Below are 115,343 nucleotides of genomic sequence, written 5' to 3'. Positions count from 1 at the left end.
ATATTGGGCATGCCAAGTCTATCTGTCTGAACTTTGGTCTGGCCGAGGAATTTGGCGGAGATTGTCATTTACGTTTTGATGATACCAACCCTGCAAAAGAAGAGCAGGAGTTCATCGAAGCTATCAAAGAAGATGTACAGTGGCTTGGCTTCCAATGGGCAGGCGATGTGCGTTATGCATCAAACTACTTTGAACAGTTTTATGACTGGGCTATTCATCTGATCAAACAAGGCAAAGCTTATGTCTGTGATCTGACTGCTGAGCAAGCAAGTGAGTATCGTGGCTGGGCAACTAAGCCAGGTAAAGAGTCACCCTTCCGCAACCGTAGTGTTGAAGAAAACCTGACTTTGTTTGAAAAAATGAAGCAGGGTGAGTTTGACGAAGGTTTTTGTGTGCTGCGAGCGAAGATTGATATGGCCTCGCCTAATATGAATATGCGTGATCCAATTTTGTATCGCATTCGCAAAAAAGCGCATCATCAAACCGGTGACAAGTGGTGTATCTACCCGAGCTATGATTTTGCACATGGGCAGGGCGATGCGATTGAAGGTGTGACGCACAGTATCTGTACGCTGGAGTTTCAGGATCACCGTCCTTTATATGAATGGTTTATCGAAAATCTGCCTGTACCATCACAGCCAAAACAATACGAATTTGGACGCCTAAATCTGAATTATACGGTGACCAGTAAGCGTAATCTCAAACAACTGGTTGATGAGCAGATTGTGGCTGGTTGGAATGATCCCAGAATGCCGACAATTTCCGGTATGCGCAGACGCGGTTATACCGCAGCGGCTTTACGCGCTTTTTGTAATGGTCTTGCTGTGGCAAAAACCGATGGTGTGGTCGATATTGCACAGTTGGAATTTGAGATTCGTAATGATCTTAATGAAAACGCAGCACGAGCGATGTGCGTACTCAATCCTTTAAAACTGACCATCACTAATGCAAGTGATGGCGTTGAATGGCTCGAAGTCGCTAATCATCCACAACAAGAGTCTATGGGGCATCGCTCAGTACCTTTTACAAAAGCGATTTATATCGATGCGTCTGACTTTACTGAAGACACTAGTCTGAGCCGGAAAAAATTCAAACGTCTGGTGATAGGCGACTATGTGCGTTTACGTGGTGCCTATGTGATTAAAGCCGATGATGTCATCAAGAATGATAGCGGCGATGTGGTTGAAGTAATTGCCTCGTTAGTGCCTAATACTGTCGGTCAGAATCCACCTGCTGAAATGAAACCCCGCGGTGTGATTCACTGGGTTTCAGCAACAGAAGGTAAGGAAGTTGAGCTGCGTTTATATGACAGGTTGTTCCTGGCTGAAGCACCTGGAAAAGAAACAGGTAACTATCTGGACGATGTGAACCCTGACTCTCTGAAGGTGATTAAGGCTGTTGCGGAACCCGCTATTGTTAATTGCAAGCCAGAGACGGCTTTCCAGTTTGAACGAGAAGGCTATTTTGTCACTGATCGTTATGACCATACCGTTGATTCACCGGTATTTAACCTGACCATTGGTTTAAAAGAAGATACGTCAAAAAATAACTAATATGCTAAAAATCTATAATAGTCTCACCCGACAGAAAGAAGTGTTTAAACCCTTGCAGGAAGGCAAGGTCAATATGTATGTCTGTGGTATGACGGTGTATGACTTGTGTCATGTTGGTCATGCTCGTGTGATGGTGGTTTTTGATGTAGTCACACGCTATTTACGCGCATTAGGCTATGACGTTACCTACGTCAGAAATATTACCGATATCGACGATAAAATCATTAAACGTGCTGCAGAAAATGGCGAATCAATTCAGGCATTGACTGAACGTTACATTGATGAAATGCACAAGGATGCGGATGCCTTAGGTGTGCTTAGACCAGATATTGAGCCTAAAGCCACTGAGTCAATGACAGAAATATTGGCGATGATTGAGACCCTCATCAGTAAGGGGCTTGCTTATAAAGCTGATAATGGTGATGTGTATTACGACGTTAGCCAGTTCAACGGTTATGGCAAATTATCGGGCCGTAATATTGAAGATCTACGGGCCGGCGAACGTATAGCTGTCAATGAAGCAAAAACAGATCCATTGGATTTCGTTTTATGGAAAGCTGCCAAGGCCGGTGAACCTGCTTGGGAATCTCCATGGGGTGAGGGACGTCCTGGTTGGCATATTGAATGTTCTGCCATGTCAGCACATTGCTTAGGTGAGCAGTTTGATATTCATGGTGGCGGGCAGGATTTACAGTTTCCACATCATGAAAATGAAATAGCTCAATCCGAGGGAGCCCATGGTTGCCAGTCAGTGAATTACTGGATGCATAATGGCTTTGTGCGTATTGATGATGAAAAAATGTCCAAGTCTTTGGGTAATTTTTTCACTGTGCGTGAAGTACTTGAGCAGTACCCTGCAGAAGCTATCCGTTATTTTATTCTGTCGAGCCATTACCGTAGCCCGCTGAATTATGCGGAAGATCAGCTTGAACAAGCCAAAGCAGCGTTAACACGTTTTTATACAACCTTGCGTGAGGTGGATACAACACAGAAGGTAAACTGGCAGGATGATGAAGAGTTTGGTGGACGTTTTAAAGCCGCCATGGATGATGATTTTAATACTGCTTTAGCATTGTCGGTGATGGCTGATGTCAGACAAGCGATAAATAAGGCGAGAGAGCAGGCACAATCTGAAGCAGTCGCTTATCTTGCAGGTCTATTGTCATCTTTTGGTGACGTGCTAGGCCTTTTCCAGCAAGATGCCGATAAATTCCTGACAGGAGATAGCTCATCCGATCAATTAGCGGTTGATATCGATAGCTTAGTCGCTGAACGTAATCAGGCCAGAGCTGACAAAAACTGGGCTCGTGCCGATGAAATTCGTGATCAATTGACTGAAATGGGAATTGTGCTTGAGGACGCTGCCGGTAAAACGAGCTGGCGTCGACTATAACAACATGCGCGCCTGCTTTTTTATCGCAGGCGCTTATATCTTTAGTTTTTATGTAATGTTTCGGCGGCAAATAAGGTATTTTCTAGCAATGTCGCTACGGTCATTGGTCCCACACCGCCAGGTACTGGGGTTATCCAACTGGCTTTTTCTTTTGCTTTTTCAAATTCAACGTCGCCAGTCAGTTTGCCATTCTCTAAGCGGTTAATACCCACATCAATGACAATAGCCCCCTGTTTTATCCATTCACCTGGAATAAAGTTGGGTTTGCCTACGGCAACCACTAATAAGTCAGCGCGGCGAACTTGTTCTTCCAGATTATTCGTCCAGCGATGACAAACTGTGGTTGTGCAACCGGCCAGCAATAATTCCAACGCCATAGGACGACCAACAATATTTGAGGCACCTACCACAACTGCTTCGAGTCCTTTGAGATCAACACCGGTAGTGCGAAGTAAGGTAATCACGCCTTTTGGGGTGCAAGGTCTGAGTTGTGGATTGCGTTGAGCAAGACGGCCAATATTGTATGGATGGAAACCATCGACGTCTTTATGTGGCGCAATTCGCTCAATGACGGTTTCCGCAGAGATGTGTTGTGGCAGTGGAAGTTGAACGAGAATGCCATCAATCTCATCATCTTGATTTAAGGTATCAATCAAAGATAGTAACTCTTCCTCGGATGTTGTTTCCGGAAGATCATAGGCTTCAGATTTAAATCCGATTTCTTCACAGCTTTTCCGCTTACTGCCTACATAGACCTGAGATGCCGGGTTAGCACCTATCAATACGACCGCAAGACCTGGACGACGTTTACCTTCAGCTAGTCGTTCTGTTGTCGCTAATTTCAGTTGTTGTTTGAGGTCAGCTGCAACTGCTTTGCCATCGATAATCTTTGCGCTCATTCAATCATTCCCGCTTATGCAAAAGCCGCTATGATCGCATGATGTGAGCCGAACAGCAAAAAATATCAAAACAGTGATTGACTCTTAAATTCTAACCACGTATTATTTCGCCTTCTTCGGGGATGACTTCTCGAATTAAGTCGGGGCATAGCGCAGTCTGGTAGCGCATCTGGTTTGGGACCAGAGGGTCGGGAGTTCGAATCTCTCTGCCCCGACCACTTCTTAACCCATGTCCTCGCTTAGTAAAAATCATATGCGCCCGTAGCTCATCTGGATAGAGCATCGGCCTTCTAAGCCGAGGGTAGCAGGTTCGAGTCCTGCCGGGCGTACCATATTCTTATTCTTCCCTAAATTACTGACATTTTAAAAAAGCAATCAAACATGATTATTTTTGATGCGTTTTTTTATTGTCTAGAATAATGCGTCGAGTTCTGTAAAAAGACGGCTTCCACATTGCTTCCAAGTCCGACTAATGCTACTTTTAGCTGGCAAATATTCAATTCACTCAAATAGAAGAGCTATCTGTGTCAAGGAAAACACTTTTTGTTACTGGGGGAGCTGGATTCATTGGTTCAGCTTTAATTCGCCGTCTTATCGAAGTCAGTGATTACCACATCGTTAATATTGATAAATTGACCTACGCAGGTAATCTGGAATCACTTCTTTCTGTTGCAGACAACGCTCGTTATCACTTTGAACAGGCTGATATATGCGATGCCGAAAAAATGGCGGTATTATTCACACAGCATCAACCCACAGCCATAATGCACTTAGCCGCTGAATCCCATGTCGATCGCTCGATTGATGGTCCGGCTGATTTTGTGCAAACTAATTTAGTGGGTACCTACGTTTTATTAGAAGCCGCAAGACAATATTGGAAAACGCTTGATAAAGAATCGGCGACACAATTTCGTTTCCATCATATTTCCACCGATGAGGTGTATGGCACATTAGGTGAAACGGGATTGTTCGAAGAGACTACGCCTTACCAACCTAATTCTCCATATTCAGCTACTAAAGCTGGCAGTGATCATTTGGTTCGTGCATGGCATCACACCTACGGTTTGCCAGTAGTAATGACCAATTGTTCCAATAATTATGGACCTTATCAGTTTCCTGAAAAATTAATTCCACTCATCATTAACAATGCATTAGTGGGGAAACCCTTACCGGTCTATGGTAAAGGCGATAACATTCGCGACTGGCTATTTGTTGATGATCACGCTGAAGCCCTACAAATCGTACTGGAAAATGGTAAATTAGGTGAAAGCTACAATATTGGTGGTTTTAACGAACACACCAATCTGGATGTGGTACATCGCGTTTGTGACATTCTGGATGAGTTATTACCAGACTCTGAACATAAACCTCATCGTAATTTGATTACCTTCGTTACTGACCGCCCGGGCCATGATCAACGCTATGCTATTGATGCCAGCAAAATTGAGCGTGAACTAGGCTGGAAACCAAAAGAAACATTTGCGAGTGGTTTACGGAAAACGGTTGAATGGTATATCAATAACCGTGAATGGAATGAACGTGTTATGGACGGTAGTTATCAGCAAGAACGTCTTGGTCTGGGAGAACAGGCATCATGAGTCAGCGTAAAGGCATTATTCTCGCCGGTGGCAGTGGTACGCGTTTACATCCAGTCACACAGTCCATAAGTAAACAGTTACTCCCTGTTTATGACAAACCCATGATTTATTATCCTCTGTCGACATTAATGCTGGCAGGGATGAGAGAAATTTGCATTATTTCAACCCCCCAAGATACACCGCGGCTGCAACAACTGTTAGGTGACGGTAGGCAGTGGGGGCTTGAGTTAAGCTACGTCGTACAGGAAAAACCGGAGGGGATTGCTCAGGCGTTTACTTTAACAAAAGGCTTTATAGGCGATAGCAGCACAGCCTTGGTTTTGGGCGATAATGTCTATTATGGACATGACCTAGCTGACTTGATGTCTGAAGCCGACGACAGAAGTAATGGGGCAACCGTGTTTGCCTACCCAGTGTTTGATCCTGAGCGTTATGGTGTTGTTGAGTTTGATGATGCTGGTAAAGCGTTAAGTATCGAAGAAAAACCTGCTAAACCTAAATCCCGCTATGCGATTACCGGACTTTATTTTTATGATAATCAGGTTGTTGATATCGCTGAAAATCTCAAACCGTCAGCGCGTGGAGAATACGAAATAACGGATGTCAATCAGCGCTATCTTGATATGGGCAAATTGCATGTAGAGGTGATGGGCAGGGGAATGGCCTGGCTGGATACTGGTACACATGATTCGCTACTTGAAGCCTCCCAATTTATTCAAACCATAGAAAAACGCCAAGGTCTGAAAGTGATGTGTCCGGAAGAAATTGCATATCGTCAAGGCTATATTGATGCTGATCAGTTATTGGCATTAGCAAAACCACTGATAAAAAGTGGTTATGGCGATTATCTAATGAACTTAATTCACGAAAAGATTTATTAAATGCAAGTCATAGAAACGACACTGCCTGATGTAAAAATCCTTAAACCCAGAGTATTTGGCGATGAGCGCGGGTTTTTCATGGAAAGCTTCAATAAAAAACAATTTGAAGCACTCACTGGCGTAGACACCGAATTTGTTCAGGATAATCACTCACGCTCTACACAAAATGTATTACGTGGACTGCATTACCAGATTAAACATGCACAAGGTAAATTAGTCCGTGTGATCGCCGGCGAGGTCTATGACGTTGCTGTCGATCTACGGCAGTCATCATCGACATTTGGTCAGTGGGTAGGCGTTCATCTAAAAGCGGAAAACCACGATATGCTGTGGGTGCCGCCAGGCTTTGCTCATGGCTTTTTTGTGTTAAGTGAATCTGCTGATTTCTTGTATAAAACGACAGATTATTATGCGCCGGAACACGAACGCTGTTTGTTATGGAATGATCCTGCTTTGGATATCGATTGGCCTTTATTAGGACAATTACCTTCCCTGTCTGCAAAAGATCAGCAGGGAGCACATTTTAACGAAGCGGAATTCTACGATTAATGCGCATTTTAATAACCGGAAAACGTGGTCAGGTCGGGCACGAGTTAACAAGAAGTCTGTCGTGTCTTGGCGATGTTATTACCACAGATAGTCAAACACTCGATTTAAGTAAGACAGAAGAATTGGCTGGAAAAGTAGATGTATTGGCACCTGACCTAATCGTCAATGCCGCAGCTTATACGGCAGTTGATCGAGCTGAGAATGAACAAGAGCTTGCCTATAAGGTCAATGCGCTTGCGCCACAAATACTTGCCGAAGTAGCGAAAAAGCGTGATATACCTCTTATCCATTACTCTACCGATTATGTGTTTAACGGCAGTGGTGATAAAGCTTGGACCGAAGAGGCTGAAACTCAGCCACTCAATGTCTACGGCAGAACAAAGTTAGCGGGTGAGCTAGCTATCAGCAGTGCGACAGATAAATACCTGATATTCAGAACCAGCTGGGTCTATGGTGCGAGAGGCGCTAACTTTCTTAATACGATGAAAAGATTAGCCATTGATAAAGTACAGTTATCCATCGTTCATGACCAGATAGGTGCACCAACATGGTCTCGACATATTGCTGATGTGACGGCACAAGTGGTTTCACAAAGTTATCAGCAAGCAGATTTTTGGCAAAAGCATAGTGGTATATATCATTTATCCGGTGCTGGAAGTGCCAGTTGGTTCGATTTTGCTGAGCAGATATTTCATTTAATGGCGGAACAGGGGCATTCAGTTCCTAAGCTTCATCCGATTACGACTCGTGATTATCCAACTCCGGCCAATCGTCCTGCTAATTCTTTATTAGATAACAGAAAGTTAAAACAGCATTTTGGCCTTGCATTACCAGATTGGAAAACAAGTCTGGAGTGGGTGATGAGCGGACAGAATTGATAATGTTCTGTTGTTTCGAAGCGTATTAGTAAAAACATATTTGAGTGTATTACGTTGAATTACCCCTCAATTGTAAAAAAACTGGGTCTGTGGTTTTTGAACAGACCGCGGCCTGTAAAAAGAACGATCAGTGTCATACTAGATTTTTTAGCCATTCCCATATCATTGTGGTTGGCTTTCTCTTTACGCTTAGGTGAGTTTTATATTCCGCCCAGTCAGCAGCTGTGGATATTTTTTCTTGCCCCCGTTGTAGCGATTCCTATTTTTATAAAATCAGGTCTATACAGGGCGATTATTCGCTACATCGGTATGGATGCTATCTGGACAATTGCCAGGGCGGTGCTACTGTTTACTTTGATCTTTTCTGTCATCGTGTTAACGGCGAATGATCTGGCTGGTCTGGTTCCGAGAACAGTTTATGCCATTCAGGCCATTATCCTGATGCTGTTTGTTGGTGGTAGCCGCATGATGGCAAGGTGGTTGATTGTTAAAAGTGATCATCATCTTTGGAAAGAGCTTAATGCTGTTCGGTATATTCCTCCTGTCTTGATTTATGGGGCGGGGCGGGCGGGCGCTCAAGTCGCGGCGATGATGAAGTTGAGCAATCAAATGCGCCCGGTGGCGTTTATCGACGATAACTCAACGTTATGGCGACAACAAATCAATGGCATGACGGTCTATGGTGTTGAGCAACTTGCCAAATTGATTGAGCGTTTCAAGGTCAGAGATATTTTGCTGGCCATGCCTTCTGCAGGTCGTCGTCGCAGAAGTGAAATATTAAAGCTGCTGGAGCATTATCCGGTTCACGTCAGAACACTACCGGATTTAATGGATATTGCTGAAGGGCGTTTGGAAGTTTCAGATATTCAGGAAGTCGATATTGCTGATTTATTGGGGCGTGAACCTGTCGCGCCGATTAATGAATTATTAAGCAAGAATATTGCTGAGAAAGCGGTTATGGTGACAGGGGCTGGTGGTTCTATTGGGTCTGAGCTCTGTCGGCAAATTATTCATCTATCACCATCCTGTCTGGTTCTGTATGAAGCCAGTGAAATTAATCTTTATCAAATCGAACGCGAATTGGCCGCACTGGCTTTAGATATTCCTGTTTACTCAATGCTCGGATCGGTGCTTAATCAGCAACGTGTTGAGATGGTCTGCCGACGGTTTGCCGTCAATACGATTTATCATGCAGCGGCGTATAAACACGTTCCTATTGTAGAAAGAAATACCAATGAAGGTATTCGTAACAATGTGTTTGGTACACTGCATTGTGCTCAGGCCGCCATTGATGCTGAAGTTGAAACCTTTGTACTTATCTCAACCGATAAAGCTGTACGACCAACCAATACCATGGGCGCTACCAAACGCTTTGCAGAGTTGGTGCTTCAGGCTTTTGCTGAATCAAAAACACTCTATAACAAAACACGTTTTACTATGGTGAGGTTTGGTAATGTTTTGGGATCATCTGGATCGGTTGTGCCTTTATTCCGAGACCAGATTGCCAAAGGCGGACCTGTCACGGTGACTGACCCGGAGATCATTCGTTATTTTATGACGATCCCTGAAGCGGCCGCCTTAGTTATTCAGGCCGGCGCCATGGGCAAAGGTGGCGATGTGTTTGTGCTTGATATGGGGGAGCCGGTTAAGATTGTTGATTTAGCCAGACGCATGATCCATTTAAGTGGGTTTACCATACGTGATAATGCTAATCCAAATGGCGACATTGAAATTGCCTACACTGGTCTTAGACCTGGTGAAAAGCTTTATGAAGAGCTACTTATCGGTGATAATGTTTCTGCAACAGAACATGAAAAAATTATGCGTGCACAAGAAAGTGTCATTGAGTGGTCAACACTAGTTTCTATTATTAGAGAACTGGAACTGGCTAACAAACATGATGACAGTCAGAAAGCCCGGGCTATATTGTTAGACACCATCGATGGGTTTATACCCCAATGTGAGTTAAGCGACTGGCTTGGGGCAGAGTAGAAATATTGCAATATTCAAGAGGATTTAATTAAGTGTGTGGAATTGTAGGCGGAATTGCTGAAAGGAATGTTAATCCTATCTTGATGGAAGGGTTACGAAGACTGGAATATCGCGGTTATGATTCCTCTGGGATGGCATTACTTGATGATACCAATGAACTTCATCGTGTTCGTTCTCTGGGTAAGATACAGCAATTACAGGATAAGGTGGATCATCTAACTGAGCCTTTTACAGGCCGTATTGGTATTGCTCATACGCGCTGGGCGACTCATGGCATTCCTTCTGAAAATAATGCACATCCTCATATTTGTAATAACCAGGTAGCCGTTGTGCATAATGGCATTATTGAAAACTACCAATCTTTAAAGCAAAAGCAGCTCACACAAGGCTATCGCTTTACTTCTGAAACGGATACAGAAGTGGTCGCCCATGAAATTCATTCTGAACTGCAACAGGATAATGATCTTTTACAGGCGGTTTTACGTTCTCTGAAAGCCTTTGATGGGGCGTACGCTCTAGGCGTAATGGATAAGTCTCATCCTGATATGTTAGTGGCTGCCAGAAAGGGAAGCCCATTGGTTATCGGTATTGGTATAGGTGAACACTTTATTGCGTCTGACGTCTCAGCATTGCTTCCTGTTACACAGAATTTTATCTTTCTAGAAGATGGTGATGTTGCCAAATTAACGCGAGACAAAGTCGAGATTTATAGTGCTGAAACAGGTGAATTAGTTGAACGCCCGATCAAACAGTCAAGCCTTAACATTACTTCGGTTGAGCTGGGCGAACATCGTCACTATATGCACAAAGAGATCTTTGAACAGCCGCAAGCGGTTATTGATACTCTGGAAGGTCGTATTACCCAAGATCAGGTTTTGGTCTCCAGTTTTGGTCCCAAGGCCGAGCAAATATTCAAGACAGTAGAGCGAATTCATATTATTGCCTGCGGTACCAGTTATCACGCCGGTATGGTGACCAAATACTGGATGGAAGACATTATCGGTTTGCCTTGCCAGGTTGAAGTCGCCAGTGAGTTCCGTTATCGCAATCCAGTGATTCTTGATAACACATTATTTGTGATGATAAGCCAATCAGGTGAAACCGCTGATACCCTAGCGGCATTGCATCAAATTAATCATCACAGGAAAGTCCATGATTTAAATGGTATTACTACCTTAAGTATCTGTAATGTGGCTGAGAGCAGTCTGACCCGCGATGCGGATATGACTTATCTCACTCATGCCGGGCCTGAAATAGGAGTGGCATCAACCAAATCATTCACCACACAACTCGTTGTACTAGCCTTATTATTAACGAGTATTGGCAAAGTGCAAAAACGCTTAAACAAAGAGCGGGAAGCAATGATAGCGGGTGGTTTGCAGAAACTACCTAACTTGATTCGCATGGCACTGGAGCATGAAGAGGAGATTCGTGAAATCTCCCAGTTATTTGCGGATAAACAACATGCTTTATTTTTAGGTCGAGGCACCATGTTCCCGATTGCTCTGGAAGGGGCTTTAAAATTAAAAGAAATCAGTTATATTCATGCTGAGGCTTATCCCGCCGGAGAGTTGAAGCATGGTCCTCTAGCGTTAATTGATGAAACAATGCCGGTTATAGCGATTGCGCCACTTGATGATTTATTGGAAAAGTTAAAATCCAATTTACAAGAAGTCAAAGCTCGCGGTGGACAGATGATTGTGTTCGAAGATGAACGCAGTGATATCAGCTCAGAAACCAGTTTCAAAGTAGTTAAAGCCACGACCAATGTCGGTCGAATTACTGCACCTATTACTTACAACATCTTATTACAGTTATTGTGTTACCACGTTGCCTTGATAAAAGGTACAGATGTGGATCAACCGAGAAATTTAGCCAAATCAGTGACAGTTGAGTGAAAATATGAAAATAGCAATCGCAGGGACAGGGTATGTTGGCCTTTCATTGGCCGTTTTATTAGCTCAAAAGCATCAAGTCGTGGCCTTAGATATTATTGAGGAGAAGGTAAATCTTCTCAATAATAAAAAATCTCCGATAGTTGATGCTGAAATTGAAGATTTTTTACAAAATAAAACATTGGATTTTCGGGCCACGCTGGATAAAGCCGATGCCTACCAAAATGCTGATTATGTAGTCATTGCTACACCAACCGATTACGATCCGGATACCAACTATTTCAATACAAAGTCGGTAGAAGCGGTTATTCAGGATGTAAAAAGTATCAATCCTGATGCTGTGATGATTATTAAGTCTACTGTGCCAGTAGGCTATACCGCAGAAATTAAACAACGCTTGGGTGTTGATAATATTTTCTTCTCGCCAGAGTTTTTAAGAGAAGGTAAGGCGCTTTACGATAATTTATATCCGTCACGTATCGTGGTGGGTGAAAAAAGTGAGCGGGCTGAAACCTTTGCTAAATTACTGGTTGAAGGCTCACTCAAACCGGATGTCTCCGTTTTGGTGACTGACAGCACAGAAGCCGAAGCTATTAAATTATTCTCCAATACTTACCTTGCTATGCGGGTTGCATACTTTAATGAGTTGGACAGCTATGCAGAAGCACATGGTCTGGATTCTCGTCAGATTATTGAAGGTGTCGGTTTAGATCCACGCATTGGTAGTCACTATAACAACCCTTCATTTGGCTATGGCGGTTACTGTTTGCCTAAAGATACCAAACAGTTATTGGCAAACTATGAAGATGTACCAAATAACATCATCAAAGCGATTGTTGATGCCAATACCACTAGAAAAGACTTTATTGCCAATTCGATTATCAACAGAAACCCCAAAGTTGTCGGTATTTATCGCTTAGTCATGAAATCAGGTTCTGATAATTTTAGAGCCTCGGCTATTCAAGGCGTGATGAAACGGATAAAAGCCAAGGGTATAGAAGTTATCGTCTATGAGCCTGTACTTCAGGATGCCGATTTTTTTCAGATCAAAAGTTGTTAATGACCTTCAACAATTTAAAACGCAGGCGGATGTGATATTAGCTAACCGCGTCACTGAAGATATTATTGATGTGAAAGATAAAATCTACACCCGAGATTTATTTGGCGGTGATGCTTAGAATGAGAAATCGATCACTGAGCTAACGTTTTACAAACTATAAAATACTAACTGGCATGGACGCCAAGAAGAAGTATGAGAGTACACTGCCAAGGATGGCGGGGAAATTTTATTTCTGGTGTCCGTGCCACCTTAAAAATTATCTAGTCTGTTTGGGAATATTGGTATTTTTTGCACTCATCGAAGTAGTTAGTCTTAGTCTTTATCAGCTGTCTGCAGAAGTCGTAATCTATTCTTGTATGAGATAACTATAATAGTTTCGCAAAAGCAGATTAAACTCAACACTCATGATAATCTGGTTTGTTTTACTCTAAACACAAATAGCTCATAACTATCTATTTTCTATAATATATACGAAAAAACCTTAATTGTTCAGACGCATTAATAGTGCCGGATTCTGAATGATTGAATGATTATGTTTATACTTACTCGTCATTTTTAATAAATCTTTAGAAGAACAATCAGGATAGTTAATGAGTAAAGTCGCATTAATCACTGGCATAACAGGGCAAGATGGATCATATTTGGCCGAATTTTTACTTGAAAAAGGCTATATCGTTCACGGAATAAAACGTCGTGCATCAAGCTTTAATACTCAACGTGTCGATCATATCTATCAAGACCCTCATGTCGATAATAAAAACTTTATATTGCATTACGGTGATTTAACAGATTCTTCTAATTTGACGCGTATCCTGCAACAAGTCAAACCTGATGAGGTATATAACCTAGGCGCTCAATCTCATGTCGCTGTGTCATTCGAGTCACCTGAATATACGGCTGATGTTGATGCTATGGGGACGCTTAGATTGTTAGAAGCTATACGATTGTTAGGTCTAGAGAAGAAAACCCGTTTTTATCAAGCTTCTACATCCGAACTCTATGGTTTAGTCCAAGAAATACCTCAGAAAGAAACAACACCTTTCTATCCTCGGTCCCCTTATGCTGTTGCTAAACTGTATGCTTACTGGATTACGGTCAACTACCGTGAGTCTTATGGCATGTATGCCTGCAATGGTATTTTATTTAATCATGAGTCACCAAGGCGTGGTGAAACTTTCGTTACCCGTAAAATAACACGTGGTTTAGCTAATATTGCTCAAGGACTGGAAAAGAAATTATACATGGGCAATATGGATGCATTACGTGACTGGGGGCATGCAAAAGATTATGTGCGGATGCAATGGATGATGTTACAACAAGAGCAGCCAGAGGATTTTGTGATAGCGACCGGTGTGCAATATTCTGTCCGTCAATTCATACAGTGGGCAGCCAAAGAATTGGGTATCACTCTAAAGTTTGAAGGTGAAGGTGTTTCAGAAAAAGGTATTGTTGTCTCAATAGAAGGTGATAAAGCACCCGCACTTAGTATTGGAGACGTCATTGTTGAGATCGATGAACGTTATTTCCGACCTGCAGAGGTGGAAACTTTACTAGGTGACCCTGCAAAGGCTAAAAAAGAACTGGGTTGGGAACCTGAAATTACCGTGCAAGAAATGTGTGCTGAAATGGTAGCTGAAGATATCAACATAGCCAAACGACATGCCTTATTAAAGCTGCATGGTCATGAAATTCCCGTGAGTGTTGAATAGTTATGAGCTTGAATATTTTTGTTGCCGGTCACAATGGTATGGTGGGATCGGCGATCATTCGTCAGTTAGAAAAAGACAAAAACAATCGCATTATCACTGCAGAACGTCGTGATTTAGATTTAACCAATCAGCAAGCAGTTAATCATTTTTTTCAATCTCATCAGATTGACCAAGTCTATCTCGCTGCTGCAAAAGTGGGGGGGATTCATGCCAATAATGAATACCCTGCCGAGTTTATCTATCAAAATCTGATGATTGAAGCCAACATTATCCATGCTGCTCATCAGAATGATATTCAAAAGTTACTGTTTTTAGGCTCATCATGCATTTATCCCAAAAATGCGGAACAGCCGATGAAGGAAGAAGCTCTACTGACTGGAATTCTTGAGAGCACTAACGAACCATATGCTATTGCAAAAATTGCCGGTATTAAACTATGTGAAAGCTATAACCGACAATATGGGCGAGACTACCGTAGTGTGATGCCGACCAATCTTTATGGAGAGAATGATAATTTCCATCCAGAAAATTCACATGTTATCCCCGCATTAATCCGTCGTTTTCATGAAGCAAAAGTCAACGGTGACAAGCAAGTTATTGCCTGGGGCAGTGGTAAACCAATGCGTGAATTTTTACATGTTGATGATATGGCTGAAGCATCAGTATTTGTTATGAATTTGGATATCAGTAAGTATCAACGGCACACTCATCCAATGCTTTCACATATAAATGTCGGAACAGGAGTTGACTGTACTATTCGGGAGTTGGTTGAGACGGTTGCGGAAGTCATAGGGTATCAAGGCGAGATTGTCTTTGATGTTACAAAACCTGATGGAACTATGCGAAAACTGATGGATGTCACAACCATTAACTCTCTTGGTTGGAAAGCAGGTATTTCGTTAGTTGATGGACTTGTTCGTACATACAGCTGGTTTACAGAAAATTTAAATAACTCAAGAACGTAGTGACATATTCAAGTGATAGATAAGCTGAAAGTGTTTACTAACCACCGAGGACTTAGGCGTTATTTAGAAAACACGACATGGTTAATGGCTGAAAGGCTATTAAGAGTTGTGATAGGTTTGTTTGTTGGGATTTGGGTTGCGAGATATTTAGGTCCTGCACAATTCGGTTTGTACAACTACGCACAAAGTTTTGTTTTTTTGTTCAGTGTTATTTCAACTTTAGGCTTGGATGGAGTTGTTGTACGTGAATTGGTAAATGATGATACTAAGAGGAACATTTTATTAGGAACTGCATTTGGCTTAAAACTAATCGGTGCAATTTTAATTTTCCCTATCTTGGCTGGCGTACTCATTTTTATTGAACATGATTTATATACAAAAATCATAATTTTCATAATAGCGGGCTCACTAATATTCCAAAGTTTTAATGTAATTGATTATTACTATCAATCAAAAGTTCAGTCAAAATATGTAGCAATTGCAAACTCTATAAGCTTAGGGGTATCAAGCTTGACTAAAGTTGTGCTTATTTTGAATAACGCTCCATTGATTTCATTTGTATGGGTAATTGTCTTCGATACCGCGGTTCTTTGTTTGGGTTTATTGGTGAGCTACCGCTATGTCAGTGAGTTAAATCCAAGAGAGTGGTATTTTGATAGAGTAATGGCGAAAAGTCTTATAAAAAGTTCTCTACCATTAGCTTTCTCTGGTTTAGTTGCTTCTATTTATATGAAAATAGATCAGGTAATGATTAAAAACATAATGGGTGACGAGGCTGTTGGAGTCTATGCGGCGGCAGTTCGACTGAGTGAAGCTTTTTATTTTATTCCAATGATTATTGCAAATTCTCTATTTCCTGCAGTTCTCAATGCGAAGAAAGTTAGTCTAGATTTATACTACACACGACTACAGAGGTTATACACATTTATTGTCTGGAGTGCCGTTATAATCTCGGCCTTTATGACTTATACAAGTGACTGGTTGATAACCATTTTGTTTGGAGAAGAGTACATGGCTGCGACGGATGTACTAAAAATACACATTTGGGCGAGTGTTTTTGTTTATTTAGGTGTGGTCAGTGGTAGTTGGTATCTTTCTGAAAATTTACAAAGCTTAGCTTTCTTAAGAACATTTTATGGGATGTTAATCAACATTATACTTAATTTCTCACTGGTTCCCGTATATGGAATAGGGGGAGCAGCCTTTGCAACTCTGATCAGTTATGCCGTGGCTGGTTTTTTCTTCGACTTTTTTACAAAAAAAACTCGTGTGACGTTTTACATGAAGTTAAAAGCATTCTTTTTTAAGGTTAATTTATGATAATAAAATTGTTTAAATGGATTTTGCCTGATGCTCTTAAGAAGCAGCTAACCAACTTTCGGATACTTGCTTCTGAATACGGCCAGTTCAAAACAATCAAAAATTGGGATTGTGTGGATTCCACTGATGAAAAAATCCCATGGTACACATATCCGTCAATTGAGTATCTTAGAAATTTAGACTTTTCAGGTAAAGAAATATTAGAGTTTGGTAGCGGTAACTCCTCGTCTTTTTGGGCTTCAAGAGCGAGACAAGTTACATCTATTGAACATGATGAAGAATGGTATCTGAAGACAAAGAAAAAAATTATGGGCAACCAAAAAATAATATACAGAAATAAAGAAACATACACAGACATACCGTCAGGAAGTTATGATGTAGTCATTATTGATGGGATTGAACGTGAAGCATGTGCAAAAAAGATTAGTTCTTTTTTAAATAAAGAAACAAATCAAGGGGTGATGGTAATTTTAGATAACTCCGATTGGTATAAGAATACAGCAAAATATTTGAGGGACGAAATGAACTTTATAGAAATAGATTTTCATGGGTTCGGTCCAATAAATAACTATACATGGACGACTTCTATCTTTTTATCACGAGACTTTAATTTCCAACCAGTAGCCAATGTCCAGCCTGTTTTCTCTATGTCAGCAAGTATACAGCATGCAGATTAAGATTCTGAAGAAGTTCACCCTTGATTGTCTGATTAACTTTTTTTCCAAAATATGGTACGGGTACTATTCAACTCTTTCCTTCTCACAAGAAGGAGAAGATATGATCTTGCGTCGTATTTTTGATGGCAAAAAAAAGGGGGTTTATGTGGATGTAGGTGCACATCACCCTAAAAGGTTTTCAAATACTTATTCTTTATATAGAGAATTCGGGTGGAGTGGTATCAATATTGAGCCGAACCCAGATTTGTTTAATTTATTTAATAGTTTAAGAAGAAGAGATATCAACTTAAATATTGGTATTTCATGTCAATCAAAAAAACTGGATTATTATATGTTTGATGAGCCAGCCTTAAATACATTTGATGTTAATGTTTTGAATGACAGATTATCACAAACACGATACAAACATATTAAAACAATAAGTGTTGAGGTTGAGCCTTTATCAGATATATTTGATAAATACCTTAATGGGCAGCGAATAGATTTTTTATCGATAGATGTCGAAGGTTTTGATTTAGATGTGCTTAAGTCGAATGATTGGGAAAAATATCGCCCAAGCTGGGTATTAACTGAACAACTCAATTTAAGCAATATCGAAAGCTTAGATTTTGAGATACATGAATATATGAAGTCTATCAATTATGTTTTGTTTGCAAAAACATTTAATACTTTGTTTTACAAAGAGGCTAGGAAGTGACCTTAGCACCGATAGTTCTATTTGTGTATAACCGTCCGTGGCATACTCAGCAAACAATTGAAGCACTTCAAAAAAATAGTCTTGCTACAGATAGTGAGCTTTTTATATACAGTGATGCTCCAAAAAATGATGGCGCAATACCTCTAGTCAAGGCTGTAAGAGAATATATAAAATCAATCAAAGGATTTAAAAACGTATCGATCATAGAGCGTCGAACTAACTATGGCTTGGCGAGTTCAATAATTGATGGTGTTACGAGAATTACTAATGAGTTTGGAAAGGTAATCGTTCTAGAGGATGATCTTGTAACCAGTCCACATTTTCTTAACTACATGAATGATGGGTTGTCATTGTATGAAAATGATGAGAATGTAGCTTCCATACATGGATATATCTATCCAATCGATAAACTTCCAGAGACTTTTTTTATTAAAGGTGCTGATTGCTGGGGCTGGGCTACATGGAAACGAGCCTGGAATATTTTTGAGCCAGATGGAAAAGTTTTGTTGGAAAAGTTAACGTCTAGTGGACTGCAAAACGAGGCTGATTTCAATGGTAGTTATCAATATACGAAAATGCTTGAAGACCAAATTGAGGGCAAAAATAATTCTTGGGCTATAAGATGGTACATGTCAACTTTTCTAGAAAATATGTTAACTCTATATCCAGGAAAATCATACGTTCAAAACATTGGTAATGATGGCAGTGGTACGCACTGTTCACATAGTGACTTTTTCTCTCAGGAGATTGGGCATCATTACAAAAAACTAACCAGAATAAAACTACATGAAAACACAATCGCGAAACAAAAAATGCAGTGTTTTTTTAAATCAACATCACTTAACCTTCTTAGAAGACTATTAAAAAAACTCAAACGAGTACTGAATTGAAAAGCTTGTTAAAGTCACTGATACCACCGATTTTTTTTACTTTCCTAAATAAGTTCACAGGTCGAAAATATGGTTGGAAAGGAAATTATTCTTCTTGGGAAGACGCATGTCTTCATTCGACAGGATACGATCAAGATGACATTTTGAACAAAGTTAAAGAGTCAGCTCTGAAAGTTAAAAATGGTGAAGCTGCATATGAGCGAGATAGTGTAGTTTTTGATGAAGTATGTTACTCATGGCCACTATTAAGCGGAATATTACTTTCTTCGGTGAATTCAGGCTCTATTCGAGTACTTGATTTCGGTGGTGGGTTAGGTAGTACTTATTATCAAAATAAAAAATTCCTTGACCTGTTTGATGTAGTTTCATGGAATATTATTGAGCAACCGAATTTTGTAAACACTGGTCAGCAATACTTTTCCGATGGCTGCCTTAGGTTTTATACTGATCTGGACAGTTGTCTTGATGAACAGCAACCCAATGTATTATTGCTATCTAGCGTCATGCAATATATTGAAAAGCCATATGAATTAATGGAGCAATTATTGAAAAGAAGGTTTGAATATATTGTCGTAGACAGAACCCCATTTTCTCATGATGATAAAGATCAGTTAAAGCTTCAAGTTGTCTCTCCGGTAATTTACAGTGCTAGCTACCCATGTTGGTTTTTTAGTGAGACTTCATTTGTCGAACACTATCTTAAAAATGGATATAAATTGATAGAGTCTTTCACTAGTTTAGAAGGTAATAGTCGTGATTGTATGTTTAAAGGAATGATCTTCAAACGTGATTAATCAACTTAAGGCTTTATATATTAAGGAACAGTTCAACCCTGGTTTAATCGGTTTATTTATTAATCCGTTTTATTTTGCAAGAAAAGGTCTCTTTAATAGTGTAGCGAATAAGGTCGTTCACCTGGATGGCAAATTATTAGATATTGGCTGTGGTACAAAACCATATCGGTCGCTCTGTGAAGTTGAGCAGTATATTGGCTTAGAAATTGATGATGAAGGAAACAGGAATCATCAGTTTGCTGATTCATTCTATGATGGTAAAACTATTCCCTTCGGAAATAACTATTTTGATAGTATCTTGACTAATCAAGTTTTTGAGCACGTCTTTAATCCTGATGAGTTTCTAAAGGAAATAAATCGCGTCACAAAAATTAATGGACTATTGCTATTGACGGTTCCTTTTGTTTGGGATGAGCATGAACAACCGTATGATTATGCTAGATATTCTTCTTTTGGTTTGAAGCATATTCTTAAAAAGAATGGTTTTGAGATTATCGAAGCTCAAAAGACAAATAATGGTATTGAGGTTATTTTCCAACTTTTAAGTGCTTATTTATATAAAGTAACAAATACGTCCAATTTGTGGATAAACTTATTCCTTAATATCTTCTTGATTGCTCCAGTCAATCTCATAGGACTTATCCTAGGTAAAATATTGCCTAAAAATAACGATTTATACCTAGACAATGTTGTCTTAGCAAAGAAAACCCAAAATGTATAACTACTGCACTCTTTTCGATAGTAATTACTTAACTCGTGGCTTAGCGATGTATGAATCCTTAAAGCTACAAACAACAGCATTTCATCTATATATTTTTGCATTCGATAATAAAGCTTATAAGCTGCTAACAAAACTTAATCTCGAATTTGTCACTGTCATCTCTCTCGAACAGTTCGAAGATGAGAAGCTTTTAGCTATTAAGCATACACGTGGAGCAGGAGAATATTGCTGGACATGCACACCTTCGACAATTAAATATTGTATTGAAACATTTAAGCTGGATGAATGCACCTACCTCGATGCCGATTTGTATTTTTTTGGCGACCCAGCAATCTTAATTGAAGAAATGGGCGATAAGTCTATTTTGCTCACAGAACATCGTTATACTCCTGCGTATGATCAAAGCAGTACCAGTGGCATATATTGTGTACAGTTTATGACTTTCAAAAATACTTATGATGGTATGAAAGCATTGAATTGGTGGCGTGAGGCATGTATTGATTGGTGTTTCGCTCATTTTGAAGATGGTAAGTTTGGCGATCAAAAATATCTAGATGATTGGACTGACCGGTTTGAGGGGGTGCATGTACTCCAGCATTTAGGTGGGGGAGTAGCTCCTTGGAATGTTCAGCAATACGACTTATCTAGCTCTCGATTTGAATTAATTTTTTACCATTTCCATAACTTCAAATTTATTACTAAAGACAAAGTCGAATTAGGTCTTTATTTTTTAAATAAAAAAAATATATATCTTCTCTATAAACCCTATGTGATTCACTTACAGCAAATGAGCCAGATGATTCAGTCTCTTGATAGCTCTAGTTGCTATAGTGGTATTTCAGGAAAGAAACCTTTTCATTGGAAAGATCCGATTAGAGTTCTAAAAAGAAAAATGAAGAGAATATATAACGTCTATGATACCGATTTTATAACAAAGGAATAGAATGGCATATTTGATTGATTTACCAACGTTTGGTGATGAAAGAGGCAAACTGACAATCATAGAAAAGGTGCTTCCTTTCGAAATTAAACGGTTTTATTATGTTTATGATGTCAGAGGGAAAAGAGGTGGACATCGACATCACAAGACGGTCCAGGCTTTAGTTTCACTTGGCGGAAGTTGTGAAATATATATTAATAATGGCATTGAAGAACAAACGTTCATTTTAGATGAATCTGATAAGTGTTTGGTTGTTGAACCTGAGGATTGGCACACGATGGATAACTTTACGCCAGGTTCCACATTATTAGTATTCGCCTCAGAGTATTACGATGTGAATGACTATATTGATGAGCCATATTAATGATCGAATATGAAAATCTAAGAAAGGTGAATGAGAAATTATTTGGAGATTACAAAGAAAGTTTTCAGAATTTTCTCGATAGTGGCTGGTACATATTAGGTGAAAATGTCTCTTTATTCGAAGATGCATTTGCCGACTATTGTCGTTCTGAATACTGTGTTGGCCTGGCATCAGGTTTAGACGCACTTATTCTTGCTATTGATGCCTTTGACTTCCCTGAAGGCAGTGAGATTATTGTTCCTTCAAATACATATATTGCGACGATTCTTTCTATTGTTCGTAATGGGTTTAAACCTGTTTTAGTTGAACCAGATATTAATACCTATAATATCGACCCGGCTAAAATAGAAGAGAATATTACTGATAAAACCAGAGCAATACTTGTCGTGCATTTATATGGTAAAGCCTGTGATATGGATTCAATATCTGCTTTATCAACAAAATATGATTTAAAAATCATTGAAGACTGTGCGCAGGCGCATGGGGCAACTTATAAAGCCCAAAAAGTGGGAAGTTTTGGGGTTGGTTGCTTTAGTTTTTATCCGACTAAAAATCTTGGTGCATTAGGTGATGCCGGTGCTATCACATGTTCCGACAAAGACTATCAAGAACGTATTCAAGCCCTGAGAAATTATGGTAGTCAGAAAAAGTACTACAACGATATTATTGGCTATAACTCCAGGCTAGATGAAATTCAAGCAGCATTTCTGTCTATAAAATTAAATGTCTTGGACGATATCAACAATCATAAACGTTCTTTAGCAAAACTTTATTTGGAACACCTAAATGACAAGTTCATCAAACCTGTTGTTGATGAAGATTATTTCGATGTTTATCACATTTTTAATGTTAGAACTGATCGGCGTGATGAGTTAAAAGAATATCTATTGAAGAACAACATCAAAACTGAAGTTCATTATCCTGTTCCTCCTATTAAACAAAAAGCGATGAAGAATGTTCTGCATGGGAACTATCCAATAAGTGACAAAATCCATCAAACAACGCTAAGTTTACCTATCTCATATTTTCATTCTGAAGATGATGTTTATCAAGTGATCGATATTATGAATAAATGGTGCTGATAAATGGTAAAAGATATCAATACTATGCCATTAATTACGGTTATTACTGTTGTCTACAATGGTATAGATTTTATTGAAAAAACCATCTTAAGTATTATTAATCAAACCTACAAAAGGATAGAGTTTATCATCATCGATGGTGGCTCTACTGATGGAACACTAGAAGTTATCAGAAAATATGAACATTTGATTAAATGCTGGGTTAGTGAACCAGACAAAGGGATTAGTGATGCGTTCAATAAAGGGATCAAATTAGCAACGGGCGACTATATCAATTTCCAGGGTGATGGCGATGGGTTTGTGGATGAAACGTCATTAGAAAAAGTAGCTGATGCAATTGGTAATAGAAGACCATTGTTAGTGAGTGCCAAAATACGTCGCATTGATGAGGACGGCAACACTCTCTATATTTCAAAACAACCAAAGAAGTTTTCTAAAACGTCTCTTTTATTCAAGATGTCATTACCTCACCAAGGATTATTCGTTCACAGAGATTTTTTTAATCAGTATGGTTTATTTGATATTAATAACACTTACTGTATGGATTATGAACACTTACTTAGAGCTTATGAAACGTTTCCAGACGTTCTTTTGGTGTCAGATGTTATAGCAAACTGGAGAGCAGATGGATTGGGGAATGGTAAAACAAAAGAAATCTTAGCTGAGTATCATAAAATCAAATTAGCCAATAAAGTCGCTTGCCTACCCGCATTGGTTTTTATCAAATATTTGAATTTGGCCAAGTACTGTATAAAAGTATCGCTGTATGGCAACAAATAGACTCGAATGGGTTGAGACATTAAAGTGTATTGGTATTGTTGTTGTCATACTTGGCCATATTTCATCGCCATTGAGTAGCTTTATCTATTCATGGCATATGCCTTTCTTTTTCATAATTGCCGGCTTTTTTCTTAAGGTTGATTTGAGTCCAATTCTTTTCTTTAAAAAAGAATTTTATCGTTTAATGATTCCTTATTTTATTTTTTCTCTATTGGCGATTTTTATTGAGTCAATAAAGAGACTTGTTTTAAATAGGGATATGCTCAATTGGAATGATGTTTTACAGGGCACATTGCTTTGGATGGATATAAATACGTTAAGTGACACATATGCATTCGTTCTGTGGTTTTTACCAGCATTATTATTCGCACGATTTAGTGTCTATTTAGTAATAAGATATATCCAATTTAATTGGTTTCGTTGGTTCACTCTTTTTCTACTATTTTTGACTGGCACTTATATAGAGCTGCCTTTTGCTATAGATGAAGGTTTAAATGCTGCGCTTTTTGTTTATATAGGTTGGTGTCTATTTAAAGAAGATAATAACTTCTTAATACTTGGTTGTATCATGCTAGGCTGCTTATATTTATTCTTCGGAATACCATCATTAGATATGGCATCTAAGAGTTATCAGAATCCTTTACTCAATATTATCTGGTTAGTTAGTTTTTCTTTTTTGATAATCACAGCTATTAGAAAGCTAGATATTAACCCTCATCTGATATTAATTTGGGGGGGGGATACAATGCTTTTATTTATAATTCACCCATACACAAACAATATCGCAACCTTGATTGTAGATAAATATATGAGTGGGTTCTGGTTTATCAAACTATTTATTTCTTTATTGATACTTCAGTGCGTGATCTTATTTAAGAGTCGTTACAGAAACTGGAGACTATTTAGATATGTATGACTATCTGATTGTCACTCATATCCCTGCTTTTTATAAAGTCAATTTATACAACGAACTCTCCAAAAAGCTGAATATTTATGTAATTTTTATTGCTGAAAACACTATTGAGCAAAGAGCTAATGATTTTAATGTGACCAAAGGTCTTAAATTTCCTCATTCCTTCTTAAATAAAGGGAGTTTCCAGAATCGAAATCTAAAAGTCAGTATTTCTACGATGAAAAGTGTACTTGATACAGTTAAATATAAGAAGTTACTTATTCCTGGGTGGGATTTACCAGAATTTTGGTACTTGGTTTTTTCTCACCGAAAGTCCCAAAACTTTCTGGCTTTAGAATCTACAGCTATTGAAAGTTGTCATAACGGTATTAAAGGATGGATAAAACGTTTTTTTCTAAACCACGTTGGAAGTGTTTTAGCTAGTGGTAAAGAGCACATTCATCTTTTAAATAATCTCAGATTCAAAGGCCAGATTATAACTACAGGTGGCGTTGGAATAATCAATAAACCTCTCTTTGATAGACAAAAAAAACAATATGAAAAAAAGTTTCTATTTATTGGACGACTCTCAGAAGTCAAAAATATTGATTTATTGGTAGATGTTTTTAATTGCCTGCCGGATTATGAGCTTACTATTATTGGCGATGGTCCTCTATACAATTCTTTGAATATGTCTGTAAAGACTAATATTCATTTTCTGAGTAAAGTAGATAATAAGGCACTTGTAGATAGTTTCCTGAGTCATGATTTTTTAATTTTACCTAGCTTAAGTGAGCCTTGGGGGCTGGTAATTGAAGAAGCACTGTATTTTGGCGTACCGGTTATTGCATCAAGAAATTGTGGAGCTAGTGAATTAATTATGGACGGTTTGAATGGTTTCATCTTTGATCCGTTTGATAAAGAGCAACTGCTTTCTATAATTCAATCAATTAACGTTGATAAATATTCAGAACTACTCAGTGGTGTAGAGAAGTTTTCTATTAATGAAAAAGATAATAAGCAAGTCGCAGCTTATACCTCAGCAATGCTTAATTTTGACTAAATTGAGAAGTCTCTAGAATGAAATTTATTTCGTATTCATTTCAACAAGGTGGAGCCGCGATCGCTGCAAAAAGGTTTGTTGAGCTTGCTGAGAAAGTGCTGAATAGGGAGGTCGAATTAATATCTGTTAAACAAGGGCTTACATTTCATTTCCTGAAAAGAGTTATGGCATTTCTCTTAGTCAAACTACAAAATGATCGTAATCCTATCAAACATTCATTGAATTTGTTTTCTTATAAACCGTTATTAAATGAGTTTAGGAAAAATCAGCATACGCTTCACCACATTCATTGGATAAATAACGATACCTTGAGTATCTTTGATTTCGATAAAATACCGTCAGGTTCAATCATTACCCTGCATGATGAGTGGCTCTACTGTGGTGCAGAGCATGTCTATAAAGTAGATGATGATTCATTGGATTTTATCAATGGATATTCATTGAATAAAAGAAACATACTTGGCATTAACTGGAACTTTATTATATGGAAAATTAAATATAAAAAGCTCAGTAGTAGACAAGATATCATCTTTACTGTGCCATCCAAATGGGTGCTCAACAGAGCTTCTAAAAGTTTAATCCTCAAACATTCCAATATAAGACTATTGCCTAACCCAATTGATACATCAATTTTTAAGCCTCTCCACAAAGAACATCAATTACACTACAGAAAGTTGATTGGCATTTCTGAAGAGTCGATAGTGATTACTTTTGCGATATTCAACGGTAAAAATAATACACTTAAGGGTAATTCACAGCTTATAAGCGCGTTGCAAGAATGGAAGAGAACTCTCTCTGAAAAAGAATCAGAACGTATTACTTTAATTGTTTTTGGTGGGAATAAAAAACAATCTTCCATGTTATGTGGTTTTAGATGTGTAGAGATAGGCAGGATCAATGAGCAGGCTGAATTAGCATTAGTTTATTCAACGTCTAGCTGTGTTGTCGTTCCATCGCTAGTTGAGTCATTTGGTCAAGTAGCTGCTGAGGCTGCTTCATGTGGTGTACCTGTTGTCTGTTTTGATACTTCTGGCCTTAGAGATATTGTCATAGATAATGTAACAGGCTTTGTTGCTGAGCGATTTAAACCAAAATCACTGATGAATAAATTACAATGCGCTATTTCAATGAGTGATAGTGAGCAACAAAAAATGCGAAGCAATGCTAGAGAACATATTCTGACTCATTTTTCTTATCCTATAGTTGCTCAGAAATATGCAGAAATTATCAGTGATGCTGAAAAAATAAAAGCTTTGAATACTAAATGAAAATATCTATCATCACTGTATGCTTCAACGCTGCGGAAACAATAAAGTCCACAATTGATTCTATCGCTTCTCAAGACTATCAGAATATTGAACACATCATTGTAGATGGTGGTTCTAACGATGGTACACGTGAGATTATTTCTTCATCAGACTCTGTTTCGAAATACATTTTTGAATCGGATGATGGTATCTATGATGCAATGAATAAAGGAATAAAAGCCTCCTCTGGTGATATTGTTGGTATTCTCAATGCCGATGATTTTTATGCAAATGAAAACGTGCTGAGAAATGTTGCTGCTGCTTTTTCAGACCCTTTAATTGATACGGTGTATGGTGATCTTGTTTATGTTGATAAAGAAAATACGGATAGGATCATAAGATACTGGAAGTCACGATGCTTTGTCCCAGGTCTTTTTCAACGCGGCTGGATGCCTGCACATCCTACTTTTTTTGTCAGAAAACACTATTTTGATGAACTTGGGTATTACGATACTGAATATAAAATTCAGTCTGACTTTGAGCTCACTATGCGGTTTCTAGAAATTTACCGTCTTACCTCAGTTTACCTTCCCAATATAATGATAAAGATGCGAATAGGTGGGGCGAGTAATAACTCGTTAAGAAATATTATTAAAGGGAATATCGAGTCTTTTAAGGCATGTAAAAAAAATAACCTGAAAATTCCTTTTTATTTCAATTTAATAAAAACAGCATCACGACTACCTCAATTTTGGCAACGTCCATGAAACATTTATTCAAGCGTTATGGTTTTTTGGGCTCTATTAGGTTAGCGAGTGCATTACTCATAACCAAGATTTTTTATAAACCTGCTCGCCTTATACGCTTGCCTTTTTATATTCGCGGACGTTCTGCCGTTAAGTGGGGAAAACATTTTACAACGGGTGTTGGGGTCCGAATTGATGCGCTTGGAACAAAATCACATCAGATTGTAATTGGTAATCGAGTGCAACTTAATGACTATGTTCACATTGGTGCTGTTGATCAAGTGGTGATTGGTAATGATGTTTTGATTGCAAGTAAGGTCTTCATTACTGATCATAACCATGGCTGCTACAGTAATGAAAATACTGAATCATCACCAAGTGAGAATCCAATAGACCGGGAATTGTATTCTGCCCCGGTAATTATAGAGGATAAAGTCTGGATTGGAGAGTCTGTGTCGATCATGCCTGGAGTAACAATAGGTCAAGGTGCCATCATAGGGGCAGGTTCAGTTGTTACTAAGGATGTTGATAAAAATACTATTGTAGTAGGTGCTCCAGCTAGAATAGTCAAAAAATATTGTTTCAAAACAAAATGATGGATCAAAGTAAGAAATCAGGATGAATCTACCAAATAAAAAAGTAGCAGTGCTTCTGGCTACTCATAATGGAATAAACTGGGTTGAAGAGCAAGTTCATTCAATACTGGAGCAAAGGAATGTTGATGTCAGACTGATCATATCTGATGACGGTTCAACTGATGGGACATATCCCCTTGTAAAGCAACTTGCAAGAACTGATGCAAGAGTGACTCTGTTATCAGATCATTCTGCCGTAAACGGTGCCGGGAAAAATTTCTATCGGCTAATTAGGCAGGCTGATATTTTGGATGCTGATTTTGTAGCTTTTGCTGATCAAGATGACATATGGCTGAGTAATAAACTTGAATACCAGATTCATACATTGATTAAACGAGATGTTGATGCGACATCAGGAAATGTGGTCGCTTTTTGGGATGATGGACAACGTGCATTTATTAATAAAGCCCAACCTCTCAAGCAATTAGATTATCTATTTGAGTCAGCTGGACCTGGCTGCTCCTTCTGTGTAACAAGAACATTGTTTGATGAGCTTCATGACTTTGTTCAGAAACATACAGATGAAAACCTTCCAGATCTTCATGATTGGCTAGTTTATGCGTATGCAAGAGAGGCTAATTATCAATGGTATATAGAACAAAGACCACTCTTAAAATATCGACAGCATCAACACAATGTGGTGGGTGTACATAAAGGCTTTCGAGCATCTATAAAGAGATTGGTGACAGTAAAGCAGCGGTGGTATAGAAATCAGGTTCAACTACTTTCATATTTACTTTTAAGCTATTGTCAGGAAAGAAAGACATCTACATCTCTTATGCATCGTATGGTTAGGTTAAACTTCTCTGACAGACTTGTACTGGCATTTAATGTCAGTAAGTTCAGGAGGGAGCGCTCTCATCAATTAGTATTATCATTAATGCTAATTACATATGTATTCTGATGAAGTTATTTGATTTTTTTAGTAAAAACTCATGGTGGAGTTTATTAGGTGGTGTTTTACCCGCATGCGCAGCTGTTATTTGTCTGCCTGTATTAGCTCTTCTACATGGAACTGAGATTTTTTCTTATGTTTATCTTTTGTGCTCCATTTTTTTGTTCTTAGTTGTGTATGACTTTGGTTTATCAAGAAGCCTTCATCACTTTATACCCTCATTAGAGTCCGAGAAGGATATTAGTGAGTATCTCAAATCAGGGATGTTTATAGGGGGACTCGTAGGACTCGTAGGGATGGCAACAATTTATTTCTTCTCTGAGCCTTTTATAACTGGCTGGTTAAAACCTGCCGAAAAAATTCAGAATGAGTTGATTAACTCATTCAAGATTGTTGCTCTTGGCCTCATCCCTTCAATCTTAATTTCGGTGTATAGGGGAGCTTTAGAGGGAAAAGGTGAATTCAGAGTAGCTAATATTGCAAAAATGGTGTCTGGATGTAGCCTTTTTTTATTTCCCCTTCTTGTATATCCGCTCTCATCTTCGGTTTTTGCGGTAGCTGTTGCCTTGGTGACCTCTCGAATCTTTTCTTTCTATTTTTATTATTTATTATCCAGTAATTATTTACCTTCAATATTAAGAGTTGGAGGTGTTAAGAAGTTAAAAAATATAATTAATTATGGTTTTTATGCCGCGATAGCTGGATTTATATCATCAGGTTTTATTTTCTTAGATAGATTCTTTGTCGCAGGATATCTTTCAACGAGTGAATTATCTGTTTATATATTAAGTCAGGACATTATGAGCCGTTACCTTCTTTTACCCTGGTCTCTCGCTATTGTTTTAGTGCCCATTATGGCTAAGCCTGATAATAGTCGTGAACAAGCGTATGCAGTTACTAACTGGTATAAAAAGGTTAGCTTGCTCAACTTATTTTACCTTTTAGGATTACTGTTGTTTTCTTTCATTACTACCACTGTTTTTGCTATGGAAGTGATTGATAAATCAGCCAGTATTATTGTACTTATCTTAGCTGTCGGTGTTATGGCTGCGGCCTATTCACAGTTACCTTTAGTTAGTTTGTTTGCGAAAGGTAAAGTTAAATTACTCATGTTCGTTTTTTTGTTTGAAAGTTTTCTATATGTGTTGATCGCACCTAATGTATTCCAGACTTATGGTGTCGTAGGTGCTAGCTTGGTGTGGTCAGCGAGACTCGTTTTTGAAGCTTTGCTTTTGCGTAGCATGCTAAATAGATATATCCGGAATAAATAAAGTGGAATTTATAAAGTTTCAATTAAAGCGAAATCAAGTACTAACTAATTCCATCTATCTCGCCTTGGGTCTTATTGCATTTTTATTAATGATCTCTGCGTCAAAAGACTGGAAAGATTACAAATGGTTATTTTTGCTTATTGAAGAAAAAAGCTGGATGGACTTGATTCTCTCATTTTCATTAACTCATGAAGTTGTATATTTCTGGAGCAGTAAGTTTTGGGGTGAGTTGATCGGTTTTAAATCATTTACCTTATTGACGACGATGGCCCTGTTAACACTAAAGTTAAATTTCTACCAGAAAATGAGTGATAGAGCATGGCTAACCATTTTCTTTTATTGCTGTTTCTATCTTTTTTTATTGGAAGGAACTGTTCTCAGAGTTGCTTATGCCACCGCTCTAGTGATAATGGCGATTTATACTTTGTACGATAAGAAGCCAGTATTAAGCTTATGCCTAATTCTCTTGTCATCACAAATTCACTTCACTTGCTTAGTTTTCTTGATTATATTTCCAATTTTCTATAGCAAACATTTTTTTACTGCTTTGGTAACAGTCTTCTTGCTATCACCCTTATTTATTTTTTTTAATATTTCACTCTTCCAGATAATAGAATTATTGTCGGCTTATATTAATCAAAAATATTTATTTTATGCTGATCCTACTATCGTTAGTGAGCAGAACCGTACTGGGCTATTTTTCTACTTTTTAGCGATATTTTATGCATTAAACCTTTTTGTGGTTTATACACTTAGAAACTCTATTTTTTCTGACCCTAAAGTGAGAGTTTTAGTTGGGACAGGACTTATGGGTATTATATTTATGTCAACGATGTATACTCATGTCGCTCCTGCCACGCGGTTAGCGGAATTGATGATGATTACGCTACCACTCTATTTGACGAGTGTTTTTTTGGAGTGGCAGAAAAATAAATATTATTGGGTATGTTATTTAATAATCACCTTTGCAGCGCTTTACGCTTTAGCAAGATTTGTTTATCTGTACCCCTCACTAATTCCTTTTCTCAAATAAAACAGTTGTTAGATTAAATAAATGCGAATTTTAATTACGGGTGCAAATGGCTTTATTGGGCAGAATGTACTTGCTTCATGCTCTAAGGAGAAAGAAGTTGAGCTTGTCGCATTACAGCGAACAGCCTCAGGCAAATCTATCCCAGAAATTGAATATTGGCTTTATCCAGAAATAAACAGCGAAACTATTTCATCACTGGATTTGAGTTCAATTGATGTGATTATTCATGCCTTGGCTGCTATAGATATTCCGCATAAAAACGAGGATGAGGAAAGAGCCGTATATCAAAAAGTAAACGTGGAGTTAACTCGAGTTTTAGCAAGTCAGGCTGCTATTGCGGGGGTAAAACACTTTATTTTTATAAGTTCAATCAAGGTAAACGGTGAAGAAACGAGTGATACATTAAAGCCTTTCTGTGAGACTGACATACCATTACCTGAGGATGAATACGCTCATTCGAAATTAGCCGCCGAAAATCACTTAAAAACTATCTGTCATGCATCCAATATGGCATACACGATAATACGTCCACCTTTGGTTTATGGGCCTGGGGTTAAAGGTAATTTCGAGAAACTGATAAAGCTTGTACGAAAAGGACTCCCACTTCCTTTCGCAAAAATGAAAAACTGGCGATCAGTACTTGCAATTGACAATTTGACTGACTTTATATGGACCTGTATTGAGAACCCAAAAGCAAAAAATGAGACTTTCCTGATTGCTGATAAGGATGATGTGTCTACAACGGGTTTACTCATTGCCATTTCTGAAGCCTACAAGAAGTCGCTAAGGCTTTTTTATATACCAAAAACGCCGTTGCGATGGTTACTGGTATGTATAGGAAAAAAAAACATATATCGAAAGTTATATAGTTGTCTAATTGTCAGAAAAGACAAGGCAAAGGTGTTACTTGGCTGGGAACCGATCTCTGATTTACCTAGCCAATTAAGAAAAATGGTAGAGAGAGAGAAATGATAAGAATTTTAGATGTTTTTTTTGCTTTTACTGGACTGATTATATTCTCTCCTTTACTCATTTTATTATTCCTTATTGGGATTTTTGACTCGGGAAGCCCCTTGTTTTATCAGCAAAGAGTGGGAAAAGATAAAGTGTTTTTTACTTTGGTTAAATTCAGAACTATGCGAAAAGACACTGTTCATGTAGCAACACATTTGGCTGCGGAGTCTTCAGTCACACCTTTCGGGCGTTTTCTCAGAAGAACAAAGTTGGATGAACTGCCTCAGCTTTGGAATGTATTGAAAGGCGATATGAGCTTGGTTGGGCCAAGGCCCTGTCTGGAAAGCCAGTTTGAGTTGATTGAAGCAAGAAACAAACGGAATGTATTTTCGGTGCGTCCCGGTATTACCGGTTTAGCTCAGGTCAATGATATTGATATGTCGACACCTGAATTACTTGCTGAAACCGATGCCAAAATGATTGAATCGTTCTCAGTGAAGCAGTATTTCTATTTAATTTTCCTCACTTTGACTGGCAAAGGCGCGGGGGATCGTATCAGAAAGTGACTTGTGAGCCAGATCACATTCTATAAAAAGCCTGTTTGATTTCCGTGGGTTTGTTCATCTAATCTAAACACTCAGTTTCAGGAGAAACTGTTTATGGACTTAGTTTTAACACGGAGTATGGATTATGTTACGAAAATCAATTTCTGCCTTAGTATTATCTTTTTTTCTGAGCAGCTCTTTTGCTTTTGCTGCCGACAAGGTTGATCTGAATACAGCAACATCAGAAGAGTTACAGATGTTAAGTGGTGTTGGACCAGCAACAGCAGACGCCATTATTCAATATCGTGATGCTCATGGTGAGTTTAAAACAGTTGAGGAGCTTACCAACGTCAAAGGCATTGGGCATAAAAAACTACAACAGCTGTCTGAAGAGCTGATTGTCTCCAAAAAATAATCGTATTTGATATAGAAAACGGCATGTCGTACATGCCGTTTTTTTTATTGAGATAAACCACTCAAAAGTTGTTCTTTGAGTGCATTTTCTTCCAATTCATCAAGCGCATTGTCATCGGCAGTGGTGATAAAAAATACGTCTTCCACCTGATCACCTAATGTATTAATTTTGGCGTTAATAAGCTGAACTTTACATGACAGAAACACTTGCGCGATAGCCGATACCAGTCCTGGTCTGTCATGTGTATGCAAAGACATCACCGTATGGTTTTGCTGAAGATTTGTTTCAAAATCAATATTCGGTTGCGTCTGAAACAGCTTCATAGTCCTTGGCGTGATGGTCGGACTGTAAGGTTTGACATGGGAAGTGTTTGCTAATTGTTTTTCAAGCGAACGGGTAATTTGTCTAGTATCAAGTCTGTCACCATTAACGATAAACGTATTTAAAGCATCATGTTCCTTAGTGACATTGATTTTTGCGTCGAGAACATTCAGTTGGCACTGCTCAAGGGCTGCAGTGATAGCGGCAAAAATACCCGCCCGATCATGGGTGACGATAAAGATCTCCAGCGTCTGTTGATCGTTGTGTTTTCTCAGTGCAATTAACGGATCTTCATCGAGATGGTCTAAGCGTTGTTCTGATTGCCAGACTAGTTCATCAATCGAGTGTCTTAAAAAATAATCCAGATCATAAGCGTGCCAGAGTTTGCTGATATCTTCCTGGCTACGGCCTTTAGCAAGCAGTTTCTGCATCGCTTCCTGATATTTTTTATAACTCTTTTCACGCGTGCTTTTTGCCTGAGCCTCAGTGTGTTCAATCCACTGATGGGTGCTATGGTAAAGCTGTTTTAATAAAGAGTCTCGCCAGCCATTCCATAAATTATTATTGGTGGCCCTGATATCAGCAACGGTTAACAGATAGAGATAGTTGAGTCGTTCAGTTGTTTCTACCAGCTCAGCAAATTTCTTGATGACGGTGGGATCTTCTAAATCACTTTTTTGAGCGGTGGTCGACATCGCAAGATGATGACGGATCAAAAAAGCCACAATACTCGTATCATAATCACTCAAATTATGTCGTTCACAAAATGCTTTCGCATCAACCACGCCTAATACACTGTGATCGCCACCTCTACCTTTGGCAATATCATGATAAATGCCAGCGATATAGAGTATTTCCGGTTTCGGAAGTTGATTGAACACTTCCGAACATAAAGGAAACTCTTCTCGATTTTCTTCACAGGAGAAACGTCTTAAATTGCCGACCAGAAACAGCGTATGTTCATCGACTGTATAGGCATGAAATAAATCATGTTGCATCTGACCGACGACGCAACCGAACTCAGGTAGATAAGCACCCAGCACCCCTAACTCATTCATACGTCGAAACTCATGTGTCACACCTTTAGGCTGACGAATAATTTCCATAAACAAGGTGCGATTTTTTATATCCCGGCGGAAATTATCATCTATCAGATGTAAATGGGCATGAATCTGACGGATGGTGGAGGCTCTGACTCCTTTGAGGTCAGGGTTTTGTTGAAGAATAAGAAAAACTTCCAGCAAGGCATAAGGGTAGTAAGCAAAAATGCCAGGATTGATCGTTTCCAGATAGCCATTATGAGACTGAAAGCGACGATTAATGACTTTCACCTCACGCGGTTCATCGGCAAGGATAATGGTTTCTTCAAATAGCTGCAGTAGAAGACTATTCATCTGCCGCACAGAGCGGGCACAACGATAATAATCTTTCATGAATTTTTCGACGGCTAGCCGGGACTCATCGTCTTTGTATCCCAACTTTTTGGCGAGTTCTCGCTGAAAGTCGATCATTAATTTTTCTTGTTTACGACCAGCAAGGTGATGGAGAGCAAAGCGGATTGTCCACAAAAAGTTTTGCGCTTTCTGTAAGGTTTCATATTCACTATTTGCCAGAAAGCCTTTTTGACGAAGTCCTTCCAGATTTTTGACATCAAAATGTTGCTGCGCCACCCAGTTGACGACCTGAATATCTCTGAGTCCGCCCGGTGATTCTTTAATATTAGGTTCAAGATTGTTGGCTGTATCGTTATAACGCTGATGACGTTCTAATTGCTCTTGTCTTTTTAATTCAAAAAAACGCCGTGTATCCCAGGTTTTATTGGTGACAGTCAATTGTTGCAGAGACTCAAACAGATTGCTGGCACCACATAAAATACGTGCTTCAAGCAAATTGGTGGCAATGGTGATGTCTTCTTCAGCCTGCTGGCGGCATTCCTGTATCGTTCTGACACTGTGACCAATTTCCAGACCCACATCCCAAAGTTGAGTCAGGAAGCTCGATAGAGAATCCGGCGGAGAGTCAGAGATTGACTCATCGAGTAAGATTAAAACATCAATATCAGAGTAGGGGTGAAGCTCACCACGACCATAGCCTCCGACAGCAATTAAACTGACAGGGGTATCATCGGAAATGTGCTGTTGCCAGATCTGATTAAGAATTTCATCAACAAAAGAGGCACGTTGATAGACTAATTCTTCAATCGGGCTGCCAGCATCAAACTGTTGTTGCAGGTACGACTGGCCTTGTTTTAGGGCTTGGCGACAAATTTCATTGGTTACCTCTGCATCAGAAGGTATAACTAAGTTACCGACTTCCCAGATAGATAGAGTCTGCTGAGGCATACAACACCTTATAGATTAAACAGTTTCTTCTTCACGTAAGGTGAGAATCTCATAACCGTTATCAGTCACTAAAATTGTGTGTTCCCATTGTGCTGATAAGGAACGGTCTTTGGTCACCACGGTCCAGCCATCGGGTAATTGACGGACGTGGCGTTTACCGGCATTAATCATAGGTTCGATAGTGAAGGTCATACCGGGTTTGAGTTCAAGTCCGGTATCTGGTGTGCCGTAGTGAAGGACTTGAGGATCTTCATGAAAGACCTGACCAATGCCATGACCACAGTATTCACGAACAACCGAGAAGTTTTCTTTCTCTGCATAGGTCTGGATAGCATGACCTATATCGCCCAGTCGGATACCAGGCTTAACCATTTCAATGCCCACAAACATGGATTCGCGGGCGACACGACAAAGACGTTGAGCCAAGATAGATGTTTTACCAATCTGAAACATTTTACTGGTATCGCCATGGTAACCATCTTTAATGACCGTGATATCGATATTGATGATATCGCCATCTTTCAGTTTTTTCTCACTGGGAATACCATGACAGATAACATGGTTAACCGAGGTACATATGGAGCGGGGGAAGCCGTGGTAATTTAAAGGGGCAGGAATGGCTTGTTGTTCATTGACGATATAGTCATGACAGATTTGATTGAGCTCTTCAGTGGTAATACCGGCCTGGACATGTGGTTCAATCATTGTCAGAACGTCAGCGGCGAGTTTTCCCGCAACACGCATTTTTTCAATTTCTTCGGCAGTTTTTATACTGACAGCCATTTAAATTCCCTGCTAATTTTGAAATGAGGTTTCTGATATCAGGCATAGTTTGCCGTAAATCAGCTTTAGTCACCAGTGATCATTCCTGGCGATGCTGTTAATTGTTCTTTTAGCTTTGTTTTGTTGCTTAAGTATGGAATAATATGCGCGCCGAAAGAAGGCAAAATCACACATGTGCCGTCACAGGTGTCGGGGTGCTATTAGGTCTGGCCTAATTAGTCGACAACTGGGGTACGTGGAGGTTCAACCCCATACTATTAAAGGTATACACATGGCTAAAACTACAATGCGCCAAATGCTTGAAGCAGGCGTTCATTTCGGGCACCAAACCCGTTACTGGAACCCAAAAATGGGCCCATACATCTTTGGTAAACGTAACAATATCCATATCATCAATTTAGAACATAGCTTACCAATGTTCAACGATGCGTTGAATTTTGTCAGCAAACTAGCTTCTAAAAAAGGCCGTATCATGTTCGTTGGTACAAAACGTGCAGCACAAGATGCGATTCGTGAAGATGCTGAACGCGCCGGAATGCCATACGTTAACCGCCGCTGGTTAGGTGGTATGTTGACTAACTTCCAAACAGTGCGTCAATCAATCAAGCGTTTGGATGCTATTCAAGACATGATCGAGTCAGGTAAAACTGAAGGTCTGAAGAAAAAAGAAGTATTAGATCTTGCTCGTGAACAAGAAAAATTAGAAAAAAGCATTGGCGGTATTCGTAAAATGACTGGCTTGCCTGATGCGATGTTTGTGATTGACGTTGAACATGAACGTATCGCGATCCAAGAAGCGAGAAAATTAGGTATTCCTGTTATCGCTGTTGTTGATAGTAACAGCAACCCAGATGGCGTTGATTACGTCATTCCAGGTAATGATGACTCAATGCGTGCAATCCGTCTTTACACTGCAAACATTGCTGATGCCATTCTGGAAGGCCGCGCTTCTGTCACAACTGCAGATGCAAAAGAAGAATTCGTAGAAGTTGCTGAAGAAAGTGCTGAATCAGCCAGCGAATAATTTCTACTAGTTTAATTCAGCAGGCTCGCCCGAGGGTGGGCCTGTGTTGTATATGAGCTCAGTGATGAGCATTCATAAAACAATCAGATTAAAAGGGTTAGAGCAATGGCAATTACTGCAGCTTTAGTAAAAGAACTACGTGAGCGTACAGGCTCAGGCATGATGGAGTGCAAAAAAGCACTTGTTGAAGCAAATGGTGACATTGAAGTCGCTATCGAAGAAATGCGTAAATCAGGTTTAGCAAAAGCCGATAAAAAAGCAGACCGTATTACTGCTGAAGGTATTATCGGAATTGAAGTTAGTGCTGATAACAAACACGCTGTTATGGTTGAAGTGAACTCTGAAACTGACTTCGTGGCAAAAGCAGACGATTTTGTGAACTTTGTTTCTGCTGTAGCGAAAAAAGCACTGGAAGCTCAGCCAGCTGACTTAGACGCTTTAAAACAATTAACACTAGATTCTGGTGATACGGTTGAAACTGTTCGTCAGGCACTGGTTGCAAAAATTGGTGAAAACATTCAAGTTCGCCGTTTCACCTCATTAAATACTGATGATGGCATTATCGGTTTTTATCGTCACGGTGACCGCATCGGAACAATGGTGCAGTTGAAAGGTGGTAACGAAGAATTGGCTAAAGATTTAGCCATGCATGTTGCGGCTAATCGTCCACAAGCGATTTCTCCAGATGAATTATCACAAGAGTTGTTAGACAAAGAACGTGATATCGTGGCGACTCAAGCACGTGATAGCGGCAAGCCTGAAAACATCATCGAAAAAATGATTGAAGGCCGTATGGCGAAATTCGTTAACGAAATCAGCCTGGTTGGCCAACCATTCGTAAAAGATCCAGATGTAACAGTTGAAAAACTGATTAAACAAGCCGGTGCTTCAATTGAAGCTTTTGAGTTCTTTGAAGTCGGTGAAGGTATTGAAAAAGCAGAAGACAATTTTGCTGAAGAAGTAATGGCACAAGCCAGAGGGAAGTAATTTATGACACAAACGGGAAGTCAGCCAGTTTATAAGCGTGTCCTGCTCAAACTGAGTGGCGAGGCACTGATGGGGGATGCGGAGTATGGCATCCAGCCAGAAGTGATTTCCCGTTTTGCCAAAGAGATATCTGAGCTGAACGCGCAAGGCGTTCAGCTCGGTGTCGTCATTGGTGGCGGAAATATCTTCCGTGGCGCAGGTCTAGCCGCGAGTGGTATGGATCGTGTCAGTGCTGATCATATGGGTATGTTAGCGACAGTCATGAATGCCCTGGCTTTACAAGATGCGCTGGAACGTAACGGTACCTTCTGTCGTGTCATGTCTGCAATAAGAATCCACGAGGTTTGCGAAGATTATTTACGTCGCCGCGCCATCAGACATCTGGAAAAAGGACGCGTAGTTATTTTCGCTGCCGGCACAGGCAATCCCTTTTTCACCACAGACTCAGCGGCAAGTTTACGGGCTGTAGAAATCGGCGCAGAACTGATGTTAAAAGCGACGCAGGTAGACGGGGTTTATAATGCTGATCCCCGCAAAGATCCGAATGCTGTTCGTTATGATGAACTTAGCTACGATGAAGTCATCAATAACCGCCTTGCTGTAATGGATACTACAGCTGTCGTCATGTGTCAGGAACAAAAGATCCCTTTACGTGTGTTTGATGTGCATACAAAAGGTAATCTGACAAAAATTATCTATGGCGAACAAGTTGGAACATTAGTGAAATAGGATTAAATATGATTGAAGATATCAAGAAAGATGCTGCTGATCGTATGAAAAAAAGTGTTGCTGCACTTGGAACAGCAATGGCAAAAATTCGTGCAGGACGTGCTCACACCAGCTTACTGGACCATCTGCAAGTGCCGTATTACGGTTCTGATGTTCCATTAAGTCAAGTCGCTAACGTTGGTGTTGAAGATTCAAGAACATTGACAGTGACACCATGGGAAAAAGACATGGTCTCTGTGGTTGAGAAGGCGATTATGACATCCGATCTTGGTGTGAATCCTAATAGTGCTGGTATGACTATTCGTATTCCTATTCCACCTCTGACCGAAGAACGTCGTCGTGATCTGGTTAAAGTCGCTAAAAACGAAGCCGAAAATGCACGTATTGCGATACGTAATATTCGTCGTGATGCTAACAGCACGCTTAAAGACCTACTCAAAGAAAAAGAAATATCTGAAGACGAGCAACGCGGTGCTGAAGAAGATATTCAGAGACTCACCGATGCTACCATCAAGCAAATTGATGATGTGCTCGCAGAAAAAGAAACGGATTTAATGGAAGTGTAACCCTGTGGTTACACTCTCATTGACCATTCTTGAATGAATACCCCCCCAAAAGAGAATATTCCTAAACACATTGCCATCATTATGGATGGTAATGGTCGCTGGGCAAAACGTCGATTACAGCCACGATTTATGGGACATCGTGCCGGTGTGAAAACAGTGGCTGATATTGTAAAACGCTGTGCTGAGCTGGGTGTCGAGGTTTTAAGTTTATTTGCCTTTAGTAGTGAAAACTGGCGCAGACCGGGCAAAGAAGTATCACTGTTGATGGAATTGTTTAGTCACGCACTGGATAATCAAGTCAAAAAGCTGCACGACAATAATATTAGGTTGTGCATTATTGGTGATATAGATAAGTTTACACCGACATTACAGCAAAAAATTGCTCAGGCGCAGGAATTAACTCGGAATAATACCGGGCTAATAGTGAATATTGCTGCCAATTATGGTGGACGTTGGGATATTACCCAGTCAGTTCGGCAAATTGCACAAAAAGTAGCTACCGGAGAGCTTAAGCCTGAAGATATTAATGAAGAAGATATCAGTGCTTTATTAACTACATCGGCGCTGCCAGAGCCGGATTTATTTATCCGCACTGGTGGGGAGCAACGCGTCAGTAACTTCTTGTTATGGCAAATGGCGTATACAGAATTTTTCTTCACAGACGTATTATGGCCCGAATTTGATAGTAAACAATTAGATGCGGCTATCAGCTCATTTTCCAAACGTGAAAGACGGTTTGGCCGTACTTCTGAGCAATTGCAAGGTCAATCTGATGCTTAAACAACGTTTAATCACCGCCGCTATTTTAATTCCTCTTGTTGTCTGGGCTGTTTTTGCCAGTTCATTAACCACCTTCACCACCTTGATCGTTGCCGTTGCATTACTGGCTGCATGGGAATGGCATCAGATGATAGGTATTCAGAGCCCTGGCATGCGGGTTATGTTGGCTGTTGATCTAATTATCGTTTTATATCTGGCTATCACCCAGCTTAATCCTTATTTCATTATCAGTATTGGCATCCTCATCTGGCTTATTGCACTGGTTGTTATTCTCGGATTTTCTAATAAATCACTGGCTGAGCGGCTGTCACTTGTATTTAAAAATAAAGTTTTTGGGGCTATTAGCAGTATTTTGATACTCACCGTATTTGTGGTCTCATCCATTACACTCAAGGCATTTAGTGAAGTTGGGGCATTTTTATTCTTCTTTGTGATGGTCACCGTTTGGCTGGCTGACACAGGTGGTTATTTTGCTGGTAAACGCTACGGAAAACATGCCTTAGCACCAGCCGTCAGCCCTAATAAAACATGGGAAGGTGTAGCGGGGGGCGTGTTGCTTGCCTCAATTTGGGCCATTGGTTTTTATTGGGTAAAAACGCCGACAACAATCACCTTGTTTGAATGGCTGTTACTTGCTGTTGTTACTGTTGCAGTATCGATTGTTGGCGACTTGTTTGAGAGTTTGTATAAACGCGCGTTCTCGGTCAAAGACAGTGGTAGTCTGCTGCCCGGGCATGGTGGAATATTAGACAGAATTGACAGTTTAATTGCGGCAGTGCCTGTTTTCACTTTCCTTATATTAATCATGGGTGGCTATAAATGAAATCAGTGACGATTCTTGGGTCAACTGGTTCAATAGGTCTGAGTACGCTTGATGTATTAAGTCTTCATCCTGAAAAATTCAAAGTCTATGCTTTAACGGCTAATCGTTCTGTAGAATCCTTGCTGCAGCAGTGCCTTCAGTTCGAACCAGAAATTGCTGTGATGTTAGATGTTGCCGCAGCAGATAAACTGGCTGAAGCGCTTAAAAAAAATCATAGTAAAACCATTGTTAAAATTGGCAAGAAAGCGCTTGAAGAGGTCTCTTCTTCAGCCAATACAGATATTGTTGTAGCAGCGATTGTTGGTGCGGCAGGCTTATTACCAACCTTGGCAGCAGCAAAGGCAGGTAAACGAATCTTGCTTGCGAATAAAGAGGCACTGGTGATGAGCGGTGCCTTGTTTATGAAAACCGTAGCCGAGAATGCTGCAACATTGCTGCCTGTGGATAGTGAACATAATGCTATCTGGCAGTGTCTTCCCGTAGCCAATACTCAACATCATGATTTCAATGGTAAAGGTGTAAGAAAAATTATCCTTACGGCCTCAGGCGGCCCATTCAGAGACTATGATATTGAGCAGTTAGACGATGTCACTCCTGAACAAGCGGTTGCCCATCCTAACTGGTCAATGGGACAAAAAATTTCGGTTGATTCTGCGACCATGATGAATAAAGGTCTTGAAGTGATTGAAGCGCACTGGCTGTTTGGTTTGCAAAGTCAACAAATTGAAGTGGTTTTGCACAGACAAAGTGTTATTCATTCTATGGTCGACTATGAGGATGGATCGGTGTTAGCACAGATGGGGAATCCTGATATGCGCACACCCATTACTAATACTTTGTCCTGGCCAGATAGGATTGCATCGGGTGTAGAGCCTTTAGATCTAGTCAAAGTTGGCAGATTAGATTTTAGTGCGGCTGACTTCGCGCGATTCCCTTGCCTACGCCTAGCATATAAAGCATTAAATGAGGGTGGCACCGCGACGGCGATTTTGAATGCTGCCAATGAAATTGCTGTACAGGCCTTTTTAGATGAACAAATTCGCTTTACCGATATTGCCAGAATCATTGAAGAAGTGTTGATTGAACTGCCTGCCAATGATGCCACGACACTTGAACAGATCCTGGCGGATGATGCCGCCGCGAGAACCTTAGCTAAAAGCAAGATTGGTTTATGCATTCATTAATTTTCTTTTTAATTGCCTTAGCCATCCTGATTGTTATACATGAATACGGTCACTTCTGGGTGGCCAGACGTTGTGGTGTCAAAGTACTTCGTTTTTCTGTGGGCTTTGGTAAACCTATCTGGCAAAAAGTCGGTAAAGATGGTACTGAGTATGTATTAGCTCCGATTCCCATGGGCGGTTATGTCAAAATGCTGGATGAACGTGAAATGCCGGTGAGTGAAGAGCAAGCTCAGTTTGCATTTAATCGTCAGTCTCTTGCAAAGCGTGTAGCCATCGTATCAGCTGGACCCATAGCCAATTTACTTTTTGCTATTTTGGCCTATTGGCTTTTGTTAGTAGTGGGTGTTTCAGGTATTAAACCGGTTATTGATGATGTACGGCCTGCATCAATCGCCGCGGAGGCTGGATTGCATGCCGGCGATGAAATTCTGCAAATCGATGGCAATGATACCCCGACCTGGAATAGTGTTTATAAGGCGTTAATTCAAAAAGCAGAGTATGGCGAAAAAATTGATATTACTGTCAGTTCAGCGAGTATTAAACAACAACATTCGCTCATCCTGCCTCAAGTTGGCCTGGAACAAGTTGGCAATATTCTTGAGCAAATAGGGATTGAGCCACTTCGCCCTGCCATTAAACCGATTCTCGGTGAAGTGATGCCCGGCTCCCCGGCAGAAAAAGCCGGTTTAAAAGCGGGTGATATGCTGCTTAGCGCGCAACAAGAAACCATTCCAAGTTGGAATCAATGGGTTGAGTTAATTCAGGCAAGTGCAGGTAAAAAGCTAGATATTGAAGTGTTTCAAGATGGTGAGCGCATAGCGCTGACTTTGATACCTGAAATAGGTGAGGATGGCAAAGGCCGCATTGGTGCTGCTGTGGATGCGAGTCAGACTGCCATACCACAAGAGCTGCAAGCGGAGTTACGTTATGGACCGATCGAGGCAATTAAATACGCTGTGATTCAAACCTGGGATTTTTCTTCATCCACTTTAAAAAGTTTGTGGGGAATGATTACCGGAAAAGTATCAACCGATAACTTAGGTGGTCCGATTAGTATTGCACAAATCGCTGGTAGTTCTGCTGAGCAAGGGGTGATGTCATTTATCAGTTTTCTTGCCATGATAAGCATTACTCTGGGTATCTTGAACTTATTACCTATTCCAATGTTGGATGGCGGACATCTGGCTATGTTTGCATTTGAAGCAGTCAGAGGTAAACCGCTTTCCGACACGGTGCAGGTCCAAATTCAAAAAGTGGGCTTCCTTGTTTTGATAATGGTCATGTTTATTGCCTTTTTTAATGATCTATCAAGAGTGTTTGGATAATCAGATTAATTGCAGGTACACTTACTCTTTCGTCGACGGATAGTTATTGCTGATAACAATGAATAAATTACTGCCTATACTCCTGTTCTTGTCCTTTATCTCAGTCGCAAAAGCTGAGTCCTTTACCATTGAAGATATCCGTATAGAGGGATTGCAACGTATTTCTGCTGGTACCGTCTTTAATTATCTCCCTGTAAAAGTCGGGGATACGATGACGGATAATGATGCAAAAGGCATTATTCGTTCTTTGTTTAAGTCAAAGTATTTCAACAACGTTGAAGTGGAAAGACAAGACAATGTACTGGTTATTAAAGTAAAAGAACGTCCGGCGATATCCAGCATTGAACTTGTCGGTAATAAAGACATGGATTCTGCCGAATTACTGAAATCGCTTCGTGAAATTGGTTTTGGTGAAGGTCAGGTATTTGAGCAAGCCATGCTTGAACGGGTAGAGCTGGAACTGGAACGCCAATATTTTAGCCGCGGTAAATATGGCGTTGCCATTAGTTCCGAAGTAACACCACTATCACGAAACCGTGTCGCTATTCGTATCACCATGGCGGAAGGTGTCGTCGCCACAATCAGTGAAATCAATATTGTCGGTAACCATGCTTTTGATGATGAAGAGCTGATGACGGACTTCCAGACGACAACCGGTTCATTGTTATCATTTCTGACAAAAGACAATCAATACTCTCGTCAAAAATTATCTGCTGATTTAGAAACACTACGTTCATTTTATCTGGATCGTGGTTATGTTGACTTTACTGTGGAGTCGACACAGGTATCTATCAGTGATGATAAAAAACACATGTTTATCACTATTAATATCAGTGAAGGTGAGAAATATAAAATCAATCAGGTACGTCTGGCAGGTAACTTGATTGTTCCGGAAGATGAATTATTCAAGTTGGTGACGATTCGAGAAAATTCTGTATTTTCACGTAAGGCAATCACAAAGAGTACTGAGAACTTAACTAACCGTCTGGGTAACGATGGTTATGCTTTCGCCAATGTAAATGCAGTTCCAGAAATCGACCGCGAAAAACGCGAAGTGGATTTAACGTTCTTTGTTGACCCTGGTCGCAGAGCGTATGTCAGACGTATTAATATTTCTGGTAATAGTAAAACACGTGATGAAGTATTACGCCGCGAATTCCGTCAGCAGGAATCTGCCTGGATTTCGACTGAAAAAGTCGAGCAATCAAAAGCACGTGTATCACGGCTTGGTTATTTTGAGAATGTAAACGTTGAAACTATCCCGGTCGCGGGCGTTCAGGATCAGGTTGATTTGGACTTTGGCGTCACAGAAACACCGTCTGGTAGTCTTTCAGCCGGTATCGGTTTCTCGCAATCTGATGGCCTTATTTTTAATGCGAATGTGACACAGAAGAACTTCTTGGGAAGTGGTAAACATATTCGTTTTGGTTTTAACAATAGCAGCATTAATACTATTTATAGTTTTGGTTACACCAACCCATTTGTGACGGTTGATGGTATCAGTCAAGGCTTTAATGCTTTCTATCGTAAAACTGATGCTGATGAAGCCAATATCGCTACTTACACGCTAGATGCCTTTGGCGGCGATATTACCTTTGGTATTCCAATTTCAGAGGAAAATCGTATTAACCTTGGTGTCGGTTATGAGCATACTGAAATCGATTTACCATCCGACAATACCATTTCACGTTATTCTGACTTTATTAAGCGTGAGGGTGACTCTTTTGATACTGTCACACTGAACCTAGGCTGGTCGAGTGATGACCGTGACAATGCATTGTTACCTACAAGTGGTATCTCGCAAACACTGACAGGTGAGTTTGCAGTGCCAGGGCCGTCACTGCAGTACTACAAACTGAAATATAAGGCTAATGCGTACCATCCAATCAATGAGACATTTACCTTCTCTTTGAGAGGTGAGTTTGGTTATGGTGATTCGTATGGTGATACAGAAGAATATCCTTTCTTCCAGAATTTCTATGCGGGTGGTATCAGAAGTGTCAGAGGCTTCCAGGCTAATACTCTTGGTGTTAAAGAAGATGATGAACCATTAGGTGGTAATTTACTAGTCAGTGGCGGCGCTGAAGTTATTTTCCCAGTACCATTTATGAAAAAAACGTTAAAATCTTTCCGCCTGAGTGCATTTACTGACTTTGGTAACGTATACGATGTGAATCAAGATTTTGATGCGGGTTTATTGAGATATTCAGCCGGTCTGTCAGCTATATGGATTTCACCAGTCGGTGCAATGTCGTTTAGTATAGCTGCACCGTTGAAGAAAGAAGACGGCGATGAGACTGAAGCATTCCAGTTCTCATTAGGTTCGACGTTTTAATTAATTATTTGGAGTTGAGTGTGAAGAATTTGAAGTTTATTTGGCTATTATTTGCATTGTTCATCGCCGCACCTGCTAGTTATGCAGCAGATTTAAAAATCGGTGTTGTAAATGCAGGCGTGGTGCTCGATAAATCACCACAAAAAGCAGCAGCACTCGCAAGGTTAGAAAAAGAATTTTCAGCAAGAAGTAAGTCTTTAGAAGCAAAACATAAAGCACTAAGAGCAGCTCAAGAAAAACTGAATAAAGATGGCGCTATTTTAAGTGCTGAACAACGTCGTGATAAAGAACGTGACTTATTGAGTGATCAGCGCGAGTTACAACGTCTTCAGGATGAATATAGTGAAGATTTGTCTATTCGTCGTAACGAAGAGTTGAGAAAGCTTGAAAAAGACATCGCTGAAACAATTGTTGATTTAGCCAAAAAAGAGTCTTATGACCTGGTTTTATACCAAGGCGTTATCTTTGCCAGTGATAAAGTAGATCTGACTGATAAAGTTCTGGAAATGTTAAAAGCTAAGAAATAGAGTGCGCCTGTGAGTTTGACTCTTGCTCAAATAGCGGAATATATCAATGGTAATGTTATCGGCGATGCTAATTACTCAGTTAGCAGCGTCGGTACATTATCAAATGCTGATTCAAGTCAGCTTAGTTTCTTATCTAATCCCAAATATAAAAAATTCTTAAATCAGTCCTGTGCCGGTGCCATAATCGTTTTGAAAGGTATGGCTCAGTACGTCACAACGAATGCCATTGAAGTTGATGATCCATACGTTGCGTATGCAAAAGCGGCAAGTCTACTTCACCCCACTGAAAAAAAACTTCCTGGCATCCATCCGTCAGCATCAATTGACCCATCAGCAAAGATAGGTGCTAATGTCAGTATTGGGGCGAATGTTGTCATTGAGCAAGCAGTCATCATAGAAGATGACGTGGTGATTGGACCGGGATGTGTTATCGAACATGATGTGGTTATTCGCAAAGCGGCAAACCTCAGACCTAATGTAACATTATGTTTTGGCGTCATCATTGGTGAAAGGACGATTATTCATCCTGGTGTAGTCATTGGCGCGGATGGTTTTGGTATTGCTAACGATAATGGCCACTGGATAAAAGTGCCACAAGTTGGATCTGTCAATATTGGCAATGATGTTGAGATTGGTGCCAATACTACAATTGATAGAGGTGCTATTGATGACACGGTTATTGCTGATGGCGTGAAGCTCGATAATCAAATACAGATCGGACACAATGTCACAATTGGTAAACATTCTGTTATAGCCGGTTGTACGGGTATTGCAGGAAGTACTTCTATTGGTGAATATTGTGCCATTGGTGGTGGTACTGGCATGGCAGGTCATATTAATATTGCCAGCGGTGTGCAATTAACCGGGATGAGTATGGTCACCAAGTCTATTAATGAGGCAGGTATCTATTCTTCAGGTATTCCTGTTGAACCTGCTAAACAGTGGCATAAAAACGTGATTAGATACCGGCAAATGGATAAATTATTTGATCGTGTTAAACAGCTTGAAGAAAAAACAAAAGATTGATTTGAGTGTTGTTTCGCTTTACCAAAATGGCGACTCAAAGTAACATTGTCGGTCTTTATTAATATAATAATAGTCAAGGGATATTAGCTTGAACACGATTGACATACATGAAATTCAACGCCTGTTACCTCATCGATACCCTTTTTTACTCATCGATAGAGTCATTGAATTTACACCTGGCGAGCATTTAGTCGGCATCAAAAACGTTACATTCAATGAACCACACTTTACAGGTCATTTTCCTCAGCGTGTTATCATGCCAGGTGTGTTAATCCTTGAATCCCTTGCTCAAGCAACAGGTTTGTTAGCGTTTAAAACAGCTGATGAGATTCGGTCTGATGAAGCGTTATATTATTTAGCAGGTATTGATAATGCCCGTTTCAAAAAGCCAGTTGAGCCAGGCGATCAGCTAAGACTCGAAGTGAAGCTGGTTAAAAATAAACGTAACTTATGGAAATTTACGGGTGAAGCGAGTGTTGATGGCGAAGTCGTTGTCAGCGCAGATATCATGTGTGTTAACCAAGAAATGCCAAAGTGATTCATCAGACAGCTATTATTGATCCAACAGCGGTTATTGCTGATAACGTCAAGATTGGTCCCTTTTCAGTCATTGGCCCAAAGGTCGAGATCGGTGAAGGCACTGAAATTGCATCGCACGTGGTGATTAATGGACCAACAAAAATTGGTAAAAATAACCGCATATTCCAGTTCGCCTCAATAGGTGAGGAACCTCAGGATAAAAAATTTCACGGTGAAGATACACTACTTGAAATTGGTGATAACAACCTTATCCGCGAGTCAGTGACGATTAATCGGGGAACTGTTCAGGGTGGTGGAATAACCCGTCTAGGCAGTAATAACTGGATTATGGCGTATGTGCATATCGCACATGATTGTATTATCGGTAATGATAATATTTTTGCTAACAATGCTTCTTTGGCGGGACATGTCATCATTGACGACTTCGTTATTTTGGGTGGCTTTACGCTAATCAGCCAATTTAATTATATGGGATCACACTCTTTTAGTGCGATGGGCAGTGTTATTTCGAGAAATGTCCCACCATATATTCTTGTTTCTGGGCATATGGCAAAACCTTTTGGTATTAATGTCGAAGGTCTGCGCAGACGTAATTTCAGCGATATTCAAATTAAAAATATTCGCCAAGCCTATAAAGTTTTATACCGCTCAGGGCTAAAACTTGAAGAAGCAGAGCTGCGTATTGATGGCATAGAACAAGAATCAGATGAGATTTCTTTATTAGCGGATTTTCTCAAGAAGCAGGAAGGCGGCATAATCCGATAATATCGGATTATGCGTTTTCCCGTTATATCTAATCATTATTGGGTGTTGCTGTAATTTTGTGAATGCTTAAGTCCGCGCCTTCATACTCTTGTTCTTGAGATAATCTCAGTCCAAGCACGACTTTTAGTAAACCGTAAACTGCAAACCCGCCGACAAAAGCTATCAAAATGCCAAGTCCAGTGCCGATAAGCTGAGATATTAAGCTGACTCCGCCCATGCCGCCAAGCGCAACCTGACCGAATATACCCGCTGCGATACCACCCCAAACGCCACACAAGCCATGAAGTGGCCAGACACCTAATACATCGTCTATTTTCCATTTATTTTGTGTCAGGGTGAATGTAAAAACAAATAATGCCCCTGCAACCAGGCCTGTCATGAGTGCGCCTAATGGATGCATAATGTCAGAACCGGCACAGACAGCGACAAGACCGGCTAATGGCCCATTGTGGACGAAGCCTGGATCATTTTTACCAACCAGGCATGATGCTAGTATACCGCCCACCATTGCCATTAATGAATTGATAGCCACTAAACCACTTATACCGTCAATGGCTTGTGCTGACATAACATTAAAGCCAAACCAACCAACGGTCAAAATCCATGCACCGAGAGCTAGAAAAGGTATATTGGAAGGAGGGTGAGCAAAAATCTCTCCTTTCTTCCCGTAACGACCGTGCCGGGGACCTAAATGTAAAACAGCTGCTAGCGCAATCCAGCCACCCACAGCATGTACGACAATTGAACCTGCAAAGTCGTGAAAGCTGGCACCAAAGGAAGAATTTAACCAGTCCTGAATACCATAGGCACCGTTCCAGCTGATTCCTTCAAAAAAAGGATAAATAAAGCCGGCGATAAAAAAAGTAGCAATTAATTGAGGATAAAATTTTGATCTTTCTGCGATGCCTCCTGAAACAATGGCAGGTATAGCAGCAGCAAACGTCAGCAAGAAAAAGAATTTTACCAGGCCGTAGCCATAGTTTTCGTTGAGTGTGGGAGCAGCATCAAAAAAATGTAAATTGTAGGCGATGCCATAACCAATAAAGAAATAAGCGATTGTCGATATTGCAAAATCAACAATAATTTTAACAAGCGCATTGACCTGATTCTTTTTGCGAACTGTTCCGACTTCGAGAAACGCAAAGCCGGCGTGCATGGCAAGCACCATTATGGCGCCTAGTAATATAAATAAAACATCATTTGCATTATGCACTATCTTATCCCCTCGTTGGTTTAGATATAAAGCACCAAAATAGCAAGACTCGCACCAAAAATAAAAGTTAAGTTAAATCAATTGTATACAGATAAATGTGTGCAATATTGGACTATGTGGTGATTTATTTTGGTGCGAACCCATTATGTTAAGCACTAAATTGGTGCCATCAAAGAAGTATATGGTTAGTGTTCATTGAATTGTTGATCCACAAGCTGCTGATAAAAACGTATAATCAAGCGCTTTATATTGATGATAAAACTGATGTTGAGGAGACCGCATGGATATCTATGCATCTGATGAAGAAAAAGCAGAAGCAATAAAGCAGTGGTGGCGTGAAAATGGTCGCTCTGTATTTGTAGGCGTGGTGTTGGGGATCGCGTGTATTTTTGGTGTCCGTTATTGGATAAACTATCAACAGGTTCAGGACCAACAAGCCGCTTTAACTTATCAGCAGGCCATCGTTTCGGTAAGTAACCAAGACAGCGAAGCTGCGGAAATAAGTACTGAAAAGTTAATGCAGGATAATAAAAAGAGTGCATATTCAGTATTTGCGGCCTTACAAATGGCTGAGAAAGCCAGTGAAGCGGGAGAGGTTGATAAAGCAAAAGATTACCTTTCATGGGTAATTGCTAATGCAGAGTTATCCGGACACAGAGCATTAGCAAAACTTAGACTGGCAAAGGTCGAATTCGATAACGGCCAGTTAGATGAAGCATTGAAGCAAGTGACATCTAACGATGCTGCAGCGTTTGATTCATTATTCGCTGAGTTGGAAGGCGACATCAAAACAGCACAAGGACAAGCCGGAGAAGCCCATGCCGCTTATCAAAAAGCATTAGTTGGCCTCAATTCAGGTGAGCCAAGACATACCTTAATTGAAATGAAATTAGATGACGTGGCAGCTGCACATGAAAGTTAATTTGCGTTTACTGACGATAGGTTTATTACTAAGTATATTTTTATCAGCATGTAGCACCGTGGGTGATTGGTTTGCTGATGAGTCCTATGAAGAACCACCAGAACCACTAACAGAGTTTACCAGCGAAATTAGCCCCAAGATTTTGTGGGATAAAAGTGTTGGTGACGGCGCCGGTGACAAGAAAGTGGAGCTGTCATCCTGGTGGCAGAATAATAAAATCTTTGCCGTTGATCATGAAGGTGAGGTAACGGCATTAAATGCTGAAACGGGTCGTGAAATTTGGGATGCTGACCTTGATTTGAATGTGGTGACCGGAATTGGTGGCGGCATGAATATGGTCTACGTTGGTTCAGACAAGGGTGTGGTAGTTGCTCTGAACGAGGCCGATGGCAAAGAGTTATGGCGTACCCAATTGACCAGTGAAGTCTTAGCGCCAGTGACATCTGCAAATGATGTTGTTGTCAGCCGGACATCCGATGGACGGGTCAGCGGTATTTCAGCTCAAGATGGCAAAGTACTCTGGTCATACCAACGTGCTGTACCGTTGTTAAGTTTGCGTGGTGCTGGCCGACCCGTTATTACTGGTAATGAAGTTATTGCTGGTTATGACAATGGTAAGTTGGTGGCATTATCGTTAAATGACGGTAAAGTTTTGTGGGAAAATAGTATCGCTATCCCACGTGGGCGTACTGAGTTGGAACGTTTGGTTGATATCGATGCTGATCCTGTTGTGATAGACGATACGGTTTATGTAGTGACTTATCAGGGACAGCTTGCTGCCGTTGATATTAATTCTGGCCGTGTCTTATGGTCACGTGATATGTCTTCACAAATAGGGCTAGACGCCGCTTATCATGATGCAGTTTATGTGACCGATGATGAAGGCTATGTCTGGGCTGTGCAGGATGGTAGTGGTGACGCATTATGGCGTCAGACAAGATTATTACGTCGCCAAGCCACAGCGCCCGCGATTGCTGGTAACTATATTATTGTTGGCGATTTTGAAGGATATATCCACTGGATCGCCCGCGACGATGGACGTTTTGTTTCACGTCAACAAGTGAGTGACGGACCAATCTACTGTAAACCATTAGTTATTAATGGTGTTGTTTATATTACTGCCGCTGATGGCAGTATTACCGCTCTGAGAGTACCCGAAAATTGAAACCTGTAATCGCGCTGGTTGGCCGCCCTAATGTTGGCAAGTCAACAATATTTAATCGGCTAACACGAAGTCGTGATGCACTAGTCGCTGATTATGCCGGTCTGACCCGTGATCGTATTTATGGCAAGGTGAAAGAACCCGGCTTTGATTTTATATTAATCGATACCGGTGGACTCACCGATCAGACTGACAATATGTCAGATTTGATGCGCAAGCAAGCTAAGCTAGCGATTGATGAAGCGGATCTTATTTTGTTTATTGTTGATGGTCGAGCAGGCCTGATGCCAACAGATTCAGATGTGGCCCAACAACTACGCAATGATGGAAAACCTGTTTGTCTTGTTATTAACAAAACAGAGGGTGAACGTCGTGAAATTATATCTGCCGAATTTTATGCATTAGGTTTGGGTGAGCCACAAGTCATTTCTGCGACTCAAGGCAGAGGGATTGATAGTTTATTAGCTGAAATTAAACAACGCATTCCGGCGGTTGAGAAAATTGAAGCAGATGAAGCCGAAGTCTTTGATGAAAATGAAATCCGGCTGGCTGTCTTGGGAAGGCCTAATGTTGGTAAATCAACATTAATTAACCGATTACTTGGTGAAGAGCGTGTAGTGGCCTTTGATGAACCAGGAACTACACGCGATAGTATTCACATTCCTTTTGAGAAAGACGGTGTTAATTACACATTAATTGACACGGCAGGTGTCAGACGTCGGTCGAAAGTCTCTGAAAAACTTGAGAAGTTTAGTGTTTTAAAAACGTTGCAGGCCCTGGAAGATGCGAATGTTGTGATGTTGGTGCTTGATGCTCATGAAGGTATTGTTGAGCAGGACCTGCATCTGGCCGGACTGATAGTTGAAAGTGGACGTGCCGTTGTCATTGCTGTGAATAAATGGGATGGTCTGGAAAAAAGTGAACGAGAGTGGGTTACTACCAATATCGAACGACGTTTACCTTTCCTGAATTTTGCCAAGACACACTTTATTTCGGCACTGCATGGTAGTGGGGTCGGTTTGTTATTTAAATCAGTCAGACAAGCATTCCAATCTGCCATGACTAAAGTACCAACGTCACGATTAACACGTGTGCTGGAAGATGCGATTGCTGATCATCCGCCACCGTTAGTTAGAGGTCGTCGTATTAAGTTTCGTTATGCCCATCTGGGAGGGAAAAATCCACCCAGAATTATTATTCACGGTAATCAGACGGAGTCTACCCCGAACAGTTATAAGCGTTATCTGGAGAATACATTCAGAGAGGCGCTGAAATTACAGGGAACACCGGTGATGATTGAGTTTAAAACCAGTGATAACCCATATCGTGATAAAGCAATAAAAAGTACTAGTCAGAATGCGCCACAAAAAAAACAGCGCCCACCAAGAAAGAGTCGCAAAAGTTAGTGATTAGAGAAGGCCGGGATCATCACTCATCAGGTTTTCAAGGCTATTGAGTTGATCCCTGACTTTTTCACGGTTGGCTAATTTTTCTCTTGCCGCTAGCGGTAAATCTGTAAATAAAATAACTTGTTTATCTATTAGGGTGTTGATCAAATCTTCCAATACCCTGATCAATGATAAGTCCGATGCACTTAGCGCAGAAAGGCTATCTTCTTTTTTTTCCGATTGTATTAAATAATCGACTAATTCAGCAGAGTTTATTGACAATTTTTCTGTAGCCTCATCCTGAGGCCTGTCATAGACAGCAATGATTTTTGCTGACTCGTCTCTTTTCACATAAACCATTATATTAGTACCCCATAAACCCATGCCTGTAGCACATTACGATAAGCAGTGCTTTACAGTAAACTAAAAAACTGTGAAACTCATCAAGTTTTATTAATAACTACAAGTAATAAAGATGCGTACGGAGCCTGTCATCAATACGAGTAAAAATGAGCAATGGGATGCTCAGGATAGCTACCGTACGCATGATGATCCATTATTGTCCTGTTTGACACTGCTGGCTAAAATTTTGAATAAGCCGCATAGTCCAGAATCTCTGGTTGCTGGTCTTCCATTAGTTAATAATAAACTCTCACCCTCCCTGTTTAGTCGTGCCGCTGATCGCGCTGGTTTATCTTCACGTATTGTGAAGAGAAAGTTAACGAAAATTCCGAATCTTGTTCTGCCCGCTGTTTTATTACTCAATGATGCCAATGCTTGTATTGTTCTGGAATTGAGTAACAACAATGCCCGAGTCATTTTCCCGGAAACAGGGGAAGGGGAAGCAGAAATTCCATTCGAGGAGCTAAATGCTCAGTATTCTGGATACAGTATTTTTATCAAACCCGTTCACCAATTTGATAAGCGTACGGAGTTTTCAGCTATACCAAGGGCGAACCATTGGTTCTGGGGGACGATTCTGCGTTTTTGGCCAATTTATGGTCAGGTTTTTATCGCATCTATATTAGTAAACAGTTTTGCACTAGCTTCACCGTTATTTGTGATGAATGTGTATGACCGGGTGGTGCCAAATAATGCCACCGAAACACTCTGGGTACTGGCTATCGGTGTCGCAACAGTATTTGTCTTTGAATTACTTTTACGAACGTTGCGCGCTTATTTTATTGATATTGCCAGTAAAAAAGCGGATGTCATACTGTCTGCCACTATTTTTGAGAAGGTCATGGCAGTGAAAATGTCTGCACGGTCCAACTCAGTAGGCTCATTTGCTAATAGCATGCAGGAGTTTGAGTCTTTCAGAGAGTTTTTTACCTCGGCTACCTTAACTACGTTAGTCGATTTACCCTTTTCGTTATTATTTATAACCGTTATCTGGTTAGTGGCTGGTCCTGTTGCTTTCATTCCACTGGCCGTGATTCCACTGACAATACTAGTCAGTCTGATTATTCAGTTTCCTTTATCAAAAACCATTCAACATTTATTCAGGCATTCAGGCCAAAGAAGTTCTACTTTGATTGAGACTTTAACTGGCTTAGAAACGATCAAAAGCATTGGCGCCGAGACGCCAATACAGCGGAAATGGGAACAGACGATCGGGTTTATGACGAAATACAGTCAACGCGCGCGAATTTTATCTGCTACCGCGATTAATTTTTCCTCTTTCCTTCAGCAAATGGCATCCATTACCGTTGTTGTTTTTGGTGTCTATCTGATTACTGAAAATGAAATTACGATGGGCGCCTTAATTGCCAGTACTATTTTAACCGGACGAGCATTAGCGCCCATGGCAGCACTGGCCGGGCTGCTAACACGTTACCACCAGTCCAAAGCGGCATTAAGCTCATTGAACAGCCTTATGGCCCTACCTGTCGAGAGACCCTCAGGACGAGAGTTTCTGCATCGTCCCGAATTTAAAGGCGGGATAGAGTTTAAAAAAGTCAGTTTCCGATATCCAGAGCAGCCTATAGATGCCTTAACTGACGTGTCTTTTAAAATTAATGCTGGTGAAAAAGTGGCTTTTATCGGCCGTATTGGCTCTGGCAAAAGTACCTTAGAAAAACTCATGCTTGGCTTGTATGAGCCAGAAGAAGGTTCTATTTTGCTCGATGGGACCGATATTCGACAGGTTGATCCTGTCGATTTAAGAAAGAATGTTGGTTATGCACCTCAAGACGTTGTGCTGTTTTATGGCAGTATTCGTGAAAACATCACCATGGTGGCACCATTCGCTGAAGATCATGAAGTACTCAAAGCGGCCGACATAGCAGGCGTCACCGAATTTGTTAATCGCCATCCTTCAGGTTTTGATATGCCAGTAGGTGAGCGTGGTGAAGGTTTGTCGGGTGGACAACGTCAAAGTGTGGCCGTTGCCAGAGCGTTATTGTTAGACTCTCCTGTCATCATGCTGGATGAACCTACCAATGCCATGGATAACAGTACTGAAGAACGTTTCAAAGCAAAACTGGCTGAAAATATTGAGAATAAAACTTTATTGCTAGTCACGCATAAGGCCTCTTTATTAAGCTTGGTGGATAGAGTGATTGTGATGGACCAGGGTCACATTGTGGCCGATGGGCCAAGAGAACAAATTCTGACAGCACTTAAGAATGGCCATATAAAAGTGAACAAGGGCTAAATATGGCATGGTTTAACAAAACGAATTCAGACGATCTTGAGTTTATGTCAGAAGTCAGTGCCGCTTCACTGGAAAACTCGCCCCGACTTGGTCATTCATTGTTACTGCTGATTACCTTATTTTTTATTTGTGCCTTTTGGTGGGCCAGTGTGACCGAGTTGGATGAAGTGACACGCGGGCAGGGTAAGGTGATTCCCTCAAGTAAAGTGCAAGTTATTCAAAATCTGGAGGGGGGGATTCTCTCTGAGGTTTTGGTTAATGAAGGTGACTTAGTTGACAAAGGCGATGTGCTGCTTCGAATTGATGACACACGTTTTTCATCTTCTTTCCGCGAGACACAACTGAAATATTGGGAATTGTTGGCTCGCAAAGCACGTTTAACAGCTGAGGTTGAGGGTAAACCATTGGAATTACCTGAGGAAATCATTAAGCAACAGCCCTCATTGGCAGCCAGTGAACGTTCCTTATATCAATCCAGACAGCTAGAGTTACAGAGCAGTATCAATGTGCTTGAGCAGCAAGTAAAACAGCGTGAACAAGAGTTACTGGAGAATCAGGCTAAATTGAATAAACTGAGCACAAGTTATGATTTAAGTCGTCAAGAGCTGGAAATGTCTGAACCCTTAGTTTCAGTGGGTGTGATATCCGAAGTCGAATTATTAAGACTTAAACGTGCCACCAATGATTTACGTGGAGAAATGGAAACTACACGATTAGCCATTCCCCGAATTCGCTCGACACTCAATGAAGCGAAACAAAAAATTAAAGATACAACGTTGCGTTTTAAATCTGATGCTGCCTCACAACTGAGCGAGGTACAGTCAGAGTTAGCCATTACTAAAGAAACAACCACTTCTCAACAAGATAGAGTGAGGCGTACATTAGTACGCTCGCCCGTTAAAGGTAAAATAAAACAGCTAAAAATAAATACGGTAGGTGGCGTTATTCAACCTGGGATGGATTTAGTTGAAATTGTTCCTGTTGAAGATAATCTGTTAATTGAGGCAAATATTCGGCCGTCTGATATTGCGTTTTTGAGTCCTGGACAACAAGCGATGGTGAAATTAACCGCTTATGATTTTTCCATTTATGGTGGACTTCCTGCTACATTAGAACGAATAAGTGCTGATACAATTATAAATGATGAGGGAGAGAGTTTTTATCTTATCTACTTAAGAACAGATAAAAACTATATTGATAGTAGTAAAGGTCCATTAGAGATTATTCCAGGTATGACTGTAACGGTTGATATTTTGACTGGCAAAAAAACGGTGCTGGATTATTTATTCAAACCGATACTCAAAGCTAAAAATGAGGCGATGAGAGAACGTTGATTAATCAAACCATACCAAATATGCCGGATATGGCAAATAAGTCAATGCTTTATTGCATCGGGACCGATGCCCAACAACTTGTGCATATCAAGCACCTTTTGGCAGACCAATATGAGCTGTGTGAGTTTTCCTGTATCGAAGACGCGCAAGCTGAGCTTAATGGAAAAAACCCAAATCTCATTCTGTGTCATCTATCTTGTTTGAATGGTGATGCAAGCTCTTTATTCAGCATTATGGAAAATGCTGTGACCCGTGCTCGTGTACTTATTATCGGACCTAAACTTTCTGTTATTGAGCAGATTTCGATTCTTAAACAGGGCGCACGTGGATATTTTCAAGAAGAACTTGTTGATGATAAGTTACTGATTGCGCTCGATTTGATTCAGCGGGGAGAAGTGTGGGTAGAACGGCATGTTATTGCTGGGTTAATTGATGAATTAAATCACACACCTCAACTTTCAAATGAGCAACAAGCAAAATTGGACAGTTTGTCGCGTAAGGAGTTGGAAGTCGCTGAGTTGGTAAGTCATGGTGCGACCAATAAAATGATTGCCAGGACAATGAATATTACGGAAAGAACTGTAAAAGCACATCTAACAGCGATATTCCAGAAAATGAATATTCCGGATAGACTTTCACTTGCTATATTTTTCAGGGATTTACGTTAGTTATATCAAACAACAGTATGTTATGTTTTAATACACCGTGCCATTTTAAGCACAATGGAATGAGGCTTATATTCAGTCATTGAATGTAAAACATTCAGGCTGGGGGGGAATTGGGATTTGAAGTGATGAAGAAAAGTTTAGTTTTAAGCTTACCTTTATGGGTAATGGTATCTAGTGTTTCTGCTCAAACGTTGGAAAGTGCAGTAATGCATACTATTGAGTCAAATCCCGATATCCTTGCTGCTGCGAGTGAACGACAAGCTGTTTCTAAAGAAATAGATCAGGCAAAGGCCGGATATTATCCAACTCTGGATTTAGCTTTGGGTACGGGCTGGGAAATGACTGATAACCCGAATACACGTTCAGCAGGGCGTGGCGAAGTCAGACTGAACAGGGATGAGGCAAGCTTACAGCTGCGTCAAATGTTGTTTGATGGCATGGAAACTAAAAACGAAGTTCTAAGACAAGAATTTAGAACAAATTCCCGTGCATCAGCGGTGTACAGTGCTGCAGAAAATACCGGATTGGAAGCTGTTGACGCTTATCTCAATGTGCTGAGACAACAGAAAATTGTTGAATTAGCCCAAACCAACCTTGAAGCACACCAACGGACACATGATCAAATTGTTCTTCGCAGTGAGCGTGGTGTTGGTCGTGGTGCAGATATGGACCAAAGTCTAGGTAGGCTTGCCTTAGCTGAAGCCAACCTGATGGAAGAAGAAAGTAAATTGCGTGATGCAGAAACAACTTTTATCCGCGTTGTTGGCGAGCCACCTGAATCATTAGAAGAGCCTGAAATTCCCGAAAACCTGATTCCTGATAGCTTGGATGCAGCAATAGTAAAAGCCGTTGATAATCATCCAACTTTAAGATTAGCTAACTTTGATCTGGAATCAGCCCGTGCACAGCACGCCACCGCAAAAGCACCTTTTTATCCCGATCTACATCTGGAAGTAGGTACGCGTGCTGATCATAATATTGATGGTCAGGTGGGTACGGATAAAGACATCACGGCCATGTTGCGTTTACGCTATAACCTATTGAATGGCGGCCGTGATTCAGCCCGACGTGAAGAGACTGCCTATTTAATTAATCAAGCAGCCGAGATTCGAAATAATACTTATCGTGAAGTGGAAGAAGGCACGAGGCTTTCCTGGAATGCATGGGAAACGGTCAAAAGCCAGATGTCATATCGCGAACAACATGTTGACTCAAGTCAAAAGTCACGTGATGCCTACAGACAACAATTCAGTCTTGGACAGCGCACCTTATTAGACTTATTGGATTCTGAGAATGAAGTTTTCAGAGCACAGACGGCTCTGGTTAACACTGAGTATGACGAACTGTATGCGCAGTATCGTATTTTGAATAGTATGGGACTATTGCTTCAAGGCTTAAATATTAAAGCACCTGAGGCTGCAGAGACTATTGCTATAAAACAGTAAATCACTATTTCAACAGTTTCATAGCCACGGGAAAGCCCGTGGCTTTTTTATATATATGGGAATGACGTTTTTTTCTGGTTTAGAAACGATCGTGGTATTATACGGAGCCCAATTGGCGGGATAATTAAGAGAATTCATGAGTAAGCAATCATCATTTACATACGAAGAATTATTGCAGTGTGGACACGGCGAAATGTTTGGTCCTGGCAATGCACAACTCCCTGTTCCCAATATGCTGATGATGGATCGCATTACTCATATTGCAAATACAGGTGGTGCTTACGGTAAAGGCGAAATCATTGCAGAATTGGATATACATCCGGATCTTTGGTTTTTTGATTGCCATTTCCCGGGTGATCCTGTTATGCCTGGTTGTTTAGGCTTGGATGCGATGTGGCAACTCGTCGGATTTTTCCTGGCTTGGGATGGTAATCCAGGCCGTGGCCGAGCATTAGGCTCAGGTGAGGTCAAATTTACCGGACAAGTATTACCAACAGCGAAGAAAGTTACTTACCGTATTGATTTAAAACGTGTTATCGCACGCAAGCTGGTTTTGGCTATTGCGGATGGCACGGTATCTGTGGATGGGCGCGATATCTATACTGCAAAAGATTTACGCGTTGGTCTGTTTACATCAACCGATGATTTTTAGGATTTCATAATGAAACGTGTTGTCGTTACAGGGTTAGGTATCACGTCTTGCTTAGGTCTTGATGCCCAAACAGTGACAGAGTCTCTTCGCCATGGCCGCTCAGGTATTCGCTTTAAACAAGACTATGCGGATATGGGGTTTCGTAGCCATGTTGCAGGCACCATTGATATTGATTTCAAAGAATATATCGATCGTAAAACATTACGTTTTATGGGCGATGCTGCTGCCTATGCCTATATTGCTATGGAGCAAGCGATTGCTGACGCAGGCTTAAGTGAAGAGCAGGTTTCTAATATCCGAACTGGGCTTATTATGGGATCGGGTGGCGCTTCATCTTCGAATCAGGTTGAAGCGGCTGATATCCTGCGCGAAAAAGGTTTAAAACGTATTGGGCCTTATCGTGTTACCCAGGTTATGGGCAGCACAACCTCAGCCTGTCTCGCCACACCGTTTAAAATCAAAGGGGTGAACTATTCCATGTCATCCGCTTGTGCAACTAGTGCACATTGTATCGGTACAGCAATGGAGCAGATTCAACTCGGCAAGCAGGATATTGTGTTTGCTGGTGGCGGTGAAGAAGAGCATTGGTCAATGAGCTCTTTATTTGATGCGATGGGCGCTCTATCAACCAAATATAACGATACGCCAGAAAAAGCGTCTCGTGCTTATGATGCTGACCGTGATGGTTTTGTGATCGCTGGCGGCGGCGGTGTGTTAGTACTTGAAGAGTATGAGCATGCAAAAGCCCGTGGCGCTAAAATCTATGCTGAATTGACCGGTTACGGTGCTACATCAGATGGTTACGATATGGTGGCGCCATCTGGTGAAGGTGCGATGCGTTGTATGCAACTCGCCATGTCAACGAGTCGCGGCAAAGTGCAATACATCAATGCTCATGGCACCAGCACACCGGTAGGTGATTTGGCTGAATTAGGTGCCATTAAAAAGACATTCGGCGCAGATATGCCTGCCGTAGGATCAACAAAATCATTATCAGGTCATTCTTTAGGCGCTGCCGGTGTTCAGGAAGCGATTTATAGTCTGTTGATGCTGGAAAATGATTTTCTTGCCGCCTCGGCTAATATTGAAACACTTGATCCTGAAGCGGAAGGCATGCCTATTCTGCGGGAACGTGTCGATAACGCTGGACTCACAACAGTCATGTCGAACAGTTTCGGCTTTGGTGGAACCAATGCCTGTCTGGTGTTTGAAAAGCTCGATGATTAAAGAAAAAAGCCACCTTTCGGTGGCTTTTTTTATTGTAGATCGTCGTCAGTGACTGGGCCGCGTTTGCCTGCGTTGGCTTCCTGAATCAGTGTGATCAGTAATTGCTTTTTATCAGGATCATCAAGATATTTTGAGCTGAACGTAATACCAAATTTATCGGCATATTGTTTCACCAGCATCACTAGAATTGTTTCATCTTCCACATCGGGCTCCAGATTATTTAAATTGTTTAATTATAACGTTTCAACAAGCTATCAATGAAATTGCATTATCAAGAAAGTGGTGAAGGGATACCTTTAATTATTATCCACGGCTTATTTGGCTCAGCGGATAATTGGCGCAGCATGGCGAAGTATTTTTCACATTTTTATCGTGTTATTAGTGTTGATTTACGCAATCATGGTCGTTCCCCGCATAGTGATGAGCAGAATTTCACAGTCATGGCCGAAGATATCCATGAGTTATGTGAAGACTTGCGATTGGGCCAGATGAATATCTTAGGACATTCACTCGGTGGTAAAGTAGCGATGAAATTTGCTGCAATGTATCCGGAGATGGTTGCAAAACTGGTGGTCGTGGATATTGCTCCTCGCCAATACTTTAGTGCACACACACCATTGATGGATGCGATGATGGCACTGAATTTATCTGAGTTTACTAGCCGAACAGAGGTCGATGCTGCTTTAGCTCAATCTATTCCTGATCAGGCTGTTCGTCAGTTTTTATTGATGAATTTGGTCTCTGAGCATGAGCGCTATAAATGGCGAATTAACCTGACAGCGCTTAAAGCCAACTTTAAAGAATTAATGGCGTCTATCTTTGATAGCGAGGTGTTAACTATGCCGAGCTTATTTGTTTATGGTGAGTTATCAGACTATGTCACTGAGCAGGATCGTCAACAAATTTCAGCACAGTTTACGCATGCGGAATTTAATTGCATTGAAAAAGCAGGGCACTGGGTTCAGGCTGAACGCCCACAACAATTTAAGCAGGTTGTAGAGGCGTTTTTACAAGATGATTGAGACAGAACTCTTGAAACAACTTATTGAATTTCGCCGGGAGAGGGACTGGGAACAGTTTCACAATCCTAAAGATGTGGCGATTTCTTTATCTATAGAAGCTTCAGAGTTACTGGAGTGGTTTCAATGGAAGACTGCTGAGCAAGTGCAGCAAAGGCTGGCCTCCGAGAAACGTGAAGAGCTGGAAGATGAAATAGCTGATGTCGCCGTTTATCTTGCTTATCTTTGTCATGACTTAAACATTGATTTAAATCAGGCCATCAAAAATAAAATGCAGAAGAATGCGGCTAAATATCCACGAGATAAAGTCAAAGGTCGTAATGATAAGTACGATGAATATTCATAAAGCCGAATTACAGTGCTAGGATTTAGCTTTTTTATTTTATTTCTTAGGAAATCCTCATGAGCGCCATTGTTTTCCTGATTCAGTGTAAAGACCAAAAAGGTCTAGTCGCGGGAATCACCAGCTTTTTTGCTGAAAGACAGTTTAATATTCTGCACTGCCAGCAATATACGGACACTGAAGTTGGTCAGTATTTCATGCGAATTAAGCTTGAAGATGATGGTAGCTTCAATCATCAACAACTTGAAGCTGAGTTTAGCCAGTTTGCCGCCACTATCGACTTGCACTGGTCTGTTCGCTACAGTGAGCAGCCTTATCGGGTAGCTTTACTGGTGACACGAGCTTCACACTGCCCATACGACTTACTACTGAGAGAGTTAGAGGGTGAACTGAAATGCGATATTCCTCTTATCATAGGTAATCATCGCGATTTAGAGGATATGGCCCGTCAGTTCGATAAGCCGTTTTATCACTTACCCATCACGGCAGAAACCAAGCAGGCACAAGAAGCGGAGATAAAGCGCCTGCTGGCCGAGTTTGATATTGATCTGATCGTGATGGCCCGTTACATGCAAATATTGTCAGAGGAATTTGTGACCGAGTTTTCTGGTCGAATTATTAATATTCATCACGGATTCTTACCTGCTTTCCAAGGCGCTAAACCCTATCATCAGGCTTATGAGCGTGGCGTTAAAATTATTGGTGCCACAGCCCACTATGCGACAGCTGAGTTAGATGAGGGACCGATTATCGCCCAGGATGTGCAACATGTTCAGCACGATAACAGCCCGCAAGATCTGGTGATGATGGGAAAAGATATTGAACGTATTGTGCTGGCGAGAGCAGTAAAAGCACATATTGAGCATCGAATTATTATCAATGGTCGCCGTACCATTGTGTTTTCTGAAGGTGCCTGAATAATCTAAATAAGGAGTCGAGTGCATGACGAATAAAACCATCATGATTACCGGAGCTACCTCAGGGTTTGGGGAAGCTTGCGCCAGAGTATTTGCAAACAATGGCTGGCAATTAATTCTGACGGGACGACGCCAGCAACGACTAGATGATTTACAGCAGGAGCTGGGGGGCAAAGATAAAGTGGCTACCTGCTGTTTTGATGTGACAGACAGAAAAGCAGTTGAAGCTGCTATTCATGGTTTAGCTGAACCTTTCAAAAAAATTGATGTGTTACTGAATAATGCTGGCTTGGCATTAGGGCTGGAACCCGCTCAGGAAACAAATTTAGATGATTGGGAAAAAATGGTAGATACCAACATTAAAGGCTTGCTTTACTGTACTCGGACTATCCTACCGATGATGACAGAGAGAAAGTCAGGATATGTGATTAATATCGGCTCTGTAGCGGGTAACTGGCCTTATCCTGGGGGTAATGTCTACTGTGGTACCAAAGCCTTTGTCAGGCAGTTCTCACTGGCGACACGGGCTGATTTATTAGGCACGAATGTCCGTGTCACTAATGTGGAACCGGGCAATGCCGAAACTGAATTTTCTAAGGTACGTTTTAAAGCCGATGAGGCCCGTGCAGATAAAGTCTATGAAGGCACCAGAGCACTGGATGCCGAAGATATTGCCAATACGGTCTGGTGGCTGGTGAATACCCCTGAGCATGTGAATGTGACCACGATCGAAGTAATGCCCACTCAGGAAGCGAATGGGCCGATGGCATTTCATCGCCAATAAAATATAAAAGACCGGTTTACCCGGTCTTTTCAGTTTTAGCCAAAGAGCCAGCTTGTTGGATTCGGATGAGGCTGCTGTTGATCCAAATATTTCATACCTTTGACACAGCGCACAACTACCCAGATAACCCAAAACACTAACACCAAATAGCCAACTAAAAAGAAGGCAAATAACACGCCGATAAATAAATATAGAAGACCCATCCAGAATGTTCGGATCTGAAACTGATAGTGCGACTGTAACCAGGCTGCTGCATCGTCTTTATGTATATAAGCAATGACGACTGCAACAAAACCTAAAAACTGAATAATAATATTGGCGATAAATAATAAATAAACGAGTTTGACTGTTTGTTGACTGGCCTGTGTTGATTCGCTCATGCATCTTTTCCGGTAAATGTATTCACATAATCTACCAAATTTATCGCTGCTTTAGCCATTGCAGCATAAAACGGCTTATTACGACTAACACAAATAATGTCCAAACGGTCATAGCACCCATGGGTACATCAAGTAATAACGCCAAGATCAGGCCAAAGAAATAACCCAGAAAGCCTATGCCATAACCAAGCAACAGCTTATGACTGGTTTTCTCAAATCCACGGCTGGCTAAAGCAGGCAAGATTAAACTGGCAAAGACTAAATACACACCGACTAACTGCACCGAAGCGGTCACAGTGAGTGAAAACACAATATAAAAAAGCCAGCTACGCTGTGATTGCATGGTGAACCAGATCAATAACAACGCGCCGTAGAGTAAACCTACCCATAACAGATGAGACGGTGTCACCCATAAAATCTGCCCCACTAATAAATCATGCAGTAATTCATCACTATGTGGGGCATGGCTCACCAGCAAAATCCCACCACTGGCGGCCAGAATAAATAATAAACCAATTAACGCCTCCACAATATGTGGATAACGTTTTTCTAACCAAAGTACGAGAACCGAGGCGGAAAGGGCACTGGCCGCGGCACTAACTTGTAACCAGGGACCATGCATATCACCAATAAAAATAGTGGCGGCCATCACCCCAAGTGCCGCCATTTGCGCAATGGCAAGATCAATAAAAATAATGCCTCGTTTCAATACTTCCTGACCGAGAGGCACATGTGTTGTCAGAACTAACATGCCTGCCACGAGGGCAGGCAATATTAGCGACCAATCAAGATTGATCAGGTTCATTTAGCGCCATCCAGTAATAAGTTGATGGTGTCATCATAGAGCTCAAACAAATTGTTACTGTTGTTATCACCACCCACGGTGAATGGCAGTAACACTTTTTTGATACCTGTTTTATCCACCAACCAATCAGTGGCTCTTGGTGACTGATAAGCGGCCAGAATCACCATTTTTGCAGGTGTCTGTTTTAGCTTTTCAACTACTGATTGCAACTGTTTTACCGTTGGCGGTATAGCAGGTTTTGCCTCCAACACAGCCACTTCGTTCAGACCTAACCATTTAGTCAGGTAAATCCAGTTTTTATGCTGCACAACAATGGGCACACCTTTCAGTGGAGCCGCTTTTTCCTGCCATTGTTTCATGGCTGTTTGCCAGCGCTGTTGGAAATCTTGCCAGCGTTGTTCATAGTTGCTGGCATGTTCAGGATCACGTTGTTTTAGTCTCTCAGCCAGCGCTTCAGCCACTTTAAAAATATTTTCCGGACTGGTTTGAATATGCGGATTACCTGCCGCATGCACATGGCCCTGACTACGATCAACTGTGGCAGGCTTTTCCAGTAAACGGACATAATCGGCCGCCATGAAATAGCCTTCAGCACCAATCTGGATATTGGGGTTACCGGCCTTACGTTGGAGTAATGGCAACCAACCCACTTCTAATTCAGCACCAGTGCAAACTAATAAATCCGTTTTACGGGCTTTAGCAATCAGGCTCGGACGTGCTTGAATGTAATGTGGATCCTGTAACCCACTGGTTGCACTAAATACTGATACATCATCGCCCCCTAACTCTTCAGTCAATGATGCCCATTCTGGTTCGCAAGCGAACACAGACAGTTGAGCCCAGCTAGGTGAGCTCAATAAAATTAAAACAGTGAAAATAAGCGTTTTCATTATGAACTCCTAATATTGGTGCGCGCCATGAGCGCCAAGGCTAACGGTGTATTGCAGAATCATTTGCCAATCATCATCGCTGTACGATTGATCATGATTGATTTGCGCACGAATACGACTGAACTCACTCGGTAAGTATTCCACCATGGCACTGGTACGTTGTGGATGGCTTCTGCCACCTTCAAGCCCCGCATCTGCCAGCAACTCATCATCCGATGCTCGATGTTTACTGCCCAGCCAGTCATAACGCAGACCGGAACGCCATTGCGGATTGAACTGATAAATACCTTCCAGATAACCGCCGTATTGTTTTCCATCGTAATTAGCAAACTCATCGCTGCCATGACTGATATTGCCGTCGTCATGCAGATACATGAATTCACCGATCAAGGTCAGATTTTCTTGACGGAAATTACCATTAGGTGCCCATTTGTAAACTAGGGAGAGGTTGGTGATATCTGTGTCGCCATTGAATAGTGCTGAACTTTCCTCTTCATCACCATGACTGTGGCCGCTACTGTATGAGCGATCATCCGGGCTTGAACGCCAGTGTGAAATGCCTGCTTGCCAGCTGCTTTCTATACCAATATCTCCACCGGTTTTGGCATAGACCAGCCAATCACCAATACCACTATGATCGCCACTGCCAGGATAACTATCACCATTACCGACACTGGTACCTACTTCCAGCATATAGTCCGTGGGTAACAGATAAGATAATTTCACACCGTCAGTAGAAAGCTGATTACCAAATAAACCCCGATAAATCAGTGGTGCATCAGCAAAATTCCAAGCATGAGCATGACGTTCGTTCAAATAACCAATAGGGGCAAAATAACGACCCGCTCGGACAGTTAAGCCATTGCCTAAACCTAAGGTTTCGATAAAGGCTTCTTCGACTTCTAGCTCAGTTTCATCATCATGATCGTGAACGGCTAAGGTGGCCTGACCATAAAATAGTTGGTCGATATTTGAGCTGACTGTTAACTCACTCTCACCGAGAGAGAAACCTTCTGAATCCAAACCACCTTCACCTTGAACATTAAAGCCATCCAAAGCGTAATCATCCGCGTGGTTTTGATATTGATTAAATGAGCCATTTAACACCATGCTGATCGCTGGGTTAAAGGTATTACTACTATTAGCTGATGCAATGGGAGCCGCAGATTCTGGCGCTGTTGCTACTTCATCAGCTACAGCTTGGGTAGTGGCTTCTGCTTCAGATAAACGTTGCTCAAGTTGTTGAATACGTTGCTCATAATCGGCACGCATTTTTGCGATTTCTTGTTTCAAATCATCAATATCGCCAGCGAACGCAGGTGATATCGGGCCCAGTGCAGCTGTCATCAGTAGCACAAGCAGTTTTTTGCTTTTCATAAACTTTCCTCATAGCCATAAGCTATAGCTACAGATCAATCTGCAAACGACGGATCTGTAGTGTGATTAAAAATAGATTGAGTTGGAGAGATTATGAAAAAACGGGTGGTGCGCGGATAAGATAGGATTGACGCTGCGCGAAAGGCAGAGTGGTTACAGGAGAGTCTACTTCGAGACTAATAACGGCTTGTTGCAGATAAATGTTTACATCGGCAGCTACATCGGCAAGTGGGAAATGACCAATCGCATTGAGGCGCTCACATTGCGCTTCCGCTTTATGGAAAGGATGTTCAGCATCATGCCAGACAGCAAACGACTGCAATAGCAGCACAATCGCTGCTAACACATAGATGTAGTGTCGTTTGTAATGTCTTTGATACAAGGGAAATAGCCTAGCTAACCAGCAAATAAGTCAGCAGAGTCTCATAAATTTCAGACAAGGTGTCAAGATCTGCTGTAGAAACACACTCATCAATTTGGTGGATGGTGGCATTTAATGGCCCAAGTTCGATGACCTGAGTCCCGGTTGGTGCAATAAAGCGCCCATCAGAAGTACCACCCGAGGTTGAAAGAGTTGTCTGGTAGCCTGTTACATCAAAAATAGCACGCTGAACCGCTTCTAATAACTGTCCGCTAGCTGTCCGAAATGGCTGGCCAGAGAGCTCCCAGTTCAATTCATAATTGAGTTCGTGTTTATCTAAAATGGCATGTACGCGCTGTTTTAATTCGTCGTGAGTGACTTCAGTGGAGTAACGGAAATTAAAGACAACTTCAGCGGTGCCAGGGATGACATTGGTGGCACCTGTGCCCGAGTTCAGATTAGATACCTGAAAGCTGGTAGGTGGAAAGTCTTCGTTACCTTGATCCCACTCAATTTCACATAATTCAGTGAGGGCAGGGCTTAACAAGTGAATCGGGTTTTTCGCCAGGTGCGGATAGGCGATATGGCCTTGTTTACCTTTTACACTGAGACGACCATTAAGCGATCCACGACGACCATTTTTGACGATATCACCGACTTTTTCTGTACTGGATGGTTCGCCGACCAAGCACCAGTCGATATGTTCGCCACGGCTTTGTAATGTTTCGACGACTTTAACAGTCCCGTTGATGGCCGGACCTTCTTCATCACTGGTAATCAAAAACGCAATGCTACCCTCATGGTCCGGATGTTTTTCTACAAAACGCTCACACGCGGTGATGAATGCAGCAATACTACCTTTCATGTCCGCTGTACCGCGGCCATACATCATGCCATCAATGATATTCGCTGAAAAAGGTGGATGGCTCCAATTCTCAAGTGGGCCTGTTGGCACCACATCAGTATGACCGGCAAAGGCAATGACCGGGCCTTTATTACCGCGTCTTAACCACAGGTTGTCGACATCATCAAAACACATATGTTCTGCATGAAAACCAGAAGGTGCCAGACGATCAGCTATCATGATCTGACAGCCTTTATCTTCAGGTGTGACGCTGTCGCGACGAATTAATTCTTGGGTCAGTTGTATGGTTTCGGACATGAAAAGTTCTTGTTGTGAAGTTATAAATGGGTACCGACGGTGAATAACAATCCTGCGCCACCTAGCATAATGATATCTGCGCCATATTTGCCATTATCATAACCGATACCAGGGATTATCGCTGGCCCGATACCTAGGTTATTTAGGGGGATTTTATCTTTGTAGTCGCCACGGTAGCCGTGGATAAAACCTGCTGTCAGTTTGGTATGGAAACCTTCAAATTTGCCGTGGTAGTTCCAGCTGGTTCCAGTGTAAATATATTGAGAAAACTGACCAAAGGAGTTATCAAATAAGGCAAGACCGTATAGCCAGTCATTAGATTTAACACCTTCAATAGAAGTAAATATTTTTGAGCCAGTATAGTCATCACTATCGGTGTAATGCATATAAGTGCCAGCCTGAAGATAATAGTGATCAAAAAAATCATCTTGATGCTTTGTATCATCTGCAAAACAAGCTATCGGGGCACACAGCAATAACAGGGCAAAAATGTTATTGCGAACACTTAATTTAAATAAATTGTTGATACACATCTTCATTAAACCCCACTATGGTTGATGAATTGCTCACCGCAACTGGTCGCTTAATCAGAGTCGGGTTGTCCAGCATTAGTTCAACAGCGGTATTTTCATCCAGCTGCTCTTTACGGGGATCATCCAGCTTGCGCCAGGTTGTTCCTCGTTTATTCAATAAAGTATGCCAATCAACGGATTGAAGCCACTGTCTGATGGTGTTTTCATCCAAACCTTGCTGGCGAAAATCGTGAAACTGATAGTCAATAGAGTGTGTATCAAGCCAACGCCTGGCTTTTTTTACTGTATCGCAGTTTTTAATACCGTAGAGAATCATAATTGCTTACCTGTTATCAGGCTATAAACAAAAAGGGATGAGTCACTCATGCGTCTCATCCCCTTTATTTTAGTTATTTGTGAGGGTATTAGATATCACGTAATAATTCGTTGATACCAACTTTGCCTCGTGTTTTTTCATCAACTTGTTTGACGATAACCGCACAGTACAAGCTGTATGAACCATCTTTAGATGGTAGGTTACCTGAAACTACTACTGAACCCGCAGGGATACGACCATAAGTGATTTCACCTGTCAGGCGGTTGAAGATTTTTGTGCTTTGGCCAATGTAAACGCCCATTGAGATAACAGAACCTTCTTCAACAATCACGCCTTCAACCACTTCAGAACGTGCACCAATGAAGCAATTGTCTTCAATGATTGTTGGGCCAGCTTGTAAAGGTTCTAATACACCGCCGATACCAACACCACCAGAAAGGTGAACATTCTTACCGATTTGAGCACAGCTACCTACTGTTGCCCATGTATCGACCATGGTGCCAGAATCGACGTATGCACCGATATTGACATAAGAAGGCATCAAAACAACGCCTGGTGCGATATAAGAGCCACGACGAACGGCTGCTGGCGGTACAACACGGACACCGGCTTTATTGAAATCATCTTCATTAAAGCTGGCGAATTTAGGATCCACTTTATCGAAATAGTTGGTTTCTGCGCCAGGCATGATTTTGTTGTCATTCAGACGGAATGATAATAAAACCGCTTTTTTCAGCCATTGGTTGACGACCCAGTCACCATTTTGTTTTTCAGCAACACGAGCAGTGCCATTATCCAGCATCGCTAATGCTTCATTGACCGCATTTCTGACATCACTGTCAGCATTAGCAGGGTTAATATCAGCGCGGCGTTCAAACGCCTCTTCAATAATTTGTTGAATATCACTCATTGGTGTCTACTCCATTGATTTAATTATAAATTTTCAATAAAGCTGCGAATACGATGTGCAGCTTCAATACATTCTTCTAGTGGGGCAACCAAAGCCATACGGATACGGTTTGAACCAGGGTTGCCTGCAGTGGTATCACGGCCCAGATAGGTGCCTGGTAGAACGGTGACATTTTGTTGTTCGAATAACTGTCTGGCAAATGCGGTATCAGCAATCGGCGTTTCAGCCCAGAGGTAAAAGCCCGCTTGTGGCATCGACACTGACATCACTGGCGATAATATTTCTAATACGGCATTGAATTTTTCCAGATACAGCTCACGATTATGGACAACATGATCTTCGTCATTCCAGGCGGTAATGGATGCCGCCTGAGTCGCTGGTGGCATTGAACAACCATGGTAGGTACGGTAACGCAGAAACTGTTTCAGAATGTCCGCATCACCAGCCACAAAACCACTACGCAATCCTGGTGCATTAGAACGTTTCGATAGGCTATGGAAAACTACACAACGACTCATATCGGTATAGCCTGCTGCGTAGGCGGCTTCCAATAAACCGACGGGTGGATTGGTTTCATCCGGATAGATTTCCGAATAACATTCATCAGCCGCAATTACAAAATCATATTGATGCGCCAGCTCAATTAAACGCGTTAACGTTGCCTGGTCAATAACAGCACCTGTTGGGTTACCAGGACTGCAAATATAGATCAACTGACAGCGCTGCCAGACATCTTCACTAATGGCATCAAAATCGGGAATAAAGTTATTTTGGGCAGAGCAATTCATATAATAAGGCTCTGCACCAGCGAGAATCGCTGCGCCTTCGTAGATCTGATAAAACGGATTAGGCATTAATACCAATGGGTCTTTATCACGATCAATGACTGCCTGAGCAAAGGCAAATAAGGCTTCACGCGTGCCATTGACCGGCAACACTTGTGTCATGGCATTGATATGGCCGTCTAACTTGAATCGGGTATCAAGCCAAGTGGAAATAGCATGACGCAGTTCATTACTACCCGCGGTGGTGGGGTAGGTCGACAATCCATGCAGATGAGCGATCACAGCTTCAGTAATAAAACCTGGCGTTGGATGTTTCGGTTCACCAATCGATAGAGCAATATGTGCTTTATCTTCCGGTGGCACGCAGCCTTGTTTAAGCTGTGCCAGCTTCTCGAAAGGGTAAGGGTGAAGTTTTGCCAGTTCTGGATTCATAATTCCAAACGATGAGTGAAAAAATCAGACCATTATAACGGGTTGAAGCAATCTCGTGTTATAAGGTGAGCCATGACAAATAGCAATAACAAACAATTTAATCTGGCCGTACTCGGCATCTTATTTTCCTCAACCATGTGGGGATTGATTTGGTATCCGATGCGAATACTCGAACAACAAGGGCTTCCCGTCGTTTGGTCAACACTGCTGATGTATTTTGCTGCGGCAATCGTAGCCAGTGTGATGTTGTTTAAACAGATAAAAGATTTTGCCGGACATTGGCCGCTTAGCTTATGGGCGTTAGCTGTTGCAGCGGGCGTCACCAATATTGCCTTTTTAGTGGCGCTCACTCAGGGTGAGGTGATGCGGGTCATGTTGCTGTTCTATTTATCACCTTTATGGTCAGTACTGTTGAGTCGCTGGTGGTTAGGCGAAAAAATTTCCCGACTGTCTATGTTGATGATCATTGTGGCGATGTCGGGCACGATGATTATGTTATGGCACCCAGAAATTGGCATGCCTTGGCCCAATGATATGGCAGATTGGTTAGCGCTGTTTGCAGGGTTTATGTTTTCAGTAAATAACGTGTTAAGTCGTAAGCTTGCTGATGTGGCTATGGAAGTCAAAACGACGATAGTGTACTGGGGTGTCGTTATGGTGGCAGGGCTTGTATTGGTTCTGCAGCAATCAAGTGTTCCTGATATCAGTCTTAATCTATGGGTTGCGGTGATGGTTTTTGGTGGCTTATGTTTTACTGCTATGACAGTAGCAGTATTGTATGGCCTAGCAAGGATGCCCGTGTTTCGTTCAGCTATTTTGATGTTATCTGAACTTGTCGTCGCTGCCATCTCTGCCTGGTGGTTGACCAATGAACAAATGAGCCAGACTGAATGGTTAGGTGGTGCGCTTATTTTTATCGCCGCTTATGGTATGGCTAAGCAAGGTAAAGCCTGAACAATACTTGGGAGCATGGATTGCTTCACGTTAGAATGTTAGCAGGGCTTAGATGTTATTTATCCAGGTGAAATATGATCAAATCGATAGCACATGCCAGTTTTCTGGTGAAAGACTTAGATGATTCTTTACGTTTTTACTGCGATGTATTGCAGTTACCACTTAATCCCAACAGACCTGAGTTTGCATACGATGGTGCCTGGCTGGATATTGCCGATACCGGACAAATGATACATCTGATGGTATTACCAAATCCGGACTCAACAGAAGGCCGTCCAGCTCATGGTGGACGTGATCGCCATCTGGCACTTGTCGTAGACGATTTAGAAGCCTTAGGTGAGCGCCTGGAAAATGCGGGGTATGAATTTTCTCGAAGCAAGTCGGGCAGAGCTGCGTTTTTCTGTCGTGATCCGGATGGTAATGCTCTGGAATTTGCTGAAGATTTTACGCCCAAGCGAATTGAAAAATAAGGACTTAGAGAAGCGATCAATGACTTACAGAGTTACTCACATTTTCTGTGGATAACTCTGTGATTAACTTCTGTGAAAATCGCTAAGTCATTCTTACGTAACAAGGCTGACGGTTTTGGTTAAAAAATGACCACTTTATTAAAGCTATATATATCAATGCTTTACGATAGAATTAATCAGATTCAATGACTTAGCGATGATACTTGTATTGGTTTTGTAATACTTGTCATAACTGGTGATAAGTCTGTGGCTATCTTGCCAGTGCAGGCTGTTGAATATCATCCTGGAAGCGATCTTCTTCTCCTGTTGGTTCCTGTCTTAACTGCTCAAGATCGGTGAAGTTAAATAAATCAAGATCGCCCATTTGTGATGGCGAAATATTCTGAATACTGCGGAAAATATTTTCCAATCTGCCCGGAAACTGTTTTTCCCAGCCTTGCAACATGGCTTTGATCGCCTGACGTTGCAGATTTTCCTGCGAGCCACATAAATTGCAGGGAATAATGGGAAACTTCATGGCTTCTGCATAACGGGCAATATCAGACTCTTGCGCATAGGCTAAGGGTCTTATCACAATATTGGTTTTATCATCACTTAATAATTTCGGCGGCATCGCTTTTATTTTGCTGCCATAAAACATATTCAGAAACAGCGTTTCAATAATGTCATCACGGTGATGACCTAATGCTATTTTGGTGATGCCATTTTGCCGTGCGTAACCATATAAAGAGCCACGGCGCAGACGTGAGCATATGCCGCAGGTGGTTTTACCCTCTGGCACCACTTCTTTAACGATGCTGTACGTGTCTTTTTCAATGATATGGAATGGCACACCAATCGATGACAAATATTCCGGTAATACATGCTCAGGGAAGCCCGGCTGCTTTTGATCGAGATTAACAGCGATAAGATCAAACTTAATCGGGGCATGGTCTCTCAGATTAATCAGAATATCGAGCATGGTATAACTGTCTTTACCACCAGATAAACAGACCATCACTTTATCGCCGTCCTGAATCATATTGTAATCGGCAATTGCCTGACCGACGTTGCGACGTAAGCGTTTACGCAGTTTATTAAACTCGCGTTGTTGTTTGACCAAAGTGTGTTCGGTTGTGGATTCTGTCATACCAGACCTGCAAAGGGTTGAACGTTAACAAGACTGCCGGCACTAAGTCCGTCACAGTTTTCTTCAAGTAAAATAAAACAATTCGCCATACTCATTGAGCGAAGGATACCCGATCCTTGTGCCCCGGTTGTGCTGACTCTGAGTTGGCCTTCATTGTTTCTGAATAAAATGCCGCGCTGAAATTCAAAGCGACCAGCACGTTTTTTAATTACATTATCGCATGGTACTTTGAATATGATGGGATCGGAGTCAGTTTCACCTGCCAGACGTTTTAACGCAGGTTGTACAAATTGGTAGAAAGTGACCATTACTGACACCGGATTACCGGGCAAACCAAAGAACATCGCTTCGCCTATTTGGCCAAAGGCTAGAGGGCGTCCTGGACGCATCGCAATTTTCCAGAAATTGACTTCACCTAATTCTGCCAACATATCTTTGACATAATCAGCATCACCTACGGACACACCGCCAGAGGAAATGATGACATCCGCATCTGTCGCCGCTTGCTGTAAAGCAATTCTTAATGCGGCTCTGTTATCTGGAATGACCCCCATATCAATGACATCAATATTGAGCTGACTGAGCATGCCATAGAGGGTGTAACGATTGCTGTCGTAGATTTGTCCATCAGCCAGGTGTTCACCAAGGCCACATAATTCATCGCCAGTAGAAAAAAAAGCGACACGAAGAGGCCGGTAAGTGACGACTTCTGCGATGCCAAGCGATGCCAGTAGACCTAAATCGGCCGCTGTTAATCTTCGCCCAGCAGGTAGAACCGTATCACCACTGTCAATATCTTCTCCGGCAAGTCTGACATTTTGTCCCGCTTTTAGGTCAGTGTGGACGGTGACCATATCTTCATTTGGTTGCACCTGTTCCTGCATCACCACCGTGTCACAGTCATCAGGAATTTTTGCGCCAGTCATAATACGAATACATTGCCCGGCTTCGACCCGACCTTGGTAAGGTTTCCCTGCAAAAGCCACACCGATATTAGCGAGTGTAAAGGGGGCATTTTTAATGTCAGCACTGCGTAAGGCATAACCGTCCATGGCTGAATTATTATAGGGAGGCACCTGACGGGGAGACACAACACTTTGGTGTAGGATCTGGCCCAAAGCCTGTCTTAAGGAGACTTTCTGCCAGCTCGATATCGGTGATAATAAATCATGAATTCGCTGACTAGCCTGTTTAACAGTCAGATTATTGTGATCAACATCATCAGCACAACTGGGCTGCGGGGTAAATTCGGCCATATTTAGCTGTTCCATGAAAAAATAAACTGTTCAATAAACTCGACCATGGCGGGGATATTATTGATATCTAATACCAAAGGCATGTCAGCGTGACTATCGTTTTTATCAGAGGCGATTGCAATGATATGCGGATCCTCCTTGAACAAAGTCGGTGGACCCAGTTCCGCACGGTTTAATTCTATTTTGGGGAAATTTTCGTGTTTGAATCCCTCGACAAGAATGAGATCGATATTACTGGTATCGAGGCGTTGGATTAATGGCTGTAATTCAGGTTCAATGAGTTCATCGTGATGTTTTCTCATTAGCGCCATCATTTTTGCTGAGGCAATAATGATTTCCTCGGCACCTGCCTCACGGATTTGATAGCTGTCCTTGCCCGGTTTATCGATATCAAAATTGTGATGGGCATGTTTTATCACGGCGACATGTATATCTTTATTTTTCAGCGCAGGAATGAGTTTGGTGAGTAATGTTGTTTTACCTGTTCCACTAAATGCAGCAAAGCCAAGGGCCGGTATAGCTGAACGTATCTTTGGTTTTTTTTGTAAGTCATCAGCCGTATTGATATTGATAAAACAGTCAGCCTGATCAGAAAAGTCCACTTCAACAACCTTATGCTGGAATAACCAGTCACGGGTTTTGCGCTGACCAGAGGCTAAAAAGTCAGTTAATGATGATTGTAAGCGTCGAGGAATTAATGAAAATACGGGTTGTAATTGAGTGCCATCATGCGCTACCGCAATATCACTTCCAGTCGTTAACAAAGCTTCCAGTAAACGCTGTCGCAGTTGAGGGCTGATAACAGGATTATCACAAGGCACTGTCAGCAGATAGTCAGAATCGATTTGCTCCATCACAGCCAGGATACCAGCGAGAGGACCCTGAAAATTATCAAGTCCATCCGTGATGACGGGGTAAGAAAATGATCGATATTCTTCAATATGTTGATTTGCACTGATATAAAAATCATCAACTTGCGGTAATATGGCACTAATGACGTGGCTAGCCATCGAGCGACCCTGATAGGGGAGCAAACCTTTGTCCTGACCACCCATCCGGCGGGATTGGCCGCCAGCCAGCAGTACACCAGATACTGTAATAGGGGAGAATGCACTCATGATGGTGTTAGTGATAAACCTGATTAAAAAGAAACGTTATGGCTAAAGTCATATTAATGTGGCTTATTATACTGTTAATTAGCAGTCGAGCAGAGGCTGTCGTTGTTAACATTATGGTGGTTGGCCTGTTTAAAGACAAAGCTGTGGTTGAAGTAGATGGTCAACAGCATTTTTTAAATGTCGGAGAAACCAGCCCAGAGGGCCTGAAGTTAATTGCTGCTAACAGTAATAGCGCAACGTTTGAAATCAATGGCGAAAAACAGATCTTTCCATTGGGCGATCGGATTAATAGCAATTACATAGAAGCCGAGAAAAAAACAGCAGTGACGTTGTGGCCGACCAATGGTATGTATACTGCTACCGGTAATATCAATGGTTATACGATAAGTTTCTTAGTCGATACCGGCGCCAGTACCATCGCTATGAATGCCGCGACGGCATCCCGCCTTGGTATTGATTATCTTCGCGGTCAGCAAGTTGGCATAAGAACGGCATCAGGCAGTAGTGTCGGATATAAGGTGAAGCTGGATTATGTGCAACTTGAACAGATAAAGCTACACAATGTCGATGCTGTGGTTTTGGATGGTGAAGAACCTTCAGTGACGCTACTGGGCATGTCTTTTCTTGGCCAACTGGATATTCAACATAATGGTGAGCGTCTCGATTTAAGACAAAAATATTGAGCATAAAAAAGCCCGGTTAAACCGGGCTTTTTTTATTTGTGATTGATGTTGTATCAATCAAAACCTTTGGTAATCAATGCGTATGCAGAGTGGTTATGAATAGATTCGAAGTTTTCTGATTCGACTGTGTAAGCGGTGATACGAGAATCATCATTTAATCTGGCTGCAATGTCACGCACCATATCTTCAACAAATTTCGGATTATCGTACGCACGTTCGGTAACGAATTTTTCATCCGGACGTTTTAATAAACCAAAGATTTCGCAAGAGGCTTCTTTTTCTACCAGATCGATTAAATCTTCAATCCAGACAAAGCTATCAACGCGAACAGTCAAAGTGACGTGTGAACGTTGGTTATGCGCGCCATAATCTGAGATATTCTTTGAACATGGGCATAAGCTCGTCACAGGAACGACGACCTTAACCGTCATCATGGTTTTAGTACCAGTGATTTCACCGATAAAGGTGACGTCATAATCCATTAGACTTTTCACTTTTGAAACAGGTGCTTCCTTATTCACAAAATAAGGGAAGTTCATTTCAATATAGCCTGATTCCGCGTCAAGACGCTCAGTCATTTGACCCAGCATTTCACGGAAAGATTTAACAGTGATCTCACGTTCATGCTGATTCAAAATCTCAACAAAACGAGACATATGTGTGCCTTTAAACTGATGAGGCAGGTTCACATACATATTAAAGTTAGCAATGGTGTGCTGTTCACCGGTGGTACGGTCACTGACTTTGACCGGGTGTTTAATATCTTTAATACCGACTTTATCAATAGCGATTTTACGCTGGTCGGCAATATTCTGTACGTCTTCGATTTCGTCTTTGATCTCAGTGCTAGCTGGGGTTGTGCTCATTCAATTGTCCTCGCTGTATTTAACGCAAGCGCGATCTGTTTCCCACAAGGTGACACCGGAAACTTTAGCGATATCATTATTTAACGTATCACTGAGCTTTTGGTAAAAAAATCTGGCAATATTTTCAGCCGTTGGATTAATGGTATCGAATGGTGGGATGTCATTCAGATAACGGTGGTCCAGCGTTTTAGCCAACTCGCGAGTAGCTGTTTTAATGGTTTTGAAGTCCATACCCATGCCATGTTCATTTAGATCAATAGCAGTGACTTCGACTTCCAGCTTCCAGTTGTGACCATGCATACGACGGCAATCACCTGGATAATCTCTTAAGGTGTGTGCCGAGGCAAAATCGGCCAGAATTTTCAGGGTATACGTTGCGCTCATAATGTTGACTATTATACTCAGGAATCGTTCACGAAGACAGCGTATTATGCCGCAAAGTGCTGATTAATGGTATGCAAAATACCTGCAGCATCCAGACCACAGTCACTTAACATGCTGCTATGAACGCCATGCTCGATAAATGTATCGGGCAATCCCATTAATTTTATGGCGACAGGATGATTTATTTCTCTTAAATATTCATTTACAGCGCTACCTGCGCCACCCATCACAGCATTTTCTTCAATAGTGATGATTAAATCGTGCGAGTTAGCAATGTGATTGATGATGTCCGTATCTAGGGGTTTGACAAAGCGCATATTCACCACCGTGGCATTGATTTGTTCTGCGGCTTGTTCAGCTGCAGTGACCATGCTGCCAAAGGCCAGAATCGCGACCTTTTTACCTTGACGTTTTAATTGGGCTTTTCCTATTTCTAATGAAGTTAAAGCTGGCTCAACAGGGGTGCCATTGCCACTGCCCCGCGGATAACGCACTGCTGCCGGTCCGTTATAACGGAAACCGGTGGTTAACATTTGCCGACATTCATTTTCATCAGCCGGTGCCATGATGATCATATTAGGAATGCAGCGCAAAAAGCTTAAATCAAAGCTACCCGCATGTGTCGGACCATCAGCGCCAACCAAGCCAGCGCGATCAATAGCAAACAGTACATTCAGATTCTGAATAGCCACATCGTGAATTAATTGATCGTAGGCTCTTTGTAAGAAGGTCGAGTAAATTGCCACAACCGGTTTTTTGCCTTCACAGGCCAAGCCTGCAGCTAAGGTCACAGAATGTTGTTCAGCGATGCCGACATCAAAATAACGCTCAGGAAAGTCTTCAGCAAAGCGGTTCAACCCCGAGCCTTCACACATGGCAGGTGTGATGCCGAATAAGTCCGGATCCAGACGAGCCATATCGCATAACCAACGGCCAAACACTTGGGTATATGTCGGCCCAGAAGATTTACTATTGGCCGGACTGACACCATGATATTTGCAGGGATGTAATTCGGCAGGCTCATAGCCTTTGCCTTTTTTGGTGACGATATGAAGAAATTGCGGACCCTTACGTTTTTTCAAATTGGTCATAGTCGCAATGAGCGTATCGATATCGTGACCATCAATCGGGCCAATATAATTAAAGCCCATTTCTTCGAATAAAGTGCCAGGAACCATCATGCCTTTAACATGCTCTTCTGCGCGTTTGGCAATTTCCCAAGCGGGTGGAATCTTTTCCAGTACACGCTTGCTGCCTTCACGAGCACTGGCGTAAAAGCTGCCTGATAATAATTTGGCGAGATAATTTGCCATGCCGCCGACATTTTTTGAAATCGACATTTCATTGTCGTTAAGAATGACTAATAAATTCGCGCTCAAGTCACCGGCATGTGCCAACGCCTCAAACGCCTGTCCGGCGGTGAGGGCGCCATCACCAATAATGGCGACAGCATGACGTGGATCATCGTTGGCTTGTGCAGCGAGTGCCATGCCAAGAGCGGCACTGATGGAGGTACTCGAATGACCCACACCAAACGTGTCATATTCACTTTCACTGCGTTTAGGAAAACCTGATAAACCACCGGGCTGACGCATAGTATTCATCTGATCCCGGCGACCAGTGAGGATTTTATGAACATAGCTTTGGTGACCCACATCCCAGACTAAGCGGTCAGTGGGGGTATCAAACACATAATGCAAGGCGATGGTGAGCTCGATAACACCTAGGTTGGATGAAATATGCCCGCCGGTTTGTTGCACACTATCGATAATGAGTGTTCTCAACTCTTCTGCCAGCTGGGGCAACTGTTTTTTGTCCAGTTGACGCAGATCTTCTGGGCTGTTGATATGAGTGAGTATAGTATCCATTCTGTCGATTTCTTAATGTGAGCGTTTCACAACAAACTGAGCTAATTCGGCCAGCACTTCTGTATTAAATGGACACTCATCAAGGTGAGTCAGTGCTTTTTCAATCAGAGCAACCGCTTTTTGTTGTGCTTTTTCAAGACCTAGTAAAGCAGGATATGTGGGTTTATTCAATGCAATATCGGCACCTTGGGTCTTTCCAAGTGTTTGAGTGTCAGAGATGACATCCAGCACATCATCCTGAACCTGAAACGCTAGTCCAATGCAGTCTGCATAACGATCAAGATGTTCCAGCGTCACTTCATCATAGTGTTCGGCAGCGAGTGCACCGAGCACAACACTGGCACGGATGAGAGCGCCAGTTTTTAATTTATGCATTGCCTGTAGGGCATCAATGTCCAGTTTTTTGCCAACAGATTCCAGATCAATGGCCTGACCACCTGCCATACCTGCTGCACCAGAAGCCTGAGTCAGTGTTTTGACCATGCGACTTTGTTGTTTCTCGGTCAGAATATCATCGCACAAGGTTTCGAAAGCCAGCGTTTGTAAGGCATCACCGACTAAAAGTGCAGTCGCATCATCATAGGCTTTGTGACAGGTCGGACGACCTCTGCGCAGATCATCATCATCCATGATTGGCATATCATCATGCACAAGTGAGTAGGCGTGAATCATTTCTACTGCCGCCGCCGCGACATCCATAGCAGATTGTTTTGCACCTAATGCCTGACCAGTAGCATAGACGAGCAGGGCGCGTAAGCGTTTGCCACCACCTAATGTGGCATAGCGCATCGCTTCAAATAAACGTGCTGAACCTGGCTTTTGTGCCTGTTGAAGACGTTTTTCCAGAACAAATTCGATTTGAGACTGGTGTTTTAACATCCAGTCCTGCAGAGGAAACTTTACGTTCACGCGTCACCAGTTTCCGGATCAAAATCTACCATATTGCTTTGGCCAGATTGTTGTAACAGCATTTGCACTTTTTGTTCTGCCGCTTGCAACGATTCCTGACAATCACGAGTTAGTAGTACGCCACGTTCATAGAGTTTGAGTGATTCTTCCAGGCTGATATCGCCTTCTTCCAGGCGTTCAACTAATGCTTCCAGCTCTTTAACTGCAGCTTCATAATCCAGTTTTTTTTGTTTCGCTGCCATTCTTGCCTCTGACCGAAATAATTTTGCGCCTATTATAAGGTAATAGGCGTGGGCTTGCCTGCTGGATTGTTTTTTTATTTGCCGTTACTCTGTTGTGTTTAGTTATTTTTTTGGTAGACAACGTCTTATGCCGAAAATTATTCGCGGTTTTCATAATTTACCTGCTTCACCTCAAGGCTGTGTTGCCACCATCGGTAATTTTGACGGTGTCCACTTAGGCCATCAAGCGGTATTGACACAATTAGCCATGAAAGGCGATACGCTGAAATTACCCGCCGTAGTGATTACGTTTGAACCGCAGCCATTTGAATATTTTGTTCCGGAAAAAGCGCCAGCCAGATTGACGCGGTTTCGTGAAAAAGTGGAGGCTTTGCGTTGTTATTCCATCCAGCAATTATGCGTTTTACGGTTTAATAAACAGTTGGCAGAGATGTCGGCTGAACTCTTTATCCAAAAATTATTAGTGGAAGGATTAAACGTTAAATATCTGGTGGTAGGAGATGACTTTCGCTTTGGCTGTGAAAGAAAAGGCGATTTTGCGTTATTACAGCAAGCCGGACGGCAATATGGCTTTCAGGTGGTGAACATGCACACCTTTGCTATCGACCAAGACCGGGTAAGCAGCACCCGTATCAGAAATGCACTAAGTAGTGGTGACTTACTCTTAGCTGAGAAGTTATTAGGACGACCTTATCGGATGAGTGGTCGGGTAGCGCATGGCGATAAGCGTGGTCGTAAGATGGGATTCCCCACGGCAAATATTCATCTTCATCGGCATAAAATTCCACTGACAGGGGTGTTTGCTGTGCAGCTATTTGGTATTGATGAAGAACCGGTTAATGGTGTGGCAAATATTGGTATCCGACCGACTATTGGTGGTAACAAGGCCTTGCTGGAAGTGCATCTGTTTGATTTTAAGAGAGAGATCTATGGCGAGCATGTTCAGGTGTTTTTCTTACATAAGATTCGTGATGAGCAGCGTTTTGACAGTCTGGATCAGCTGATCAGCCAGATTCACAAGGATGCCGATCAGGCGCGCCATTATTTTTCACAAGTCTGAATGAGGTTTATTTCAGATAATAGTCTTGTAAAAACTGATTACGTTGCCTGGTCAGCTCAATGGCGCAACTGGCGGTTACAGCTTGTTGCTGCGCATTGTTTTGCCAGGTCTGATAGACATTCAGGCATTGCGTTTTCCGGTAGGCATCCCATGTTTGCTGCGATAACTCAAGCGACTTTAGCAATGCATCGTTTTCAGCATGGCGTTGTTTGATTATCGTTAAGTCACTGACCATTTCATCAATCGCTGATTGCAGTTTCCCATCGAGACAAGCTTGCATGGCATCAGCATTTGTCATTGGACACAGTGACTGAGCCTGAGCCAATGGACTGAATAAAACGAATAGACTAAATGAGATGATTTTTTTCATGATTTAGAGTTTATCAATATCCAATAAAATCTGTTTTGCTAATGTTTCCATTCTATCCAGACTGATATCGGCTTTTTGCAGAAAATCATTGGTGTAAAACTTAGGGTCAGCCCAATGTTTACCCGTTATGTGGCAGCGTTTCGCCAGTTTACTCAGTCCCAAATCGTCTAAATCAAACCCCAGTTGAGTCCAGCATTTTGCCAGATGCCGCTCAGTCGCATGATCGGCTTGTTGGGTATCCTGTATCTGTCTGACGTATACACTGGTTTCCCGGGCAGCGATAATGACATTTCTCAGCGCTGTTCTGGATTGTTGCTGACGCTGTTCGCCTGCGCGATTAAGATTCGCTAACCAACGTTGTATATGTTTAAAAATTTCCCATAATAATTTGGGGTTAATGGCGTCCATGGCGTGTTTGTTTATGTGTCTAAAATTAATCGCATCGGAATCATGGCAGAGTGAGTAAACCCCTCGTCCTGATACATTTTCTGGGCAATAGCATTATCGGCATCGGTTAATAAGGTAATACGCAGACAACCTTGTTGTCTGGCAAAGTTGACCGCGGCACTTAACAAAGCCGAGCCGAAGCCTTTGCCGCGATGTTGTTCAGCAATCACCATATCTTCTAATAAAGCGACTTTACCACCCATGGCGGTTGAGGTTAGATATAACAAACTTACTACGCCGACGACTTTAGACTGGTGTTTGATAAGTAAAAAATGGCCTTTGTCGGGATGCCTGAGAATATCACTGACAGCGTGCATTTGTTTTTCTGGTTGTGGTTCAAAGTCAGCTTCCTGAGTAAACAGCACGGTCAGCAACTGGGTAATGGCATTAAGATCGGTTAATGTCGCTTCGGCAATGATGTGATTGGTCATTTAGCGTTAATCCTTGAGCTCAGGTGATGTCGGCTTTGTACGTCGTCTTAAAAGTGGAATGATAGTAGCATGACCATAAACCAGAAAGTGATATCAACCCGACAAAAAAGGAGACAGCACAATGGCAGATTGGCTGACGGCTACAGTAGTTGAAAATAAACAATGGAATGATCGTTTGCATTCATTAAGGCTGGATGTCGATTATCCAACGTTCAAAGCTGGGCAGTTTACGCGTTTAGCTCTGGAAATTGAGGGTGAACTTGTCAGCCGACCTTTTTCCTTGGTGAACAGTCCAGACACAAGACCGCTCGATTTTTATTTTATTGAGGTGCTTGATGGTTTGCTTTCTACCCGACTAGCCAAACTTAAAGCTGGTGATAGTATTTTGGTCGCACCCAAAGCCGCCGGCTTAATGACCTTGGATCAATTACCTGAGGGTAAGCATCTCTATTTGCTATCCACCGGCACGGGTATTGGCCCTTTTCTGTCTATTTTAAATACGCAGGAAGTTTGGCAGCAGTTTGAAAAAGTGGTTTTGGTACATGCGGTCAGATATCAAAACGAACTGACCTATCAGGACAACATTGATGCGATAAAACAAACACGAGCGGAGCAGTTTATTTATGTGCCTTTTGTCAGCCGTGAACAAGCACCTGATGCCTTAACAGGACGTATTCCTCAGGCTGTTGAAGATGGTCGTCTGGAGCAACGCACTGGTCTTAAAATCAATGCAGAAGACAGTCAGGTGATGTTGTGTGGTAACCCGGAAATGGTGCATGAAACCATGGACGTGTTAATCAATACGCATGGTTTGAAAAAACACTCCCGACGTGATCCAGGGCAAATCAGTATTGAAAAATACTGGTAATAAACAATAGGCCGAACAGCGGATGACAAAGGCCAGAAAAGTCGCTTAAATCGGTTTTATACGCAGCTTTTATAAATCATGATAAAAAGTGTGATTTTGGTGTATTGTTCGCCTGTTTTGTCTGTAGAAGAGTGATAAGCCGATGCGGTGGTTAATATCTGTGGTAGTTGCTTAAATGAGGTTGATTGCCTTTGATTATTTCAGGGCCATTGCCATTTTAAGCATCGTTGCCGGACATTGTATTAGCTATAAATCCATCACCAGTTTTGACGAAAGAGTGATTGCCAACTTAATTCAGGGGGGCTCACCTTTATTCGTTTTTATTTCCGGTTTTTTCTTCCATCATATTTTTTACAGGCAATTTGCATACAGCCAGTTTATGCTGAAGAAAGTTAAAAATGTCTTGCTGCCTTATCTGTTTTTATCGTCGTTAGCACTGATTTATTATTTAAGTTCAGGTGTTTCCTTACCCGATGCCAACGAGTTGGGAATCACCTCGCTCAGTCACTGGCAAGATTATTTAACCATGTTTGGCTTGTATCTATGGACCGGCCGAACCTCGTTTGCCTATTGGTATATCCCGTTTATTATGCTGATATTTCTGATGTCGCCATTGTTTATCAGCTACATCCGTCAAGGTGTAAAAACACGTATCACTATTTTTATCATTGCCTTAGTGGTGGCGATGATTGTCCATCGCCCAGCGGGTAATCTGTCGCCCTGGCATGCCGTTTTGTATTTTTTGCCTATGTATTTATTAGGTATTCTGGTATCGATGCACCGAGATTTTGTTCAGTCCTACATGGCGAACAAAACCATTGTATTGGCCGCAGGTGTTATCTTTCTGGCGATATTACAAGTGCTGATTTATCCAGGCTTTGGTAATCTACATAAATTACATGCATTCACCTTTGATGGTCTGGATATCCTGATTTTGCAGAAAATCGTTTTATGTTTTTTCTTTTTGTCACTACTGCAAAAGTTGAGCGAACGTTATCCTGACATTCCTGCACTGATGTTATTAGCCGACGCGAGTTTTGCTATTTATTTTATTCATCCCTGGGTGTTGATAGCGCTGGTGGGATATAAGTGGTTGCCTTATGTTGAAGAGATGAGCGGATTGGTACAGTTTGTTGTTACCTTTCCGCTCACTATCATTATCAGCCTGGCCGTAGCTTATCTGATAAAACGTGGTGCCGGCCATTACAGTCGTTGTCTGACAGGTTGGTAAATTTAACCCAATCGTCCCGACACACTGTTGATAAATGCCTGCGGAATAGTTTCATTACCATTGTAAAGCTCATCTATCTGGTTAATGGACTCGGTATGGTTCAGGCAATAGTGAATACAAGCAGCGACGTCAGCACGGGTAATCACATCCTTATCAGCCTGGCCTGTTCGTTGTGTGGAAATATGGCCTGTGGCTTTGTCATCAATCAGTTTGCCAGGACGTAGGATGGTGTAAGGCACGCCACTAGCTAATAAATACTCGTCGGCAAAGTGTTTACAAATATTGTAGTGTTTGATGGCCTCAGTGCCTGTTTCAGGATTGCCAGCATCTCTGGCGCTGACCATAACAAATTGTTTGATATTATGTTTCTTGGCCATATCGATAGCTTTCACCGCACCCCATAGATCAATCAGGATGGTTTTGTCAGCGCCGGTTTTTCCACCTGAGCCTGCGGTAAAGACGACTTTGTCACAATCCTCAAATGCTGTTTCCGGTAGTGGGGATTCCAAATCTGCAATAATGGTTTCAGCACCTAATTCCTGAAAGTAGGCAGCTTGCTGGGAGTCTCGGATCATCGCTTTCACCTGATTGTCATCAGCACAGAGTAACTTTATAAGTTGTTTTCCAATCTGGCCGTTGGCTCCAATGACTAATGTTTTACTCATCGTTTATCTCCCTACGATTATTTTCATACTTGTCGATCACTTTAACATGGCTACGCTTTCTGCTTATATGTCCATAATTATTGACATATAAAATATATGTCGACTATTATCGACATATGAAACTACAAAATGCACTCACCGCCTTTGATGCCTTGTCTCAGGAAACACGTCTTCAGGCCTTTAGATTACTGGTGGAAGCCGGTCCGCAAGGTATGGCAGCTGGTGCCATCAGTGATGCGCTGGGCATTCCGCATAATACCCTGTCATTTCATCTGACCCATTTAAGTCAGGCCAAGTTGGTGACATCGCGTAAAGAAGGCCGCTCTATTATCTACATGGCTAATTTTGAACAGATGAGAGACTTAATTGCCTTTATGGTCCAGGATTGCTGCAGTAGTGATTTAGCGAGATTGCATCAGGCTGAGAATGCCAATTGTGCTGTTGTGGAATTTGTTGATTGTTGTAAACCTCAATCCGTTAATACAGAGAGTTGAAATGAAAAGAATACTGGTTTTATGCACGGGTAACTCATGCCGTTCAGTGATGGCAGAGGCTTTGATTAATCAGCTTAAAGGGGCTGAATTTCAGGCCGTTAGTGCTGGCAGTCAGCCTGCGGGTTATGTTCACCCTAAATCAATAGAAACATTAAAACGCCATGGCATTGATCCTGGTCATCCGGTCAGCAAGTCATGGGATGAGTTTGCGGGTCAGCCTTTTGATTATGTGATTACCGTCTGTGACCAAGCCGCCAACGAAGTTTGTCCGATTTTTTATGGTGAGTATAAAAAACTGCACTGGAGCACTCCTGATCCTGCTAAAGCGGAGGGAACGGAGGCGGAAATTGAAGCTGCTTTTGATGAAGCGTTTCAGTTACTAAAAACACGTATTGAAGAGGAATTGGTATGAACTCGTCTTCTAGTTCAGCAATAGGATTTTTTGAACGTTATTTGTCGGTTTGGGTTGGCCTTTGTATTGTTGCTGGTGTGGCTTTGGGGTCGTTGTTTCCATCAGTGTTTCAAATGGTGGCCGCTTGGCAATATGCGAATGTGAATCTGGCTGTGGCCGTATTTATCTGGTTGATGATTTACCCGATGATGGTCAATGTGGACTTTGCCTCGATCAAAGATGTCGGTAAAAAACCAAAAGGATTATGCCTGACGCTGGTGGTGAACTGGCTGATCAAACCTTTTACTATGGCCGGGCTGGGCATTTTATTTTTTGAGATTCTGTTTGCCGGCTGGGTCGACCCTCAATCAGCAAAAGAATACATTGCCGGGATGATTTTATTGGGGGTTGCGCCCTGTACAGCCATGGTATTTGTCTGGAGTCAGTTGGTTAAAGGTGATGCAAACTACACACTGGTGCAAGTATCAATAAACGACTTAATCATGGTGTTTGCTTTTGCTCCGATTACGGCCTTTCTACTGGGTATGACCAATATTATCGTGCCATGGGAAACCCTGTTTCTATCAGTTGTACTGTATGTGGTGATTCCATTACTGGCCGGCTATATCACACGGAAACGTCTTGATAATAGTCAGGATCACCATGAAATTGCTCGTTTTACGCAAAAAGTTAAGCCTTATTCAATTCTTGGTTTGTTAGCGATGGTGGTTTTATTGTTTGGTTTTCAGGCAGAAACCATTCTGGCTAAACCGTTAGTTATTGTTTTGATTGCGATTCCATTACTGATTCAAAGCTATGGTATTTTTGCCATTGCTTATGGTTGGGCTTATTTGTGGAAAGTGCCGTTTAATGTTGCTGCACCTGCTGCACTTATTGGCACGTCTAATTTCTTTGAGCTGGCGGTAGCTGTTGCCATTAGCCTGTTTGGATTGAATTCGGGCGCTGCATTAGCCACGGCGGTCGGTGTTTTGGTTGAAGTGCCGGTAATGCTGTCACTGGTCGCTTTAGCAAACAGGACAAAACATATCTTTAAATAAAATCAACAATACTTTCAGTTGCTAGTTGTTTTTCATTTGCTCGTAAAATAAATGTGGACAATAGTTAAGGACGCGATGGATTAAATAAACCTTTATCAAGGACGATATTAGTAACAACGCTTTAGCTATCCTCATTATTACGAGCACTTGAGATGAAAATAAAACAAAAAATTACCTTGGCCGCGATTGTTATCGCTCTTACGCCAATCCTTATTTCTACCGCGCTTACCAACTATATCGCGACTAATGAATCGAGTATTGCACTACGTGAATTATCTCAAGAGCGTCTGATTTCCCTTCGTAATGTTAAGAAAAACCAGATTAGAGACTATTTCGCGACGATTAAAAATCAACTGACTAATCTGGCAAATTCTAGCTTGATTACTCAGGCCTTAGGTGATCTGAATACAGCCGCACAGAACTATGCGAATGATATTGGAGAATACAACAAAGCCAGCCTTCGCCAACATGTGAAGACTTATTATGACACGACGTTTTCTCAACGTTACGAGTCCCTGAACGGTGTAAAGCCTCCTGTGAATATGGACGATGTGTTGTCCAAACTTGATGTGAATGGATTAGCGCTGCAACAAACGTATATTGTTGATAATCCGGCACCATTAGGTAAAAAAGATGATCTGGTTCAGGCAGATGATGGCAGTAGCTATGCAAGCTATCATGCTAAATACCATCCATATCTGAAAGATTTTCTAGAGAAGTTTGGTTATTACGATATTTTCTTGGTGGATGCCGATACTGGAATGGTGGTGTATAGCGTATTCAAAGAACTTGATTACGCCACATCGCTGAAAAATGGGCCTTATGCCAACACTGCTCTTGGTCAGGCATTTAACAAAGCACTAGAAATGGGACCAGATGAACAAGTAGCGGTGGTTGATTATGCGCCATATCTGCCTTCCTATGAGAGCCCTGCCAGTTTCATGGCAGCACCTATTTCCCTGAATGGCAGTAAAAAAGGGGTACTGATTTTCCAAATGCCTGTGGATCGAATTAATCAGATTATGACCTTTGAGAAAAAATGGATGGAAGCAGGGTTGGGCGATTCAGGTGAAACTTATCTGGTCGGCCCTGATAAACGTTTACGTAGTGAAAGCCGGTTTTTAGTTGAGGATAAAGCCGCTTACCTGGAGATGCTGACAAAGACTCAGGTTATCGATGAAAAAAGCAGAAATTTGATTGAACGTAAGGGGTCAGCTTTGGGTATTTTACCGCTCAACAGTCATGGTGTTGAGGATGCATTGGCTGGTAAGTCAGGATTTGACATCATTACAGATTATCGTGGTACCCATGTGTTGTCCGCATACGCTCCTTTGGATATTGCGGGTTTGAACTGGGCAATCTTAGCGGAGATTGATGAAGCAGAAGCGTTTGCACCAGCTAATCAGTTATCAAACAGTTTATGGTTGTATGGATTATCTATTCTTGTTGTTATCGCCTTATTAGCTGTGCTGTTTGCTGTTAAAGCATCCAATCTTATTTCCACTCCAATTTTGCAAATATCAAATTTTATTTCTGGCGTGGCAAAGGATCTGGATCTGACTGCAAGACTGGATATGAAACGTACTGATGAAATTGGTGATGCCAGCAAGGCCCTCAATAATATGCTCATCACGATGCAGAAAACCATGAACAATGTAACGGATGCAAGTAGCGAAATTGCAGCAGCATCAGATGAAACCTCTGTGATCACTGAGCAAACCAGTCAGGCAGTTCAGAAACAGCAGAGTGAAACCACTCTGGTTGCCTCAGCAATGAATGAGATGACGGCTACAGTACAAGAAGTAGCAAGAAATACCAGTGATACATCAATGGCTACAGATAAAGCCGCTGAGCAGGTGGACACAGGCATCGTGGCGATGGATAAAACAGCCTCACTTGTTCAACAGCTAGCTGATGTGACTGAGACGGCAGTGGATTCTATTAATCAACTGAAAAAACGCAGTATGGATATTTCTACCGTTTTGGATGTAATTAACAATATTGCAGAACAAACGAATTTATTAGCATTAAATGCGGCTATTGAGGCGGCACGTGCCGGGGAGCATGGTCGTGGTTTTGCTGTGGTGGCTGAAGAGGTTAGGACACTGGCAAGTAAAACCACCGCTTCAATTGGTGAAATAACCAATATGATCGAGATGCTGCAACAAGGTTCGAATAATGCCGTGGATTCAATGGAAAAAAGTCAGAAACAAGTCAATGAAGCTTTGACTCAGGCGAATTCAACCAAGGAGGCATTAAGAATGATTTCTGAAGTTATCTCACATATTAATGATATGAGTCGCCAAATCGCCACAGCAGCAGAAGAGCAGGGGGCGGTGGCCGAAGAAATTAATCGTAATATTGTGTCGATCAATGATATGACCAGCCAAACCGCTGAAGGGACGGTGCAAACGTCTATTGCCAGTAAAGATCTCGCTCGTTTGGCAATTACACTCAATGATCTGGTGAAACAATTTAAAGTCTAATGAGTTAAAAAATTAACAGGCATACCATTAATGGCATGCCTGTTATTTGTTATATAGGGCAGACAAAATTCACTGCCTCTTCTAACTCCAGCGGCTGGCTAATGAAATAGCCTTGTATTTTTTTAATGCCGAGTCGAACCAGCTCTTGGAATTCTTGCTCTGTTTCTACGCCTTCGGCTAAAACTTCGCATGAGGTTTCTTTGGCATAAGCAAGTAACGCAGCGGTTAGTGCTTTTCTGGATGTATCAGTATCAATATTTCTGATTAGGCTGATGTCCAGTTTGATTATATCTGCACCCAGTTCCAAGATATGGTGGAGGCTGGAATAACCAGCACCAACATCGTCAATGGCAAGACGCACACCTTGTTTTCGCAGTGATTGTATAGCTTTACGAAAGGCATGATAGTCTGTTATCTGAGCATGTTCAGTGACTTCAAGAATAATTTTTTTATTAAATATATGCTGGTCTAAAGCTCTTTCAACGGCACCATTTATCACATACTCAGGTGATATGTTTAGAGAAAAATTGATGTCGGCTGGGAAAAGATTCATCTTATCAAGGGCCGCTGTAATAGCCATTATTTCAAGCTCCTCTCCCAGGCCGGCAAATTGAGCTTCTTCAAACCAGATATCTGGCGTGCGATATGGTGTGTTGAGAAAACGGGATAAACACTCATAACCAATCACTCTTTTTTCGTCGACGTGATATATCGGTTGGAAAACAGTTTTGATGTGTTTATTTGATAAGACTTTGCTGACTCGTCTTTTGATTTGATTTTCTTCCTGACTCTTGATCAGTTGCTTATCAATTTGACGGGCAGCTATGTCAGCAAAAATTTTCATTAGCGCTAAGTCTCGTTCGCTTAGCGTTGTGTCAGGCGTATGACTGAAACAACAGAAAGTACCATAGACTTCACCATCATTAAGTACGATGGGCACACCTAAGTAGCTACCAATATCCAGCTCTTGTGTAATCGGCATCGATTTAGTCAATGGATTTTCTGAAGTATCAGCAATGATTTCATCCAGCTCACCATCAACAATCTTTCGACAGTAAGTCAGTTCAGTAGGGTCAGCGTGTCCGGGTTTTAGAGAAATGTCTCGTTCTGCTGAATCGACCACTTCAATTTTTCGTATTTGATCGGTGAACTCGGAGATAAAAGCAACATCCATCTCCAGATGTTTACGGATAACAGACAAAATATAGCTTAAGTTATCAGTTATTTCTGTTGCTTCTGTTAAGGATAATTCGTTTTCTAATCCTTTGAGGATGGTCTCTCGCATTACCATGTTATCCATCTACTATTGGCCTGCCTTGGTATTGTCGTTGAATGATTACCAATATTTTATATTTTGTCGAGAGTGGTGTTTTTAACGTTGGTTAATTTTGGATTTTTTAAATCAACACAACATTATAAAAGTGTGATGGCGCACAGGACTAATAGTGCGATATTTGCCAGTAAACCAATCATGAAAAATACTGTTCTTGGGCTGGGGTTTTTTTCAGTGGCAATTTTATAATATAAGGCCATATGGATAATTCGTGCGATGGCAAATACCCAGATAAAAATCCCCGTCCATAGAGCATTGGCGCCAATAAGAATCGCCATAAATGATGTTCCAAGCATCAAAGGTAGGTTTTCCAGTGAGTTCATAAAGGTGCGGTGGGCACGGAACACAAATGAGGAATGACTCAAGTGTTCATCAATTTTTCCTGGAATGGCACCCGGTTGTGAGGCTTTGGTCTTACTGGCAATAAACCATTGCACTAACAGCGTTAATAAGATGATAAATAAACCGGTAAATGCGATGTGGTATACGTTTTCTAATGTCACGATATGTCTCCTTTTAGTTTTGTGCGATTAAGGCAACTGCACCAAGGATAGCCAACAGCCACAGTACTCCCCCTATGAATAAGGCGGTATAGCCTCGCCAGTCGTAGCGTGAGTTAATGGCGCCAATGGGATCATCCTTAAGCATATTGATTTTGTCTTGTAGCTCAATCAATGGGTAAACACTCAGGTAAAACAATACCAGCCAGATAATATTGAAATATTCAGGTACCACATGATTATCAGCTAAGGTGCTTGCGAGGTTGCCAAAAATGACCAGTAAGACAAACATGGTTGCAAGAAAACCTAAATGTTTATTTTCTGGAATGTCTTGGCGCAACATACTTTGTTTGATGCGTTTAGTTAATGCATGAGTGAAAAAAATAGAAAATATGCCACGCATCACCGGCATAATTTTGCCATCGATAAAAGGCTGCTGAAGTTTCCAGTTTTTATAAAACCAATAGATACCATATAAACCAAATGTGGCGAGATAAAGCCATTTCAGCTTGGTGGTGGATACAGAAAAATAGGCTTGATCTCCAGCAGCAGGGTCAATATCCGTTTCCATAGCGATATGAGCTGTTTGTGTTTCTAATTCCATTTTAGCCTCGTATTCATGAGTAACACTGCTTTTATTTGTTCTGAAGAATGGCATGTCCATAAGAGTTATCAATAGCACATCGCCAGATATCATCGCTGTTTTTAACAAAGACATACGTCGCTTGTCTTGTGGTCGGTTCGATACCTGGTGCAGAGATAATGGTATTGGCTAGTACCAGAGCGCTATCACCGGTTTCTAAAATTTCTAATGCCGCCTGTTTTATCTGTAAACCATGTTGAAAATAAACAGCAATCTTCTCAAATGCCTGAAGGATCTGAGCTTTGCCGATCGCATTCATGCCGGGTTGTACCACTAGCAGCGCATCGTCAGTGTAAATATCTAATAACGTATCGAAGTCTTCTGCGATGATGGCTTCGTCTGCTGCTTTGATCTGACTGATGATTGGATGCTCTGTCATTTAGTTTTGCCGTTCCACTTCAGTGTGTAGAGTTCAGTTCGTCGGTCTTTTAGGTTATTTACCGAGCCCTCACTGCGAGTCAGTTTGAGTTTATCCAAGTCCAGATCAGAGAACATAATCATCTCGGTATTTGGAGTTGTTTCAGCCATCACGGCATCGTGAGGATAGGAAAAATCAGAAGGGGAGAACACCGCCGCCTGAGAATATTGCACATCCAAATTTTCTACCTGAGGCAAGTTGCCGCAACTGCCACAAATGACTACATAACATTCATTTTCAATGGCGCGAGCCTGGGCACAGTGACGTACCCGAAGATAACCATTTTTGGTATCAGTCCAATACGGTACAAAAAGAATATCCATATCCTGTTGTGCCAATAAACGAGCCAGCTCAGGAAATTCGACGTCATAACAAATCAATATGCCAACACGACCTGCATCGGTGTCAAAGACTTGTAATTGATCACCGCCTTCAATCACCCAGTCACGACGTTCATGTGGGGTGATATGAACTTTGGTTTGTCGTTCAATCGTGCCATCGCGACGGCACAGATAGCTAACATTATAGAGAACATCGTCCTCCAATAATGGCATGGAGCCGGTGATGATATTGATGTTATAGCTCACAGCCATTTGCGACATTTCTGTTTTAAAACGTTCAGTAAAGCTGGCTAAAAAACGAATCGCTTCGGTTTGATTACGTTGATCGGGGCTAAGTCCCATTAATGGAGAGTTGAAAAACTCAGGGAACAGAGCAAAGTCGCTTTTATAGCTGGATAAGGCATCAATGAAATATTCGACCTGACTTAACAATTCTTCAACAGACTCGACTTCACGCATTTGCCACTGAATCGCGCCGATACGAACCTGAGTTTTCCGGGTCTCAATAACGGTACTTTCCGGTTCATAAAAAATATTGCGCCACTCCAGCAACGTCGCGTAACCCTGAGATTTTTCATCTTCAGGCAGGTATTGCTTTAATAAACGCGTCACCTGAAAGTCATTCGATAACTGAAAGGTGAGAATGGGATCATAAATACGTTTGTTTTTGACGGCCTCAAAATACTCGGCAGGCGTCATTTCGTCAGCATACTGGTGATAATTTGGAATACGGCCACCGGCCAGAATGGCTCTAAGGTTATGTTGGCGACACAGCTCTTTTCTTGCTTCGTATAAACGACGGCCTAGGCGGTAACCCCGATAATCTGGATGAATTAGTACATCCAGCCCATATAGAGCATCACCATTTTTATTATTCAGAATGGTTTCTTTTTTACTGATTAAATCATCGTAGGTATGCGGATTACTGAAACGTTGATAGTTCACTTGTACCGACAAGGCCACACCGATAATGGTGTCGTGATCGATAATACAAATCTGGCCTTCAGGTAAGTCATCAATCAGTTTGAAAATAGTATGTTCTGGCCAGGCGCCACCAATATCATCGTAAATTTTATCCATCAATAATTTGAGTTGGGGATAATCGGATTTTTCCAAGTTACGAATCTTGATGTGCAGATCTTCAGGCATAAGGTTCCTTTATCAGTTGACACATACAGCATAGGTGAGTCACTAATAATATAAAAGTCAGTGTGAAAAATTTGACAGGAAAATGAGGGGTTGGGAAGTAAAAAAATAGCCAGCCTCTTTAAAGAGACTGGCTGGATCATCTTTATAAGTTAGGAAACCTGGAATCGCATTACCTGAATTTTGAGTTTGGCACTTAAGTCTGCAATTTCATTATTGGCTGATGATATTTGTTGAGAAGCCGTGGCATTACTCTCTGAAATAATCTGAATATTGTGGACGTTGTTGTTCACTTCCTCGACAACGTAGCTTTGCTCTTCAGCTGCTGTGGCGATTTGAGCATTCATTTCAGTGATGGATGAAACGACAGAAGTGATGCTATTCAATGATTCGGTTGCCTGGCTGGTTTTCTCAGCCAAAGCACTGACGCTGAGTTTATTGGAATTCATTGAGTTAACTGCGTCGTCAGCATTGGACTGTAATGTGGCGATAAGCTGTTCAATTTCCAATGTTGATTCTTGTGTCTTTTGCGCCAGTGAGCGAACCTCATCTGCCACCACCGCAAAGCCTCTTCCTTGCTCCCCGGCGCGTGCGGCTTCGATGGCTGCATTTAATGCCAATAGATTGGTTTGTTCAGCAATATTTTTAATCACGTCCAATACGGTCTCGATGTTGACGCTACCTGTTTTGAGCGTTTGAATAACGCCTGAAGAGTGCTCGATTTCATTCACTAAACGCTCGATGGATTCAACCATCTGGTTGATCACCAGCTGCCCAGAACGTACTTCACGATCTCCATTGGATGCCGCCAGCGAAGCTTGTTCAGTATTGGTGGCGACTTCACGAACAGTGGCTGTCATTTCATTGATGGCAGTAGCTACCAGGCTGGTTTCATTTTGCTGTTTGAGAATGTTCTGTGTGGAGTCTCTTGTCACACTGGAGGTTTCTTCAGCAGCAGTAGATAGATGTTCAGTTGCCAGTGCAATTTCTCTTATCAGTTGTTCTAATTGGGCGACAAATTGATTGAAATTATCCGCAAACTGACCCAGCTCATCCTTGTTATCAATATCGATACGTAGGGTCAGGTTACCATCAGCCACTTTGTCCATAACGCCTTTCATTTTTTCAATGGGGTTAACGATGCCCTGCGCGAGTTTGAAAGAAATAAATATGCCAGCGATAGCCGCAATGGCATAGACAAGGTAGCTAAAGCGCTCTGTTTTGATGATATTGGTTTTTGCCTGTTCTCCCTGCTCAATCATTGACTTAAACACACTGTCTTTCAGAGCCTGCGTTTTACTGGAAATGATAGGGCCATTTGTGTCCAACACATTATTGATAGCATTGTTTCTTTTTGTAATAGCTGCGACTAACTCGATAAAACCGTTTTTATACGCTTCGATTTGTATGGCTGCTTCACGGGCAGACTGCAAGCTTTGGTTGTCTATTGTGTTGGCGAGTAATTCTTCTAACCATTGTTGGGTGGATTTAAGTTCTTTTTGAGCTAGGTTGTTATCATCAATACTATTGGTATCTAAATATTTGAAGACATAGAGTCGTGATAATAAAAAAGACTTAAGTGTTTCCCCTGCATAAAAAGTGGCTTCGATATCATAGTTATCGTGGGCAGAATTCAGTATGCCATCTAAACTTTTTTCAGCTAACTTCCCATTTTTATTTAAGTTGTCATAAACGATGTTATTTCTGATGGACATGTTAGCGACAACATCATTATGAAAAGCTTCATCATAACGACTGTTTAATTCATCAATTTCATTAATCAGCTTGACGCGATCTGATGCTTTAATGTCTGTCTGAGCCGTAGTAATAAGCTGTTGTAATTCGTCAGCTATCGACTTAAATTTTTCTACATTACTGTTATCGGAAGTCTTGATATAGTTTTTCACCTGCAGCCTTTTCTCATTCACTTTGTTCATGATTTGGGCAGCTAAATCCGTATCCGGTGCTAAGTTGTAAACAACATCATCAATGTTATTAGAGACAGTTTTGAGGTTTGTTGTGATGACGATGAGTAGGATAGTGAGCATCACAGTCATGACAGCAGGTGGAATCATCGATTTTTTCATCACTGATGCATTGTGATAAATGTTTCCTATGCTCATATTTACTCCTCGAGAAAACGGCTGTAGTTGGCAAGACATGGTTGATAACTACCTTTAATCCTTAACGACCTTAAAAAATGAAAATTTAGTAATTTAATGATGAGTTTTGTTAATCCAAAGCTAACTAGCTAATAGTTAGGGGAAAAGTATTAAAGTTGACTGCAATTAATCTACAAGCACAATCGCGACTTTAGATTATGAAGCTTTGTTTCTTCTTGCTATATTAGGCTTAGCCTGTTTTATAACAACGGAGTTGGACTATGGCTTCAGTGAGTTTGTCGGATTTGTCGATTGTTCTAGTAGAGCCATCTTCAACCCAGCGGAAAATTATTGTCACCCACCTGCAACAGGCCGGTGTATATAACATTGAGGGTGTGGCTTCCGGTATGGAAGCATTAAAAATCATGATGCAATACCCGCCAGATCTGGTGATTAGTGCTTTGCATTTACCGGATATGGATGCAGCAAAACTGATTGCATTAGCTCGTAAGATCAAAAGTGAAACCAATATTCACTTTATGCTGGTCTCTAGTGAAACCCGTTTTGAGGAATTAGACGATGTTCGCCAAGCTGGAATTGTGGCACTGCTGCCAAAACCCTTCGATAGTCATGATTTAGAAAAAGCCCTGGCAACCACCATTGATTTCATGGAACCTGCCAGGCTTGAGTTAGATAACTACGATATTACAGCACTTAAAGTGCTGGTCGTTGACGATAGCCTGACTGCCCGAAACCACATTACTCGTGTGTTAAAAAATCTGGGGATGAGTGATATTTCCAAAGCAAATGATGGCAAGCAGGGGGCAGAAGCCGTTAAAAATAATGAGTTTGATCTTATTTTTACCGACTTGAATATGCCCAATATGGATGGCAAACAATTAGTGGAATATGTGCGTAACGAACTTAATAATGCGTTTATTCCCATTATCATGGTCACCAGTGATGACGATGCTGCCCGTTTGGGTGAAGTGAAAGCCGCAGGTGTCACCGCCATTTGTGATAAACCCTTTGAACCGGAAGCAATACGCCAATTATTAGTCAGGGTGTTTGATGCGGATTAATTTATCTGCCACGTAAGTCTTTTTCTTGGCTTAGATAAAAAACTCGTTCTGAATCGATGCCATAGGTTACTTTTAAGTAACTAAGTCTCTGAAAAGTGCCGTCTTGCGGCACTTTTTTTTCGCTCTTACGATGTTTCCAACAAGCAATGTAATTCCATTGTTTTTCATTATTTAAAAAGATTAGAGGAAACGATAATGGCGGGTAGATTAGACAATAAAGTCATTTTAATCACAGGTGCTGGTGGTGGGCTGGGTAGTGAGCAGGTCCGGATGATGGCAAAAGAAGGGGCAAAAATTGTTGCTGCTAACTTAAAGCAAGATCCGATCATTGCTGAAGAACAACCTGCTGATGCCCTCTGGAAAAAGACGCTTAATCTGGTTGAAGAAATAAATCAGAATGGCGGTGAAGCGATTGCTGTCGCACTTGATGTTACTCAGGAGCAAGACTGGATTGATGCAGTAGCTGAAACCGAAAAGCACTTTGGTCGTCTGGATGTGCTGGTGAATAATGCCGGGATTTATTATCACGCTGGTTTATTAGAGCACACTGTCGAGAAGTTTTACCAGATAGTGAATATCAACCAGCTAGGTGTTTTATTAGGCATGAAAGCAGCAGTACCAGCGATGAAACGTGCGGGTGGTGGTTCGATAGTTAACTTTGCTTCCATTTACGGTATTGCTGGGGCCGGTGTTTCAACCGCTTACCAGAGCACAAAAGGCGCTGTGCGTTTAATGACCAAATCAGCGGCAATGGAGTTTGTCGGCGACAATATCCGCGTCAATGCGATTTGTCCGGGGATGTTTGATACCAACTTATTTGAAAGCAGTGTGCCAAAAGAGGAATGGGAACCGCTTATCTCAATGGTGCCGATGAAACGCTTTGGTAAACCTCACGAAATCGCTTACGGCACAATTTTTCTGGCCTCTGATGAATCATCATTTATGACCGGCACAGACTTAGTGATTGATGGTGGTTATACCTGCCCATAGTTTTCTTAAATATTCTATGAAGCGTCTTAAATAGCCTGAGCAATGATTCCATCATCAATCGCTCGGGCTATTATGCGCTTCTCTAATGGGCCCTTGTGCTAATACCCAGGCGATGACTAAGAAAGTCAGCATGCCCAATAGGATGCTCTGAAAGGTCACGCTGGCATCGATCATAAAGCCCAAAAATGCCGGTGCGATACCGGTAGAAAACACTAAAAAGGCGGATTTTAATGATCGTACCTGACCCAGGTGATCACGTCCCCACAGCCGTACTAATAAGGTATCACCGATAGGGGAGGACATACCCAGAGCGGTGCCCGCACCGAGCATTAATACCCAGATTCCAATATCACCTCCGATGGTCGCTGCAAATAATAAGGCCAAAGCAAACGGCACTAAATAAAGTTTGGCGAGTGTGGTGGCACCGTATTCATCAATCCAGCGGCCACCTAATAACGCACCTGGGAAACGAGCAATACCGAGACCAGTTAACGCCAGTGCATAAGTGGTTGGGCTGGCTAATAAGTCGACAGTCATCTGAGCCTGATAGATAAAAATACCGGTCAGGGTAATAGGCAATACCATCAGCATCGGTAGCAATAACCAGAAACGCAGATCGCGAGTCGGGCTGGGCCCAGCGTCTTTATGTTGTTTGTTTTCATGCTTTTGACGTGGAGCTGGCGGCCAGTCAACAAATAGAATCAGTAACACCCACAGCACAATCAGCACAGCCAGAATACTCCACCAGACTTGTTGCCAGCTGTAGCTGACGGCCATCAAAGCAATAATGGGCGGTAAGATGATTTCACCGGTAGGCATGCCTAAAGTGACAAGTCCTAGGGCTTTACCACGATTGGTTTTAAATTCGCGTCCGGCAAGGGTGCTGCCAAAGTGAGTCATTAAGCCCTGACCACATAAACGTTGTAGACCCAGCCCGAAAATACATAAGCCCCACCAGGGAGAAAGGGTGAGCATTAATACGCCTATGGTCAGTGCAGTAAGTACGCTCAGCACGTAACGTCGGGGAGCTATCCAGTCAATCTTGGGACCAAAATGCATCACCAGAAAACCACTTATCATGGTAATGACAGCATAGAGTGAGCCAAATTCACCGGCAGAAATATTGAGATATTCACTGATATCGGTCCTGAACAGGCCAATAAAAAAGCTTTGTCCCAGATTACCGGTAAAAACCGCCAGGTAGGCTGCTGCAATCAATCCAAAATGATTTTTTAACAATCCGGCGTAGCTGAGTCGGATATCAGAATCCATAATAATTCCTATTTGAAATGCGTCTGGTTAGTCATGGTCTTTGACAAAGAGTAGGGTTATTCTACCAGTGTGACAGGCGATGGAATCATCACGATTTATTCACTGTCATTCATATGTAGTAATTTGTGTGTGCTTTGCTGAATTGGTAAGGTTGCATACCATTATCTTTTTCACAATATTTAATCTGGCCTAATTTGGGAGTGCTTTGTGCCAAACGTTTTAATAACGACTTCTCTAACAAAATTCTTATTTCTTTTTATTTTCACGATAGCGGTTTCATTACCTGCCATCTCAATGGCAAATACCGCAGCACAGGAAGCACAAGCTTCATCTGGCAGTGAATCTCAAGCAGATGTATATCGAAGTTTAGCGAATATTATCGAAAATCCTGATTCTCGCGATAAGTTGATCAAAGAGCTAAAAGGTTTATCCGAAAATGCGGATAAAACGAGCACTGAAACTTCATCTGCTGAGAAAGCAAAAGCATCTGAAAAGAAAGTAGATGATTCGTTTGCTGCAGCCATAGCTGAAAAAAGTCAGACCGTTGTGCAAACCATGATGTCGACGTTAACAGGAAGTTGGCAGGCACTGACTTCAATCTGGGATGGCACAGATAAAACCACTAAAGGCTGGTTCTCAGATTTAATCTCAGTGGCGATTGTCGCGGCTGCCACCATTGCCAGTTTTATTTTGTTTCGCTTACTGGCCCGAATTATTTTCCGTAGTACCAATCAATTTGCCTTACGTGAACACAATACCCATGCGCTGGTTATCAAAGTCACCGCGGTCATCATCGCTACCGTAGTGGATGTCGCCGTAGTTGCATTTGCGTGGCTTGCCGGATACGGCGTGGCTCTGTTGGGTGTCGGAAAAATGGGTGAAATCGCGGTTTCTGAAACCTTATTCTTGAATATTTTCCTGGCAGTGGAATTAACCAAAGTTGTTATCAGAGCGATCTTTGCGTCTAGGAACGAAGGGTTACGTTTATTAAGTCTGTCCTCGGAAACAGCGCGTTACTGGTCTAGCTTCTTCTCAACAATCGTCTCATTGGTGGGTTATGGCACGTTGTTTATCGTGCCATTCCTTGCCATGTCAATTTCAGAAAGCCTGAGTCAATTAGCGAATTTGTTTATTGTTCTGTTTACGGTGATTTTTGCATTAAGTGTGGTTTTGCGTAATAAAAACATAGTGAGAGAGCAGTTGATTGCTACAGCGAAACATAGTCATTTTGGCGTGAATGATGTCACCCTCCGCGTACTGGCGAAAACTTGGCATTGGTTTGCCATTGCCTACTTTTTAGTGCTGGGTGCAGGTTTACTCGTTAATTCTGAAGAAGCCTTACCCATCATATTATTAGCCACACTGAAAACGGTGATCGCTGCATTAGTAGGTATGGGGATTATCGCTTTACTGGATATGGCAGCGAGCTATAGCATCAGACTGCCTTATATCCTCAACCAGCACTTAGCCAATGCAGAGGCACGAATAAACGAGCAACTGCCTCGGGTATTCAAAGTGTTCAAACTGATTGTTGTACTGCTCATTATCAGCACAATTCTGGATGCGTGGGGCATCGTTAATTTAGCTGCATGGCTTGCCTCACCAGTGGGTATGCACGTGATTACCTCAGCCATTTCGATTTTCTTCATTATTGCGGTGGCCATGTTGACCTGGATCGTGTTGGCAAGCTGGATAGAACACCGCTTGAATCCGGAAGAAAGTGGTCGCATGCCGAGCGCCAGAGAGAAAACCTTACTTACCATTTTCAGAAATGCCATTGCCATCACCATTATTGTGATGACGACGATGATTGTGCTGTCTGAAATTGGTATCAATATCGGTCCTTTGATTGCTGGTGCAGGTGTAATGGGCTTAGCGATTGGCTTTGGTGCCCAGAAGCTGGTGCAGGATGTGATTACCGGAATATTTATCCAGTTAGAGAATGCGATAAATACCGGAGATGTGGTCACTGCTGATGGTATTACCGGTGTAGCAGAAAAACTGACCATTCGTTCTTTAGGCTTACGTGATTTGTCGGGCACTTTCCATATTATTCCGTTCTCATCTGTCGGCACGGTATCTAACTATATGCGTGAGTTTGCCTACCATGTCGGTGAGTATGGTGTCGCTTATCGTGAAGATACGGATGAAGTGATCGTTAAATTACGTGAAGCCTTTGCTGAGTTGATGTCAGATGATGCTAATCGTTCACAAATCCTGACAGAAGAACTGGAAGTACATGGGGTCACTGCGCTGGCAGATAGTTCAGTCAATGTGCGTGTCAGAATCAAAACCTTACCGGGCAGTCAGTGGAGTATCGGTCGTGCCTATAACCGTTTGGTTAAACGTCATCTGGATGCGGCGGGTATCGAAATTCCATTCCCACATCTCACTCTATACTTTGGTGAGGACAAACAGGGTAAAGCGCCTGCGGCGCCACTGCGTATGGTGAATGAGGTGGAAGTGAAAGAGCTGTTTAATGATGATACTGATGATCAACAGCATTCAGACTCACATCATGAAAAAGCCGAGAAACGTTCAAAGTCGGCTAAACCCAATCCCACCCGGAAAGGGGACTTTGACGACGCAGATTGAGCTTAAGGTTTAAGCCATAAAAAAGGGCTGACATTGAAAGATGTCAGCCCTTTTTCTTTATCGATACACGTATTTATTCTTTAACAAAGGTACCGCGATCGACATCGGCCATGACTTTTTGTAAGTCGGCTGAAGTTAAGCCTAAAGCGTAACCTAATACGCCACTGCCAATCACCACATTATCAAACTGAGTCACGCTCTCATCGAGTAACACTGTCACGCTATCAGGTAAAGCAATCGGTGGCACAGCACCCACCACGTAGCCGGTCGCTTCTGGCACTTCATCAAACTCGGCCATACGCAGTTTTCGTTCTTCCAGATGTTTTCTTAATATGCCCCAATCTGCACGACCACCTCCGGCCACGGCCAGCAGCACATAATTATCAGAACCGGTTTTAAACAGCAGACTACGCACCACAGACTTCGGATCATGTCCCTGACTGCTTAACAGCTCTTCGAGATTACGTACCGGTTTTTTATCTTCGGTTAAGGGGATTTCAATCACTTCAAACGTAATACCTTGAGCTTCAAGTAAATCAGTGACGGGAGAAGAAATCGGCGTACTCATTGTGCCTCCTGTAAAAGCCTTAATTAAGTTTTGATTTTAGTGGTCAGTGTACAGTGAAAATGAGATTTTTGAAGTAGTTGTATTTGTTGGGTTTCATGCTTCAACCCAACCTACGAAAGAGAATTTTTTTATTGTGTAGGTTGGGTAGAGCACTAGCGAAACCCAACGATGCATGACTTTCTTTTCGATATGACCTTAATAATGATAACGGCAGGAAATAATGGTGATTGCGTCGTCATCCACGGCATAGACTAATCTATTGGTGAACGAAGTAAATGAACGGTTTCCATTAGGCTATTGTAATAATCTAATGACATCACCACCGCATCCTGAGAGTCTCGACGTGTAATAACCGTGGTGTCAGCGTCATTGATAACCCGATCTAAAACAGCCTTCAAACTATTACGTGCTTCGGTAAAAGAAACAATTTTCATAACACACCTTAATATGTACAACTTATTGGACAAGTATGGGTGGCAATGTAATACATGTATAGAAAGTTGTTCAACTCTATGTCTTGGCGAAAAGGACTGATATATAAAAAGAAAACAGGGAGAGGCTCAATGATTATCTGTTACGAACGAGCCCGGTGAGCTGTTGCTCTGAATCAATAATATTGAAGTGCTGTAACCACTGACGAGCATCATCGGCATCTTGCTCAAACCAGGCTTTGGCACTGCCTAGACGAAAGCTGTAACCCCAGCGGTCCATATCTCTGAGCATACGAGCCCGGCCCATTTGCAGGATATGACCGGCTAACAGAATTTGCAGATAACAGACGCCGTTCTCTTCGTCGTAGTCACCTTCAGCATCAGTGTGTAAGTTGGCACGTCGTTCTGGGTCCATACAGATATAGTGCCCCGCTTCATGCAAGACAGAATGAACCGGCGTATCGGAACGGACGATAAGCTTATTGCCAATTAAACCCGCTTCACGTTCACCAAAAAAGCTGCCAGGAATGGTTTCATCACTTGAGATTCTTTCTATTTCCAGTCCGTACTGACCGAGTAAGGTCTGGAGTTGCTGCAACATAAACTCATTGCAGTTAATCACATCGGTGGGATCAGACACGTCGTGAGTCACCGATGATGTGATTGATAACTAAGCCTGCCAGCGTTAACCCAAAGATAGATGGCATATAACTCACCGTGCCATTCACCGCACGAGCCCGACCACGACTAACGGGTTCTGGTGGTAGTGGAGGAAGAGGGGCTTCTAATGAATACACCGTCTGAATACCTCTGCCAACACCACGTTTACGTAATTGCCCACGCAGGTGTTTGGCGAGTTTACAAATGGAGGTATCCATTAAATCCCCGGTTTTTACTTGAGTGGGATCGAGTTTTCCGCCTGCGCCCATGCTGGCAAACACAGTCATTTCATTACGCCAGGCGGTTTCCAGTAATGCGGCTTTACTGCTCAAGCTGTCGATGGCGTCAATGACGACGTCATAACCTTGAGATAAAACCGTCGGAATAGATTCGGGTGTTAAAAAGTCGGTGATTAAGGTGACCTGACAGTCGGGGTTAATGTCTTTAATGCGTTCAGCAATCACTTTCGCTTTTAGTACATCGACAGTCGAACGTAGCGCAACCAGCTGGCGGTTCATGTTCGAGCCGGATACTACGTCATGGTCAACCAGTGTCATTTTACCCACACCCATTCTGGCTAACGCTTCCGCTGTGTATGATCCGACACCACCAATACCGGCAAGAAAAATATGGCTGTTTTGCAACTTTTCGATACCTTCATCACCAATCAAAATGTGAGTACGTTCGAACAGGGGGTTGGAATGTGCCATGCGTGTTCCTTAAAACCAACGAATCAGGGCTGCCTATTTTCCGCAAAATCACGCGGCTTGGCAAAGTGACTTAGCGCTTTGGAGTAAAAGCCTTTATCTGTTCACGTAAGGAAGACAGCGTCTGTTCATCCTGCTGGCGGTAACGCCATGCTGTAAACAGTGAGGTAATTTTATCGATTTGATGGTGATATTCGGGTAAAGTCACTTTCGCGCGTCGGGCGAAATCTTGTGGTCCCTCATGGTCTGCTTTTTCTATACCTAGTCTGGCAAGCTTTTTACAGAATTGCTGATACAAGGTTACCCCTGGATCAATATGCGGTCGTTTAAACCAGACGCTGAGCATCATGACTAATCCGGTCAGAACAAATAAAAGCGTCAGCACGACAGTCATTTTTTGCCAGTTGGGATTAGACATACCGAGTTTTGATAACAGCTCAAGTTGACGTTCTGGCCCGAATGATACAACCCACATATCCCAGGCGGTATTAAATGCATTCCAGTTATTTTTCAGACTATTCCAAGCAGCGACGAGTTGGTTATTGTTACCCAGCATCGCCGGGGATTGTCTGCCTGGAGGTAACAGCCGGCCAATGCCTTGTTCAATTCGTTGTTGAGATACTGCGGACGTGGGGTCGATACGTAGCCAACCTTGCTGGGGCAACCAGACTTCTGTCCAGGCGTGAGCATCACGCTGTCTGACAGTCAGCACATCATCTACAGGATTAAGATCGCCGCCTAAATAGCCGGTGACAATCCGAGCTGGAATGCCTGCTGCCCGCATCAACACGGTAAAGCTGGCGGCATAATGCTCACAAAAACCTTCTTTGGTTTGAAATAAAAACTGATCGACGGTATCGCCATTTAATCTTGGTGGGCTTAATGAATAAACAAAACCGTCGTTATTAAAAAATGCTAATGCAGTGCTGATGTACTGCTGAGGTGTGTCGGTCTGTTGTTGCCATTGTTTTGCCAGAGCGAGTGTCTGGGGATGTTTGCCTTCAGGTAATTGTAATGCTGCATGAAGGTTTGGTTCTGACGCTGCATTAAATCTATAAGACGGGCTGGATGTCAGCGAATATTGCGTGCGTTGTTTTATCGGTTTATCACTGTTTAATTGCCCATCGCTGGTGAGGTGGCTTGCCAGGGTTTGTGGCTGTTCGGTTGGAAAGTCGAGGGCGAATAACCAGGTTTTATTGTGTGGTTCCAAGGTCATCTGATAGCTGTATGACGATCCTGAAATCTGAATATGGGGTTGTTGTGACTGTAATTGCTTTTCTATCATTGGCGACCAGACGGTGCCATCTGTTGTCCACAAAACGGGACCACGCCAATATAGTTTTGCACTCGGCGGAAGCTTATTCTCAGTAAACTTCACCCGAAACGCGATGGCATCAGACTGAATAAGCTGACTAATTTTACCCATTTGAATCTGATCATTAATGCCTGACATTCCCTGTGATGGCGGTAAATCACCTAAGGTCAGTTGCTCTGTCATTTGAGCAGACTGACTGGCATTAGCATCTTGTGGTAAACCCCAGATTGGGCCAGAGATTCGCGGGAATAATACAAACAAAAACAGCATCATTGGTGTGGCTTGCAACACCAGTTTGCTGGATAACCATAAGCGCTGCTTGATATTGAGTGCACTTGCCTGACTGTTCACACTGAGTAAGCAATACCCCAAAGCGATGACAACAATCAGCATTAACATCACCATAAATACACTTTGGCTATAAAAAAAGTTGGTGATAACTAAAAAGAAACCCAGGAAACAGCTGAGATAAAAGTCACGTAGAGAGCGTATTTCGACGACCTTAAACGCCAGCATCATAGTCAGCAAAGCAGCGCCTGCATCACGGCCAATTGTGAGTCCAAATTGAGCAATAAGTATGGCAATGGTGAGTAAGGCGATACCATTGTGTAACACTTTTAACCAGCGACTGGCTGTCGGCAGTGGCCAACTTTTCCAGTGATGTAATAAGCGCCAGCTGATCATGATGACAAACATCATGCCTACCCACGCCGGTTGGTAGATGATATGTGGAATCGCGCCAATGGATAAGGCGATAATTAATGCGTTTATCGTGGATTGTGGTGGCGACAAATCAGCTTTTTTCATCAAACAATGCCAACTGTTTTAAACAATGCTGCTGATGTGATGGGCCATGTGAAGGCGATACTTTGGTTTGAGGTAAGATCAAGCCATAATGATCGCCTTGTTGTTCTGCCTGACAAATCCACTGGCAGAGCTGAGATAATTTTTGTTCAGTGTCTTTCAGATCCGTCACATCCTCCCAGCGAAATAACAGCTCTCGGCCTTGTGGAGAGGAGAATTGTTTACTGCGCATCTGATCATCACGTGCCATCGCTTTCCAGGCGACTCGATGCAGGGCTTCACCTTCACGATAAGGTCTTAAACCAGCAAAGTCATCTTCGCCATGCTGTTCTTTCTGATGTGACTCCTGGCCAGTCTGATTTGTTATCAGAAGGGGTTTTTGACCTTTAGGGCTAGGGTAAACCAGCACCTGAGCCGTGGTTTCATATAATGTCCAGCACTGAAACAGGCCCAAAGGGTAAAAACTGACAAGACTGAGGGTATTTAATGACTGCCAACCACGCTTTTGCGTTGGAATGCTCAGGGTTGATGACTGGTTATTATTGCCATCAACGATATCTAATAACTGCAGTGATTGATAGCGTTTGATAAATGGCCAACGTGACTTCTTGGCACTGCTTTTATGACGCACCTCAAGCTGATAACTGGGATAAGGTTTGTGATTGGTGGTAGTCAGCCGAAACTGTGCTGGCTGGCCGCTAAAAACAGGATCGAGCCCATGTACATTGACGCTCAGCCCTTTGATATTGCGGTGACTGTGGTGCATGGTAACCTGACCCAGGCCGACCAGTAAAAAACACAGTAAATACCCCAGGCTGTTATTGTAGTTAATCGCTCCTAGCAACATGATTAGCAGTAATACGACATACGCATAGCCATACGCTGACGGCATGATAAAAATCCGTTGCCTTTGACGCTGCTGCCATTTCTGCCAGAGCTGAGTCATGCTGTTAACCATCGTTAAGGAATAGGGACGTGTTGAATTAAGCGATCTATCCAGTCTGGCTTTTGTGTTTCATCAATTAATTGCAAACGATGATTGACCACACTAGGTAAAACGGCTTGTACATCTTCGGGCAAAACATGATCGCGACCTGCAATAAACGCCCAGGCTTTTGCTGCACTGAGTAAACCTAAGCCGGCTCTGGGAGACAGACCATGGTGATAATGACCGGACTCACGCGTGTGCTGCAGAATTTTTTGCAGATAATCAACCAGCGCATCAGACACAATAACCTGACTGGCTTGTTTCTGTAGTGCCAGCAATGATTCAGCTGAGCTGACCGCCTGCAACTGCTTTAACAACTCACGTCGATCTGAGCCCATCAGTAATTGTCGTTCCGCTTTAGCATCGGGATAGCCCAGTTCAATCCGCATCAGGAAACGATCCAGCTGGGACTCAGGTAAGGGAAAGGTGCCAATCTGATGGCTGGGATTTTGCGTGGCAATCACAAAAAATGGCTCAGGCAGATTTAAGGTTTCGTTATCTACGGTGACTTGTTGTTCTTCCATGGCTTCAAGCAGCGCACTTTGGGTGCGCGGTGAGGCACGGTTCACTTCATCAGCCAGAATAAACTGAGTAAAAATCGGTCCGGGATGAAAATGAAATCTGGACGATTCACGATCATAGACACTGATACCAATAATATCGGCAGGCAACATATCGCTGGTAAATTGAATGCGCTGAAAAGTCAGCCCCATGGTGGCCGCAAGCGTGTGAGCGAGCGTGGTTTTGCCTACACCGGGCAGATCTTCAATCAGCAAATGGCCTCTGGCTAACAGACACGCCAGTGCCAGTTTTATAGGTCGTTGTTTTCCAATAATAATGTCGTTAACAGTATCTAGAATCAGCGAAATATCTTTATTTGCCATGATGGTCCTGAGAATTATTTATAGTGTTTTTTAACCTCTGATAGTGCCAACTTATCCTACTACATGCTAGTTTTAGCATCGTTCACAAGAACGTCGTATACAACCAACTATTAAGAGAGAGGAGCTTTTTATGGCCGGTTCAAGTGAAGGCTATCACGAACCTATTGAAGAATTATCCAATGAAACTCGCGATATGCATCGTGCCATTGTTTCATTGATGGAAGAACTTGAAGCTGTTGACTGGTACAACCAACGGGTAGATGCCTGTCATGATCCTGAATTGAAAAAGATTCTGGAACATAATCGTGACGAAGAAAAAGAACATGCAGCGATGACTTTGGAATGGATTCGTCGTCGTGATCCTAAGTTTAATGATGAGTTGAAAGACTACTTATTCACGGAAAGTGAAATTGGTCATCACGATTAAGAAAGATGAAACACTCTCTGGCAGTTGGCTGTGGTAGCCGCTGCCAGCGATTGTTCTGATACCTGACGAAGCTCTGCTAACATGCTTAAAATCATGGGAAGTCGTTCTGGCGTATTTCTCTGCCCTTGATAACCTGCCAGAGGCATATCCGGCGCATCCGTTTCCAGCACGATATGTTTTTCTGGCAATTGAGTAAACAGCGTTTTCAATTTGTTGGCCCGAGGATAAGTAATTGCGCCACCAGCCCCAAATAAGAATCCCAGTTTTTGATAATGCTCTGCCTGCTGCAAACTACCATTAAAAGCATGCACAATGCCGCCGGACACCTTAATTTCTCTCAGCAGTTTTAACACTTCATCATGCGCTTTACGAACATGCAGAATAACGGGTAACTCAAATTCTGCAGCCAGTTTTAGTTGTGCTTTAAACAGCTCGGTTTGTGCTTCTTTGTCGGCATCAGCGATGAAAAAGTCGAGACCGATTTCACCAACCGCAATCGCTTTGTTCTGTATTAATGCTGTGCGTAACTGATCAATATGATCAGGTTTATGTTCTGCCATAAACATCGGATGCAAGCCCAAAGCCAGCCTAAGCGCCGAATTCTGGGCACACGTTTTAATAAGTTTTGGCCACTGGGATACAGTAACGCCAGGTACGATGATCTGTTGGATGCCGGAAGAAGCACATTCAGAAAGAATTTTCTCTCTGTCTTCATCAAAAGCATCAAAATCAAGGTGGCAATGACTGTCTATCAGGTTCATCATAAAGCTATATTAGCAAATGTTAATGGATGACATGATGAACAATGATATAAAACAAGCCAGCCTGCCTCACGAACGAATGATGATCAATCTTGCCTTGTTTCATTTATTACTTCCTGTGGCTGCATTCAGCTCCGGGCATATTGCCTGGATTTTGAGTGTTGCACTGATTGGCGCTTTAGTCAGCATAGGCTGGATTGCCTGGAAAGCCAAGTTTGCTCAATATGATACGGTGTTGATTCAGCAGCATTGGCAGTTGGCTTGGCGACATGCTCAGTGGTTGCTCATCAGCTACGGTGTGTCTGCTCTGATTATGCTGGTGGCTTGGCTGCTTTCGTCTGTTCAGCCGGATCACAATATGGCGACCATTATGCTCGTGGTGTTTAGCCGAATTGCTGCTGTGCCTATTTTATTGATGGTTTTAGTTTTATTTATGTTGGAAATGACCGCTTTATCTGATGCACGCAAAGGTGCGGAATAATCAATAGGGGAGTCTTTATGTCTGAAACTGATAACACTGCACATCTCGCCAGTCAGCCGCATGAGCGGATGATGTTTAATATGGCTATCTTTCACTTTTTATTACCTGCCGTTCTTTTTGCCACTGAAAATCTGTGGCTGATCTTTGCTGTGCCGATCGCTTGTTCATTGATGATGATTTTATCGATCTGGATTCAAGCGCATAGACCAGCCAATAAAACAGAGCTGGTGTTGGCTCACTGGCAGTGTGCATGGCGACGTAGTCGTTTTCTTATCGTGTCCTATGTCGTCTCACTCGTCTTATTTATTATCGCCTGGGCGGTGTTACAAGGACAGGAAGATCCGAATATGCGAATGATTCAGCTTGCTGTTATTGGCTGGTTTTGTCTGATCCCGATTTCACTCACCGTGGTGGGTTTGATTATTTTAGAAACCAGCGCATTAGCGCAAGCCAGAAAAGGCATCATGCCGCAAAAAATGCGGCTGTGATTATTTTTTCAGCGTGGTGACTGTCGCCTGACCTTCACCACGAGGATCGCTGGCCGCACTCAGTGTGCCGTTATGTTTGTCTTGGATGATAATGTGCATATCACCGTATTGGCGTGACAGCGGGCTGATGTAATGACCACGTTGTTTCAGTGCATCCAGTTCCTGCTCACTGAATCCGACATTTTCTACTTGCACTTCATCTGGCAAATATTGATGATGATAACGCGGTGCGGCAACGATAGCTTGTGCAGTTTTGCCTTCGACAAAATCAAGCACGCTGAGTAAAACCATACTGATAATGCGACTGCCACCAGGTGTGCCAGTAATTAATAACTCATCGTTATTTTCGACAAAGGTCGGTGTCATACTCGACAATGGTCGCTTATAGGGTGCGATGGCATTGGCTTCATTCCCTACCAGGCCATAGACATTGGCAGCGCCGGAAGGGGCAGAAAAATCATCCATTTCATCATTCAATAAGACCCCGGTACCTTCTGCAACAAAGCCTGAACCAAAGGGGTAATTCACACTTAAGGTCGCGGCCACCCGGTTGCCCTGACTGTCCATTATGGAAAAGTGAGTGGTGTCTTCACCTTCAATGGTTTTGTCTGCGACATCTGAACTAGGCGTAGCATGGACAGGATCAATCGTGTCACTGAGTTGTTTGCCATAGTCGACTGAGGTTAAGTAGTCAGGAATAGCTACAAAATCAGCATCACCCAGAAAACGACTACGATCTCGATATGCCCGACGCATAGCTTCGATCACCAGATGACGTTTTTGTGTGATATCTGTATCAGCCAAGTCAAAAGCAGAGAGCTGATTTAATGCATTGACCATCACTATACCGCCGGAAGAGGGGAGTGTTGCAGAGGTGATGGTATAACCTTGATAGTGACCTTTTATAGGCTGTCTGACTTTGACTTCATAACGCTGTAAATCATCTAAAGTCCAGATGCCACCATGTTGCTGAACAGCTTGCACTAAACGCTGGGCTATCTCCCCCTGGTAAAAACCTGCTTTGCCTTGTTCGGCAATGCTATTAAGGGTATGCGCTAAATCAGGCTGTTTAATGATAGTGCCCGCACTGGGGACTTGCCCATCCTTAAGAAACTGCTGACGGCTGGCAGCATATTGCTTTAATACCGGCAATCGAAAGCGCGCCATATCTGTGTAGTGCTGCCCCGCTGCGAAGCCTTCCAAGGCATAACGAATAGCCGGTGCCAGGCTTTGTTTAAGGGGCAGTTTGCCATAGTGTTTGCTTAGATAAACGATACCGGCAGGCACACCGGGAATGCCGGCAGCAAGTGGGCCATTGAGTGAACGTGATTGTTCAAACTCGCCTTGTTTATTGAGATACATACTTGCACTGGCTTTACCCGGTGCCATTTCACGTCCATCTAGCATGATATCTTTATTGGTTTCTGCCTGATGCAGCAACCAGAAACCGCCACCACCCAGACCTGAACCGGCTGGTTCAACTACGGCTAAGGCGGCGGTAACGGCTACAGCGGCATCAAAAGCGTTGCCGCCTTGTTGCAGAATTTCAATACCCGCTTGTGTGGCTAATGGGTGAGCAGTGGCGACAGCAACATCATGTTCGCTAGCCCAGCTTGGATTAAAGCCTAAAAAAAAGCTTAGACAGATAAGACGGACTAGATACATATCAAGCCTTTTTCTTGGCTGCCTGACGATCTAATTCGCGACGACGTTTTTTCTCTGCACGATGTTTTTCAACCGCTTCCTGAGTTTCTACACCGATATGAGCTTCACCACGCTGTCTGGCCAATTGAATTTGCTTTTCGCGCTCAGCATAACGGGCTTTTTGTTCCGGTGTGGTTTTGTCGTAACAATGCGGACAGCTCACACCTTTTTGATAAAGCGGGCTTTGTTTTTCTTCTTCAGTGATGGGCAGGCGGCAGGCGTGACATTGGTCATAATCGCCCTTTTCCAAGT

General features: G+C 42.1%; 119 protein-coding genes, 2 tRNA genes and 1 pseudogene (2 of these 122 running past the window's edge). 76 read left to right on the top strand and 46 right to left on the bottom strand.

The genetic code is table 11. The annotated features are described in order from the left end of the window. Together MAMP_RS10170 and cysS are read left to right on the top strand one after the other, a co-directional pair. Positions 1–1,553 carry the 3' portion of a glutamine--tRNA ligase/YqeY domain fusion protein gene (locus tag MAMP_RS10170; protein WP_007145951.1) on the top strand. The gene continues 121 nt to the left of window position 1, outside the view, so 1,553 of the gene's 1,674 nt are visible here — the last part of the coding sequence; the start codon falls outside the window, past its left edge; its stop codon occupies positions 1,551–1,553. A gap of 1 nt (position 1,554) precedes the next feature. Beyond that, positions 1,555–2,946: a cysteine--tRNA ligase gene (gene cysS, locus MAMP_RS10165; protein WP_007145950.1), complete on the top strand. Its 1,392-nt coding sequence runs from the start codon at positions 1,555–1,557 to the stop codon at positions 2,944–2,946. Between the two features lie 41 nt (positions 2,947–2,987). Here the strand turns inward: cysS and folD are convergent, their stop codons facing one another. Beyond that, a complete protein-coding gene (folD, locus tag MAMP_RS10160; RefSeq protein WP_007145949.1) occupies positions 2,988–3,845 on the bottom strand; it encodes a bifunctional methylenetetrahydrofolate dehydrogenase/methenyltetrahydrofolate cyclohydrolase FolD in 858 nt (285 codons plus the stop codon). Positions 3,846–3,986: 141 nt separating this feature from the next. On the opposite strand from folD, the gene MAMP_RS10155 reads away from it, so the two are divergent. The 32 genes and pseudogenes from MAMP_RS10155 (at position 3,987) to MAMP_RS10000 (ending at position 33,333) form a co-directional block, all read left to right on the top strand. Beyond that, positions 3,987–4,063 (top strand) — tRNA-Pro (locus tag MAMP_RS10155). Positions 4,064–4,100: 37 nt separating this feature from the next. Continuing rightward, positions 4,101–4,177, top strand: a tRNA-Arg gene (locus MAMP_RS10150). 192 nt (positions 4,178–4,369) lie between these two features. Further along, entirely contained in the window at positions 4,370–5,443 is a 1,074-nt protein-coding gene (gene rfbB, locus MAMP_RS10145) for a dTDP-glucose 4,6-dehydratase (protein ID WP_007145948.1), read from the top strand. Beyond that, positions 5,440–6,324 carry a glucose-1-phosphate thymidylyltransferase RfbA gene (gene rfbA / locus MAMP_RS10140; RefSeq protein ID WP_007145947.1) on the top strand — a complete coding sequence of 295 codons (885 nt, stop codon included), beginning with the start codon at positions 5,440–5,442 and terminating at the stop codon, positions 6,322–6,324. The genes rfbB and rfbA overlap by 4 nt, the downstream gene beginning before the upstream one ends. Then, positions 6,325–6,873, top strand: a complete 549-nt coding sequence (gene rfbC / locus MAMP_RS10135; protein WP_007145946.1) for a dTDP-4-dehydrorhamnose 3,5-epimerase — start codon at positions 6,325–6,327, stop codon at positions 6,871–6,873. It abuts the gene before it with no gap. Beyond that, positions 6,873–7,751 (top strand): dTDP-4-dehydrorhamnose reductase, encoded by an 879-nt coding sequence (rfbD, locus tag MAMP_RS10130; protein ID WP_007145945.1) that lies wholly within the window; start codon positions 6,873–6,875, stop codon positions 7,749–7,751. Before rfbC ends, rfbD begins: the two co-directional genes overlap by 1 nt. Positions 7,752–7,847: 96 nt before the next feature. Beyond that, complete coding sequence (locus MAMP_RS10125; RefSeq protein WP_237701205.1) at positions 7,848–9,743, top strand: polysaccharide biosynthesis protein; 1,896 nt, start codon at positions 7,848–7,850, stop codon at positions 9,741–9,743. 32 nt (positions 9,744–9,775) lie between these two features. Then, entirely contained in the window at positions 9,776–11,641 is a 1,866-nt protein-coding gene (gene glmS / locus MAMP_RS10120; protein ID WP_007145943.1) for a glutamine--fructose-6-phosphate transaminase (isomerizing), read from the top strand. A gap of 4 nt (positions 11,642–11,645) precedes the next feature. Beyond that, positions 11,646–12,816: pseudogene (locus MAMP_RS10115) on the top strand (nucleotide sugar dehydrogenase). Positions 12,817–13,288: 472 nt separating this feature from the next. After that, a complete protein-coding gene (gene gmd, locus MAMP_RS10110; protein ID WP_007145940.1) occupies positions 13,289–14,407 on the top strand; it encodes a GDP-mannose 4,6-dehydratase in 1,119 nt (372 codons plus the stop codon). 2 nt (positions 14,408–14,409) lie between these two features. Continuing rightward, complete coding sequence (fcl, locus tag MAMP_RS10105; protein ID WP_007145939.1) at positions 14,410–15,372, top strand: GDP-L-fucose synthase; 963 nt, start codon at positions 14,410–14,412, stop codon at positions 15,370–15,372. A gap of 12 nt (positions 15,373–15,384) precedes the next feature. Continuing rightward, positions 15,385–16,692 carry a flippase gene (locus tag MAMP_RS10100; RefSeq protein ID WP_319946199.1) on the top strand — a complete coding sequence of 436 codons (1,308 nt, stop codon included), beginning with the start codon at positions 15,385–15,387 and terminating at the stop codon, positions 16,690–16,692. Beyond that, positions 16,689–17,369, top strand: a complete 681-nt coding sequence (locus MAMP_RS10095; RefSeq protein WP_007145937.1) for an O-methyltransferase — start codon at positions 16,689–16,691, stop codon at positions 17,367–17,369. The genes MAMP_RS10100 and MAMP_RS10095 overlap by 4 nt, the downstream gene beginning before the upstream one ends. Positions 17,370–17,469: 100 nt before the next feature. Then, entirely contained in the window at positions 17,470–18,066 is a 597-nt protein-coding gene (locus MAMP_RS10090) for an FkbM family methyltransferase (RefSeq protein WP_007145936.1), read from the top strand. Continuing rightward, a complete protein-coding gene (locus tag MAMP_RS10085; RefSeq protein ID WP_040576275.1) occupies positions 18,063–18,956 on the top strand; it encodes a glycosyltransferase in 894 nt (297 codons plus the stop codon). Before MAMP_RS10090 ends, MAMP_RS10085 begins: the two co-directional genes overlap by 4 nt. After that, positions 18,953–19,750, top strand: coding sequence for a TIGR04325 family methyltransferase (locus MAMP_RS10080; protein ID WP_007145934.1), 798 nt, complete (start codon positions 18,953–18,955; stop codon positions 19,748–19,750). Before MAMP_RS10085 ends, MAMP_RS10080 begins: the two co-directional genes overlap by 4 nt. Beyond that, positions 19,743–20,471 carry a class I SAM-dependent methyltransferase gene (locus tag MAMP_RS10075; RefSeq protein ID WP_007145933.1) on the top strand — a complete coding sequence of 243 codons (729 nt, stop codon included), beginning with the start codon at positions 19,743–19,745 and terminating at the stop codon, positions 20,469–20,471. The genes MAMP_RS10080 and MAMP_RS10075 overlap by 8 nt, the downstream gene beginning before the upstream one ends. After that, entirely contained in the window at positions 20,464–21,414 is a 951-nt protein-coding gene (locus tag MAMP_RS10070) for a hypothetical protein (RefSeq protein WP_007145932.1), read from the top strand. Before MAMP_RS10075 ends, MAMP_RS10070 begins: the two co-directional genes overlap by 8 nt. A 1-nt stretch (position 21,415) precedes the next feature. Next, positions 21,416–21,775, top strand: a complete 360-nt coding sequence (locus MAMP_RS10065; protein WP_007145931.1) for a sugar 3,4-ketoisomerase — start codon at positions 21,416–21,418, stop codon at positions 21,773–21,775. After that, positions 21,775–22,857 carry a DegT/DnrJ/EryC1/StrS family aminotransferase gene (locus tag MAMP_RS10060; protein ID WP_007145930.1) on the top strand — a complete coding sequence of 361 codons (1,083 nt, stop codon included), beginning with the start codon at positions 21,775–21,777 and terminating at the stop codon, positions 22,855–22,857. Before MAMP_RS10065 ends, MAMP_RS10060 begins: the two co-directional genes overlap by 1 nt. A 3-nt stretch (positions 22,858–22,860) precedes the next feature. Then, positions 22,861–23,637 (top strand): glycosyltransferase family 2 protein, encoded by a 777-nt coding sequence (locus MAMP_RS10055; protein ID WP_007145929.1) that lies wholly within the window; start codon positions 22,861–22,863, stop codon positions 23,635–23,637. Further along, positions 23,624–24,553, top strand: a complete 930-nt coding sequence (locus tag MAMP_RS10050; protein WP_007145928.1) for an acyltransferase family protein — start codon at positions 23,624–23,626, stop codon at positions 24,551–24,553. The genes MAMP_RS10055 and MAMP_RS10050 overlap by 14 nt, the downstream gene beginning before the upstream one ends. Further along, entirely contained in the window at positions 24,546–25,592 is a 1,047-nt protein-coding gene (locus MAMP_RS10045) for a glycosyltransferase (protein WP_007145927.1), read from the top strand. The genes MAMP_RS10050 and MAMP_RS10045 overlap by 8 nt, the downstream gene beginning before the upstream one ends. Before the next feature lie 17 nt (positions 25,593–25,609). Then, the gene (locus MAMP_RS10040; RefSeq protein WP_007145926.1) at positions 25,610–26,860 is read left to right on the top strand and encodes a glycosyltransferase; all 1,251 of its coding nucleotides are present in this window, start codon (positions 25,610–25,612) and stop codon (positions 26,858–26,860) included. Continuing rightward, on the top strand, positions 26,857–27,606 hold the full coding sequence (locus MAMP_RS10035) for a glycosyltransferase family 2 protein (RefSeq protein ID WP_007145925.1): 750 nt from the start codon (positions 26,857–26,859) through the stop codon (positions 27,604–27,606). The genes MAMP_RS10040 and MAMP_RS10035 overlap by 4 nt, the downstream gene beginning before the upstream one ends. Continuing rightward, positions 27,603–28,181: a DapH/DapD/GlmU-related protein gene (locus MAMP_RS10030; protein WP_007145924.1), complete on the top strand. Its 579-nt coding sequence runs from the start codon at positions 27,603–27,605 to the stop codon at positions 28,179–28,181. The genes MAMP_RS10035 and MAMP_RS10030 overlap by 4 nt, the downstream gene beginning before the upstream one ends. Positions 28,182–28,203: 22 nt before the next feature. Beyond that, positions 28,204–29,124: a glycosyltransferase gene (locus tag MAMP_RS10025; RefSeq protein ID WP_007145923.1), complete on the top strand. Its 921-nt coding sequence runs from the start codon at positions 28,204–28,206 to the stop codon at positions 29,122–29,124. After that, positions 29,124–30,386 carry an oligosaccharide flippase family protein gene (locus MAMP_RS10020; protein ID WP_007145922.1) on the top strand — a complete coding sequence of 421 codons (1,263 nt, stop codon included), beginning with the start codon at positions 29,124–29,126 and terminating at the stop codon, positions 30,384–30,386. Before MAMP_RS10025 ends, MAMP_RS10020 begins: the two co-directional genes overlap by 1 nt. A gap of 1 nt (position 30,387) precedes the next feature. Continuing rightward, positions 30,388–31,419, top strand: a complete 1,032-nt coding sequence (locus MAMP_RS10015; RefSeq protein WP_007145921.1) for an EpsG family protein — start codon at positions 30,388–30,390, stop codon at positions 31,417–31,419. Between the two features lie 21 nt (positions 31,420–31,440). Further along, positions 31,441–32,391, top strand: a complete 951-nt coding sequence (locus MAMP_RS10010; RefSeq protein ID WP_007145920.1) for an NAD-dependent epimerase/dehydratase family protein — start codon at positions 31,441–31,443, stop codon at positions 32,389–32,391. Beyond that, on the top strand, positions 32,388–32,939 hold the full coding sequence (locus tag MAMP_RS10005; protein ID WP_007145919.1) for a sugar transferase: 552 nt from the start codon (positions 32,388–32,390) through the stop codon (positions 32,937–32,939). The genes MAMP_RS10010 and MAMP_RS10005 overlap by 4 nt, the downstream gene beginning before the upstream one ends. Positions 32,940–33,063: 124 nt before the next feature. After that, entirely contained in the window at positions 33,064–33,333 is a 270-nt protein-coding gene (locus MAMP_RS10000) for a ComEA family DNA-binding protein (RefSeq protein ID WP_007145918.1), read from the top strand. 44 nt (positions 33,334–33,377) lie between these two features. Here the strand turns inward: MAMP_RS10000 and glnD are convergent, their stop codons facing one another. Next, positions 33,378–35,996 carry a [protein-PII] uridylyltransferase gene (gene glnD / locus MAMP_RS09995; RefSeq protein WP_007145917.1) on the bottom strand — a complete coding sequence of 873 codons (2,619 nt, stop codon included), beginning with the start codon at positions 35,994–35,996 and terminating at the stop codon, positions 33,378–33,380. Between the two features lie 15 nt (positions 35,997–36,011). Then, positions 36,012–36,779 (bottom strand): type I methionyl aminopeptidase, encoded by a 768-nt coding sequence (gene map, locus MAMP_RS09990; RefSeq protein WP_007145916.1) that lies wholly within the window; start codon positions 36,777–36,779, stop codon positions 36,012–36,014. Positions 36,780–37,050: 271 nt separating this feature from the next. On the opposite strand from map, the gene rpsB reads away from it, so the two are divergent. From rpsB to lpxA, 13 genes are all read left to right on the top strand, one after another. Next, positions 37,051–37,803, top strand: a complete 753-nt coding sequence (gene rpsB / locus MAMP_RS09985) for a 30S ribosomal protein S2 (protein ID WP_007145915.1) — start codon at positions 37,051–37,053, stop codon at positions 37,801–37,803. Positions 37,804–37,908: 105 nt separating this feature from the next. After that, on the top strand, positions 37,909–38,790 hold the full coding sequence (gene tsf / locus MAMP_RS09980; protein ID WP_007145914.1) for a translation elongation factor Ts: 882 nt from the start codon (positions 37,909–37,911) through the stop codon (positions 38,788–38,790). Between the two features lie 3 nt (positions 38,791–38,793). Continuing rightward, complete coding sequence (pyrH, locus tag MAMP_RS09975; protein ID WP_007145913.1) at positions 38,794–39,519, top strand: UMP kinase; 726 nt, start codon at positions 38,794–38,796, stop codon at positions 39,517–39,519. A gap of 8 nt (positions 39,520–39,527) precedes the next feature. After that, complete coding sequence (gene frr / locus MAMP_RS09970) at positions 39,528–40,085, top strand: ribosome recycling factor (RefSeq protein ID WP_007145912.1); 558 nt, start codon at positions 39,528–39,530, stop codon at positions 40,083–40,085. Between the two features lie 33 nt (positions 40,086–40,118). Next, positions 40,119–40,865, top strand: a complete 747-nt coding sequence (locus MAMP_RS09965; RefSeq protein WP_007145911.1) for an isoprenyl transferase — start codon at positions 40,119–40,121, stop codon at positions 40,863–40,865. After that, complete coding sequence (locus MAMP_RS09960) at positions 40,858–41,688, top strand: phosphatidate cytidylyltransferase (RefSeq protein ID WP_007145910.1); 831 nt, start codon at positions 40,858–40,860, stop codon at positions 41,686–41,688. Before MAMP_RS09965 ends, MAMP_RS09960 begins: the two co-directional genes overlap by 8 nt. Then, entirely contained in the window at positions 41,685–42,872 is a 1,188-nt protein-coding gene (ispC, locus tag MAMP_RS09955) for a 1-deoxy-D-xylulose-5-phosphate reductoisomerase (RefSeq protein WP_007145909.1), read from the top strand. Before MAMP_RS09960 ends, ispC begins: the two co-directional genes overlap by 4 nt. Next, positions 42,860–44,197: an RIP metalloprotease RseP gene (gene rseP / locus MAMP_RS09950; RefSeq protein WP_007145908.1), complete on the top strand. Its 1,338-nt coding sequence runs from the start codon at positions 42,860–42,862 to the stop codon at positions 44,195–44,197. Before ispC ends, rseP begins: the two co-directional genes overlap by 13 nt. Positions 44,198–44,255: 58 nt before the next feature. Beyond that, entirely contained in the window at positions 44,256–46,532 is a 2,277-nt protein-coding gene (bamA, locus tag MAMP_RS09945) for an outer membrane protein assembly factor BamA (protein ID WP_040576274.1), read from the top strand. A gap of 20 nt (positions 46,533–46,552) precedes the next feature. Further along, positions 46,553–47,059: an OmpH/Skp family outer membrane protein gene (locus MAMP_RS09940; protein ID WP_007145906.1), complete on the top strand. Its 507-nt coding sequence runs from the start codon at positions 46,553–46,555 to the stop codon at positions 47,057–47,059. Between the two features lie 9 nt (positions 47,060–47,068). After that, on the top strand, positions 47,069–48,085 hold the full coding sequence (gene lpxD, locus MAMP_RS09935) for a UDP-3-O-(3-hydroxymyristoyl)glucosamine N-acyltransferase (RefSeq protein WP_007145905.1): 1,017 nt from the start codon (positions 47,069–47,071) through the stop codon (positions 48,083–48,085). A gap of 88 nt (positions 48,086–48,173) precedes the next feature. Beyond that, positions 48,174–48,623, top strand: coding sequence for a 3-hydroxyacyl-ACP dehydratase FabZ (gene fabZ, locus MAMP_RS09930; protein WP_007145904.1), 450 nt, complete (start codon positions 48,174–48,176; stop codon positions 48,621–48,623). Next, complete coding sequence (lpxA, locus tag MAMP_RS09925; RefSeq protein WP_007145903.1) at positions 48,620–49,390, top strand: acyl-ACP--UDP-N-acetylglucosamine O-acyltransferase; 771 nt, start codon at positions 48,620–48,622, stop codon at positions 49,388–49,390. The genes fabZ and lpxA overlap by 4 nt, the downstream gene beginning before the upstream one ends. A gap of 28 nt (positions 49,391–49,418) precedes the next feature. On the opposite strand, the gene MAMP_RS09920 is transcribed toward lpxA, so the two are convergent. Then, positions 49,419–50,603, bottom strand: a complete 1,185-nt coding sequence (locus MAMP_RS09920; RefSeq protein WP_007145902.1) for an ammonium transporter — start codon at positions 50,601–50,603, stop codon at positions 49,419–49,421. Between the two features lie 280 nt (positions 50,604–50,883). Between MAMP_RS09920 and MAMP_RS09915 the strand changes: the two genes are divergently transcribed. Genes MAMP_RS09915 through der form a run of 3 tightly spaced genes read left to right on the top strand, consistent with a single transcriptional unit; the run spans position 50,884 to position 54,093 of the window. Continuing rightward, entirely contained in the window at positions 50,884–51,525 is a 642-nt protein-coding gene (locus MAMP_RS09915) for a YfgM family protein (protein ID WP_007145901.1), read from the top strand. Then, a complete protein-coding gene (gene bamB, locus MAMP_RS09910) occupies positions 51,515–52,690 on the top strand; it encodes an outer membrane protein assembly factor BamB (RefSeq protein ID WP_007145900.1) in 1,176 nt (391 codons plus the stop codon). The genes MAMP_RS09915 and bamB overlap by 11 nt, the downstream gene beginning before the upstream one ends. Next, complete coding sequence (der, locus tag MAMP_RS09905) at positions 52,687–54,093, top strand: ribosome biogenesis GTPase Der (RefSeq protein WP_007145899.1); 1,407 nt, start codon at positions 52,687–52,689, stop codon at positions 54,091–54,093. The genes bamB and der overlap by 4 nt, the downstream gene beginning before the upstream one ends. A 3-nt stretch (positions 54,094–54,096) precedes the next feature. Here der and MAMP_RS09900 read toward each other — a convergent pair whose 3' ends face one another. Further along, positions 54,097–54,435 (bottom strand): hypothetical protein, encoded by a 339-nt coding sequence (locus MAMP_RS09900; RefSeq protein WP_007145898.1) that lies wholly within the window; start codon positions 54,433–54,435, stop codon positions 54,097–54,099. 115 nt (positions 54,436–54,550) lie between these two features. On the opposite strand from MAMP_RS09900, the gene MAMP_RS09895 reads away from it, so the two are divergent. The 6 genes from MAMP_RS09895 (at position 54,551) to fabB (ending at position 62,057) form a co-directional block, all read left to right on the top strand. Next, complete coding sequence (locus MAMP_RS09895; protein WP_007145897.1) at positions 54,551–56,731, top strand: type I secretion system permease/ATPase; 2,181 nt, start codon at positions 54,551–54,553, stop codon at positions 56,729–56,731. Between the two features lie 2 nt (positions 56,732–56,733). Beyond that, a complete protein-coding gene (locus MAMP_RS09890; protein WP_040576272.1) occupies positions 56,734–58,065 on the top strand; it encodes an HlyD family type I secretion periplasmic adaptor subunit in 1,332 nt (443 codons plus the stop codon). Next, on the top strand, positions 58,062–58,733 hold the full coding sequence (locus tag MAMP_RS09885; RefSeq protein ID WP_007145895.1) for a LuxR family transcriptional regulator: 672 nt from the start codon (positions 58,062–58,064) through the stop codon (positions 58,731–58,733). The genes MAMP_RS09890 and MAMP_RS09885 overlap by 4 nt, the downstream gene beginning before the upstream one ends. Positions 58,734–58,858: 125 nt before the next feature. Then, the gene (locus tag MAMP_RS09880) at positions 58,859–60,178 is read left to right on the top strand and encodes a TolC family outer membrane protein (protein ID WP_007145894.1); all 1,320 of its coding nucleotides are present in this window, start codon (positions 58,859–58,861) and stop codon (positions 60,176–60,178) included. Between the two features lie 136 nt (positions 60,179–60,314). Next, on the top strand, positions 60,315–60,830 hold the full coding sequence (gene fabA / locus MAMP_RS09875; protein ID WP_040576271.1) for a 3-hydroxyacyl-[acyl-carrier-protein] dehydratase FabA: 516 nt from the start codon (positions 60,315–60,317) through the stop codon (positions 60,828–60,830). A gap of 9 nt (positions 60,831–60,839) precedes the next feature. After that, positions 60,840–62,057 (top strand): beta-ketoacyl-ACP synthase I, encoded by a 1,218-nt coding sequence (gene fabB / locus MAMP_RS09870; protein ID WP_007145892.1) that lies wholly within the window; start codon positions 60,840–60,842, stop codon positions 62,055–62,057. A gap of 29 nt (positions 62,058–62,086) precedes the next feature. On the opposite strand, the gene MAMP_RS16270 is transcribed toward fabB, so the two are convergent. Beyond that, on the bottom strand, positions 62,087–62,260 hold the full coding sequence (locus MAMP_RS16270; RefSeq protein WP_007145891.1) for a hypothetical protein: 174 nt from the start codon (positions 62,258–62,260) through the stop codon (positions 62,087–62,089). A gap of 54 nt (positions 62,261–62,314) precedes the next feature. On the opposite strand from MAMP_RS16270, the gene MAMP_RS09865 reads away from it, so the two are divergent. Genes MAMP_RS09865 through MAMP_RS09850 form a run of 4 tightly spaced genes read left to right on the top strand, consistent with a single transcriptional unit; the run spans position 62,315 to position 65,120 of the window. Further along, complete coding sequence (locus tag MAMP_RS09865) at positions 62,315–63,079, top strand: alpha/beta fold hydrolase (protein WP_007145890.1); 765 nt, start codon at positions 62,315–62,317, stop codon at positions 63,077–63,079. Next, positions 63,072–63,422 carry a nucleotide pyrophosphohydrolase gene (locus MAMP_RS09860; protein WP_007145889.1) on the top strand — a complete coding sequence of 117 codons (351 nt, stop codon included), beginning with the start codon at positions 63,072–63,074 and terminating at the stop codon, positions 63,420–63,422. Before MAMP_RS09865 ends, MAMP_RS09860 begins: the two co-directional genes overlap by 8 nt. A 56-nt stretch (positions 63,423–63,478) precedes the next feature. After that, positions 63,479–64,336: a formyltetrahydrofolate deformylase gene (gene purU / locus MAMP_RS09855; RefSeq protein WP_007145888.1), complete on the top strand. Its 858-nt coding sequence runs from the start codon at positions 63,479–63,481 to the stop codon at positions 64,334–64,336. A 25-nt stretch (positions 64,337–64,361) separates the two neighbouring features. After that, a complete protein-coding gene (locus MAMP_RS09850) occupies positions 64,362–65,120 on the top strand; it encodes an SDR family oxidoreductase (protein WP_007145887.1) in 759 nt (252 codons plus the stop codon). Between the two features lie 35 nt (positions 65,121–65,155). Here MAMP_RS09850 and MAMP_RS09845 read toward each other — a convergent pair whose 3' ends face one another. From MAMP_RS09845 to dapC, 10 genes are all read right to left on the bottom strand, one after another. Next, positions 65,156–65,500, bottom strand: a complete 345-nt coding sequence (locus MAMP_RS09845) for a DUF4870 family protein (RefSeq protein WP_007145886.1) — start codon at positions 65,498–65,500, stop codon at positions 65,156–65,158. 40 nt (positions 65,501–65,540) lie between these two features. After that, on the bottom strand, positions 65,541–66,305 hold the full coding sequence (locus MAMP_RS09840; RefSeq protein ID WP_007145885.1) for a metal ABC transporter permease: 765 nt from the start codon (positions 66,303–66,305) through the stop codon (positions 65,541–65,543). Further along, positions 66,302–67,195, bottom strand: a complete 894-nt coding sequence (locus tag MAMP_RS09835; protein ID WP_007145884.1) for a metal ABC transporter substrate-binding protein — start codon at positions 67,193–67,195, stop codon at positions 66,302–66,304. The genes MAMP_RS09840 and MAMP_RS09835 overlap by 4 nt, the downstream gene beginning before the upstream one ends. 9 nt (positions 67,196–67,204) lie before the next feature. Continuing rightward, complete coding sequence (locus MAMP_RS09830; RefSeq protein ID WP_007145883.1) at positions 67,205–68,572, bottom strand: outer membrane beta-barrel protein; 1,368 nt, start codon at positions 68,570–68,572, stop codon at positions 67,205–67,207. Positions 68,573–68,663: 91 nt separating this feature from the next. After that, positions 68,664–68,954: a hypothetical protein gene (locus tag MAMP_RS09825; protein ID WP_139031860.1), complete on the bottom strand. Its 291-nt coding sequence runs from the start codon at positions 68,952–68,954 to the stop codon at positions 68,664–68,666. Positions 68,955–68,964: 10 nt separating this feature from the next. After that, positions 68,965–70,095, bottom strand: coding sequence for a succinyl-diaminopimelate desuccinylase (gene dapE / locus MAMP_RS09820; RefSeq protein WP_007145881.1), 1,131 nt, complete (start codon positions 70,093–70,095; stop codon positions 68,965–68,967). A 20-nt stretch (positions 70,096–70,115) separates the two neighbouring features. Further along, positions 70,116–70,634, bottom strand: coding sequence for a sn-glycerol-3-phosphate transporter (locus tag MAMP_RS09815; RefSeq protein ID WP_139031859.1), 519 nt, complete (start codon positions 70,632–70,634; stop codon positions 70,116–70,118). Next, positions 70,606–70,944, bottom strand: a complete 339-nt coding sequence (locus tag MAMP_RS09810) for an ArsC family reductase (protein WP_007145879.1) — start codon at positions 70,942–70,944, stop codon at positions 70,606–70,608. Before MAMP_RS09810 ends, MAMP_RS09815 begins: the two co-directional genes overlap by 29 nt. An 88-nt stretch (positions 70,945–71,032) precedes the next feature. After that, the gene (dapD, locus tag MAMP_RS09805) at positions 71,033–71,854 is read right to left on the bottom strand and encodes a 2,3,4,5-tetrahydropyridine-2,6-dicarboxylate N-succinyltransferase (RefSeq protein WP_007145878.1); all 822 of its coding nucleotides are present in this window, start codon (positions 71,852–71,854) and stop codon (positions 71,033–71,035) included. Between the two features lie 23 nt (positions 71,855–71,877). Next, positions 71,878–73,071, bottom strand: coding sequence for a succinyldiaminopimelate transaminase (gene dapC, locus MAMP_RS09800; protein ID WP_007145877.1), 1,194 nt, complete (start codon positions 73,069–73,071; stop codon positions 71,878–71,880). Between the two features lie 72 nt (positions 73,072–73,143). Between dapC and MAMP_RS09795 the strand changes: the two genes are divergently transcribed. Together MAMP_RS09795 and MAMP_RS09790 are read left to right on the top strand one after the other, a co-directional pair. Continuing rightward, entirely contained in the window at positions 73,144–74,025 is an 882-nt protein-coding gene (locus tag MAMP_RS09795) for a DMT family transporter (protein ID WP_007145876.1), read from the top strand. Positions 74,026–74,099: 74 nt separating this feature from the next. Continuing rightward, positions 74,100–74,495, top strand: a complete 396-nt coding sequence (locus tag MAMP_RS09790; protein WP_007145875.1) for a VOC family protein — start codon at positions 74,100–74,102, stop codon at positions 74,493–74,495. Positions 74,496–74,745: 250 nt separating this feature from the next. Here MAMP_RS09790 and ttcA read toward each other — a convergent pair whose 3' ends face one another. Genes ttcA through mobA form a run of 3 tightly spaced genes read right to left on the bottom strand, consistent with a single transcriptional unit; the run spans position 74,746 to position 77,998 of the window. After that, positions 74,746–75,624: a tRNA 2-thiocytidine(32) synthetase TtcA gene (gene ttcA / locus MAMP_RS09785; RefSeq protein WP_007145874.1), complete on the bottom strand. Its 879-nt coding sequence runs from the start codon at positions 75,622–75,624 to the stop codon at positions 74,746–74,748. After that, a complete protein-coding gene (gene moeA / locus MAMP_RS09780) occupies positions 75,621–76,880 on the bottom strand; it encodes a molybdopterin molybdotransferase MoeA (protein WP_007145873.1) in 1,260 nt (419 codons plus the stop codon). Before moeA ends, ttcA begins: the two co-directional genes overlap by 4 nt. Before the next feature lie 2 nt (positions 76,881–76,882). Beyond that, entirely contained in the window at positions 76,883–77,998 is a 1,116-nt protein-coding gene (mobA, locus tag MAMP_RS09775) for a molybdenum cofactor guanylyltransferase MobA (protein ID WP_007145872.1), read from the bottom strand. A gap of 38 nt (positions 77,999–78,036) precedes the next feature. Between mobA and MAMP_RS09770 the strand changes: the two genes are divergently transcribed. After that, positions 78,037–78,681: a retropepsin-like aspartic protease family protein gene (locus MAMP_RS09770; RefSeq protein WP_007145871.1), complete on the top strand. Its 645-nt coding sequence runs from the start codon at positions 78,037–78,039 to the stop codon at positions 78,679–78,681. A gap of 53 nt (positions 78,682–78,734) precedes the next feature. Here the strand turns inward: MAMP_RS09770 and folE2 are convergent, their stop codons facing one another. From folE2 to MAMP_RS09745, 5 genes are read right to left on the bottom strand one after another with little or no spacing between them, the layout of a single operon-like run. Then, on the bottom strand, positions 78,735–79,547 hold the full coding sequence (folE2, locus tag MAMP_RS09765) for a GTP cyclohydrolase FolE2 (RefSeq protein WP_007145870.1): 813 nt from the start codon (positions 79,545–79,547) through the stop codon (positions 78,735–78,737). Next, a complete protein-coding gene (gene queD, locus MAMP_RS09760) occupies positions 79,548–79,931 on the bottom strand; it encodes a 6-carboxytetrahydropterin synthase QueD (protein ID WP_040576268.1) in 384 nt (127 codons plus the stop codon). A gap of 44 nt (positions 79,932–79,975) precedes the next feature. Further along, the gene (gene dxs, locus MAMP_RS09755) at positions 79,976–81,799 is read right to left on the bottom strand and encodes a 1-deoxy-D-xylulose-5-phosphate synthase (protein ID WP_007145868.1); all 1,824 of its coding nucleotides are present in this window, start codon (positions 81,797–81,799) and stop codon (positions 79,976–79,978) included. A 12-nt stretch (positions 81,800–81,811) separates the two neighbouring features. Then, on the bottom strand, positions 81,812–82,678 hold the full coding sequence (ispA, locus tag MAMP_RS09750; protein WP_007145867.1) for a (2E,6E)-farnesyl diphosphate synthase: 867 nt from the start codon (positions 82,676–82,678) through the stop codon (positions 81,812–81,814). Positions 82,679–82,704: 26 nt separating this feature from the next. After that, positions 82,705–82,950, bottom strand: a complete 246-nt coding sequence (locus tag MAMP_RS09745) for an exodeoxyribonuclease VII small subunit (protein WP_007145866.1) — start codon at positions 82,948–82,950, stop codon at positions 82,705–82,707. Positions 82,951–83,077: 127 nt separating this feature from the next. On the opposite strand from MAMP_RS09745, the gene ribF reads away from it, so the two are divergent. Continuing rightward, complete coding sequence (gene ribF, locus MAMP_RS09740) at positions 83,078–84,010, top strand: bifunctional riboflavin kinase/FAD synthetase (protein ID WP_007145865.1); 933 nt, start codon at positions 83,078–83,080, stop codon at positions 84,008–84,010. A 7-nt stretch (positions 84,011–84,017) separates the two neighbouring features. Here ribF and MAMP_RS09735 read toward each other — a convergent pair whose 3' ends face one another. Genes MAMP_RS09735 through MAMP_RS09725 form a run of 3 tightly spaced genes read right to left on the bottom strand, consistent with a single transcriptional unit; the run spans position 84,018 to position 85,258 of the window. Continuing rightward, a complete protein-coding gene (locus tag MAMP_RS09735; RefSeq protein WP_007145864.1) occupies positions 84,018–84,380 on the bottom strand; it encodes a lysozyme inhibitor LprI family protein in 363 nt (120 codons plus the stop codon). Positions 84,381–84,383: 3 nt separating this feature from the next. Continuing rightward, on the bottom strand, positions 84,384–84,788 hold the full coding sequence (locus tag MAMP_RS09730; RefSeq protein ID WP_007145863.1) for a hypothetical protein: 405 nt from the start codon (positions 84,786–84,788) through the stop codon (positions 84,384–84,386). A gap of 11 nt (positions 84,789–84,799) precedes the next feature. Next, complete coding sequence (locus MAMP_RS09725) at positions 84,800–85,258, bottom strand: GNAT family N-acetyltransferase (RefSeq protein ID WP_007145862.1); 459 nt, start codon at positions 85,256–85,258, stop codon at positions 84,800–84,802. A gap of 121 nt (positions 85,259–85,379) precedes the next feature. On the opposite strand from MAMP_RS09725, the gene MAMP_RS09720 reads away from it, so the two are divergent. Both MAMP_RS09720 and MAMP_RS09715 read left to right on the top strand, forming a co-directional pair. Further along, complete coding sequence (locus MAMP_RS09720; protein ID WP_007145861.1) at positions 85,380–86,126, top strand: ferredoxin--NADP reductase; 747 nt, start codon at positions 85,380–85,382, stop codon at positions 86,124–86,126. Positions 86,127–86,301: 175 nt separating this feature from the next. After that, the gene (locus tag MAMP_RS09715) at positions 86,302–87,357 is read left to right on the top strand and encodes an acyltransferase (RefSeq protein ID WP_007145860.1); all 1,056 of its coding nucleotides are present in this window, start codon (positions 86,302–86,304) and stop codon (positions 87,355–87,357) included. Positions 87,358–87,359: 2 nt separating this feature from the next. On the opposite strand, the gene MAMP_RS09710 is transcribed toward MAMP_RS09715, so the two are convergent. Beyond that, positions 87,360–88,022: an SDR family oxidoreductase gene (locus MAMP_RS09710; RefSeq protein WP_007145859.1), complete on the bottom strand. Its 663-nt coding sequence runs from the start codon at positions 88,020–88,022 to the stop codon at positions 87,360–87,362. Between the two features lie 116 nt (positions 88,023–88,138). Here MAMP_RS09710 and MAMP_RS09705 point away from each other — a divergent pair, with 116 nt between their 5' ends. The 4 genes from MAMP_RS09705 (at position 88,139) to MAMP_RS09690 (ending at position 92,451) form a co-directional block, all read left to right on the top strand. Next, the gene (locus tag MAMP_RS09705; protein WP_007145858.1) at positions 88,139–88,516 is read left to right on the top strand and encodes an ArsR/SmtB family transcription factor; all 378 of its coding nucleotides are present in this window, start codon (positions 88,139–88,141) and stop codon (positions 88,514–88,516) included. 1 nt (position 88,517) lies between these two features. Next, entirely contained in the window at positions 88,518–88,928 is a 411-nt protein-coding gene (locus MAMP_RS09700; protein ID WP_007145857.1) for an arsenate reductase ArsC, read from the top strand. Beyond that, the gene (gene arsB, locus MAMP_RS09695; RefSeq protein ID WP_007145856.1) at positions 88,925–89,965 is read left to right on the top strand and encodes an ACR3 family arsenite efflux transporter; all 1,041 of its coding nucleotides are present in this window, start codon (positions 88,925–88,927) and stop codon (positions 89,963–89,965) included. The genes MAMP_RS09700 and arsB overlap by 4 nt, the downstream gene beginning before the upstream one ends. Positions 89,966–90,117: 152 nt before the next feature. Continuing rightward, positions 90,118–92,451: a methyl-accepting chemotaxis protein gene (locus MAMP_RS09690; protein ID WP_007145855.1), complete on the top strand. Its 2,334-nt coding sequence runs from the start codon at positions 90,118–90,120 to the stop codon at positions 92,449–92,451. A gap of 49 nt (positions 92,452–92,500) precedes the next feature. Here MAMP_RS09690 and MAMP_RS09685 read toward each other — a convergent pair whose 3' ends face one another. The 6 genes from MAMP_RS09685 to MAMP_RS15710 all read right to left on the bottom strand — a co-directional run bounded on the left by MAMP_RS09685 (position 92,501) and on the right by MAMP_RS15710 (position 98,955). Continuing rightward, positions 92,501–93,751, bottom strand: coding sequence for an EAL domain-containing protein (locus MAMP_RS09685; protein WP_040576267.1), 1,251 nt, complete (start codon positions 93,749–93,751; stop codon positions 92,501–92,503). 113 nt (positions 93,752–93,864) lie between these two features. After that, positions 93,865–94,287 (bottom strand): MAPEG family protein, encoded by a 423-nt coding sequence (locus MAMP_RS09680; protein ID WP_007145853.1) that lies wholly within the window; start codon positions 94,285–94,287, stop codon positions 93,865–93,867. A 13-nt stretch (positions 94,288–94,300) separates the two neighbouring features. Continuing rightward, positions 94,301–94,888: a hypothetical protein gene (locus tag MAMP_RS15715; RefSeq protein ID WP_007145852.1), complete on the bottom strand. Its 588-nt coding sequence runs from the start codon at positions 94,886–94,888 to the stop codon at positions 94,301–94,303. Between the two features lie 31 nt (positions 94,889–94,919). Further along, positions 94,920–95,306 carry a YybH family protein gene (locus tag MAMP_RS09670; protein WP_007145851.1) on the bottom strand — a complete coding sequence of 129 codons (387 nt, stop codon included), beginning with the start codon at positions 95,304–95,306 and terminating at the stop codon, positions 94,920–94,922. After that, the gene (locus tag MAMP_RS09665; protein WP_007145850.1) at positions 95,303–96,835 is read right to left on the bottom strand and encodes a bifunctional GNAT family N-acetyltransferase/carbon-nitrogen hydrolase family protein; all 1,533 of its coding nucleotides are present in this window, start codon (positions 96,833–96,835) and stop codon (positions 95,303–95,305) included. The genes MAMP_RS09670 and MAMP_RS09665 overlap by 4 nt, the downstream gene beginning before the upstream one ends. 149 nt (positions 96,836–96,984) lie before the next feature. Continuing rightward, positions 96,985–98,955, bottom strand: coding sequence for a methyl-accepting chemotaxis protein (locus MAMP_RS15710; RefSeq protein ID WP_007145849.1), 1,971 nt, complete (start codon positions 98,953–98,955; stop codon positions 96,985–96,987). Positions 98,956–99,215: 260 nt separating this feature from the next. Between MAMP_RS15710 and MAMP_RS09655 the strand changes: the two genes are divergently transcribed. Together MAMP_RS09655 and MAMP_RS09650 are read left to right on the top strand one after the other, a co-directional pair. After that, entirely contained in the window at positions 99,216–100,016 is an 801-nt protein-coding gene (locus tag MAMP_RS09655) for a response regulator (RefSeq protein ID WP_007145848.1), read from the top strand. A gap of 195 nt (positions 100,017–100,211) precedes the next feature. Continuing rightward, complete coding sequence (locus tag MAMP_RS09650; protein WP_007145847.1) at positions 100,212–101,006, top strand: SDR family NAD(P)-dependent oxidoreductase; 795 nt, start codon at positions 100,212–100,214, stop codon at positions 101,004–101,006. A gap of 54 nt (positions 101,007–101,060) precedes the next feature. Here the strand turns inward: MAMP_RS09650 and MAMP_RS09645 are convergent, their stop codons facing one another. After that, positions 101,061–102,278: an MFS transporter gene (locus MAMP_RS09645; protein WP_007145846.1), complete on the bottom strand. Its 1,218-nt coding sequence runs from the start codon at positions 102,276–102,278 to the stop codon at positions 101,061–101,063. 207 nt (positions 102,279–102,485) lie between these two features. On the opposite strand from MAMP_RS09645, the gene MAMP_RS09640 reads away from it, so the two are divergent. Continuing rightward, on the top strand, positions 102,486–104,873 hold the full coding sequence (locus tag MAMP_RS09640; protein WP_139031858.1) for a mechanosensitive ion channel domain-containing protein: 2,388 nt from the start codon (positions 102,486–102,488) through the stop codon (positions 104,871–104,873). Positions 104,874–104,946: 73 nt separating this feature from the next. Here the strand turns inward: MAMP_RS09640 and MAMP_RS09635 are convergent, their stop codons facing one another. The 8 genes from MAMP_RS09635 to MAMP_RS09605 all read right to left on the bottom strand — a co-directional run bounded on the left by MAMP_RS09635 (position 104,947) and on the right by MAMP_RS09605 (position 111,230). Next, complete coding sequence (locus tag MAMP_RS09635) at positions 104,947–105,441, bottom strand: aminoacyl-tRNA deacylase (protein WP_007145843.1); 495 nt, start codon at positions 105,439–105,441, stop codon at positions 104,947–104,949. Between the two features lie 195 nt (positions 105,442–105,636). Continuing rightward, positions 105,637–105,684, bottom strand: a complete 48-nt coding sequence (locus tag MAMP_RS15920) for a hypothetical protein (protein WP_083821524.1) — start codon at positions 105,682–105,684, stop codon at positions 105,637–105,639. A gap of 8 nt (positions 105,685–105,692) precedes the next feature. Then, positions 105,693–105,875: a type II toxin-antitoxin system Phd/YefM family antitoxin gene (locus MAMP_RS09630; protein WP_007145842.1), complete on the bottom strand. Its 183-nt coding sequence runs from the start codon at positions 105,873–105,875 to the stop codon at positions 105,693–105,695. A 133-nt stretch (positions 105,876–106,008) separates the two neighbouring features. Then, a complete protein-coding gene (locus MAMP_RS09625) occupies positions 106,009–106,512 on the bottom strand; it encodes a hypothetical protein (RefSeq protein WP_007145841.1) in 504 nt (167 codons plus the stop codon). After that, positions 106,505–107,242, bottom strand: a complete 738-nt coding sequence (locus tag MAMP_RS09620) for a tRNA threonylcarbamoyladenosine dehydratase (protein ID WP_007145840.1) — start codon at positions 107,240–107,242, stop codon at positions 106,505–106,507. The genes MAMP_RS09625 and MAMP_RS09620 overlap by 8 nt, the downstream gene beginning before the upstream one ends. Before the next feature lie 70 nt (positions 107,243–107,312). Further along, complete coding sequence (locus MAMP_RS09615) at positions 107,313–109,361, bottom strand: transglutaminase TgpA family protein (RefSeq protein WP_007145839.1); 2,049 nt, start codon at positions 109,359–109,361, stop codon at positions 107,313–107,315. Next, the gene (locus tag MAMP_RS09610; RefSeq protein ID WP_007145838.1) at positions 109,348–110,304 is read right to left on the bottom strand and encodes a DUF58 domain-containing protein; all 957 of its coding nucleotides are present in this window, start codon (positions 110,302–110,304) and stop codon (positions 109,348–109,350) included. The genes MAMP_RS09615 and MAMP_RS09610 overlap by 14 nt, the downstream gene beginning before the upstream one ends. A gap of 14 nt (positions 110,305–110,318) precedes the next feature. Further along, positions 110,319–111,230 carry an AAA family ATPase gene (locus MAMP_RS09605; protein ID WP_007145837.1) on the bottom strand — a complete coding sequence of 304 codons (912 nt, stop codon included), beginning with the start codon at positions 111,228–111,230 and terminating at the stop codon, positions 110,319–110,321. Between the two features lie 130 nt (positions 111,231–111,360). Here MAMP_RS09605 and MAMP_RS09600 point away from each other — a divergent pair, with 130 nt between their 5' ends. Next, the gene (locus MAMP_RS09600; protein ID WP_007145836.1) at positions 111,361–111,657 is read left to right on the top strand and encodes an encapsulin-associated ferritin-like protein; all 297 of its coding nucleotides are present in this window, start codon (positions 111,361–111,363) and stop codon (positions 111,655–111,657) included. On the opposite strand, the gene MAMP_RS09595 is transcribed toward MAMP_RS09600, so the two are convergent. Beyond that, entirely contained in the window at positions 111,654–112,418 is a 765-nt protein-coding gene (locus tag MAMP_RS09595; protein ID WP_237701204.1) for a TatD family hydrolase, read from the bottom strand. The two genes, MAMP_RS09600 and MAMP_RS09595, sit on opposite strands and share 4 nt — an antisense overlap. Positions 112,419–112,455: 37 nt before the next feature. Between MAMP_RS09595 and MAMP_RS09590 the strand changes: the two genes are divergently transcribed. Beyond that, entirely contained in the window at positions 112,456–112,899 is a 444-nt protein-coding gene (locus MAMP_RS09590) for a hypothetical protein (protein WP_040576503.1), read from the top strand. Between the two features lie 17 nt (positions 112,900–112,916). Beyond that, a complete protein-coding gene (locus MAMP_RS09585) occupies positions 112,917–113,387 on the top strand; it encodes a hypothetical protein (RefSeq protein ID WP_007145833.1) in 471 nt (156 codons plus the stop codon). Here the strand turns inward: MAMP_RS09585 and ggt are convergent, their stop codons facing one another. Together ggt and trhO are read right to left on the bottom strand one after the other, a co-directional pair. Next, the gene (ggt, locus tag MAMP_RS09580) at positions 113,388–115,052 is read right to left on the bottom strand and encodes a gamma-glutamyltransferase (protein WP_007145832.1); all 1,665 of its coding nucleotides are present in this window, start codon (positions 115,050–115,052) and stop codon (positions 113,388–113,390) included. A 1-nt stretch (position 115,053) separates the two neighbouring features. After that, positions 115,054–115,343, bottom strand: partial view of an oxygen-dependent tRNA uridine(34) hydroxylase TrhO gene (trhO, locus tag MAMP_RS09575; RefSeq protein ID WP_007145831.1) — the final stretch only. Its footprint extends 703 nt past the window's final position; only the last 290 of its 993 coding nucleotides appear in the window; its start codon lies beyond the right edge, outside the window; its stop codon occupies positions 115,054–115,056.

The organism is Methylophaga thalassica MP (assembly GCF_000214595.1).
Classification (GTDB): domain Bacteria; phylum Pseudomonadota; class Gammaproteobacteria; order Nitrosococcales; family Methylophagaceae; genus Methylophaga; species Methylophaga thalassica.
This window is presented reverse-complemented; position numbering and strand designations above follow the sequence as displayed.

Coding starts and splice junctions, on each gene's coding strand:
- cysS (WP_007145950.1), top strand. CDS start 1,555: ATGCTAAAAATCTATAATAGTCTCACCCGACAGAAAGAAGTGTTTAAA.
- folD (WP_007145949.1), bottom strand. CDS start 3,845: ATGAGCGCAAAGATTATCGATGGCAAAGCAGTTGCAGCTGACCTCAAA.
- rfbA (WP_007145947.1), top strand. CDS start 5,440: ATGAGTCAGCGTAAAGGCATTATTCTCGCCGGTGGCAGTGGTACGCGT.
- rfbC (WP_007145946.1), top strand. CDS start 6,325: ATGCAAGTCATAGAAACGACACTGCCTGATGTAAAAATCCTTAAACCC.
- rfbD (WP_007145945.1), top strand. CDS start 6,873: ATGCGCATTTTAATAACCGGAAAACGTGGTCAGGTCGGGCACGAGTTA.
- gmd (WP_007145940.1), top strand. CDS start 13,289: ATGAGTAAAGTCGCATTAATCACTGGCATAACAGGGCAAGATGGATCA.
- fcl (WP_007145939.1), top strand. CDS start 14,410: ATGAGCTTGAATATTTTTGTTGCCGGTCACAATGGTATGGTGGGATCG.
- MAMP_RS10095 (WP_007145937.1), top strand. CDS start 16,689: ATGATAATAAAATTGTTTAAATGGATTTTGCCTGATGCTCTTAAGAAG.
- MAMP_RS10090 (WP_007145936.1), top strand. CDS start 17,470: ATGATCTTGCGTCGTATTTTTGATGGCAAAAAAAAGGGGGTTTATGTG.
- MAMP_RS10070 (WP_007145932.1), top strand. CDS start 20,464: ATGTATAACTACTGCACTCTTTTCGATAGTAATTACTTAACTCGTGGC.
- MAMP_RS10065 (WP_007145931.1), top strand. CDS start 21,416: ATGGCATATTTGATTGATTTACCAACGTTTGGTGATGAAAGAGGCAAA.
- MAMP_RS10060 (WP_007145930.1), top strand. CDS start 21,775: ATGATCGAATATGAAAATCTAAGAAAGGTGAATGAGAAATTATTTGGA.
- MAMP_RS10055 (WP_007145929.1), top strand. CDS start 22,861: ATGGTAAAAGATATCAATACTATGCCATTAATTACGGTTATTACTGTT.
- MAMP_RS10050 (WP_007145928.1), top strand. CDS start 23,624: ATGGCAACAAATAGACTCGAATGGGTTGAGACATTAAAGTGTATTGGT.
- MAMP_RS10045 (WP_007145927.1), top strand. CDS start 24,546: ATGTATGACTATCTGATTGTCACTCATATCCCTGCTTTTTATAAAGTC.
- MAMP_RS10040 (WP_007145926.1), top strand. CDS start 25,610: ATGAAATTTATTTCGTATTCATTTCAACAAGGTGGAGCCGCGATCGCT.
- MAMP_RS10035 (WP_007145925.1), top strand. CDS start 26,857: ATGAAAATATCTATCATCACTGTATGCTTCAACGCTGCGGAAACAATA.
- MAMP_RS10030 (WP_007145924.1), top strand. CDS start 27,603: ATGAAACATTTATTCAAGCGTTATGGTTTTTTGGGCTCTATTAGGTTA.
- MAMP_RS10025 (WP_007145923.1), top strand. CDS start 28,204: ATGAATCTACCAAATAAAAAAGTAGCAGTGCTTCTGGCTACTCATAAT.
- MAMP_RS10020 (WP_007145922.1), top strand. CDS start 29,124: ATGAAGTTATTTGATTTTTTTAGTAAAAACTCATGGTGGAGTTTATTA.
- MAMP_RS10010 (WP_007145920.1), top strand. CDS start 31,441: ATGCGAATTTTAATTACGGGTGCAAATGGCTTTATTGGGCAGAATGTA.
- MAMP_RS10005 (WP_007145919.1), top strand. CDS start 32,388: ATGATAAGAATTTTAGATGTTTTTTTTGCTTTTACTGGACTGATTATA.
- MAMP_RS10000 (WP_007145918.1), top strand. CDS start 33,064: ATGTTACGAAAATCAATTTCTGCCTTAGTATTATCTTTTTTTCTGAGC.
- glnD (WP_007145917.1), bottom strand. CDS start 35,996: ATGCCTCAGCAGACTCTATCTATCTGGGAAGTCGGTAACTTAGTTATA.
- map (WP_007145916.1), bottom strand. CDS start 36,779: ATGGCTGTCAGTATAAAAACTGCCGAAGAAATTGAAAAAATGCGTGTT.
- rpsB (WP_007145915.1), top strand. CDS start 37,051: ATGGCTAAAACTACAATGCGCCAAATGCTTGAAGCAGGCGTTCATTTC.
- tsf (WP_007145914.1), top strand. CDS start 37,909: ATGGCAATTACTGCAGCTTTAGTAAAAGAACTACGTGAGCGTACAGGC.
- pyrH (WP_007145913.1), top strand. CDS start 38,794: ATGACACAAACGGGAAGTCAGCCAGTTTATAAGCGTGTCCTGCTCAAA.
- frr (WP_007145912.1), top strand. CDS start 39,528: ATGATTGAAGATATCAAGAAAGATGCTGCTGATCGTATGAAAAAAAGT.
- MAMP_RS09965 (WP_007145911.1), top strand. CDS start 40,119: ATGAATACCCCCCCAAAAGAGAATATTCCTAAACACATTGCCATCATT.
- MAMP_RS09960 (WP_007145910.1), top strand. CDS start 40,858: ATGCTTAAACAACGTTTAATCACCGCCGCTATTTTAATTCCTCTTGTT.
- ispC (WP_007145909.1), top strand. CDS start 41,685: ATGAAATCAGTGACGATTCTTGGGTCAACTGGTTCAATAGGTCTGAGT.
- rseP (WP_007145908.1), top strand. CDS start 42,860: ATGCATTCATTAATTTTCTTTTTAATTGCCTTAGCCATCCTGATTGTT.
- bamA (WP_040576274.1), top strand. CDS start 44,256: ATGAATAAATTACTGCCTATACTCCTGTTCTTGTCCTTTATCTCAGTC.
- MAMP_RS09915 (WP_007145901.1), top strand. CDS start 50,884: ATGGATATCTATGCATCTGATGAAGAAAAAGCAGAAGCAATAAAGCAG.
- bamB (WP_007145900.1), top strand. CDS start 51,515: ATGAAAGTTAATTTGCGTTTACTGACGATAGGTTTATTACTAAGTATA.
- MAMP_RS09900 (WP_007145898.1), bottom strand. CDS start 54,435: ATGGTTTATGTGAAAAGAGACGAGTCAGCAAAAATCATTGCTGTCTAT.
- MAMP_RS09895 (WP_007145897.1), top strand. CDS start 54,551: ATGCGTACGGAGCCTGTCATCAATACGAGTAAAAATGAGCAATGGGAT.
- MAMP_RS09890 (WP_040576272.1), top strand. CDS start 56,734: ATGGCATGGTTTAACAAAACGAATTCAGACGATCTTGAGTTTATGTCA.
- MAMP_RS09880 (WP_007145894.1), top strand. CDS start 58,859: ATGAAGAAAAGTTTAGTTTTAAGCTTACCTTTATGGGTAATGGTATCT.
- fabA (WP_040576271.1), top strand. CDS start 60,315: ATGAGTAAGCAATCATCATTTACATACGAAGAATTATTGCAGTGTGGA.
- fabB (WP_007145892.1), top strand. CDS start 60,840: ATGAAACGTGTTGTCGTTACAGGGTTAGGTATCACGTCTTGCTTAGGT.
- MAMP_RS09865 (WP_007145890.1), top strand. CDS start 62,315: ATGAAATTGCATTATCAAGAAAGTGGTGAAGGGATACCTTTAATTATT.
- MAMP_RS09860 (WP_007145889.1), top strand. CDS start 63,072: ATGATTGAGACAGAACTCTTGAAACAACTTATTGAATTTCGCCGGGAG.
- purU (WP_007145888.1), top strand. CDS start 63,479: ATGAGCGCCATTGTTTTCCTGATTCAGTGTAAAGACCAAAAAGGTCTA.
- MAMP_RS09850 (WP_007145887.1), top strand. CDS start 64,362: ATGACGAATAAAACCATCATGATTACCGGAGCTACCTCAGGGTTTGGG.
- MAMP_RS09845 (WP_007145886.1), bottom strand. CDS start 65,500: ATGAGCGAATCAACACAGGCCAGTCAACAAACAGTCAAACTCGTTTAT.
- MAMP_RS09840 (WP_007145885.1), bottom strand. CDS start 66,305: ATGAACCTGATCAATCTTGATTGGTCGCTAATATTGCCTGCCCTCGTG.
- MAMP_RS09835 (WP_007145884.1), bottom strand. CDS start 67,195: ATGAAAACGCTTATTTTCACTGTTTTAATTTTATTGAGCTCACCTAGC.
- MAMP_RS09830 (WP_007145883.1), bottom strand. CDS start 68,572: ATGAAAAGCAAAAAACTGCTTGTGCTACTGATGACAGCTGCACTGGGC.
- dapE (WP_007145881.1), bottom strand. CDS start 70,095: ATGTCCGAAACCATACAACTGACCCAAGAATTAATTCGTCGCGACAGC.
- MAMP_RS09815 (WP_139031859.1), bottom strand. CDS start 70,634: ATGAAGATGTGTATCAACAATTTATTTAAATTAAGTGTTCGCAATAAC.
- MAMP_RS09810 (WP_007145879.1), bottom strand. CDS start 70,944: ATGATTCTCTACGGTATTAAAAACTGCGATACAGTAAAAAAAGCCAGG.
- dapD (WP_007145878.1), bottom strand. CDS start 71,854: ATGAGTGATATTCAACAAATTATTGAAGAGGCGTTTGAACGCCGCGCT.
- dapC (WP_007145877.1), bottom strand. CDS start 73,071: ATGAATCCAGAACTGGCAAAACTTCACCCTTACCCTTTCGAGAAGCTG.
- MAMP_RS09795 (WP_007145876.1), top strand. CDS start 73,144: ATGACAAATAGCAATAACAAACAATTTAATCTGGCCGTACTCGGCATC.
- MAMP_RS09790 (WP_007145875.1), top strand. CDS start 74,100: ATGATCAAATCGATAGCACATGCCAGTTTTCTGGTGAAAGACTTAGAT.
- ttcA (WP_007145874.1), bottom strand. CDS start 75,624: ATGACAGAATCCACAACCGAACACACTTTGGTCAAACAACAACGCGAG.
- moeA (WP_007145873.1), bottom strand. CDS start 76,880: ATGGCCGAATTTACCCCGCAGCCCAGTTGTGCTGATGATGTTGATCAC.
- mobA (WP_007145872.1), bottom strand. CDS start 77,998: ATGAGTGCATTCTCCCCTATTACAGTATCTGGTGTACTGCTGGCTGGC.
- MAMP_RS09770 (WP_007145871.1), top strand. CDS start 78,037: ATGGCTAAAGTCATATTAATGTGGCTTATTATACTGTTAATTAGCAGT.
- folE2 (WP_007145870.1), bottom strand. CDS start 79,547: ATGAGCACAACCCCAGCTAGCACTGAGATCAAAGACGAAATCGAAGAC.
- queD (WP_040576268.1), bottom strand. CDS start 79,931: ATGAGCGCAACGTATACCCTGAAAATTCTGGCCGATTTTGCCTCGGCA.
- dxs (WP_007145868.1), bottom strand. CDS start 81,799: ATGGATACTATACTCACTCATATCAACAGCCCAGAAGATCTGCGTCAA.
- ispA (WP_007145867.1), bottom strand. CDS start 82,678: ATGTTAAAACACCAGTCTCAAATCGAATTTGTTCTGGAAAAACGTCTT.
- MAMP_RS09745 (WP_007145866.1), bottom strand. CDS start 82,950: ATGGCAGCGAAACAAAAAAAACTGGATTATGAAGCTGCAGTTAAAGAG.
- ribF (WP_007145865.1), top strand. CDS start 83,078: ATGCCGAAAATTATTCGCGGTTTTCATAATTTACCTGCTTCACCTCAA.
- MAMP_RS09735 (WP_007145864.1), bottom strand. CDS start 84,380: ATGAAAAAAATCATCTCATTTAGTCTATTCGTTTTATTCAGTCCATTG.
- MAMP_RS09730 (WP_007145863.1), bottom strand. CDS start 84,788: ATGGACGCCATTAACCCCAAATTATTATGGGAAATTTTTAAACATATA.
- MAMP_RS09725 (WP_007145862.1), bottom strand. CDS start 85,258: ATGACCAATCACATCATTGCCGAAGCGACATTAACCGATCTTAATGCC.
- MAMP_RS09720 (WP_007145861.1), top strand. CDS start 85,380: ATGGCAGATTGGCTGACGGCTACAGTAGTTGAAAATAAACAATGGAAT.
- MAMP_RS09715 (WP_007145860.1), top strand. CDS start 86,302: ATGAGGTTGATTGCCTTTGATTATTTCAGGGCCATTGCCATTTTAAGC.
- MAMP_RS09710 (WP_007145859.1), bottom strand. CDS start 88,022: ATGAGTAAAACATTAGTCATTGGAGCCAACGGCCAGATTGGAAAACAA.
- MAMP_RS09705 (WP_007145858.1), top strand. CDS start 88,139: ATGAAACTACAAAATGCACTCACCGCCTTTGATGCCTTGTCTCAGGAA.
- MAMP_RS09700 (WP_007145857.1), top strand. CDS start 88,518: ATGAAAAGAATACTGGTTTTATGCACGGGTAACTCATGCCGTTCAGTG.
- arsB (WP_007145856.1), top strand. CDS start 88,925: ATGAACTCGTCTTCTAGTTCAGCAATAGGATTTTTTGAACGTTATTTG.
- MAMP_RS09690 (WP_007145855.1), top strand. CDS start 90,118: ATGAAAATAAAACAAAAAATTACCTTGGCCGCGATTGTTATCGCTCTT.
- MAMP_RS09685 (WP_040576267.1), bottom strand. CDS start 93,751: ATGGATAACATGGTAATGCGAGAGACCATCCTCAAAGGATTAGAAAAC.
- MAMP_RS15715 (WP_007145852.1), bottom strand. CDS start 94,888: ATGGAATTAGAAACACAAACAGCTCATATCGCTATGGAAACGGATATT.
- MAMP_RS09670 (WP_007145851.1), bottom strand. CDS start 95,306: ATGACAGAGCATCCAATCATCAGTCAGATCAAAGCAGCAGACGAAGCC.
- MAMP_RS09665 (WP_007145850.1), bottom strand. CDS start 96,835: ATGCCTGAAGATCTGCACATCAAGATTCGTAACTTGGAAAAATCCGAT.
- MAMP_RS15710 (WP_007145849.1), bottom strand. CDS start 98,955: ATGAGCATAGGAAACATTTATCACAATGCATCAGTGATGAAAAAATCG.
- MAMP_RS09655 (WP_007145848.1), top strand. CDS start 99,216: ATGGCTTCAGTGAGTTTGTCGGATTTGTCGATTGTTCTAGTAGAGCCA.
- MAMP_RS09650 (WP_007145847.1), top strand. CDS start 100,212: ATGGCGGGTAGATTAGACAATAAAGTCATTTTAATCACAGGTGCTGGT.
- MAMP_RS09645 (WP_007145846.1), bottom strand. CDS start 102,278: ATGGATTCTGATATCCGACTCAGCTACGCCGGATTGTTAAAAAATCAT.
- MAMP_RS09635 (WP_007145843.1), bottom strand. CDS start 105,441: ATGAGTACGCCGATTTCTTCTCCCGTCACTGATTTACTTGAAGCTCAA.
- MAMP_RS09630 (WP_007145842.1), bottom strand. CDS start 105,875: ATGAAAATTGTTTCTTTTACCGAAGCACGTAATAGTTTGAAGGCTGTT.
- MAMP_RS09620 (WP_007145840.1), bottom strand. CDS start 107,242: ATGGCACATTCCAACCCCCTGTTCGAACGTACTCACATTTTGATTGGT.
- MAMP_RS09615 (WP_007145839.1), bottom strand. CDS start 109,361: ATGAAAAAAGCTGATTTGTCGCCACCACAATCCACGATAAACGCATTA.
- MAMP_RS09610 (WP_007145838.1), bottom strand. CDS start 110,304: ATGACTCAGCTCTGGCAGAAATGGCAGCAGCGTCAAAGGCAACGGATT.
- MAMP_RS09605 (WP_007145837.1), bottom strand. CDS start 111,230: ATGGCAAATAAAGATATTTCGCTGATTCTAGATACTGTTAACGACATT.
- MAMP_RS09600 (WP_007145836.1), top strand. CDS start 111,361: ATGGCCGGTTCAAGTGAAGGCTATCACGAACCTATTGAAGAATTATCC.
- MAMP_RS09595 (WP_237701204.1), bottom strand. CDS start 112,418: ATGAACCTGATAGACAGTCATTGCCACCTTGATTTTGATGCTTTTGAT.
- MAMP_RS09590 (WP_040576503.1), top strand. CDS start 112,456: ATGAACAATGATATAAAACAAGCCAGCCTGCCTCACGAACGAATGATG.
- MAMP_RS09585 (WP_007145833.1), top strand. CDS start 112,917: ATGTCTGAAACTGATAACACTGCACATCTCGCCAGTCAGCCGCATGAG.
- ggt (WP_007145832.1), bottom strand. CDS start 115,052: ATGTATCTAGTCCGTCTTATCTGTCTAAGCTTTTTTTTAGGCTTTAAT.